This is a genomic window from Microbulbifer regidiadema (SeqCode), from assembly GCF_052466995.1.
This window is the reverse complement of the sequence record NZ_CP174297.1, coordinates 1383508-1498850: the sequence shown is the minus strand read 5'-3', so window position 1 is coordinate 1498850 and position 115343 is coordinate 1383508. Positions and strand designations below refer to the sequence as shown.

The following is a 115343-nucleotide window of genomic DNA, read 5'->3' as shown; positions in this document are numbered from 1 at the left end:
GGCGGTGGATCGGGTGGCAGCTCAAATAATAAACCCACCGCCAGTATCAGTTTGCTGTCTCCTGTAGACACGACCTTCTCCCTGGCTGATGGAGATGTCACTGTTCAATTGAATGGTACTGACAGTAGTAGCCCAAGGGATGCAAACCTCAGCTACCGCTGGGAGTTGATTGAGTGGCCTGAGCTCAGTTTTGCAGAGCTGACTAGCTCGGAAGATGCCTACACGGAATTTACTGCTGACCTGCCGGGCGACTATGTAGTAAGTCTGATTGTGGATGATGGTACCGAGACCAGTGAAGCAGATCGTCTGACTTTGACTGCGACCAGCCCGAATCCTGTGGCGATTACTGAGCCTGTGCACAGTATTATTCTGGGAACTGATACTCTGGGGCTCGATGGCAGCTTAAGTACTCCTCCAACAGGGGAAGTAGGGGACCTGGAATACCTATGGACCTTGGTTGAAAAGCCTCTGGATAGTGCTGCTTACCTGACTAATAGCGACTCTATTCAGGCCACTTTGCACCTGGATATTGAAGGTGACTACAAGCTTGAGTTGGTTGTTACCTATAACGGAGTTGCCAGTGAGCCCGCAGAAGTATTGGTAACTGTTTCAGCCGGTGACGCTCCCCCCGTTGCGGTAACAGAAGACCAGACGATTACTCTCGGTGAGGAAGTGGTACTGGATGCAAGCGAGAGTTATGACCCGGAAGGTAATGCTCTGCAATACCGCTGGAAGTGGGATTTCAGCCCGGTCGAAACTGATGGTGTTCCGGTTCCCGAATTGGAAGGCGAGACAACCTCTACTCTCAAGTTCACTCCGATTGCAGCCGATACTTACAATTTGATTTTGTTTGTTTTTGACGGCGCTAGAAAAAGTGAAGAGCGTGAAGTTACGATTGTTGTCGAAGCTGACTCCGAAGCAGAAGTGAATGAAGCTCCGATTGGTGAGATTGAAGCTACCGGTTACTACCCATCCTATAGTATTGGTGAACAAGAACTGGGTCTTCGTGCGGAGTTTACTTTTGTTGGCTATGACCCCGAGGGTGATGCCCTGCAAATTATTGATGCAGAACTGATCGAAAAGCCTGAAGGCAGTGCTGCCGAGTTGGTTGATATTGGTTCCTGGAAGCCGCTGGGTAAGAAAATCCAAGAGCTGGATGTGGTTGGTACCTATCGCGTAAGCATGACCGTTTCTGACGGAACCAACCAGATGGACCTGGAAGCAACCATGGAGGCCAAGATCGGTGGCGTAAATGGCTATCCTTCTACTCGCAGTGTCGACGCCCAGTCCAAGTCTGTTTTGGTGGGTGAAGCTCTGGTCTTTGATGCATCCAGTAGCGACCCCAATGATGATCTTATGACTTTCCACTGGGAGTTGGTAGACAAGCCCGATGGAAGTAATGCAGTGATTGAGGCAGTCACTGAGCCGGAGAGCGGAGAGCTTCGTCGAGCAGAGGTGATTACCGATGTACCCGGCTCCTACACGGCGCGCCTGATCGTAAGTGATGATCGCGGTATGTATGCCAAGACTTACTCTGAGGATGATGGTCTTGCCAAAGAGTCCAATACCGCACCGGAAATTCGCGCTGTAACTTGGACCCGTAACTGGGGCAGTTTATCGACTGGGGAAGATTACTATCAAATCTTGCCGTGTATGTCTCTGCTGCATCGCCCGGTGGTGGTTGATGCCGATGGCGATGAAGTTTATACCTACGACGAGTTAATTAGTGCTCCGGAGGGTGGCGAGCACACTAGCTACCCGGACAGTGATGACTGTGAAAACACAACGGGCACGGTGTTTTCCAAAGCGGGCACCTATGTATTCCGCTACTACGCCACGGATTTGATTGACGATGCTCCGGAATATGATTTTGTTGTTGAAGTTGAGCCGCTAAGCGATGCCAAGGGTGTGCGTTTGCGTAACATCAACTCTTGGGATGAAAGTCTCTGGCTGCCAATGCCCTATGAAAATATCCCGACTTATGGCACTCCGTCTAGCTTGCAGTGGGATACTTCTGCTACAGAAGAAGAGTATTTGCAGTGGTCGCTGACAGCAGCTGATGCCGACTACACTATTGAGAATGTTCAGGTTCAGCATATCAATGGTGACCTGGATAGTTTGACACCTTGGTTTGAGGGGTTGGCAGAGGGGCAGGTAATTAGTGAAGGGGAGTCTCTTGAGTTTAAGACCTGGATGCCCGCTGTTCCCTGTATCCGCACTGATGATAAAGCAGAAGGTTTCCACTTCTCTTTCAACATCAAAGAGATCCCTGAGCTGACCTTTACCTATGAAACCTGGGTGGCGGCGGATGATGGCATCTTTGGTGACTGGAGAGAGTGTGAGGCGGGAGAATTAGATTAATTTTTCCGAACATGCTGCTGTATTTAGATGTGCTATTTTGTTAGTTATATGACGATAGCAATCTCTACGAGAAAGGGCATCTGTTAAGGATGCCCTTTTTTGTTGGGGGGGGGGTAAATCAGCTATATTTGTCCTTTAGGTACATATCTATCTAGTAGCACCACTCACATGCACTATTTTCCCATTCGATTCAAAGCAGTTGATCATGACTCCCCATGGGTACTTTATTTGTTCAGTTCTGTTGTACTCGTAGACGATACACTGAGGGTGATTACGACTTATTTGCCGTCCCATAGAGAAGTTAAATGAGGCTTGAGCAGCACAAAAGATGTGTACCTTTTCTACTCCATCACTGTTTAGGCGCTTTAATAATTCACGAAACTCTGATTGGAAAGCTTGTACTTTTTCCAGAGACCTCATGTTATCGTATTTAATATCAGGCATTGTTACGCGAATACAAGGAAATGTTGGGGCAACTTTTCGAACGTCCTCAATGCTAACTGGATGGCTTATCTCCATGATTAAAACTACCTCAGATGTAGCTTGATAATCCTTAAGGTCAACAATTGGTTTATTGCTATCACTATATCCTCCCAGCTGATACCAAGAGCTCTCGTCTCTATCATAATCCCATGTAACTAGTTTATAAGTATTTCCGAGAATATAACCCGCCAGAAAACCAAGAGGGACTGGAGGGGTGCCTCCGTAGTGAATTGTAATTTCTCTACTGCCTGCCTGCTGTATTTTTGACCTTAACGTGTCTATAAGCGAATGCTTCGTAAGTGATGTGGCCCCATCGGGATCACTCACAACATTATTTGAATAATATGGATACAAATCAATTGGTAAAGTATCACTACCACCAGGCAATCGGGAGACTGAATTTACCAAAGGGCTGCCGAGTTTTTCTCTTAACGCCGTATGCTCAATAGTTAGATTGAGTATTTTTCTTCTTTTTTTAATTATGTAAATAGATTCCCCAATAACCATCAACAGACCAATAATGCCTACACCTGTTAACGCCCATTCTAAGAAGGAGCTGTTATTGTTAGCTTCTATAGACACTAAGGTTGTCGCGCCATCCGCAGTTCTATGCATTGCCTCAACAGAAGCCAGATTAGCCCCGCCAAAACCTGTCATGCATAAAAAAATACCTGCCTTCATTACTAAATTAACTGGCTTTGTAAGCCAAGTTAATATCTTCCAGGAGAATGATTTTAAAAAATTAATAATATCTTTCATTTTTGATTGTATTTTTCCAGCTTAATTAATTTTCCGCTACCTGCATCTCCTTCCCAGCAAGCTAGCTCTTTAGTTCCTAGAATTAAGAAGTAGAGCTTGTTGCCCTCATAAGTGTCATTTTCTAGTACATTAAGCCAGTCCCTTATGTCTGTTTTCGAGGGGGTCGGGTAGGGCTCTGGGTGAGAGTGCCAATTGCCAATATAAGCGTAGGTAGAACTCGATTCACGCCACTTTCTATGAGCATACTTTTCATGTCCTTTGCCTCGATAAAATGTTGTGCGCGTCCTCCGGTCTCCTCGCATTGGCCTTGAAATATCATCAACAGCAATATGTGTGGAAGCGAGCAGGTGTCTACCGAGGAGCAGCCCACCTCCCTCGAGCGATGTGCATTTTAGCTGTCGGTATCCTAAAAGCGATTTAACTACCTGGTCATCAATTATTAGCCGGCACCCATCAGGCTTACTGAACCTAATGGTCTGATCCACAGGCTTTGCAGTTGTTGGCAATATAGCGATGTTCATCTTGTAACTGTTTATCTTCTGCTTTCTTATACCAAACCGATGCTTGGTGGCCATTCTCTTCCAGCTCTTCAGACGCACCTCTCCAGCTGTATATAGTATTTGATCGATGCCCATCGAGAACTCGTACCACAGCACGCGTTGCTAAAACTGATGTTTGTAAAGCGTCTAAATTTGAATACGGAGTAAATACACCACTATATCTACCAATATGCTTACTTATTGTTTGGCCCTGCGCTATGAAGCTAGTTCGTGGATGGGGCTTGAACCCCGATGATCTGGTGTAAAGGCATTCCAAACAACCTCTTTCCCCCGGGCAGGCAACTTGCATCACATGCCCACCAATACCGAATCCGTCCTGCCATGCATAAATTACTGGAGTACTGATGTCGGATTCATGGTGATGGATATTCAGCGCTAACTCTGAACTAAAGTCACCTGTTGCTGATATCACAGCGTCGTAATTGTTCAGATCAATTTCCTCAATGAACTGGCGGATATTTGCTCTTGCAGTTAAAACCTTGACTCCTGGTATGTTTAGCTCAATTTCCCATCTCAACGCATCCACCTTGGGGACCTGTTGAATAGAATCAATAAAATTTGCACCTAGTGCATGGCGATGGATATTTTCCGGCGTCAATATATCAATATCAATAAGATACATCTCACCTACACCCGCCTTAGCCAAGTTCATGGCAATATGCGATCCAACTGATCCACACCCAAATAAAAGAACTTTTTTTTCTGATAAGCCGGTGTTCGCACCGCCTCGTGTTTTCAAATACGTAGGCGATTGATTTCGTAGATGTAGCGGCATAACACTCCAGCCTGCACTTGAAGCCTTAGCTGGATGTTGAGCTTTCTCTTTTCGGTGAAAACGCACTCCCCATAGGGCAAGTTCACCATTAGGCTTGGGGTGTGAAAAAACAATGCTAAAAAAGTTCGCCCATTTTTCACTTTCTATCCAACGAAAGTACTTCTCAAGGACATTAGGTTTAGCATGATTTTTTATAAGATCAATGATATCTTCCGCAGTCCACAAAGACAGTAAGGGTGGTGGCTCTATTTTATCAATAAGAGGTATATACGGTATTTTTCTCTGCTTTGCTCCCTTGATCCTGTTTATCGGTGCGTATAAAGTTTTCTCGTTTAGCTTTTCATCGATAACGGCTAAGATATTAGGGTTATTTGTCTTTCTGGAATTTTTAGTATCTTCAAATGCAGTAAGCGTTTTAAACTCACTGCCCAATTCAAAGAAACATAGAGTCGTTGAGTAGTCAGAAGGAAGGCTTTCCCAATAGTCTTCAAATTCCTGGTGCAGGTCCATTCTTGAAGAGTCTTCTGAGTGCTCTTTTAATGTAGCAAGTGCTTCTACTATACATCCTTTCAGGACACTCACAGGATCTCTTATGTCTGCAGCTAATCCTTGAGTGTCTTTATAGCAAATACTACCCTTCCAATTCAGATGTCCGAAAGGAGCAAATGGTGGATCTACTAGCAAGGATATATTAGGCAGAACATAGGGAAAATCATCAGGGATACTAATAGCTAAATCCCAATACATTTCTTCGTATTGGGCAGAAACTTTATAGATAGGTAGAGAGCTGCCCGGTATGGCTAATGCTTGATTCGGCTTGAACTCTTCAAAGCTATTGATATAGGGAAGCGACTCAAAAGCCGCTTCTATAACTGCAACATCCAGATCCATTAAGAGGAAGAGCCTGTGTTATTAATACTAATTGTTGCAGCCTTTGCTGTTTCCGATACTGGCGGCACAGGGAAATTGGGGAGATGTTTTTTAATCTCTTTGCATCCCTTGTCAATTCTTTCCTCTTTTTCTGCGAAAACTAAAGCTTCTTTTAGAGCTTCAAGTTTTTCTTTTAACTCTGTCATTTGACGGTCAGTAAGCTTTTCAAATACATCGTTACCTGGCGTTACTGGTAAGAGAACTTTCAGTCGATATTGCGATTTGCCATTGTCATCAATACCAACCCAGTTAAATGACCCAATGATGTTCGAGATCGTTTTACGTAAAGCTATCAGATCATTGGGGGTATCTTCATAAGTATCTATTTCAGGCGAAAAATGATCCATTGCCGCCAAACATAGCCCGATACTCGGTACGGTATAACTGCTAAATTTCTTGCTCTTCCAGGCTTTAAGATACTTTACGATACGCCGAAATTGGTAGCGCTCACTATCATTTGAGTATTTCCCGTTAATCTCTTCGTTCAAACCCTCGGGATCAGATTGAACCCAGACCTCTGAGGAAGCGCTCTTACCCCAGGCAAGATCATATCCATTTGAATCATCACGCTTTACATAGACAGGCATATCAACATGGTAATCAGGCGTCCCATTTTTCATGTACTGAGTAGTGATACAGGGGTTCTTGATTACCGGAGACCTGCTGGTATGCTCAAGAGCTTCTTTCACCAGCTTCTTAAGCTTCATTGCACCAATGTCATCCTTAGTGCAGTCAAATAAAACACCAACATCAATGTCGTAGTCACCATTTGCCGGGTTAATGCCTGTATAGGTAGCGTAAGAGCCTTGAAGCAGGTATTTATCAACACTTGGAGCGTCATCGTTGTTTTTCAGTGCTGCTTCAAGGTTCTGCTTTAGGATCTCTCGCTTTTCTCTCAATAGCTCTTTTTCGTTTGAGAGTTTGATGTCATCATGAAAGGTGTCAAATTGTTTCTGTAAATCAGCCATATTATTCTGCTCGCTTCTACTTAAGAGTTTGTACGCTGCTGTAATCCCTAGTGCTCCTAGGGCCACAATTGCCAATGGATTCATAAAGTTAGTGCCTTAAACAATCAACCTGGATGAACAAGCAAACTGGGTATGTAACCACTCAAGATGGCAGAACCATCTCTGTACAAGCTGTGTTTACTGAACAGGGAGGGGGAGAAGCGATTGATCAATGCTGTTGTACACTGCGGAATATCTCTGCAGATTCCATGAATGGACTGTATTTTTACTAGATTACTCACTTACCAAGCCTCCATATGCCACGTTATCAACGTTATTTCTCTATACCTGGAGGCTTTTTATCGTATTCATGCCACTCTTGGTCATTTTAAGAGATTTTTTCTCCTTAAGTCGTAGGTTATATTATCACCAATTATTTTCAGTGCAACCCATTTAAGAGATTTTTTCTCATTAGGCGCGCAAAATATGCCAAAATAGACTGAAAGGATATGTTCTTGGAGGGAGATTCTCCTTAACTGGTTAAAAAACATGCTAATAAAATTTCGTGTAGGCAATTTCAGCTCTTTTCGTGAACCCGTTGAATTTTCGATGATTCCAACACGGGAAAAAGCTCATCGCGACCTACATCTATACAAGTCACATTCAGTGAAGGAGCGTGATCTTCTTAGAGCAGCTGTCATATATGGAGCCAATGCTTCTGGTAAGAGTAACTTTATCAAGGCGTTTTCTTTCGCCGAGAAATTTATAACTAAGGGAGTCAGGCCTCAAAGGGCGATTGGGACTAGTGCATTTAAATTAGATCAAGATTGTAAGGGCCGTCCTTCTTGCTTCTATTTCGAAATTCAAATGGAAAGCAAGATGTTTTCTTATGAGTTCTCAATTACCAATGAAGCCGTAATATCTGAAACACTTAGTGAGCTTACTAAGACAAAGACTAAGCTGCTTTTCTCAAGATCATTTAATAACGAGGAGAATAAATTTGAGTTTGGTGGATTCGCAGAAAAACTGAGCAAAGAAGGCAAACAAAAGTTAAATTTTGTTGGTGAAGGAACACGGAAGAATCAATTGTTTTTAACTGAGAGTATAGAAAGGAATCTAGACTTCTTTAAACCAGTGTATGACTGGTTTAGCAAGTACATTAGAGTCTTTACACCACAGAGTATTGGTCATGGAGTAGAGTTTAGGCTAGGCAATGATGAGGAGTTTAAAGAGTTCCTGACCGAAGTGCTATCTGAATTTGACCCATCAGTTGTAGGAATCGAGTCTCAGTTAGTTGACGCTGAAACCGCTTTAGATTTTCCACCTAGATTGTTTGAAGATCTAGGGGATGAACTAGACAACGGTGTAGCAGTATTTGTTGCTGATGTTGTCAAAGGTAACCGATCTGTGGTTTTGAAAAAGGATGGGGGATTGAAGCTGCTTAAGATTTTTACGCAACATGAAAGTATAGATACTGGAGAAAAGATCACATTTGATTTAGAAGAAGAATCAGATGGTACAAGAAGGCTTATTGAACTTGCTCCGTTATTTTTTGAGCTATTGAGGTCAGAAGAGGTGGTAGTCGCATTTATAGACGAGCTTGATAGAAGTTTACACCCCTTGTTGACTAGACGGTTACTGGATATTTTCTTGCGACATCGAAAAGACCACATGGCCCAAATAGTAATTTCTACACACAACTCTGTATTGTTAGACGTAGATTTATTAAGAAGAGATGAAATATGGTTTATAGATAAAGGGGATGGGTCATCTAAGCTTAAGTCGCTGCAAAGAGACTTTAATCCTAGATATGACAAAGATATAAGAAAAGATTATCTCTACGGCTCATATGGCGGTATTCCCAGAATTAGACGTAGTTAACTACTCGGCTCATCAAGAATCAGGGAATTTGCATCTGAGAGCCCTGCACCTAATAGTGCAACACGCATAGCCTCTCCGCCGCTCAAGGTGCAGGCAGGGGTACTTGCTTCAAGATGGCTCAAGTCATTGCGCTCAAGCGCTTGAAGTAAGGAAATGGTCGATGATCAATAAACAGTGAGTTGGTGATTTAGAAATACTGGAAGGAACACCGCTATATGTATGTTTCTCAAGCTCAGAACTTGATACTTGTTATTTTTAAGTGTCGTTTTTTCATAAAAAGCCCATTCGGTCGAATAGGCTTTTTATGTCGAGAGGCTACACCCCCTTTGCTTGGGGGCAAGTTCTGTAGGATATGGCCTAAAAATTCTAAAAGCTATCTTGCTCCCAGTCGTCGACTGTTTCTAATACAAACTGTTGACTCTTATCATCTTCGTCACACAGGTAAACTTGAAGACGTTCACCCTCTTCGGCTGAATTGCCCGGCGCATCTATGCAGTAGGACCAGTCTTCATCGCGGTTCTGAATAGTGCCATTTTCCTGAATTTGCCATTTCTCTGAGTTGCCGCCATCACAATCCCACAAATGCATTTTATCGCCGTTGTCGGCGGAGCCGGTATTGTAGTCAACACAGTACTTGTTGTTGCCCTTGGGGCGGAGCTGGCCCTCGGCAGTGTAAACAAATTGCTGCTTATCACTGGAATCACAGCGGTTCATATTTAGGTTGGAGCCATTGCTATAACCTTGGGAAACAGTCATGCACAAATCAGTGTTTGAGGCGGAGCGAAGTTGCATATATCCGGGTAGGCTTCTTCTTACCCCGACAAAAGGAATTGTCGTGCCGGCATAGTCTGGAGTGGTGGCTACTGTGTCTGGGTCCATACCGATTGCAGTCGCACCCTGTGCGATTGCGATAAATATATAGCCGTAATCGGTATTACTAAAATCGCCAGAGCTATCCCACAGGTGCATCAGTTGTTTGCTCTCGGAAGCGGCATTGGCAGTAATCTGGTAGTGGTCACCGGCTTGAACATTACCACAGAATATTTTTTGTGAGCTATCGCTGTCTATTGAGTCGATGTTGCCAGAAAATTCCTCTGGATCTGCGGTATCTATGTCTGGGCACAAGAACGCATGTATGTCATAGCTGTCCAGGGTGGATTCCATTCGGTCATTGACATTGCCTGTTTGCCCACCGGTGAAAACAACAATCACTTTCTTATTGTTGCTTAGCAAGCTGTCAACACTGGGCCAGCCAATATTTTTTAGTGTGTTGCGATAGTTTGTTGAGGGGGAGCTTTGCTGCAAGTGTGTCAACATATCCTGGTAGCTATACTGGAGATCTCCCAATTCTTGTTGGATATACTGGTCTAGTAAATAAATCTCATCGGCATACCAGGCATTAAACCAATCCAAATTGGTTTTCATATCGATATATAGCATTAGTGGTGCTTCGATGGTATTGCTGGACAGCCAGGATTTAATATCGTCTAGGCAGTGTTTCAGGCGGTCATCATCCCCGTTACTGTTGCACATATGGTTGCCAATATCTGATTGGCCGTGGGAGACATAGGGGCCGAGACTGCTTCCCTGCCAGGAATCGTGATCTACAATATCAATCTCCAGTGATCGGAAGCCTTTGTCTAACCAGTCTGTCAAGGTTTCCCCACTCTCTAGCCGCTCATAGCTGTTATGGGGCTGTAAATAATAAATTTCATCGATACGATGCTCTTCGCTGATGGTTTCTGCTCGATAATCGGGCCAGTGAAGTGAGTTGGCATTACTGTTGGTGGCCAGAGGGGTAAGGATCGATAAGCATAAGATACCGGCAGAGATTTTATGGGAGGGCATTAGGGTTCCTGTTGTCGGGTTGAGTACTGTAGTTGTGGTTTGTTATATAAAAAGCGTGTTAATAATTTGTTACTGAGATTTTATGCTGGGGTTTGTGTCCTTTGCTGGGGGGGAAGACACTCAGATATTTTTCAGGTACAGATATTTAAGGGGTATTTTTGTTAAAAAGTTGAACACTGCCGCAGTGCTGGGTCGATTTGTGAGAGAGCGCGTGGGTGAGATGCGCCCCCGTAGCCAAAATAGGCAGCTGTAGTAAAGCTTGTGCTGACTGCGTTTAATCGTAGCTGAGCCAGCCTTTATTTTTTTCCCATTCTTTTTTCTACCTGCTTTTTCTCCCAGTCTTCGCCAAAGAAGTTAAAGAGATTGAAAGTGCCAATAGCGTGGGAGGCGAGGCCGATACCCCAGCCGAAAGCTGCCCATAGTGACCATAGGTATTCGGGAGAGAATATTAAATTGACTATGACGAGCCCGGAAATAACCAGCAGGTAGGTGATTAGGTGCTGGTAGAAACTCTTGAGCTTTTTGACATGCTCAATGACGGCCCTCTCTTTATCGGAGGTTTGATCTTGAGAATTCATAGTGATCCCCTTGGTTGAGTGGCACAGCAGTGGAGCCAGCTTTTTTATTTAAATTATTGTTTCAATCCAGGGGCGATATTAACCACAGGCGGTGGAGTGTGGCAAGCGGGAATAGGGCGGATACCCGGTGGGAGCGGGCATCCGCAGGTGAGGTTATACAATACAGTCTGGTTGTTTCGAGGGGTGGGCCTCGATAAAGGCGGGCAGTTCACTACAGGCTGCGGCAATTTCCTGGATTTTGGGATATTGGGTCATATCCAGGCCAAAGCGCTCCGCACTGTATATCTGCGGTAGCAGGCAGCATTCGAATAGACCGGGTGTATCGCCAGCGGCGAAGGGGGTCGGTTTAAGCTGTGTCTCCAGTGCGGAGAAACCCAGGTGTATCCAGTGTTGAATCCACTGTATTTTTTGTTCATCGCTCACTTTGAGTTCGGCTTGGAGATACTTTAGAACCCTGAGATTCTGTATGGGCTGGATATCGCTGGCGATGTTGTGTGCGAGTGCGCGGATATGTGCGCGGGCCTCAGGAGACTTCGGCAGGAGTGCCGGCTCGGGGTGGGTTTCATCCAGCCACTCCAAAATGGCGAGGGACTGGGTGAGGCTGATGTCACCGTCATTCAGCGTTGGCAGCAGTCCCTGGGGATTTAGCGCGCGATAGCTTTCACCGTGTTGATCCCCCTTGAGCAGGTTTACCGGGTGATACTCATATTCCAGGCCCTTCAGGTTAAGGGCGATGCGCACCCGATAGCTGGCGGATGAGCGGAAGTATCCGTAAAGGTCCATTGCTTTTCCTTTTCTTTGTTTTAATGTTGGGCTGGCTTGCCAGCCTTTAGTTGCCGTCTGGATACGACTTGTTCACTTGGGTTTCCAGGAGTTTACATAATCTGCCAGTTCCACGGCATGGGCGTCTGGGAGAATATCCCAAGGGGTGCGGCTGTCGATCATTACGGCCACCTCGTCGGTTTCCTTGCGCGCGTGGCGGGCACCGGTGGCAAATGCCTTGGGGTGGGGACCGTGGGTAAACCCCATGGGGTGTAGGGTGAGCATGCCGGGGTGGATATTGTCGCGGCTAAAAAAGTTACCCCGGTGATAGAAGATAAGTTCGTCGAAGTCATCATTGTTGTGGAAGAAGGGAACCTTTAATGCGCCGGGGTCACTCTCAATCGGGCGCGGCACAAAAGTGGCCACGACAAAGCCCTGTGCCACAAAGGTGGTGTGAGCTGAGGGCGGCAGATGGTAGCGGTGGCTCATCAGTGGGCGTATATCGCGCCAGTTGACGCGTACGGCCAGGTTATCCCCGGTCCAGCCACAGGCATCCAATGGGTTGAAGGGGTAGGTGATGATCGATAGCTGCTGCCGGGCCTTGACCACCACTCGCCACTCATCTTCACCCTGTTGATCGCGAAACGCCGCATCCATACGGGGCACATCTAATATTGCCGGGTCAAAAATTGCGTTGGGCCCGACAATCCCTTTTTCCGGGAGCTGGAAATGGCTACCTAGTGCCTCCACCATCAATAGCTCCAGGGGCTCATCCTCGGTGGGAGTCAGGCGCCACAGGGTGCCTCGGGGCAGTAGTATATAGTCGCCGTCGCGAATGGAGAGGTGGCCAAAATCGCAAAACAGCGCCCCGCTGCCGTTGTGTACAAATAGCAACTGGTCGCCATCGGCATTGCGGACTAGGTGATCCATCGGGGTCCGGCAGCACCAGAGGGCAACCTGACTATCCTGATTGCGCAGAATGGGTTTTTGGTCCCAGGGGCTCTGGCCGCTGTGTTGCATTTGGGTGCTATCGAAAGCGTGGGGGCGCAGTGGGCCTTCAAACTGGCTCCAGCCCGTCGGCGGGTTGCGGTGATAAAAATGGGTGCAGGGGCCGAAGAACCCCTCTTTGCCCATCTCTCGCTCATAGCTGTTTGCCGGGAAATCCGCGTGGGCTTGGCGGCTGGTATTTCCTTCCGTGCGGGGAAAGCTGATCCACTGTTTCATTGTGTGGCCTCGCTTTGGGGCAACTGCTTTGCAAGGGTGGTGAAAAGTTGCACATCTCAATGGCCCCTACACGCAAATTTCTTGCGCTATAGAGCCAATTAGCTCGCAAAAATGGCGCAAAAAAACCTATACTGTCCGGCCATTTTTTCATCGGGGCCGGTCACTGTCAGAGAAGTATTTGTGCCAAAAGTGGTTACAATTGAAACCAATGTTAGTTAAATTGGACATCAGGTACAACCGGGATTCCCGAGCAGGTAGGTTTGAGGGCAGCCATGAATATTGATCAAAACACGCGACCCACTGTTGTTGAAAACGACGAGCTGCGCCTGGAGAAATTCTTACCATATCGCCTTTCGGTACTCTCTAACCGGGTGAGTAATGCTATTGCGCAAGCTTATGGTGCGCGCTTCCACCTCACCATTCCCGCGTGGCGGGTGATGGCGATTTTGGGTCGCTTTCCCGACCTATCCGCCGCTGAGCTGGTTGAGCAGACTGCGATGGATAAAGTGGCTATCAGCCGCGCTGTCTCCTCCCTGTTAAAGAATGATTACATTACCCGCAGTGAAGATCCCGGGGACAGGCGCCGCCAGGTGTTGAACCTGTCAGAGTTGGGGCGCGATATTTACGCTCGCATAGTGCCGCTGGCTCACCAGTACGAGAATGACCTAATGGCCTCCCTGTCCGATGAGGAGCGGGGGCAGTTAGACGGCATTATTGATAAGTTGATGGTGCGCGCAAAGGAGTGGACTGAGCGCGGCCTCGTTAATGAATAAATGACATAACTAAGAGGAGTTTTCAGATGTTTGAGCATTTAAACAGTCTTCCGCCAGATCCGATCCTGGGCCTTTTGGCCAGTTACCGCGCGGATGAAAACCCCAGCAAAATTGACCTCGGTGTTGGTGTCTACAAGGATGAAGCCGGGCACACCGCCGTTCTGCAAGCGGTAAAGGAAGCGGAGACTCGCTTGTTGCAGAGCGAGGAAACCAAAGCCTATATCGGTCCAGCGGGTACGCCGGGCTTTAATGCCGCGATGCAGGAGCTGGTTCTGGGGGCTGGCCACCCGGCGCTTGTGGGTGGGCGCGTGCGCTCGGCACAAACCCCCGGTGGCTGTGGTGCATTGAGGGTGTTGGCGGAGCTGATTAATCGGGCCAAAGCCGGAGCGACCGTGTGGGTGAGTGATCCCACTTGGGCCAACCACGTACCCCTGCTGGGCAATGCGGGCCTGCAAATCAAGAGTTACCCCTATTACGATCGCGCTACCAGCAGCCTGCAATTCGACAAGATGGTCGAGACCCTGAAAGATGTGGGTGAGGGCGATGTAGTGTTGTTCCACGCCTGCTGTCACAACCCCTGTGGCGCGGACCTGTCCCGTGAGCAGTGGAAGGTGTTGGCGGAGATGGCGCAAAAGCAGGGCTTTACCCCGTTTATTGATATGGCTTATCAGGGGTTTGGAGAGAGCCTGGAAAAGGACGCCTACGGTCTGCGCCTGATGGCCGAATCGGTACCGGAAATGCTGGTTGCCGCTTCCTGTTCGAAAAATTTTGGCCTCTACCGCGAGCGTGTCGGCTTGGCGATGGTGATTTATGCAAATGGCGAGGCTGCCGATAAAGGTCACAGCCAGATGCTGAGCGCCATTCGCGGTAATTACTCCATGCCGCCTTCCCACGGTGCCGCTATCGTAGAATCTATTCTTGGGGATGCGGGGCTGAAGGCGAATTGGGAAGCAGAGCTTACCGAGATGCGTGAACGCATCAACAGTTTGCGTGCTGGCCTGGTAGAGGGGCTGGTTGTCGCTGGTGCTGCAGGTGAGTTTGGCTTTATTCGCCAGCAGAAAGGCATGTTCTCATTCCTGGGTATTAATCCGGAACAGGTACAGCAGTTACAAAAAGACTATTCCATTTATATGGTGGACTCGAGCCGCATCAGTATTGCCGGTTTAAGCTCCAATAATATGGAATACTTCTGCAAGGCTGTTGCCAGCGTGCTGTAAATTCGGCACATTTAAGGGTGAGCGATACGCTTACCCTTAAATCTATTTGTTAGCCGATAAGAGTGGAAAATGGAAGTTGAGCTAGACCCCCCTGCGCCCGAAACCCCATCCCAAATTTGGACCCCCCAGAGCTGGCGAAACTTCACCGCACATCAGCAGCCCCAATACACCTCTGGCGAAGAGGTTACCCGGGTCGCGCAACAGCTTGCCGGGCATCCACCGCTAGTCTTTGCCGCAGAGGCCCGTGAACTGCGCCGCCAGTTGGCCCAAGTTGCCGAGGGTAAGGCTTTCCTCTTGCAGGGCGGTGATTGTGCGGAGTCCTTTGCCGATTTCCATGCAAATCGTATTCGCGATACTTTCAAGGTGTTGCTGCAAATGGCCGTGGTGCTCACCTTTGCCGGTAATCTGCCGGTAGTGAAGGTAGCGAGAATGGCGGGCCAGTACGCCAAGCCCCGTTCGGCCAATACCGAGACGGTGAGTGGCGTTGAATTACCCAGCTACCGTGGCGATATTGTTAACGGTATCGATTTTACGGCTGAGGCGCGGACACCGGACCCGCAGCGGATGGTAACCGCCTATAACCAATCTGCCGCGACTCTAAACCTATTGCGGGCCTTTGCCCAAGGTGGTTTGGCGGATCTGCACCAAGTACATAAGTGGAATCTCAGCTTCCTGAAAAACAATCCGCAGCGGGAGAAGTACGCTCAATTGGCGGAGCGCCTCCAGGAGGCCCTGGAATTTATGGCGGTCTGTGGTGTTACCTCAGACAATACGCCGGTTATTCGTGAAACGATGCTCTACACATCTCACGAAGCGCTTTTGCTCGAATACGAACAGGCCCTGACCCGTACCGATAGCCTGACCGGAAAATGGTATGACTGTTCGGCACATATGCTGTGGATTGGCGAGCGTACCCGCCAATTAGATGGTGCCCACGTTGAATTTCTCTCCGGTGTCTGCAACCCGATCGGAGTAAAAGTTGGCCCCAATATGCAGCCGGATGAGCTACTGCGTTTAATCGACAAGCTTAACCCGCAGAATGACGCGGGGCGCCTTACCCTGATCACCCGTATGGGGGCCGATACCCTGGGAGAAAAACTGCCGGCGCTGGTGCGCGCGGTACAGGCCGAGGGGCGCTCAGTGGTGTGGAGTACCGATCCCATGCACGGCAATACCGTCAAAGCGGGAACAGGCTATAAAACCCGGGATTTTGATAAGATTCTGCGGGAAATTCGCGATTTCTTCTCGGTACACTGGGCCGAGGGAAGTCATCCGGGTGGCATTCACCTGGAGATGACCGGCGAGCATGTGACAGAATGTACAGGCGGGGCCTGGAAGATTTCTGAAGCGGATCTCGCCAGCTGTTACCGCACTCAATGCGATCCGCGTTTGAATGCCGATCAGGTATTGGAACTGGCGTTTTGTGTTTCTGAGTGGTTGCGTGCGGGACGAATTGCTTAGCCAGGATTATCTCCAGCCTCACAGCAAGAAGAAAAACCTCTTACTGCAAGCGTGTTGCTTGGTAAGAGGTTTTTTTATGGCTCCCACTTGTGAGTAGCTGATTTTTTGAGCGGCCCACCTGATAAATTATTCGCAGTCCTATTAGCCAACTTATTTCTAATATATTTTAGGTTTTACTAATTGTACTTCCTGATACTTGAGTGCTTGACGGTTTTTAAAACTGCTCGAACGAAGGTATATTTAAATCTTTGGTGGTGGAATAAGTTTTGATATAGGAATGTAACATGAGGCGTGTTCTGAGTTTTTTACTGGGGTTGTGTCTTGTCGGGCTGGGGGCCTACCAGGCTATTGCTGTAGAACTGGATATTTTCGCGATAATGCTGATTGTATTTGGTGTCGGTTTCATGGCGGGATGGTCCGGCTCATCGCGTAGCGGCAGGAATGATGACTGGTTCGATAGCGGATCAGATAGTGGTTCCTCCTGTGGCGGTGATTAGCTTGTCTATTTGAGCTTCTAATGACGCTGTAGGGCGGCAGGGGTGTGCTCAACCAAGTTACCGCAGAGCAATTGCGTGTAATCGATTTCAGCCTTTAATTCTGTATCATGTACCATTTTATATGGGTTTGAAGCTGCTGCCGGTACTGCTGATTAGAGCTGCTGAAACCTGGATGTATAGGGACAGAGAAAAATGATAGATAGGGTAGATGATTATTACTCGGCAAGCCGTAGGCGGCTATTGGCTGCAAAAATACTGGGGGTGTTATCGGCACTGATTGCGCTGTTGTGGGCGCTTATTCAGTATTTGTTTCCCGATCCCATGATCTATCTCTCCGGTATATGGCGCCCTGAGTATTTTGTCGCCTTTATGGCAATTGTCATTGTGTGTACCTCTTTATCTCTCTGTATTTGGAGTTATCTGAAAAACCGCTATCTATTTGCTGTAGTGGTAGTTCTGGCTTATTCGATCTCTTGCTTCTCGTTTTTTCTTCTGGGTAAGGAGTACCACAGCCCGGATTTTGTTGCGGGGCTGCCGAAAACAACGTCTGAGGGAGGTGTTGTATATCTGCAAGGGGTGGAAATTCAGCATGATCATTGCGCTCGCCAGGGGGGGACCGTGCAGTGTCGTATGACGGTGACTAACCGCAGAAGCGCCCAAAAAATCCGCTTTTCTTCCTGGCGCTTGGTTATGAAAGACGGCGCAGTTTTTAAGGAGTATGAGGCCTTTAGAGGCGGGCAGGCAGTGCGAGGTATGGTGTACCTGGAGCTGCCCCGGGGGGCAGAAGCCGAGTTGGAAGTCGTATTTTTTGATGTGCCCGAGCAGTATACGGAGATTTTAAACCTCGGCTTTAGGGCTGGGAGCAAAGAGTTTGGCTTCAAAAATATTCTGATCCGCTAGCTTGTTGGGTTTAAGAATATAGTGTTTGGCCGCCGGTCGCCTTCCCGTTGGGGCGGCCATTCAAAGGCTGGTGGTATCCTGTAGCAGTTTTCTAATACAGGGTTCTCTCTTCTGATTAGGTGTTGTTTGCAGTGTTATCAAGTGTAGATGTGAAGCGATATATCTATGAGTTTTGGTTGTTTGGTTTAAGGCAGGCTTACGCTTGTATGTTCGGCGGTTTTCTGCTGGGTATTATGATTGTAACCAGCTACTGGTACCCGCTGGAATCGATACACCGGTACGACTTTATCTTTCTTGCCGCGATTGCCTTTCAGCTTTTCCTGTTAGCGACCAAGTTGGAGACTTTCAGAGAGTCGATTGTTATTGTGGTATTCCACTTCGTTGCCACGGTTATGGAGGTATTTAAAACTTCTGATGTCATTGGTTCCTGGAGTTATCCGGAAGAGTACATTTTTGGTATTGGCAATGTCCCCCTGTTTACCGGATTTATGTATAGTGCCGTGGGCAGTTATATCGCCAGGGTTTGGCGAATCTTTGAGTTTGAGTACTCTCACTACCCATCAAAGACGCTGACTGTCGTTCTGGTTGTGCTGATCTATATTAACTTCTTTACACATCATTATATTTGGGATTTTCGCTGGGCTTTACTGGCAGGGACAATCCTGATGTTTTATCGAACCAATATTTATTTTAAGGTCGTTGAAAAGCACCGCTATATGCCATTGCTCTTGGGTTGGTTGCTGGTGGCACTGTTTATCTGGTTTGCGGAGAATATTGCCACTTTTGCCAATATATGGGTTTATCCTAACCAGTCCCACCAGTGGGAAATGGTTTCACTGGCAAAGCTCAGTTCATGGTACTTGCTGATGCTGCTGAGTTTTGTACTGGTCTCACTGATCAATACTGTGAAAATCCGCTCTGCGAGAACTGCTGATTCCGTAAGCGGCGGGGATATGCGGGAGCGGCGCAGGTCGCCGGCTTAAGGCGAGCGACCTGTGCGCTTCTGTGACGTTAGGACATGGCGGGGTAATCGGTATAGCCGTTTGCCCCACCGGTGTGTGAACCGCATCATCAATAATGATAGGGCCAGTTGCTGCCGTTGCTTTCCTGTCGTTCAGGTCAGAATGACTGGCTCGCCTACTTTGCCATAGCTGCAAGAAGATTGTTCCATCCTTTATATGAGTGGCGTTAGCCATCTGTCGTCACTGTTTCTGATCTAGTCTGCCGGAAACTTACTCTTGGTTCGATAGTAGCTTCATTTTGTTTTCTATCAGTGCAGTGATCTTAGTTAAAATATTTATTGGCTTCCTCATCCGTCTGCGTTGCTTTTTAGTCACCCGCTGAGCTTATTTGTAGCAGTAGTCTTTTCACCGATATTATGAATGAGTTCTCTATTGATTGTTGGCTAAATAACACTAGCCTCTTCTCTTTAGTACCCAAACCTGGCATCGCTGTTCTTCGATCAGATTTTGGTAATGTTTTGTCATTGCTTAATCTCTTGATGGAAAAGAAGGGCCATAGGTTATCTTCAGTTCATCGCTTTTTCAGATGATTGACTGATGTACTTTAGAGCCGAATGCAGGGTTGAATGTTGTAGGTTTAAAGTGATAGCTTTGACTTGTAGGCTTCGTATACATTAGTCATATAAAAAAGGCACTTTTGGTTGGGGTAAGAGTTTAGTTATGTTTTATTGTTAAGTGTTTAATACCTTGAAGGAGAGGGTTATGTATTACAAACTGTTAATCACCCTGTTTTTGTTAGTGGTAGGGGTTAAAGTGTCGGCAAACTCCAGTACGGAAAATGTTTCTATAAATAAATTGGAAAGTTGGAGCTCGGGAAGTATATTTGTAAATACAGATGAGTCCGAAAAAACAAACCCCGCTAAATGTTCGACTACTGATAAATATATTTTGTCATCTAACGCACCTGAAATGACGAAATCGATGTTGCTTAGCTCCTATATTGCCGACAAGTCAATAAATTTAGTTGTTTATAGTGGTGGTTGTGAGTTGGATAGACCCTTGATTGTTGCCGTATATTTTGATGGTTGACACACTTTTGGTTGATTTTATTTTGTAAAATTTGAATTATTGCTTTGTTGATATTCCTGGCTGTTGATCATATTTCTTTTGGGGTTCTCAGGTGATACCTTGTATTGGTGTGATTAAGCTATAAGTTTTAGCTTAATAGTAAGGTTTAGAGTTGGGTGAGGCTAAGTCCAGAGCTTTGTGGAAGTGATTCGCGTAGATTGACCATACTGGAAGGCTTATAGTAAACCTGCTGCTTAATCTGACAAATAATAAGAAGGTAGCTATTATAGAGGTATGGCGAGTAGCTGTGTGGCAAAGTAATTCTGCATGCCCAGTGCATCGAGGCAAAACGAAAAGGATGGAGGCTGAAAGTTCCCTGCTTGATAAGGGCTAGCACTCCGCCGGAATCTTGAATCATGGCGCTGTCCGATAGCAGTCAGGACTAAGTGTTGACAGGGGAAGGTTCTAGCTTAGCCTTGGATGTCAAGTTTATTTTTTAATGATATTTGAGTGGCGGGTTGAGTTATTGGAAATCTAGATCTTAATATACCCTCTCGCGGGGGGTATTAAAATTAGCGGAATATTATTTGAGAATTTGAGGGTGGATGTGTTTAACTGGCCTGTATTTACTAGCAATGTATTTACATGTCTCTTCTTGATTGTTGAAGTGGGGGATGGGTGTCCTCTTTATATAAGGAGTTAATTACAAAATGAATATGCTAAAAATAAGCCTCCTGGCGCCTATTTTGTTGTCTTTATCCATCAATGTTTTCGCATGGGAAAGTATTGAGGATGCCAAGATTACTGAATTTATTCAGTTCAATACAGGGATCGATAGGGATTATTCAATCGCTAAATTTGAGCAGGATGGCGGTGCATTTATTAGGTGCCACGTTTCCTATGAGGAGAAAGAGTTCACCTCGTTAATTCTCTCGTTGTATATGTCGGGGAAATCGGCCACCGTACATTGCTACAATGAGGAGTTGGATATTGGGGGTATTAAATCTTACAAGCTACATCGTGTAATTGCTAAATGATGTAAAGTCAAGCTGCGAGGTGGGGTGTAAAAGTGTGCGCCTTTAGTAACATTAAATTTGTTATGTAAAGAAAGCTTTCAGTTGAGATTTTTTGAGCTTACCGAGTAATGACGAAGTGGGGGCTCTGATGAGCCAGATCTTCTCCCGAGGTTAGATTGAGCAGGTTAAAAAATGGGCTTTTTTTATGGGGGAAGCTCTAATTTTTGTGAAATCCCCTTGAGTTTTCTATCTAAAGTTCACTATATATGGGCTTTAAGCGTACAGCCGTTAGGCGGGTAGATGTTTTCTCTTTGTTAATAAGTTCGTAAAGCCTGTTAGTACAGATATTCAGTGTTTTCGTCAGCCTTTTATGTGGCGGAAGGGGTGCTCCGCCTTGGCTCTAACCTGTGCCTTTATTTTTCCCGCTCCGATCTGCCCAGAATTACCCCGCGCCATGTGTAATTCCTTTTACATCATCAGTACCAATATTCATTTTCATACCAAAGTATTATTGCCTACCCTTTTGGTCCGATGTGTCTCTGGATTATAAATTTTCTCTTTGTTTTGGGGCTGGGCGTGCTGCTAATTGGAGTTGGCGAGCAAGTGGATATGTCTTAATCAGGTGGTGAAGTTAGGGAGTTGATAAGCCTATTTTATCAATAAAGTCCTCTTTATGAACTTTATGGCGCCTATTTTTTCATCCGGCTTCTGTTCTGGAGGGTTGGCTTGATATATGCTTTGTGTTGCGTTATTTTCCTTGCGGTTGATTGTTGTTCAATCCTATTTTAGGGCGCGGACTTATTTCAATGGATGCTCAATTAATAGTGAAATATGGATATTACTATGAAGAAAATATTACTCTTTACTACGCTACTTTTTCTTTCGGGTCAGTCTGCAGCTGAAGTGGTCAGTGGATGGACAAAAATAGATTACTTAACGGGTGGCTGGTCTGATAAGCGAATTAATTTAGTGCTGAGCTCTATCGATTCACCTGATCCGGCTGGGTGTAATTATAGTAATAGTAAGGTAGCTCAGGCTGATGATTCTTCAGAAAATTTTGACCAAATGTTATCAATGGCGTTAAGTGCTCACTTGGCGGAAAGGGAAGTGAGTGTTGTGATTAGTGAAAGTCAGTGTTCGTTGGGGGGGAGGCCTAAGATTGTCGCCGTTTATATTCGATGATTTCAGGTAAATTATGATTTGCTTGGCTGGGTGTGATTTGCATGCTGTGCGTGCCGATATTTGTGTGAGTAAGGCATCCAGCCGATCCAAATTTAAAGGCGCATAATACGAAGTGAAGTCAGTTATACTTTGACTATTTATGGGTGTGGTAGTCTCCGTTGATATTCGTGAGACTTCTATCCGTTCCTAAAATCACTGCTTAGCCAATTGATAGATTGGTCTAATAATGGGAGTTATATTAATGAAGATATATCGAGTATTAACCTTCTGTTTGCTGGCTATAATTGCCTCTCTTTCTTCTGCGGAAGAGGGTAGTAAATATAATCTGCTAATCGAAAAATTTGAAGAGATAGATCGAATTAAAGGCGTTTCAGCTACTCGGGGGCGCTTTAATGATGAGCTTAAAGGGGTAAAAAAGGGAGATGGTATTGAGCTGTCTCTCAATGGGAAGAAGCTTCACTTCAATATACGCAGCGTACGTAAGAGTAAGGGCAAGCTATCCTTCTCTGGATTTGGGGCTGGAGCTGCTGATTTTATCACTATGGCGGAGAATAATGGTAAAGTTGTAGGGTCTATTCAGGTGCAGGGTAAGCTATATAAGGTGAGACCAGGCCTGGATAATGAGATTGTAATTACAGAGGTCTCAACTTCAAATTTTATAGATCACGACCGCAACTATTATGAGAGTTTTGATGGCTCCCTAAATTCAGAGGTGTCGCCCCTTTTGTCAGCCGAAAGTGCTTTAGATTCTGGCAGTGAAATCACAGTTCTCGTTGCCTATACCAGTGCATTTGAAGCGGATGCTGGTGATGTTTCGGCCTATATGGATCTTTTGGAGGAGGAGACAAATACGTCTTATGCAAATAGCCAGATAAATACTTCCGTCAAAATAGTCCATGCTTACAAGACCAGCTATGAGGATAGCGGCAGCTTTTCGGATGATCTGAGCTTCTTTTCTAATTCCAGCAATGCAGAAACGGCTGAGCTATTACAGTTAAGAGAGCTGTATAAGGCGGACATCATGATGATATTAACGGGGAATGATTACGGTGGCTGTGGGCAGGCCACAGTGATTAGTGCCGTAGAGTCTAACGCTCTAGCCGCTGCGAAAGAGGCGTGTGCAGCAGGTTATTTCAGTTTTGGTCATGAAATTGGGCATTTGATGGGCGCGAGGCATATTGTGTCTACCGACCCTAGCACGGAACCCTTCCCCTACGGCCATGGCTACTGCAATACAACACCGGGAACCTGGAGAACTGTAATGGCCTATGGCTGCTCATCCGATTCTGGTGGTGACAGAATTCAGTACTGGTCTAATCCAGATGTTTCTATAAATGGAGATGTTACAGGGTCCGTAGATCTTGAGGATAATGCTCGAGTTCTTAATGAGCGTTCTCTGACAGTAGCCAATTTCAGAGTTTCTGCTGAGCAGGAAAATTATGCTTGGCTGGTGCCCGTAATCAGCCTTATTTTACAGTAAAGTAAAAAGTGAGCATTTAAATGCTCACTTTAACTTTCGCTCACATCTAACAAGACTTCGGACAGTTGGTTTATTTTTTCTGGGCTTTACACCTGTGGCCGGTTTATACGGCAAGATCAGTGATGTGAAAATACAGATATATTCTAAGCCTGGAAATAGAGAGTGGGAAAGGATTGAGTGATCATAGTGCGTGGCCCCATATGCTTGGTGAGCTGGGATGAGGGGTGTCCAGGTTAATATATATAAATTAGGGGGAAATATGAAACCTGCATTCAACTCTGAAGTGTATCACTCTTTAGGCTGCTGCGACAGGTCGTATATTCTCCCATGACTTGTTTCGGGGTTTTATAGCCCAACATCTTTCTCGGACGATTATTTAAACGCTCAATAGCTGCTTCGACATCTGCTTGGTCCACAAGCTTGAAATTAGTTTGTTTAGGAAAGTACTGACGCAGTAGACCATTAGTATTCTCACTTAGGCCCCTCTCCCAAGATGAATTTTGCTCTTACGATCTACAATGGTGACCAGAGTGCTGCTAAGGCCTTTACTTGTAGGCAAATAATTTAAGCCACATAAAATGGGGTTGTAAGTGCCATATAGGTTTGGGGTTGTTGAGTTCTGCATTGGCCTCACCGACCAATAATGTAAAAATCCACTCCGTGAGCGGCGGGAATGTGCGAGAGCGGCGCAGGCCGCCCGCTTAAGGCGAGTGACCTGCGCGCTTCTGCGATGTTAGGACATAGTGGGGTAATCGGTATAGCCGTTTGCCCCACCGGTGTAGAAAGTAGTTGGGTCTGCTTCATTCAAATGGGCATTTGCTTTAAAGCGTTCGAGTAGGTCCGGATTTGCCAGGTATGGAACGCCGAAGGCTACCGCGTCCACCTGCTGCTGGCCGATGGCCTCGTTGGCCTCATCCCGTCCATAGCCCATATTGCCTATCAGGTTGCCCTTGTACTCTTCCCTCGCCGGGGTGAGTACATCGCCTAGCTGCTCGCCCAGGAAGTCTGCTCGCATCAGGTGCCAGTAGGCCAGGTTGTAAGCATTCAGCTCAGTGGCGAGCCAGCGGGTGTGCCCCTCGGGGTCGCTGTCACGCATACTGTTGAACCCATTTAATGGGGATGTTCTGAGTCCGACCCTGCCCGAACCCCAGACCTCGATAACGGCCTCCAGGACTTCAAAGAGCAGGCGTGCGCGATTCTCTAAAGACCCGCCATACTGGTCAGTTCGCAGGTTTGAGCCATCCCGTAGAAAGCTGTCCAAGAGATAACCGTTGGCACCGTGAACCTCAACGCCATCAAAGCCGGCCTCTTTCGCATGGATTGCGCCCTGTCTGAAAGCGGCAACAATCCCCGGAATCTCCTCGGTTTCAAGAGATCTTGGGGTGGTGTAGGGCTTTTTTCCATCCGGTGTGTGAACGGTATCGTCAATAGCGATTGGGCTGGCCGCTACTGCGGTTGTACCGCCGTTTAAGTCGGGATGACTGGCTCGTCCACCATGCCACAGTTGCAGGAATATCTTGCCGCCCTTTGCGTGAACGGCGTCGGTCACCTGCCGCCAGCCTTCTATTTGCTCTTGGGAATAGATACCGGGTTCGGAAATAAACGCGGAGGTGCCTTCGGCGACCATGGTGGCCTCGGCAATAATCAGGCCGGCGCCTGCCCGCTGTGCGTAATATTCCGCCATTAAAGGGGTGGGTACGTGATCTTTAGCCCTTGAGCGAGTCAGAGGGGCCATTACCGCGCGGTTAGCGAGCTTCACATCCCCTAGTTGAATGCTTGAAAACAAATCCTGTATTGGAGTCATCTTAGTATACCTTAAATAGGGTGGCAAAATGCTGTTGTTCATCAATGCTGTACAGACTATGCTTGTGCCGAAATTGAAACAATAGGGGCTTTTGAAATTGATTGTTCGTAATTTAGAAACTATTGACTTTCGAACTTTGGCGATCTTTGTAACGACTTGCCGGTTGATGAGCCTAACCCAGTGTGCCGATGAGCTGGGGTTACCTAAGTCCACAGTGAGCAAGGCCATTTCCAAGCTGGAAGAGCAGCTGCAAGCCAAGCTGCTGGAGCGCTCCACACGGAAAATCGAGATTACCGATGCGGGCAAGGTCGCCCTGCGCCGGGTCTCTCTGCTGGTGGAGGAGTTTAAGTCCCTGCGCGAGGATGTGCGGGATATAGAGCAGCAAGTGCAGGGCCTGCTGCGGATATCGGCCCCTCCGGCGATGGGGAGTTACCTGGCCCAATATATCCTCCCTCCATTTCTACAGCAGTGGCCCAAAGCCCAGGTCTCTCTGGAGCTTTCCAATGTATTTGATGATCTCTTTGTTCGGGGGATCGACCTGGCAGTTCGTGTCGGGAGGGTCGCAGACGAGCGCCTGGTGGCGAGAGAGATTGGCTATACAACCCAGGTGCTGGTCGCCAGCCCGGATTATTTAAGAGAGCATGGCGTACCTGAATCACCAGAGGATCTCAGCCAGCATAATTGCATTACTGCCGGCACAGGCCAGGAAGCCGCTTTTTGGACTCTGGTTTCCGAGGAGCGAACCGAATCTGTTGAGGTACGAAGTAATTTCCATTGCGACAATCCGGAAACCGCTAAAAGGGCTGCGGCGGCAGGGGTGGGCATCGCCCAAATTCCGGTTAACAGTATGATCTGTGAGCTGGAGAGGCTGGAGCTGATCCGGATATTTCCCGATTGGCACGCGATTTATATGCCTATTTATCTGGTTTATCGACCCGGCGCCAGTAAACCAAAGAGGGTTTCGGCACTGCTGGACTATTTATTGAGTATTAAACAGCGCTTTGAGTTCGGCCCAGACCACCAGTTGTGCCAATATGAGGCGTGCCCGCTTGGAACTGGATAGAAATAAAGTGGCAGATAATAGCTCGGTTATTCACCAGGTGGGCTTATAGAGTCCCTGAGCAAAGTTAATTCTCAGCAAGCTCTCCGGTATTGGCGGCGCACAGGGTGAGACAAAGCAGGCCGGGAATAGGTGCAAGCAATATAGAGGGCCCCAATTAATACTCCGAAGTTGTTCGGGGGCTATTCCTGGCAGCTTGGGGCTGCGTTCTCGAAGGCATTGCCTGAGCAGAAATTACTATTGATACTACAATCCTCACTTTTGAATAGATCGAAAATTTGATTTCTTGAGGCAATATTGTTGTTGGTAGATCCAGAGCCGGAAAGATAAATAGCGGAGGGCCCACTCTCTGTTGCTGTATTGTTCAAAATGATATTAAAATTCCCACCTATTTCTATGCTGCTATTGTCGTTGCCTTGGGGTGTTTTTGAAATAAAAATAGAGAAATTGCCATCCATTTCAGTCCCAACGTCGTTTGAGTGGATGATGGTGTTTCCTATCAGGATATTAGCAATACCATTTAGCTCTATGCCCTCATTACCGGAATATTCACAATATTTTTGCATATAAAGTTGTAATTATCATTAATACCCATGTCGTCACCCTAGCTGGCTCCATCACCGAGGGTGTAGTTGTCGGTGACTGTGTTGCCGCTGTTTACCACAATGGCATTGTCCTGCGGGAGAGGGATATGGAGATTATCAATAATGTGGAGTCCCGCTTCTATAAGCAGTACCGCATCGTGACAGCCATTGATTGTTCCGGCAGATAACTCAGCGGCTTAGCCTGTGAGGGCTATATCATGGGAGTGAGTTGCTGTTCTCGCAGGTAAGGTCTTCTGTCAGTGTGGTGAATTCGGTAATGATATCGCCGTATTCTAGCGAATTAATACTCTGCGGCAGGGAGGTTCCTAAAGTTAATAGAGTTGCAGATAAAGTTTTAGGAGGTGGAGTACAACATGGCTTGACCTATTTAGTAAGCCTCTGAAAAATCCTTGCGGGCCTTTCAGGCCCGCTCTAAGACTGGGGCGTTTCACAGCGCTGTGCGCTGTTGGCCTCAGGAGTTTAATTTAAAATTAAATTTAGACAGGATGGGGAGGCAGTAGTGGCAATATTATTTTCCCAGATATTACTGCCGGTGCAATCTGGGTCGACGGCATCATAGAGATCGTAGGTCTGGCCGGTTGCGGTATTGCCCGAGATGGTATTGTTGGTGGGCTTGGAGTCTAGAATAAATATCCCATAAGTGTCGTTGCTAATTACATAATTACCATTGATAGAGTTGCCATCCCCCCGGTCCAGATCAATGCCACCGTTACCATTACCTACAATAGTATTTCCCGAGATGGTGTTGAGGTCATCATCTATTTCGATACCGCTACCACCATTGAAGGCCGAGATATTGCCGTGCACATTGCTAAAGGTGCCATTGACTTCAATGCCATCATACTTGGAATATACTGTTTCGTTGGCAATGACTGAATTAAACGAGCCGTTAATCAGGATGCCTTCGTCACCGGCAGCCTCAACCGTATTGCTATAAATAACATTAAAGTCCCCACGGATAACAATGCCGTTATCAGAGTCTGAAGCATCGCCGATAACTTCCATATCGCTGACAAGGTTGTTGTCACTTCTGACAGTGACCGCATCATCACCAAAGTCGCTGACGTTGACATCTGCTACCGTATGGGAGCCGTTTCCCGCCAAAGTAAGGGCATCGTGGCAACCGATAACTTCACCCCCTGAAAGCCGCGCGCCGCTTTCCTCCAAAAGGATACCTCGGCCATACTCATTAGTGGAGCAGGTTAAGCTGTACTCTCCCATGGATAGGCTGCCGGCGGGGCCTTCAATAGTAATAGCGACATCATGTGAGTCGGCGATAGTGCACACTAAATCGCCATCGAGAGTGGTTGGTGTAGTAATAACGTCACCACAGCTAACGGTCTGCGCTTGTGAGCCTGTGGCAATACCCATTGATAAGAGTGCGATCGCCGCACTCAGAGGAGAAATGGATTTTTTTTGCATGAGTCTATCCCTAACTTTTAATCTGAGGATCGAATGTTGAATACGTTAATAAGTCAGATTTGCGCCTACAAAAGGGGGCCGCTTTTTTGTTTAAATATTGACCAATTTGTATCAGCCGGATAAATATCGTTTTGAAGTGTTGCTAGTAATTTTTAATGGGAATAATTATAAAAAGTTGAATAAAGGGTCTCTAACTAGCGCCGTATTATGTTGCGATCCGCTCGGCGAGGCGCACAGAGTCGTGTTGCAACTACTTGAAAGGCCTAGCTATTTGTGGGAATCAGGCCTTAATTGCGAATGGTTTTGATCGTTAGCGGCATCGCATAATTCATTGAACGGCCAGCATAATTGGTGGCGGAAGTCTTTGGTATTTGTCTTCTGATTGTTGATATGTATTAGAAGGGGCAGGGGTGTAGTGACCGCCAGCGAGCGTGTAGTTTTGCGGGTTAGCTTTGAGCGGGGGTGTGGTGTTGCTACTCAGTTGCGTTGGGCTTTACTGGGTGCAGTCCCCAAGTCGATATTCTCCTGTTCGCGGTAGGTCATGCTCTTAAATGAACCCAGTAGACTTTTCAGTCAGAAATGCGGGGATCGTCGTGTATTTCTCTCATTCTACCGCAGTGGTGACTTTGAATTGCGGTAGTGTTGGCAGGCACGGGCCAACTGGGGTTAAACTCGCGCTCTTAAAATGATTACAAAGCTCTATCCTAGAGGAGATACCGATGCGTCAAACAATGATCGCACTATCCGTGGCCGCAGCGCTTGCGGTAGTGGGCGGTTGTGGTGAAAAAGCACAGCAGGCTGAAGTGGCTAAAGATACCGTGAAAGCCGAGGAGTCCATGGCCGTTAGCCCCGAGTACGCCAGCAATATGCTTCTGGCGGAGTGGACAGGCCCCTTTGGTGGTGTTCCTGCGTTTGACAAGATGAGCCTGGAAGATCTCAAGCCCGCGATTGAAAAGGGGATTGAATTAAACTTGGTGGAGCTGGAAGCCATTGCCGCAGACCCCGCTGAGCCCACTTTTGCCAACACCTTTGCCGCGATGGAACGCAGTGGCGCAGCGTTGAGCCGCGCATCGACCTATTACGGAATCTGGGCCGGCAATATGTCCTCCCAAGAATTCCGCAAGATCCAGCGCGAACTGGCACCGCTATGGGCTGACTACGAGTCCAGGATTTACCAAAATAAGGCACTCTTTAAGCGTATCCAGTCTATTTATGATCAGCGTGAATCGATGGATCTGGACACTGAGCAGAAGCGCGTAGTCGAGCTGGTCTATATCCTGTTTGCAACCAATGGCGCCACCTTGGAAGGGGAAAAGAAGGCGCGCTATGCAAAAATCAACAAGCGCTTGGCTGAGCTCTACACCCGCTTCTCCAATAACGTCCTGGCAGATGAGGAAGGCTACGATATCTTCCTGAGTAAAGATCAGCTGGATGGCTTGCCGGATTCCTTTGTTGCCGCAGCCGCAGCACTGGCGGAGCAGAAGGGTGAAAAAGGGAAGTATGCGATTGTTAACACTCGCTCCTCTATGGACCCCTTCCTGACATACTCGGACAATCGCGAGTTGCGCGAGCAGGTGTGGACCAACTACTACAGCCGTGGCGACAACGGTGATGAGCGCGATAACAACGCCATCATCGCTGAAATCCTGAAGCTGCGCGATGAGCGCGTCGGCCTACTGGGCTTTGATAACTACGCCCAGTGGCGCCTGCGCGACCGCATGGCCAAGTCCCCAGAGCGCGCTATGGAGCTGATGGAGGCGGTGTGGCCGGCAGCGGTAGCTCGCGTTAAGGAAGAAGTGGCCGATATGCAGGCGGTGGCGGATGCCGAGAAAGCCAATATCACCATTGAGCCCTGGGACTACCGCTACTACGCAGAAAAAGTTCGCAAGGCCAAGTATGACCTGAACTCCGATGAAGTTAAGCAGTACCTACAGCTGGATAACCTGCGTGAAGCCATGTTCTACGTGGCGGGCGAACTGTTTAACTTCAAATTCTCCCCGGTGAAAGAAGGTTCCGTGCCGGTCTTCCACGAAGACGTTAAAGTCTGGGAAGTGACCGATAAAACCAGCGGCGATCACATCGGTCTCTGGTACCTGGACCCCTATGCTCGCGAGGGCAAGCGCTCCGGCGCCTGGGCCACCATGTATCGCGATCACTCCACTTTTGATGGCAAGAAGAACGTTCTCTCTTCCAACAACTCCAACTTTATCAAAGGCGCCCCAGGTGAGCCCGTGCTGGTAAGCTGGGATGATGCGGAGACCTTCTTCCACGAGTTTGGCCACGCGCTGCACTTCCTCGCATCCAATGTGACCTACCCGAGCCTGAACGGCGGTGTGCGCGACTACACCGAGTTTCAGTCCCAGTTGCTGGAGCGCTGGCTGTCTACCGATGCAGTGATCGACAACTACCTGGTGCACTATAAGACCGGTGAACCGATTCCCGCTGATTTGGTGAAGAAGATCAAGAAGGCGGCCAAGTTTAACTCGGGCTTTGCCACGACCGAGTACCTGGCATCGGCGCTGGTGGATATGAAGTTCCACACTGCGGACCCGGAAGGCATCGATCCGGACAAGTTTGAGCGCGAAACCCTGAAGAAGCTGGGTATGCCCGATGAGCTGGTGATGCGTCACCGTTCCCCGCACTTCGGCCATATCTTCTCCGGTGAAGGCTACGCTGCCAGCTACTACGGCTATATGTGGGCCGATGTACTGACTTCGGACGCGGCTGAGGCATTCGCTGAATCCAAAGGCGGCTTCTACGATAAGGAAGTGGCTGCGAGACTGGTGAAATACCTGTTTGCTCCGCGCAACGCTTTGGACCCGGCAGATGCTTACCGCTCTTTCCGTGGTCGCGATGCCAATATTGAGGCGCTGATGCGCGATCGCGGCTTCCCGATTCCGAAAAAGGAAAAGACCACTGTCGCTGTGAAAAACTAACCGGTTAACACCGCGAGTTTTTCCAAAAGGCCGCACCTAATGGTGCGGCCTTTTTTATTGCTCTCCTAAAAGCGCCTACCTCGTAATTCTCTGCCCCTTTTTTGTGTCTACCTCAATGCTTGCTCCCGGCTAGGAGTCCCAGCCTCTCTATAGATAATTTTTTTGATCTCAAAACATTACACTTCTAATAAACCAGTTAGGCTCGATATTTTTCGTCTATGAGTTCGCATATTTTTTGACGGAAAAGTGCACAACCTTTTACTTTCTATAAGTTTTGTATAGAATTTCGTCCAAAATTTGTACCGAGCAGCTTACTTTTCTGCGATTTTACCCTTCTGAGTTGGATAGCCCCGTTTATTTTGGCGTTTTTTAAGCGTCATAGACTCTGGTAAATAATTACAGCACTAAGTAAATGGGTGGTTTGCTGCAGGGGCCCAGAGCCCCGGGGCATCGGATGGAATCAGAATCAAAATGAACACAAGGAGAATTCTGTGTTTGATAAAAGTAAGTTGCACAGCGCCATAGTAGCCACAGGTGCAGTCGTATTGGGTAGCCAGCCGACATTTGCCGAGCCGAGGCAAATCGAGGAGGTAACGGTTACAGCCACCAAGCGTGCGGAGAGTGCACAGGATATTCCGGTGGCAGTTCAAGCTCTGGGCGAAGAGAGTCTGGAGAATCTCAATGTTTCCAACTTTGATGACTATATCCGCTTTATGCCCAATGTGACCGCCGGGGGGCGGGGCCCCGGGCAGTCTTCCATTTATATTCGCGGTATGGCCACTGAAACTATTGCTACCCAGCTGTCCCAAGCCAATGGCACTGCCCCCAATGTTGCCCTCTATCTGGATGAATCGCCGGTGAGTATCGGTGGCAGAAACCTGGATGTTTATGTGACCGATATTGAGCGGGTTGAAGTCTTGAAAGGTCCCCAGGGCACTTTGTTTGGTGCAAGCTCCCAGGCGGGCACTGTGCGACTGATCACCAACAAGCCGCAGTTGGATCAGTTTGACCTCAGTATTGAGGCGGGACTGGCGACCACCAAAGGTGGTGAGTTGTCTGACAGCCTGGAAGCTATGATCAATCTGCCTTTGATTGAGGATAAGTTGGCCGTGCGTATGGCCGCCTATCAGTCCAATGAGGGGGGCTATATCGATAATGTGCCCGGCACTTATACCCCGGATGCTTCTGTTAACCCGGCGTGGCAAGACCTACCGGTTGTGAGTGCCAGCAACGAAGATTTACTGGAGGAAGATTTTAATGATTCCAGCTATAGAGGCGTTCGCTTTGGTATCAACTACGTAATTAGCGATGACTGGTCACTGTTGGTGCAGCACACCCATCAGGACCTGGAGGCTGATGGTGTATTCGATCACGACCCCGATGAAGTGGGGGACCTGGAGGTACACCGCTATTTCGAAGACTCCCTGGAAGATAGCTTCGACCTGACAAGCTGGACTCTGGAGGGGCGTATTGCGGCTTTGGATGTGGTTTATACCGGTGCTTATCTCGATCGCGAGGTAGAGCAGTCTATGGATTACACCGGTTATAACGATGTCGGTAATTATGTGGCCTACTACACCTGTAATTATGTGGATACCTGCTACGACCCCACCAAAGGCTATGTAGGTACGGTAGAAAATACCCGCACTAGCCACGAGTTGCGCCTCTCCACGCCCCAGGAAAATCCATTGCGCCTGACTGCGGGTGTTTTCTACGAAGATATTGAAATCCTTGACCGGGGTAACTTCGTCTACAACTCCATTATTGATTTGGGGTTCCCGGAAAACTACCCGCGCGGCTGGTCACCAGATACAACTGATCCGGTTAAATCTACTGCGATCGATACCAGCGCACGCCCGGCGGGCGTGGCATTTTTCAATGATATTACCCGTCGGGAAGAGCAGCTGGCCTTTTTTGGCGAGCTGACTTATGACATCAGCGAGCAGCTCAGCGCGACTGTCGGTCTGCGCCATTATGATATCGATGTGAAATTGCTGGGCTCTGCCAATTCCTCATTTGGCAATGCCGCTGGAGTCGACGTCGATAAGTATGGTGATAACCTCGACTCCAAGTGGGAAGAGGCGGGCATTGATGTGCCGATGAATGAAAGCGGTGTTATTGGCAAGTTTACCCTGAGCTATATACCCACCGATGATATGTTGTTGTATGCCACCTATTCAGAGGGCTTCCGTCCGCCCGCTTACAATCGCGGCGGTGGCAACGGTAATGAAGTAACTACGGTGCCCTACACGATTACTACAGATACCGTCGATAATTACGAAGCGGGCTGGAAAACTACACTGCTGGACCACAGCCTGCAATTTAACGGCAGTATTTACTATGTAGAGTGGAGTGATATCCAGACCGCAGTGTTCGACCCCGATGTCTATTTCCTGTTTTACCTGGATAATGCCCTGGATGCGGAAATTCGCGGTATTGAAGCGGATGTTACCTGGCTGCCGACGGACAACTTGCAGCTGATTGGCGCTGTGTCTTACAACGATACTGAAATCACCAGGGTCCCTGATAGCGCGGCCAATGTGGCCCCGGAGGGCAGTGAGCTGGCCCTGTCTCCGCCTTTGCAATTTAACCTGCGCGCTCGCTACGAGTGGGCGCTGGCTGGGTTTGATGCCTACTGGCAGGCGGGCATTGCCTATAGTGATGAGGCTTGGAGCTCTATCGTGATCGATCCGAATGATCGCTACAAGCAGAGTGCTTACACTACAGCGGATGCCTCTTTTGGTCTGAGTGAAACCCACTGGGGCGCAGAGCTCTATGTGGAAAACCTCACCGATGAGCGCGCGGAGTTGTTTATTAATACTCTGGATAATTCAAAGCGAATTACCACCAACCGCCCCCGCACCGTGGGGGTGCGCGTATCTTACGATTTCTGACGGGTAGCCCCCCCTTGATCATGTAGTGGTGAAGGGGGCAGTTTGAGTGGGGCGCCAGCGCGCCCCTGTCGTAATCTATCGGTTAATGAGAGTTTTCCCTTGTCAGTGAAGCCCAACAATTCCCCGTCTGAAATACTTCAGGCGGACCTCACGCAGAAAGTGCGCGCCTCATTAAAGGGGCGGGATTTTTCCAGTGCTGTCGAGTTGGCGAAGCAGCGGTTGGAGCATTTTCCAGAAGATGTTGAGAGCTTTTACTTGTTGGCAGTAAGTCTCAGATATTTGGGATGTGTCGATGCCGCTCAAGAGGCAATTCAAAAGCTGCTTGAGCTGGACAGCTCTTATGCCCGGGCTTATCAGGAGCAGGGGCACAATTTCGCTCAGCAGAAAAAGCTGCCGGAGCAGGTTGGGGCGTATCGGCGTGCGCTGGAGCTAAACCCGGCCTTGCATGCTAGCTGGAGAGGGTTGGCCTTGGGGTTGCGTGCGCAGGGCAGGGCGCCTGATGCCGAGCAGGCCCTGCGCCAATTCCAGCACCTGCAAAATTTACCTCCGGTACTGCTGAGCGCGGCCAGTCTGTTGTATGAGAAGAAACTGCATAAGGCTGAGCAACTCTGCCGGAATTTCTTACAAAAAAATAAGCATCACCCGGAAGCCATGCGCCTGTTGGCGCTGATCGGTGCAGAGTTGGGGGTGCTCGATGATGCGGACTTCTTGCTGGAGAGTTGCCTGGAGATGAACCCCGATTTTCATCGGGCTCGCTTTGATTATATTGGTGTATTGCGCCGGCGCCAGAAGTTTGCCGCTGCCCTGGAGCAGGCTCGATTGCTGCGGAGTGGGCAGGGCGGACAGCAGAGCGATATTCTCTACGCCACCCAAAGCGCTATGGTTGGAGACTATCAAACTGCTTTGCAGATTTATAATCAGGTTTTGGCTGAGTCGGCGGATTTGTACGGTGTGCAGTTGCAACGGGGGCACGCGCTAAAAACCATCGGTGAGCCCGCTGAGGCGATTGAGGCCTACCGGACGGCCTACCGGGTCAAACCGGATTTTGGCGATGCCTACTGGAGCCTGGCGAACATGAAAACTTACTGCTTTGGTGATGCCGAAATTGAGCGAATGCAAGAATTGCAAAGCTTGACCTCCACTGCACGGGAGGATCGTTATCACCTTTGTTTTGCTTTGGGTAAGGCATTTGAGGATCGCGCCCAGTATGCGGAATCGTTTTCCTGGTATAAGAAAGGTAACGAGCTAAAGCAGCAGGAATGTCGCTACGCTATTGAGGAAAATCGAAGAGATATCGATCTACAGATCGCCCACTGCCCTAAAGAGTTGTTTGCTGAAAGCCGAGGCTCCGGTTTTGATGCGCCGGACCCCATTTTTATTGTGGGGATGCCTCGTGCGGGTTCCACACTGCTGGAGCAGATTCTCGCCTCTCACCCGCAAGTAGATGGTACTTTTGAGCTGCACAATATTATGGCCTCTGCGCGCCGCCTGGATGGTCGCCGTCGAACTGACGACGAGCCCCGCTACCCGGCGATACTGCAAGATCTCAGTGGCGAGCAGTTGAAACAAATGGGTCGGCGTTATATTGAAGAGACGGCAATACATCGCGGCAAAGCGGCATTTTTTATTGACAAAATGCCGAACAATTTTCGCCATATCGGTTTAATCCAGCTGGCTCTTCCCAATGCAAAAATTATTGATGCTCGCCGCCATCCTGTAGCCTGCTGTTTTAGTGGTTTCAAGCAGCTGTTTGCCGAGGGGCAGGAGTTTAGCTATGGCCTGGAGTCGATTGGTGAGTACTATCGGGATTATGTCCGCTTGATGGCTCACTGGGATGAAGTGTTGCCCGGTAAAGTGCTGCGGGTACACTACGAATCGGTAGTAGAGGACCTGGAGGGGCAGGTGCGTCGCTTACTGGATTACTGTGGTCTTCCTTTTGCAGAGGAGTGCCTGCAATTTCACCGCACAGGGCGTGCCGTACGCACCCCTAGTGCAGAGCAGGTGCGCCAGCCTATTTACCGCAATGGTACAGAGCAGTGGAAGTACTTTGAAACTGAATTAAAGCCCTTGCAGGCGGTTTTGTCTGGATTGCTGGAGGATTATCCAGCGCCTTGATTGTGCGTGAACCGCTCTGTAAGCCAGAGGCATCACGGAGTTGTTCAGAGGCTCCTTAGTAAGTATTTTGCCGCACAATAGGGAGTTGTTCGGCAAGGGGTATCGCTATACTTATTCACCTTCAAATGTCTGTTTGGCTTCGCTTATAAGCTTTTCGTACTCGATTTGGGTAATCTCCGAGCGCGATTTGCGTTCTTGAGCGGAGTCCAATTTTGCCTGATAGTCGAGCTCAATAGCCGCTAAAATATATCCAAGCTTCTCTTCTGTAATTTGTCTGTTGGAGAAATATTCTTTGGCTAGTTTCTTACTCCAGTTGTAACCTTGAGGTGACTCTGGCAGGGTGTAATCATTTGCAAGGATTGATTCATCAGAAATCTTCAATCCCCTTGCCATGGCCTCTTGTGCGCAAAGGTTGAGGATATAATTCACAGAATCTTGAGCGCCGTGCCAGTGAAGGTAGAATTCTGCTGAGCAAGACCCAATTACTTCACCATCTTGCTTTAGAATGTCGATATGACCCTGGGCACAGCCTGTGAGGGATAGAGCAGCAAGCATCAGTTTAATCTTTTTCATCGTGGGGCCTGGGCATATGGATTAATTTTGGGGTTTTTATAATAACCTGCATTCAACTCTGAAGTGCATCAGTTAATCATCTGGAAAAGAACGGTCAGCTGAAGGTAACATCTGCCGCTTCTTCTCCGTCAAGAGATTAAGTGATGACAAAACGTTACCGACAGCTGACCGAAGAGCAACGATGTCAGATTTGGACGCTAAAGAAAAGTGATTGGAGTCAGAGGGCAATTGCCAGGGAGGTTGGTGTTAGCCGGCCTACAATCAGCAGAGAGCTCGCTCGTAATCGAGGCGGAAAAGGCTACCTCTATAAGCAAGCTCAGCAGACGACTGAAGAGCGGCGTAGGCAGGCAGGAAGATCAACAAAGATACTACCCAAGGCTATTGCTCTGATAGAGAGAAAACTGAAACTACAGTGGAGTCCAGAGCAAATTTCCGGCTGGCTAGACCGGGAAGAAGGCCAGTCCATTAGCTATGAAACTATCGTAACTACTCACCCCTAACTGCCACCTCATCAAAAAAACTATCAGATTTTTTAAAGCAAAGAAACAGAAAAGCTGAGACAAATGCTCTAAGCAAACTCGCTTTATTCTTATCCGCAACGATCTGAGATACGCCAAAATTTGTGATATCCTACACCTTCGAGATAACGGGTTCACTTTTCGGTTATGGCCAACATTAACAAAACTTCTGTGCGCGAGGAAATGGATCGCCTAAAAGCCGAGTTCCAGCGGCAGTGTGCCGAGAAGTTGTTAAGCCAGGAAAGTCGTCTGCTGCTGCAAAGCGTGTTTACTCTGCTAGAGTTGATACTCGCCATTTTTCTGGAGAAAAAAACGGCCAAGACGAATAAAAACTCCAGCAAGCCATCCTCCCAAACGGACAAAGATGAATCCGCATTGCCCCATAAAGGCAGTAAGGGGAAAGGGAAAACAGAAGCCGTTCAGGCCGCTGACAACCATCGCATCACAGAAACTATCTCCATCAGCGAAGTCCGCTACTGCAGTGACTGCGGCGAAGACCTAACAAGCGTCCCGTGCTTAAGTCATGAACGACGCACTCGTATTGATATTCAGTTTGAAAAAGTAGTCGAGCATGTCGATGCCGAAGTAAAAGCCTGTCCCACTTGCACCCATACCGTGAAAGGCGAGTTCCCTGCCGATATGGCGGGACCATTGCAATACGGCAATGGCCTGAAAGCCTACGCGATCAACCTGTTGGTCTGTCAAATGATCGCCTTAAATCGGGTGCAGAAGGCGGTTAAAGCCATGATCGGGCAAGTGATCTCAGAAGCTACTCTGTTGAAATTTGTCCTGCGACTACATGAAGCCCTGGCGGACTGGGAGCAATCAGCTCTTGAGGAATTATTGCAAAATCCCTCGCTCAACGTAGATGAAACCTCCCTGAGGGTCGAGCAAAAGAATCATTGGATTCATGTGTATGCCTCCGACGATATTACCCTCAAGTTTTTACACCGAAGTCGCGGTAAGGAAGCAATTGAACACATTGATATCATACCACGCTATGGGGGCGTCATTATTCATGACTGCTGGGCCTCGTATTTGTCTTATACCCACTGTGGGCATGGCCTGTGTGGCTCGCATTTGTTGCGTGAATTGACCTTTATCGTTGATGCCAATGGGTATGAGTGGGCGAATGATATGAAACGCTTACTGCAAGCCACCTGCAAAACAGTTTCGGTAAGAAAACGCAAAAAACTGATTAAAAAGGAATACGCTGTTCTGCAACAGCAGTATCGGGAAATTATTGCTAGAGGTGAGCAGGAATTACCCGAGATTCCAGCTAAACTCAAAGGCCAGCGCGGCAAAATGGCGAAGACCGATGCGCATAATCTATGGGAACGCTTGAAAAATTACGAAATGGCGGTTTTATTGTTTGCCAAAGAGAGCCACGTCTCCTTTACCAACAATCGTGCGGAAAGGGACCTGCGCATGTCAAAGGTTAAGCAAAAAGTATCTGGTTGTTTTCGATCGGCACACTATGCACAGGCCTATTGTCGCATTTCGAGCTATTTACAAACTATGGCTAACAAAGGCCACAACCCTTTGATTGCAATTCAGATGGCGCTTTCGGGCCGTATTTAAATCGGTAGGGGGTGAGTAGTTACGATGAAACAACACTTCGGACACTTTTGAGGGGCAAATTGGGGACGTGGTGCTGGAATCCATGGGCGGAGACTGCGAGAATAAGGTTTACGAAATCTGATTAACGCAGTAACCGCCCATGGAAGATACAATTAAAACAGTTTTTGCCAAAATGTCCAGTGTTGGTAAGCCCCAGCAGAAATTTATGATGACTCTATTGTCGATGCTGATGGTCTTTCGAGGCAAGGCGACCTATCTGAATATGGCCAGATTCAGCACCTCAAGTGAGAAGCGTTATCGACGCTGGTCACATAGATACTTTGACTTCATCCAGTTTAACACCACATTGTTTGCCAGCGAATTCCAAGAAAATCGTGAATGTGTTGCCGCTACTAATGCCAGTTTCATCAGTAAATCCGGCAAAAAGACTGATGGCCTAGGGTGGTTTTATAACGGCAGTGCTGGAGAATCACAACGCGGCCTTGAGGTCTCTACGATTAGTGTCACCGACTTGAAGACAAATACTGCCTATGCCATAGATTCCCAGCAAACAATCGATGAAGAAGGAAAATCGAGGGTTGAACAATATGTGAGCCATGCTCTCAAAGTTCTACCGAAGTTGCTTAATCTTGGGATTAAATACCTTGCAGCAGACGCATTTTATAGCAAAAAGGCATTTGTTAACCCAATTCTTCAGGAAGGAATGCATATCGTTGGAAAGTTACGGATTGATGCTAATTTGCAGTGGCTATACGAGGGGGAATACAACGGTCAGGGATGCCCTAAAAGGTTTGACGGAAAAGTTGACCTTGAAGATTTATGCCGTTTTGATTTTGCTAGAATTTTTGATGCTCAAGTTAAAGTCTACACGAAGGTGGTGCACGCCAAATTTTTAAAGCGCGCCATACGCATGGTGCTGCTCAAGCCTATCGATGACGATAAAAAAGGAAGTGCGCTACTGTATTCTACAGACACGAATTTAGATGCAGTGAAATTAGTCTCGTACTACAAATCAAGATTTCAAATAGAGTTCTTATTCAGGGATGCGAAGCAATACACCGGATTAACTCACTGCCAATCCGTACGAAAGGAAGCCATAAACCTTCATGTTAATGCATCGCTGACAGCGCTGAATTTGCTGAAATTTGAAGATCGCAGAGAGACGCAGACAGATGCGCCTACAGTTATCTCAACCGCCAGCTGGAAGCGCCGCAAGTTCAACCAGCATCTGATGAATAGGGTTTTTAGCAGCTTAGGCCTGGACCGAAGCTGTGAAAAATTCAGCTATATTTATGATCGCTACAGCGATTACGGGGCAATTGCGGCATAAAAGTGTCCGAAGTGTTGATACACCTGAATTGAACCCGGGTGAATATTTAAATTGAGACCTTAAGGGGCGTACATAGTGGTATTCCAGTACGATCCAAGGAGGAGTTAAAAATAAAGTACTTTCTCACATGAGAATACTATAGAATATAGCCTGCGCGCGTAGCTTCCTATTTTTAGCGCGAGTCAATTAAATGTGCAATATAAAGAAGTGTTGGCCCTCTGGGCTAATAATAAATGCAGGCAGTTTACTCCGGCCCATTAGGTCTCTGCGAACGTTAGTTCTCTAATGATTAAGGTAAATATGATTAAATCTATAATAATTTCAATTCTTGGGCTGGCCATCTCGGTGAGCTGCTCAGGAGGTGAAATCTATAACCAGTTGCCAGAAAAAATTGATCCTAATGAGACATATGTGTTTTATTCTCATGGTTATATCGTAGAGGGCGACAATCCTAAACCTATTAATGATAGGTTTGGCTGGGGTTTGTATGATTTTCCGGCAATTAAAGAATCACTATCAGATGAAAGCTACCATTTGGTTGCATATCACAGGCCCAAAAATACAGACCCCTATAAATATGCTAATGAGTTAAATAGCCAAGTTAGAAAGTTGGTTGAGCATGGGGTTTCACCAAATAATATAGTGATTATGGGCTTTTCGAGAGGGGCTTTTATTACTGGCCTTACTTCAGATAAGCTTTCAGACTTGGCTATTGATACTATTATCTTGGCTGGCTGTGGTCGTTTAGTATCTAAAAGCCATACAGATATTAAAGTGTATGGCGATGTACTTTCAATTTATGATAAGTCTGATCAAGCAAGTTCGTGTCAGTCTCTTGAAAAGAAAAGCCAAGGGTTAAAGTCATTCTCTGAGTTAGAGATTAACACTGGACTAGAACACGGAGCGTTTTATCGGCCTCTTCCTGACTGGGTTGAGCCTGTTAAAGCATGGATTAAGTCTAAACGCAGCTAATAAATTGCCGCACTCAGACACATACTGCGGGGAGTAAGGCGTTAAGTGAGCAAGGTATGAATGAAGATAAAGAAATGGATTTGCCAAAGATAAAGGATAAGTTTGATACTGGTAGTGCGGAACATATTGTCATAATTGGTTACCCTGAGAATGCGGATTTTTTGCCTGAATTGATATCGTGGTCGTGCTTCCCAAATGACCCTGTATGTTGGGTGACATACCCCTACATCTCTTCATTAAGAAATGAAATTTTAGCTCCTGCAATGGCTGATTTTTTAGATTTTCATGCTACCGCTGAGCAATATGATATGATTTTTACAGCTTTTGATCATTTTATAAATGAACGTGGAGAGTCATTTAGGGAGTTAATAAAAGAATATTTGCAAAACGATGAAGCAAAAAAATTATTTTCAGATCCAAAATATTCGATAGGTCAATTAAAGTAAGAAAACTGATTGTGTCGAGTGGCTGTCACTTAATAAGCATAGCCAAAGCGAAATAAAAAGCATCCGCTTGCTGAGGGCGTCATTGTGGCGGTCAAGTTTTAGATGATTTATAGTTTAGGTAAGCATTAATTTCTATCTGAGCAGACTTTTCCCGAGGGTTTTCAGGAAACTGGTATAGTTACTTCGTTCAAGCTCCTTCGTTTTGAGTCAGCAAGCCCTGAAAGCCAGTTGAACCATTGTGGATTGCCAGTCAGGCGGTTAATTGGTGGGAAGCTATGATATTTCTCTTAAATTTATTGGTCAGTCGCCAGTCAAAGTTGGCCGGCAGGGCGCAAGTAGGTCGTTCAGTACACGCCAGCTATAACTAGGCTAGGCGAGGTCGCCCAGTCTCCCACAAAAATATGGGAGGATGTTATCGAGAAATATCCAGAACTGAAATTCTGGATAGCGCAGAACAAAACTATACCAGTCGAAATACTAGAAAATCTAGCGGTATACAATGATCAAAAATTCCTAGATATGATTGCTCGTAAAAGGAAAATTCCAAAATTGCTCATGTCGCAACTGACAAAAGATGAAGGTTAGTCCGTAAGGAATGCACTGGCATACAATGGTAAAATTACTGAAGCGGTATAGAGGGTTCTAATGAATGATTCCTGGCAAGTTGTTAGGGAAAAGGCTTCGGAGAAACTTTGAGCCCTAATAAGCAAAGACAGCGAGCGCTAAGAGTGTCGCTGCTTTGAGTGTTAAGTATCAAGAGAGTTAGCTATGTCTTTTAGGGTATGTGAGTTGTACATAGTGCGGTCAAAGTCAGCATTGATTGACCTATTAAACGATGATTATTTGAAAGGCGAATTATCCATAGCAGCAGTCTACAAATCTTCATGTCATGCTCATCACAGAGAGGTTCACCGAAAACGTAATTCAATTGCAGTGAAATATTCTCATTAAGCCGAATTTAAGAATCAATGGGAAGGGGCAGAATTTTTAAGCTATATATTTAAAAATGGAATAATATCTGAATCTGCTTTTGATGAATTCTGGGGCTTGGAAATATCAGGTAAAGATGTTTTGAATGTTGAAGAATACTTTTGGGGAGACGTTCGATCTGTGAATTTGAGCTTCCTAAAGAAGAGTGTGTGGCGGAATGGGTTATAAAAAATTTGGTGGAACCTGATGCAAATTCCCAACAAAAGATCTACGCGGACACATACTGCTTCGCTCCGTTTTTATGTAAAACGCTCTCCGTAGTATGTATCGCTGAGTTTGACGTGAAGTATCAGAACTATGAATATACCATCAGAAAGTGATTGGGAAAATTACCGGGATGACCTCGATTCTGAATATGCGCACAGAATCTTTGCTGGAAAAACGAACGACCAAGTTCAATTGGATTTTCGCCGGTGTGTTATTGAGCGGGCCTCAGAGCTTAGGTTTATGCCAATCAAGCCATTTCAATACTATATGCTTGGTTTTAAACAATTTATTGAGAAAGGTGATTTCAATCAGTTTGATGCTCCAGATGCGGTAAGCAGCTTTATTAACCTTGTGGAGCAAATGCTTATGGACAAACCAAATTTTATAAAGCCAATTTTGAGTGATCTCATGTCTACACTAGAGTTTATCTCAGAAAATCAACTAGAATACGAAGCTGACATTACTATTTACGGGTTCTTTCTGGTAAAGCTAGACCACATCAAAGAGCTTGCACAAAATGCTTAACAAAAACAGGCAGGTTGCTCCTCCCCTTCGGGGTTCTACGGGGCGGCCTACGCTACGCTTCAGTCACCTCTGCTGTGGGTGTATAAGTCAAGGAGGGCCGTATGAGGTGTCCAGAATGCCATAAAGAAAATATTCTTACCTGGTATAGGTACCTTGCATCACCATTTAGCCGGTTTCGTTGTTCAGCTTGTAATACAAAGTTCAAACTTAAGCGTCCAATTTGGTACTGGTCACTTCCTTTAGGGTTATGGTTAACAATATTAATTGGTGGGCTAGCCATTATCTATTTTATGGCGGGTCACTGTAACTACGGCATCTATAGTAAGCCGTCAGTGGTGGCACTCACGGTAGGTTCAATTTTACTTTACGCAGTAATAGACAAGTATGTAGAAAATGGCTTTAGTACTATTAAGCTATAAGCCTTATAACAACTATACTTCGGACAGCTTTCTCCCCAAGCTGTCCGAAGTGCTGTGATGATAAAAAAGGAAATGCACTACTGTATTCTACGGATACAGAGTTAGATGCTACAAAGATGGTCTAGTATTATAGGTCAATATTTCAAATAGAATTTCTATTTAGAGATGCAAGGCAGCACAAAGGTCTAACTCCCTGTCAATCTGTGCGAAAGAAATCTGTCAATCTTTGTGATAATGATTCACTGACAGCACTAAACTTACTGAAAATTTAAGATCGCAAGGAGGCACAGGAGAGTGCACCTACAGTTATCCCAATTGCCAGCCGGAAACGCCGAAAATTTAATCAGCATCAGATGGCTAGAGTTTTTAGGGGCTCAGGTCTGAACCGAAAATGTGAAAAAGTCAGCTGTGTTTATGGTCGCTACAGTGATTGCAGGGCAATTGCAGCATAAAAGTGTCCGAAATATTGTTATAGAGAAGCACGGGGTTGGACCCATCCGCCGCTATTTGTAATCGTAGAGTTGCTACAGTAGGTTGCTGGCAAGTTATACGCTAGTTATTGAAAGGGCTTTATTACAGCTGGCCTATTGGGCCAGCTGATCGCGCACCTCCATTAATGCAAAACCTAGCAGGTTTTCGCCCTTCCATAGGTTTGGGTTTTTACAGGCGGGATTATCTTCAGCTAGGCCGATACCCCATATTCTGTCTACAGGGCTGGCCTCAACAAGAACCTGTTCGCCTGTGCTAAGTAAGAACTCCTTCAGTTCAGGATTGCTGCCAAATTTGGCTAGATTTGCACTAACTACAATTTCAACTTTGAATTGGTCCCATTTTGCTTGGTCAAACCCGCGCACTTGTCTGCCAATTGCTTTAGCTTCTCCAGGGTTGCTTGCGGAGAGAAGTTTTGTTGCGGCTTCGTTATCAGAAAATAAGATGGCTTTTTGGTACATCATATGGTGTTCGGCCGTCATGAAGCGATGGCCGCTACATTCGTAGGGAGAGTCATACCACTGGCTAAAGCAGCCCTTGCTGATCCCGCGGGTAGATTTCTGGTGCCCCCAGAAAAACAGGTACTTTACTGAGTTTCCGTGATTTATGTGGGCGACTAGCGCCTCTTTACTTCTTACTTTCAACTGAAATATCTCTAATCAGGGTTTCTTTTTTTTTTCAGTATAACTGAGATCCGTGCTGGGGTATATGATCAGGCGCTGCAAAATACCTTCTGGCTTTTTTCTTGTCGAGGGGTAGGTGGGGTTAATTGGAAAAGTAGTTAAAGTGCTTAGTGTTCGGAATGACTGGGTTGCCAATAAGTTGTAGAGGGTATATAGGTTTGTTTATTTTTTAATTGAGTCGTTTGGTCGAGGTGGAATTATTTTTGTCTGATTTATTTAGGCTGCTTTACACTTGTATTAGGTATTTGCTGATAACTAAGGTTTAACTGTCTTAGAAATGCAATATTTAGTGTTTATATTCGGTTCTTCTTGGATTTTATACGCTGGCGCTGGCAATGTGTCGATAATTTTAATTGCGTATGGATTCGCAAATCTTCTCGGGTTCTTGAGCGGTTATGCTGAATCGTATTCCGTCTGGGCTAATTTTGAATAGGTTGTAATTGAATATATGTGCCCTTCCTCTCAGGTAGAATTTCTGATTTTTTAAGTCGGTAGTATTGATCGCCTTTTCGATATCAAAATCATTTGCTATAGGAACTATTGTCTTTCCTGGAAAGTCTGGATTACTGCTTTTCTCAATTGTCATATGGTCGCAGTTCTCACAGGCCTGCATTTCGTAGTGCGCACTTACGATGATCTCTTTGGACTTGAGTTGAAATGCTAAAAATATAGTTCCTAGGAAAGAAGCAATACAGGTTGTTATTATCCACTTTTATTTCATTGCGTTATCAGTCCTTGACTTTTCGGGTAGGAGCTTGGCCTTTTGCGGTGATTTTCTCAGCCGGAAATCCCTGAGTAATTGCGGGTCAGTTTGATCATATCTATCAAGGCTGGGATAAATTGTGTGCTAAATCACCTTTGTTAAGGTGAAATATAAGAGATAAGCGCCGTATGATTTGATTTGCTGTGAGAAGCTTTTTTCAAAGATGGAGATCCTAATTTCATGGACGTCTTATTTTATGGGGATATTGAATGTTTCAGCGGTTGAGCTTTATGCGGATACCGTTTTTTGTCGGTATCCGCAGGTTTGAGATTGCGATAAATCTTAAAGTCGGTATGTCGCTACAGGGGTTTGCGATAAACCTGTTCGCCTTCAACCCAGGTCTCCAGCACCTGCGCTTTCCAGATTTCCTGAGGGTCTATCTGAAAAATATCCCGATCCAGCAAAATAAAATCGGCGAATTTTCCCGCCTCCAGGTTGCCGATCACTTTTTCCTGGTGGCTGGCGTAGGCGGCATCCAGGGTGAAGGCGCGCAGGGCCTGCTCCAGGGTCATGGCCTCTTCAGTGCGCCAGCCTGCGCTGGGATTGCCCTGGCGGTCGCGGCGGGTGACGGCGGCGTGTAGGCCGAAGAGGGGATTGGCGGGCTCTACCGGGAAATCAGAGCCTGCGGCAATGGGGGTACCTTGCTCCAGCAGGGTTTGCCAGGCGTAGGCGCCGATCAGGCGCTTTTCTCCCAGGCGATCCCCGGCCATATTTTTATCGCTGGTGGCGTGAGTAGGCTGCATAGAGGCGATTAGGTTGAGGCGGGCAAAGCGGGGGATATCCTCTACCCCGATTACCTGCGCATGCTCGACCCGGTGGCGGTGCCCTTTCTGACTCTCCTTTTTATTCAGGGTTTCGAGGTGGTTGAGTACGATATGGTTGGCTCTATCGCCAATTGCATGCACGTTCACCTGGAAATTATGTTCGGTGGCCAGCTCCAGTAGCGCCAGCATTTTGCTCTCTGGATAGAGCAGTAGCCCCTTCTCCCTAGGGCGGTCGTGATAGGGTTCCAGTAGGGCCGCACCACGGCTGCCCAGGGCGCCATCGGCGGAGAGCTTAATGCTGCGCATATACAGGCGCGCTTCGGGGGTGCCAATGGGGCCCGCCGCCAGCCACTGGGCATAGTTGTGACTGTCCACCGATAGCATGGGGTAAATCCGTAAGGGGATGGCATTCTCCTGTGCCAGCTCCCGATAGGCCTTGAGGGTCTGCTCGTTGATGCCGGCATCGTGCACGCTGGTCAGCCCCAGAGCGAGTACTGTGCTAAAGGCGTTTTGCAGGGACTTTTTCTCCTGGGTCAGGGTGGTGGAGGGGATCGCCCGCTGTAGTAGCCCCATGGCGTTGTCAATTAGGACTCCAGAGGGCTCTCCCTCGCTATCTCGCAGAATTTCGCCGCCCTCGGGGGCCTGGGTGTGCCGGTCGATACCGGCGAGACGCAGAGCCTTGGAGTTGGCCCAGCCTGCGTGGCCATCCACCCGCCGCAGCCAGATGGGATGATCGACCTCAAGGGCATCCAGTTGCGCTCGGGTGGGGAACTGCTTGCCGGGCCAGATTACCTGGTTCCAGCCCCAACCCAGAAGCCACTGGCCGGGTTCCAACCCTTCTGCGCGCTGTTTAATCGCCGCTAGGACTGCTCCGAGGGGCTGGTCGCGCAGATCCAATGCCCCGTTGAGCTGCCCCAGCCCCAACATATGCCCGTGGGCATCAATCAGGCCGGGCAGTAGGGTTCGCCCTTGGGCATCCAGCCGTTCGGCATCCGGGTACTTCTTATCTAGTTCCGCCATAGGGCCGGTTTCCAAAACTCTGCCCTGGTCAAAGGCCATAGCGTTGAACTGGAGTAGGGTCTTATCTGTGGTCTGGTAACCGGAGAAGTTGTGAATCAGTGTTACCGCTTGGGTGGTAATCGAGGTAGCGGTGAGCAGTGTCGCCGCCAGAATCTGGGCTAGCCGCATAGTGGAGTGCCTTGTTGTTTTTGTCGCAACTCATTTTATGGTGGCTTTCCGCCCGTTGCCAAGGGGCATCGATATCAATATTTGTATTTCGGGAGTGTTGTAAATCGGCGAGGGGTGGAACAGAGGGAGCTCAAAAGGTAGTGACAATAATTTGCTGACGATAGGGTGGTGACGATTAAATAATGTTTTACTTGGGGTGCTGCTTAATTTGTCCCCCCTTCAATAGGGTTTATTTCACCCGCTAGTCATTTTTGTCAGGTTGGGGCTGCCATTTGTGCTTATGTTGTATTCGGGCAGTTTTATCCTACTTACAGAAATCTCCGGGTATACCTTAACGGCGGCAGCTGCGGTGCATCACGGCCAGTGGCAGCGGTGCTCCATGCCTGTGGGAGAGTTTTGCAATTTATCCGGGTGACAAAACAGCTGAAATTGAAGCCCGTATAACGCGGCATCCCATTGTTTTGGCGTACTTTATTCGTGGCAAGAGCTTTTAATAGCGATTTTCTAGTGGTGATCGCTATTTTTGCCTGTTGCCTTGATATTCGCTACCTGCCTGACGCCCAGTCCAAACCGTTTGGCCACCGCTGATCGAGACTCCCCATTCTGCAACGCTCGTAAAATCTCATGGTTGCGCGCCTGGATATCGATTTGCCGTGAGGTTGGCAGGGTGAGATAAGTCCCGCCGTAGGTGTTGCTGAGGATTTGTAGAGACTCAAGGGGGAGCATATCAGCCAGCTTGCTTCTGCTTGGATATTTGGGAATGTAAATATCCTGCCCCCCAAATGAGGAAATTAAAAGGTACATATCGGCATAGCCAATCAGATCGATAAGTTCCTGCATCAGATCCGGTAGCTTCTTGTGGTCAATATCCGCATTTTGAAAGCGGTCTTGGTTCTCTTGCTGCATATCGTCGTCCCTGTCAGATAAGACATGCAACGAGAGTACGATTAACTCTCTCTTTTGGCGTAGAGTGAAACGTTTCCCCGTGTGTAAAGTGAGAGGCCTGTGTTGTTAATTTTTTTGTTTGAGGTGAAAAGCAATGGTGAAAAAAATCTCCTTGACACGGCAGGGGAAATAATGCATCGGAAGTGGCTTGCAAATATGACCAGATAGCTGGCAGTATCTGGTGGTGTAAATAGCATGGCTTGTTTTTGGCGAGAGGAGCAAAGCCTAGCTATGCAGGCTACCGCTTGTTAAGTGAGGGGGATAGGCAATGATCGAATAATTTGGTTTATCTTCTGGAGTTTTGCTTTAATACTAAGGTGCAAGTGGGTATAGCTGCGTATACTAATAATTTACCGGCCGATTATTGGGTGGTAGTGGTAATTTTAGTTGAGCTACTGAAAGGGACCGCGCAGGCTTGTATTTTGCAAGATTTTGCCAGTGAAAATGATGAAATCCTAAGTGGGGAGCATAGGGGTCTGGTGTTTGTTTTGTAACTGGGGCATTTAGCCTCTAGTTTTCTATGCTCTGAAAATTTCAAGATATGATTGAGTAAACCTCACTGGCGGAGCTGATCAGGCCGGATCTGGCAGAATGCTTGCTAAGAAATATTTGCTAAAGGTGGGCAGTTGCCAGATCAAACCTGAATCACTATAAACTAAATCATGTATTCTGCCTGGCAAACATATTTTTCGTATAGCGGTTTGAAAACGGCCACGATTCTATCGCTATCCTTTTTATGCATTGTTAGGGCTTCGAGGAATAGTTCGCTTATTTCTTTATGATTTTCCGTATCCTTGTCAACCCCATTTGATGGGGTGAGAGTTTTTATTTGCTGTATGACTTCGATGAGAAGACCCTTGTAATTTTTATCTATATGCTCCGCCACACTGCTATTTCCCATGCATTTAATTCCCAGGCGAATGTAGCTGGCTATTTCTCTTTGCCACTCACTCAGGCAGGTGCCGCTATAAAGGTAGCCTTCACACTGTGAATCTTTGTGGTCTTTTTCTATACGGATATAATCCGCTTTTGGTGGTACCCATGACTCCCCTCTTCCCAGGTGAATAGAGGAGGGGGGATAACCATTCGCGTACATATAGGTGGTGCAGGCAAAGCAAGATGCCATTTTAGTGGTTTGTGTGCCGGTGGCCATCTCGTAGGGGGTCGCCCATGGGCCGAGGTGCTTGCACTGAACAATAGCGCTGCACATGCCATGCACATAACCGACTCTTAGGTGCTGCGTGCCAAAGTCATCAAGTTGCTGGATACTCAAATTAATGGGACCCATACCTTTTTCGTTGTCATTATTTAGGGTTGCGGGATAAGCGATAACTCCCCAGAGTCCACCCTCCAGCGTAGGGTTAAGTGGTTTGCCTTTAAAGGTCTGTTGTCCTGCACTATCCAGCTGAAGTCCCTGCGGGGGTTCTTCCAGGTCGGAGTCGTCAATTTGTGGGGTCCTGGAAGTTGGTTTGGTTAGAAGTTTTGGTCCGTTTTCGCAGGGGTAGACGATGCGCTCGGTGGGGTATACCTTGGTATGGTCACATGATGGATCATCTATCACCCCGGTGTATGCGCCTCTCCCTCTATAAATTGTATCTTTTTCCCCGAGAGCATTTTCCAGCATGGCAGCCTTACTCAGGCTCATAGGGGTGGGTCTGAATTTGGCCTGGCTCGTTTCCGAGCCTTTCCTTCCGGTAATCAGCTCGCCCTCTTTGCCTTGAGGGGATTGTCCGTCAAGAATGGAGTCACTTGCATCTGGCTCATGGTGGTCAATTATGTGAGATATAGTGCTTATTATGTGGCAGAAATTTTGCTGATCTTTGATTTCTTTGAGGTACTCTAGGTATAACCCCATTTGAGACTTCAATTTATTCCTGAATTCATCTTTAGAGAGGTTTTCCACCAGATTTTTTTGTTTGTCGTTGAGGCTGCTTTTTAGAATGTTTCTTTTTTCACTGTCGGCCATCATGTTCATGAAGGGGAGTAAAATTTCGATATCTTCTATTTTACTTTGTGGGCCTTTATATTTTTCTAATATTTCATGAAATAGTTCAATGTTGTCAGCTGCCTCTTTGTTGGAGAGGATTTCTGACCATTCGTTAAATTTTCTCTCCTCAGGATGTTCGTAGTCAAATTGACAGGGTTGTCCCTGGTAGTGGCGTGTTAAGGCAAATCCCAGTATGGCACTTGTTATAATTAGATCGGCTTTTATGGTGTTCTCTTCGTTGTTTATCTTTTCTGACTCTGGATCTGTTTCTTTTGCTGGATAAATGGCGGGCATGCTTAGAACTCCTTTTTTGGGTGAGTAATGATTTTGCCCTATAAGCCAAGTTGGTTTTAATGGGGATAGGTTTCCTTCAGGTATTGGTAGCGGAGATTCTGACTCTATAGGTCGAAGCTCTTTGAGATTTTTTTGATCACCAGTGGCAGGGTCGGTCGGGATAGTGGGTCTCACAGAGATGTGGTCTATATTGGAGCTGTAGGTTGTGCAAGGGGGCAGAGGACGTGCACTGAGAGTTGATGGTTTTTGCGGGCTTAAATTCAAGGATAGGTTGGTATTGCGGGTAGAACGCCCGACTGTTGGGCCGGACGCCTACTTTTATTGCATGTCGGAGTGCTTGTATAGTGTGTCTTCTGGTTTTTGGGGGGTATCCTGGTTGAGGTTTTTTTCTTTATTGCCGGCAAAAAGTAATTCTGCGCACAACCATAGGATGCCGATGCCCGGCAGGGCGACAATTAGCATGCGCCGGGGAAGGCCTGAACTATAGAGGCGTTTACAGCAGACGACCAGTACAACCCAGATGAATCCCAGTTGCAGTGGTATGCCAAATACCGTCATCAGTATCTCTCCGCCTTTCCATAGGCCGTCGGTAAAATTGAAGTTGCCATATTGGAAGATAAAAAGAATGATAGTTTGGATGAGGAGTAGGGGTAGGATGAATAAAAGCCAGAACTGCTGCCGTGTTACTGTGCCCTCAGGGTTAAAGTAAAAATCCAGGTAAGTTTGATCCCTCATGGGGTTTTCCTCTGCTGATAGTTAGAACCGGTATGGTGTAATTGAGGCGGTAGCACTATCAGCGCGAATGGCTTCCCCGTTGGCCTGAGTTGCTTTTAGCAGAAGGCGGTAGCTGGCCTCCTGTTGAAATATTTTGCGCACATACTGGCGGGTTTCGCTGCCGCGACAGTAGCCGTATTTCACCACTGGATTATTGTAAAATTCCGCCTTGCGCAATAAAACAATATAATCTTCAACACCTTTTCGGCTATTTGTCGAAAACCATTGATCGGGGTTGCTACCATCTTGTAGCGCTAGCCGCCGGGCATCCAGTACATGTCCGGCGCCGGCATTATAAGATGCGAAGGTAAACGCTATGGCGGTACGCTGGGGTAAATGTTTCCAGCGCTGGTATTGCTTTGAGTTGTATTTCACCCCGCCCTGGATATTTTGCGCCGGGTTGAAGCTGTCTGTTACCCCCACCTCCCTGGCGGTTTCCGGCATAAGCTGCATTAGGCCCTGGGCCCCCGCGTGGGATACCGCATCGGGCCTAAAGCTGGACTCTGCTGAGGTCTGTGCCGCAAGCCAAACCCAGTCGAAGGGCTCGGAGGCGTAGCGCTTAAAGAGTTTATCCCAGGGGCTCAGTGTGTCTTTGGGCGGGGCATTATTTTGCGGGCGGTCTGCTCTCTGCTCTGTTAGCCGAGCGAGGAATAGATGAATAATTGCCTGGGCCTCTTCACTTGCCAGCCAGCGATTTAGGGAGTTGACAAGGGAGTCATCGCCATCTTTGCTGAGAGCAAAAGCAATCCTGCGCTGTTCGCCGAATACCAGTGAGGTATCCAGATTTTTATTGTAGCCGTTACCTCCCTTCACTATATGTTCGTCAGCGATAGTAAAGTCGATTTCCCCCAAACTGACAGCATCAATCAGCTCAAGGATGGATATTTTTTCCTTCGCTGGGGCAATGGTAATCGCGGATTGATTCTTGCCGCTGCCAGGTGAGATCAGGGGGATTTTTTGTGATGCGGCTTTAGCCTCAATTTCTTCCCGGTAGGTGCTGTCGGTGTGAATGGTGAGTGTTTTTCCCTTGAGTCCGGCAAACCGTGTTAAGGCATTTTTTTTACGTTGTACCAGTACTTCACGGGTTTCAAACAGGGCCCTGCTAAAGGTGACTTGCTGCGCTCGATTGGGGGTATGGGTTAAGTCTGAAGCGGCGATATCCGCCTCCCCGGTGGTTAGCAGGGTTAAAGTTTCATTAATTGAGGCGGTGGTCTTGAATGTAATCGCTACATTTAAATGCTCTGCGAAAGCTTGTAATAAATCACACTCCAAGCCGGCAGGTTGATCACGATGATAATAGCAACCCACCCCGTTCATTCGCGTGGCCACCGTTAAGGTGCCGGATTCCCGCAAGCTGTGCAGGCGCTTTTTGGGTATCTTGTAGGTGTCAATAATCAATCCAATCAGAGCGATTGTAGAGAGAAAGAAAAGCCAATTTTTCCTCAACGGGTTCATGATCGCTCCTCAATTTTTCTCGAACCCAGGAGCTTATTGATACCCGTCTATAAGGGAAGTGGGAAACATTTCCCGATTAACCTTTCTCAAGTTGCTGTTTAGAGTGATTGGGCTACAAACCTAGCAACATTTTAAGAGAAGGAAACAATATGTCTAACGAAACTGATAGCACACCTGGTGGGATCGAGCCCGCGCCATATCGCGACCGGCTCGATCCCAAAGTCTCTGATCAAAAAACCTCAAGTTCAGCGGCCAGCATAAACCTTGATGGCCTGCGAGATCTATCCGCACTTTCTAAATTACAGGTGCGGGAATTCACCCATACCAGCGCCACCCAGATGCAGGCCACGTCCAATGCCATGACCCAAATGGCAGCGGCAGGGGCCACTGCGGTAAATGCTGTGTTTGGGGAAAGCAGTCAAGGGGAGGGGCAGCAAGATAATTTGCCGCTATAAATTTTGTGTTGGTGAAAACCTTCCCGCTTATTAGGGAGTGGGATTCACTCTAGAGTAACAGAACCCAATCACTGGGTTACTTAACTAACTGATTAATAGGACAAGACTATGGCTGATGACACTAGCACTAGTACTAGCACTAGCTCAACCGACGGTATCGAACCCTCTCCATATCGCGATCGTGTTGACCCCAAAGTGGCTGACCAGACTACCAGCTCTTCGGCGCAAAGCCTGAATCTGGATGGTCTGCGTGACCTGTCAGCGCTTTCCAAGTTGCAGGTTCGCGAGTTCACCCACACCGGTGCAACACAGATGCAAGCTACTTCCAATGCCATGACCCAAATGGCGGCGGCAGGTGCTAAAGCTGTGAATTATATTATGGATGGTGGTAAGTAAGGTCGTTGACCTTAAAGGGGCGGCGATTTATTGCTGCCCCTAGTTAAAGAGGAGCAAGCTATGACTGATTTTTTTCGGGATCGCCTCGCGACTAAAGTGGCTGATCAACGGGCTACTTCTTCTGCACTGGCCCTCAATTTGGATGGTCTGCGGGACTTGTCTGCGCTATCCAAACTTCAGGTACGTGAGTTTACTCACACCAGTGCAACACAAATGCAGGCAACGGCAAATTCTATCCTGCAAATGTCCGCCGTTAGTGCTCGTACGCTTAAAGCAACTCTATAAATTACTGCCTGGGAGAATGTATAGATGGAGAAGGAAGATGATACACCGACACTTCGGGAGCTTGCCGGAGGAAAAGGAAGGCTCATTGACGTAATGTCGAGTGCTTACTTACAGCGCTCTATCAATAGCGCTGTGGAAACCACACTGCAGGATCAAGTGAATGCGCGAAACCAGCGTATGCTATTGATGACTAAGCAGTTGAATAAGATTGTCGATTTGTAATCCTTATGAAAGACGAGGGGGGGGCTGCGAAAGAAGGGAAGCGGATGTCTTCCTCTTTTTTGGTCCAGAATGCGGCCGATCATGTAAGAGATACGGCTTTACAAACCTCTTCTGTTGCGGGTAAGGCTTTTGAAAAATGGCTGGCACAACCATTCAATCTCATCTTTCTACTGATTATTATTGTTGCACATATACAGTTGATTGTGGCTGTGATCCAGGGCTTCTTGATGGTGTTGCTTTCAATGTTTATGCGCTAAGGACACTGACTCATGTCTAACAGCAAACCCCTAGGTGATAGTTATCTTCCTCCGGATTTTCAGGAGCAACTGGATAAGTTGGTCGAAAGTCAGGGCACGGATGCTGAACTGGGTAAGGCGCTGCAAAAATCGATTTTGGACACCTGCCGTGAGATCAACGATGCATTGAGTAAATCTTTCTCAGATATATCGAGCACTGGTTTTGAACCGAGCGGCGATGGAGAAGAACAAGGAGAGGAAAATGAGTGATCAAACTGAACCGGTATATAAACCTGATATCACCAATATTTCCAAGCAAATAGTCAGAAATGCAGTTGAGCTGCAGGGGATTCATATCTTACAGGGTAAATCTGATTCGTTGCGGGATGAGCGGCTCAGTAATATCATGTTAAAAAATCACGTTATGCTAAAGTGGTTGCAAAATCCATCCGATACGAGTTACCAGGAAATATTGAGCAGTATTGGTGTCAATTCTCTAAAGGACGATGTGAGAGAAAGTTACCGCTATGCGCTGGAAATGGTCGGCGTGAAAAAGGATGAATCCTAAATCGATATGAATGGATTTCGATAGTTAAGAACCGCCAGGACCGGGGAGACCTGGCGGTACGAGAGATTAGGGAATGTAACGGAAGCGCATCAGTTTATAGGGTGGCTGTGCATTGCCGCGCCCTGAACTGAAAGCGGGATGCTGGTGCAGTTGATCCTGGGTGACATATACCCAGCCATCGCTCACGGCGAGACTGTCGGGCCAGGACAGTTGCTTGTCTTGTATCAGTATCTGGTAATTTCCCTGTGTGGTCAGGCCAACGGCGTTATTTTTTAGGTCGGTAACCAGTACACCGCCGCCGGGGGCCATGGCAATACCATCGCTGGGGTTTTTGGGGCCAAACACTTCAATTTGTGCGGCGAGTTTCTTCTCCGAGATGGCGGGGTCTGCCAGTTGTGCGGCAGGTAGGCGGAAGATCTTATTACCGCTGAGGCTGCCGAAGTAGAGCCACTGCCCCTTGTCATCCAGAGCGATAGGATTCAAGCCAAAGTGCAGGCTTTTACTCTTGCCGCCTTCGGTTTTTGCCGAGAGTAAAACGCCACCAATCACGAGATCTTGCTGCGGGGGCATAAGTGCCTCAGCTCCCTCCAGTACGCGCCGGGCGCGCCCGCTCTTCAGATCGACGACAATAATGGCCGGTTTGGTCGCGCCGTTAAAATTGCCGAAAGACATATCGGCGATATACATTTTTTGGCGTTTTTCATCCAGGGCAAAATCCTGCGGGAATGAATTTTTAAGCAGTGCGGACTTGGGGATTTCAATTTTCTGGTGCAACTTATGTTTAACGCTGTCCCAGGCCACAATTTGGGTGGGAGTATTTTCATCCCCCATATCCAAGATCCAGACAATGCCTTTGCTGTCGGAGTGGATACCAATAACCGAGGCAAAACCCACTTTACCGTGCTCGGGCCCGTCCGCCCAATCGAGATTGGGGAAGGGTTGTTTGGAGCCGTTGGCCATGACCTCCACGACTTTTAGCTTGGGAGCGTCCAGGGGGTGCATACTGACCAGCACCCGGCCATTGGGAGTCACGGTGACACCGGCGGCGCGGGATTCACTAAACTCAGTGACGGTTTGCAGGGAGTCTGCGCTGGCGGCATAGGTGGCCGTGGCGGTTAGGCTGCTCGCGCCTGCGAGGGCCAGTGCGGCCAGTAGTACTTTGGGAAACTGCATTGTGATTTCCTTCAATTTTCCGGTGTATTAGTTTTTGCTTTGCTGACGCAGTGCATCTTCTAAAGCGCTGAGTTTTTTATTGCCGATATAAAGCTGGGACAGTTCGGCCAAGGCGGCGCTGCCGATTTTGGCTTTGGCCGCTTTGCGCACAATGAGGGTGGCCTCATCCTGTGTGCCGAGAAGCCCCTTGGGTTCAGTGAGTGCGCGAATGTTATAGCGGTTGTGCAGAAACTGCGGGTGCCACAGGGGAATGACTACCCAGCGCTTCTCAGCTACGGTAGCTTCAAAACGGTTAAAGCAGTCCTCCTCTGTCCCCGGGCGGAATTTATAGTCGGCTTGGTCGAGACTGTAGGCGTGGATCATCTCAGCGGAGAAGCGGCTGATGCCGGCACCGGGGTTGATTCCCTGGATCAGGCGATCCATACGGCTGAGTGCCGGCTCTTTGAGGAGGTCGTCGACACTGGCTACGGCATCTACGGGCACATAATCCGGCACTCCCCAGATACAGTAGGGTTCGTACAGCACGGAGACTTTCTCTACCTGGTCGAGCAGTGGTTTTAGGTAGACCCCGTGGCTGGAGGGCAGCCAGGCAGAGGTTAACAGGTCGATTTCACCGTTCTTGAGCAGTTCGAAGGCCGCTTCGTGGGGGGCAGATTTTAAGTGGGTTTGGTGGCCGTGGGCCTCAAGAACCCTGGCGACTTCTCGCGCACTGGCCTCGTGGAAGGAGAGTGCGATATGTCCGATGCGAATACTGTTATCCATGTGAAACGCCCTGCTGTCGGTGTCTAGTGATGTTGTGCTAGTTGCTGATAGGGGTATTGTGGCTACTCTGATTTGCCGGATAAACTTCCTTGTATAGAAATCAATATCCGGTAAAACCGAGTAATGCTGATAGACAATCTGAAGCTGTTCTTACAAATTGTTGATAAAGGTAGTCTGGTCGCCGCTGCGCGGGATTCGGGCTTATCTTCCAGTCGAGTCTCCGAGCGCCTTGCGGCGCTGGAGGCACACTTTGGTGTGGTTTTGCTGAATCGCACGACCCGGGCAATCAGCCTGACGGAGGAGGGGCGCACCCTGGTTGAGGGGGCCAGACAGCTTCTCGATGAGGTTGAGGACCTGGAAGGCCGTATTCGATCGGGGGCCCAGACCCTCTCCGGGGCCATCCGGGTCAGCGCCCCCTGTGATTTGGGACGGGCGATTGTGGCCCCGGAAATTGACCGCTTTTTGCTGGATCACCCGGCGATTTCCATCGAATTGCTATTGTCAGACGGCTATGTGGATATTGTCGGGCAGGGCATTGATATCGCCTTGCGCTTCGGAGCTATTACCGACAGCTCGCTGCGGGTTAGAACCCTGAGTCAAAAGCAGCGCATCCTCTGCGCCTCCCCCAGTTACTTGCAAAAACGCGGTGTGCCGGAAAAGCCTGAGGACCTGAAGAGTCACAACTGCCTGGTAATGCGTTTCGGTGAGAACCTGGATAACCACTGGCGTTTTCTCGATGACTGCGATGGGGTGAGGGAGCGCGAGCAGACCGTCGTGGTGCGGGGGGATCGGGTGACCAATGATGGGGAGCTGGCTCGCCAGTGGTGCCTGAAGGGCGCTGGCATTATTTTAAAATCGGAATTGGATGTAGCGCGGGATATCCGGGCGGGCAGATTGGTGCGTCTGTTAGAGGCGTACACCCCACCGCCGGCGCCGCTACAAATGTTGTTTCCCCCGAGCCGGGCCCAGCCGCGCCGGGTGGCGGCATTTGCAGACCGCTTGGCCATAAGATTTACCGCAGAGGCTCCGTGACCGGGAGGGGACCCGTTTGCCGCTTTAGTTATTGCGGGCGCAGTGATAGCGCCCGTGGCATTTTTTAATTCCTCTATAATTAGGCGTATGACTCACCGGGAGCCGTTGCATAATTGGGTATCGCGCTATGATTCGGCGGTTCTCCATTTTATCCATTTTCTCAGTGCTGAAATTTGATTTTTTTGGTGGAGGCCGTAGATGATACTAGACGTCATATGCGCGGCAGTGATTTTGTATGTACTGCTATGCCTGCTGCTCTACGTTAAAGATAAGTCCTACTCCTATCAAAACGCTGTCACTATTCAGGTGTCCTCAGAAGATCTGTTTGATTTTGTGATAGATCTGCGCAACTGGGAGAGTAAATATCCCAACACGTTATTTGCCGAATACAATATGGGTGGAAATAAAGCCACTGTAGGGAGTGTGGCCATCGAAAAATACTGGGGTATTACCGGTTATCACGTTATGAAACATCAATTGGTAAATTATGAGCGGCCCAACAAGATTGCCTGGGAGGGAAGGATTATTTATGGCGGGGCGCTGGTGCTCTTGTGTTTACCGATTACCCGCTATGTCAGCGGCCATTTTAGTTACACCATCACCGAGGAGGCAGGGGGAGCCAGCCGTTGGGAGAGGTGCTGTTATTTTAAAATGCACTCTACTAACCCCTTTTATCTGTTGGTCTATCTACTCTATATGCCGCTGTTTCGACTGGAACTACTAAAAGCGTTGCGCCTGTATCAGGCGGAGGTCAAAGAGATGATGGAGAAAATCTATATGAATTAACTGTAGTTTTTTGAGGGGGCAAAATAAAAAAAAGGCCGCATGGGAGTACGGCCATCAAGGGACTTATTTGCGAGATAGGAGAGAAAAAACCTTTTTAACTAGAAATCGTATCTTATTGACGCGGAGAAGGTACGCCCCGGCGCCGCATTGACAGACAGGTCGCTGCCTTCATCCCAACCTGCAACATTCAGGTAGGGCACGTAGTATTTGTCCAGCAGGTTGTTTACTGCCAGATTTACGGACATAGAGTCCATGACTTGATAACCGAGGGTCCAGTCCACGGTGCCATAGCCGGCTGTTTCAGTAGCGCCGTCGTTCACTTTTTCCATACGCTCGGCCCAGCGCAGCAATACCTGGCTGGAGAGCTTGGCGCCGTTGTAGCTAGCGCCAACTACACCGGAGAGTGGGCTGATGCTGGTGAGATACTCGCCGGTAGTGTCGTTTTCACCGCGCTGGTAGCTGGCATTGGCAAACAGTTCGATCGACGGGGATAGATACCAGTTGGCGCTTGCCTCAATACCTTTGATGGTCACAGATTCGATATTTTGGTACTGGTACTGTTCAAATACATGGGAGAAACTGCCATCAGCACCATTTACAAACTCTTGGTGAATTAAAGTGGTTTCCAGGAAATCATCGTATTCGGTATAAAACGCTGCAGTACTGAAAGCTACCGGGCCCAGGTGCCCGCGCAGGCCGAGTTCGAAGGTGTCACTGGTTTCTGGTGACAGATCGTCGGCGGGCAGAACCTCGTAGATGTATTCGGAAGTAGGTTGCAGGTAGTGCTCGATATAGGCTAAATCGTAGGCTGGCACTTTAAAGCCCTGTCCGTATTGGGCAAAGGCGGACAGTTTCGGATTGATTCGGTACAGCGCGCCCAGGTTGAAGGAAACATTGCTCTCTTCAATGGAGGCAAACGGGGTGCCGTCAGTTTTCAGGGCGCCATTCGGGTCCATTTCGTACCAGTCGTAGCGCAGGCCTGGGGTAACGGTCAGCTGGCCATTGGCGAAGGACATTTCGTCATTGATAAACAGGCCGGCGCGCGCCACTTCGTTTTCCGGAAACTTCTCGGTGGTGGCGTCTAGGGTAGAGGTGCCTTCCACCTCACGGTACTGGTGAACGGTGCGCTCGCTCTCGGTTTTCTCCAGATCCAGGCCGTAACCCAGAGTGTGGGTGTCATTGAGGGTTTTACTGGCGTTGGACAGCAGGCCGACAGTGTCCTGGCGGTAGAGGCCAGTTTCCCACATATCGCGGACCTCGATCACACCGAACATAGGTGCGTTGATATCCAGTTGCCCGTACTGCTCGTCTTCCTGTTCAGACTTGTTGTTGTACAGGCTGATATTGACCTGGTCGTAGATCGCCGTTGGGGTCTCGCTGTGGTAGCGGAGCTGATAGGCGAGAGTCTCTTTGTCGGAAACAGATTGTTCAGCGACGATGTTGTAGCCATAGTCGGCCAGTCCACGGAAGTAATACAGCAGGCCATCGGCACTGTCACCGACGGTTTCCTGGTTCCAGTGGTCGATACTGAAGCTGATAAAGTCTTCACCACCCAGGTTGTACTTGGCCTTGTACAGGATACTCTGGGATTCGATCTCAAAGGGGTCCTGGGTTTCGTCGTAGTTCTGCTGTTCTTCACCGTCGCGGAAAGTGGTGTGCAGCAGCTGTTCAAAGTTGCCGGTGCGAAGGGCCAGGGTAGGGGAAACGTGTTTCTGGTTGCTGATGCCGTTGTAGCCGGTCTTGATAGAGCCGCCAAATTGTTCGCCATCTTCCAGGTAGTCGGAAGCATCTTTGGTGGTGAATACCACGATACCAGCCAGCGCATCGGAACCGTACAGGGAGGAGGCGGCGCCCTTGGCAACTTCTACCTGCTTTAGGGTATCCACTTCAATAAAGCCGCGACCAATAACGTCGTTTTGGCCGTTGGCGCCATAGCCTTCGTTCACCCGCATTCCGTCTTTAATAATCAGTACGCGGTCGCCACCCATGCCGCGCACTAGGATATTCTGTGCACCGCCCACTTCGCCAGTTACTTCAACGCCGGGCTCGTATTGGAACAGCTGGTTCATATCATTGAGCTGAAGCTGCTCAATTTCTTCATCGGTCACCACGGAAACGCTGCCCGCAACGTCTTTCAAAGGCTTTTCCGCGCGCCCGCTGACGACGATCAGTTCGAGTTCATTGCTGGACGGAGAGGTCGGGGTCTCTGCGTACAGGCTTGAGGCGGTGGCTAAGCCCAATATGGCCGCTGCTAGTGGGCGACGTTTCATGGTGAATTCCTTGGTGTCGTTGATTCGGTCTGCTCGTTCAGGGTCTCTGTACTGCCCTTTCGCTTGGCCTTGTCGACCAGCTCGGAGCGAGATTATATGGATACTTGTCGAAATGTAAAGCTAAATGCGAATCAATATCAATTAGATTAAATTTGACCTAATAAGTTTCTTTGGGTACTTTCCGCTCAAATTTGTGAACAGCATCAATTTCCTGGCTTAGGAGGCTTGCGGTGAATATTCAATCAGTTGAGACCTTAATGGCGGATGTGGCCGACCTGTTTATGGCCCCAGTATTACTGGCGATCCTGGTCCTTTTTATCTATTCGCTGTATGCCGCCGGGCGCTTTATTTCGCTGTGGATACTGCGCCGTAAAAATGCCGGGGCCTACCGGGTGGCATTGAAGCAGGGTCGGCTTGAGCCCCTGCCGGGCTACCAGGTGCACAACTATTACGTGAACAACCCTTTGGCATGTGACGACGAACTGGAAGTTTTTGCGCTGAGAAAACTGGAGCTGTTGCGTATGGCGACCCGTATCGCGCCGATGCTGGGTTTGATTGCCACCATGATACCCATGGGCCCGGCACTTCGCGCCCTGGCCGATGGCAATATCCAGGGCATCAGTGAAAATCTGATTATTGCTTTTGCCGCAGTGATTTGGGGCCTGGTAATCTCCACGATTACCTTTTGGCCGGCTTCAGTTAAGAAGCGCTGGTTTGCCTCTGAGCTGATCAATATCCGCAAGCTGAAGGAGGCGTCCTGATGCGCTTCCTCGATGAAGACGAAGAGTTGAACCCTATTCTGAGTGCGGTGAATCTGATCGATGTATTCTTGGTTATTATAGCCGCACTGCTGATTGCCATTGCACAAAACCCCTTAAATGTCTTTGCCAATGAAAAGGTCACGGTGATAAAAAACGCCGGCGAACCCAATATGGAAGTGATCGTCAAGGACGGTAAGGAAATCAAACAATATAAATCCACCGGGGAAATTGGTTCAGGGGAGGGCACTCGTGCGGGAGTGGCTTACCAGATGGCCGATGGCAGCCTGGTTTATGTACCGGAAGGGGAAGGTAAAGATGCGCCCGCCGGTGAAAAAGCTTCGGGGGGAACTAGTAGTGCGCAATAAACTATGGACAGGTTGTGTGTGCCTGCTGATCAGCCTGATATTGACAAGCTTTGCCCAGGCCAGCGATAAGCCCAAAGTGCTCCTGATGATGTCGAGCCACACGGCCAAGGCGAAGGGCACTTTACTGACCGATCTCGCGGCGGACCAACCTTTTGCACTGGAAATTTTTAACAGCAAAGGCAAGAGCGATGAGGATATTGAGCGGGCTTGGTCTTCCGCTGCCCTGATCATGCTGGATGGTATTAACCCGGCGCTATCAGCCTTTATGTTTGGCAAATTTCAGCCCATGCTGGCCAAGTATCCGCAAGTACCGGTGATCTCCCTGGGGGATGCGGATAATTCATCCATGAACCAGGGGTTGCCTGAGTCTGAGCAGCGGGCGATCGCCGCTTACTTTAATAATGCGGGTCGCAAAAACTATCGCCATATGATGCAGTTTTTGTCGGCAGAGGTGTTCGATCTCTCCAGCGGGGCAGTGCCGGAACCTGTGATCGTGCCCAAAGTGGGGTTTTATCACCCCCGCCTGGAGCAGGTGGTAACGGATAGCGAAGAGTTTTTCTTCCAATGGTTAAAGCCCGCCAAACAGCAGCCGGTAATCGCCGTGGCGATTCATCGCTCCGTGGTGGATTACGAGCAACAGCAGGTTGTCGACACCCTGCTAAACGGTCTGGAAAACAAAGGCGCCAAAGCTTTTGCCTTCTTCTTTGAAGGGGAAGACCTGCCGCTTTCCTATCCCGACTTGCTGCAAACCGACAGCGGCGATACCCGCATCGATTTGATGATTAATTATCGCTCCCTGCACTATGTCAGCAAGCGCCGGGCTGAGTTTGAGAAGCTGGGTGTTCCGGTGATTCACGCGCTCAATTATACCGAGGGCAGTGAAGAAGAGTACTTTGCCGATAACAGCGGTGTATCTCCCTCCCTGACCCCCTTCTTCCTGGTCTTGCCTGAAGACACCGGCAGTGTCGACCCGTTGATTATTGCGGCGAATAAAGACGGCAATAAAGTGGTGATGGATGTGCAGATGCAGGCCTTGATTGAGCGAGCCTGGAATCACGCCTCTCTCGCCTATCAGAGCAACACCAATAAAAAGGTGGCAACTTTTATTTGGAACTACCCGCCGGGGGAAAAGAATATCGGTGCGGCTTTCTTGGATGTACCCAGCTCGATAGAATCCATTGCCCTGGCCATGCGCGAGAGAGGTTATGAGGTCCATCTCCGGGATTCAAAAACCCTGATTGACTGGGCTGGGCAGTTACTGCGTCCCTACTATCGCCGCGAAGACAGCACCGCTCTGATCGATAAAGGGCTGGCCGACTGGATGCCGTTGTCCACCTATCAGGACTGGTTTAACCAGCTCCCTGCGTCTGTGCGCGATCCTATTGTAGAACGCTGGGGTAAGCCGGAGGACAATGCCATGTTGGCGGAGCACAACGGCGCACCTGCTTTTGTTATTCCCCGCATGACCCTGGGCAATTTAATTGTGTTGCCGCAAGGTGTTCGCGCAGATAACGCCAAGGATCACTCGGCCCTCTACCACGATATGAAAACTCCGGTGAATCACGCCTACCTGGCGGTTTACCTCTATGCGCGCGAAACTTTCGGGGCCGATGCCTATATTCACCTGGGGACGCATGGCTCCCAGGAGTGGCTCAGTGGCAAAGAGCGGGGCCTGTCGGTTTACGATGCACCCAGTCTGGCCCTGGGAAATATCCCGGTGTTTTATCCCTACATTATCGACAATGTGGGAGAGGCCATGCAGGCCAAGCGTCGCGGCCGCGCCACCATGATCAGCCACCTGACCCCCGGTTTTGCCAAAGCGGGTCTGTATGCGGAAGTGGCTGAGCTGTCAGAGTTGATCGGCAATTACCTGATGTTGGCTGAAGGGCAGACCCGGGCCAATACTCAAGAGCGTATTGTCGGTTTGGCCGAAGAGCTCAATATGCTCAAGGATTTGGAAATCAGTGCCGAGGCCCTGAATGCGGATTTTAATGGCCAGCTGAGCCGCTTGCAGGATCACTTGGGACAACTGGCAGAAATGAGCCAGCCACTGGGCATCCACCGTTTTGGCCAGCTGCCAAAAACTGAACACCTCACCAGCACCATGCTGCAAATGTTGGGTGAAGGGTTTATTAGTGTAGCGGGCGAGTATGAGGCGGAGCAGGGCTTGCGTCTGCCGGAAGAACAAAGCCGGGATGAGCGCAATGTGGTTGCTCTGGAGGCACAGGCGGGCTTCCAGTTACTGGATACCTTCCTTGAGGGCGGCGAGCTGGAGCAGCTGCCGGAATCCCTGCAAGCGCAGTTGGATCAGGCGCGGGAATACTCTGATAACTTCGCCAAAATAGCCGAGCTGGAAAACCTGATGTCGGCTCTCGATGGCAATTATATCCCCGTGAGCCATGGGGGTGACCCGATTCGCAATCCGCAAGCGGTGCCTACCGGCCGCAACCTGATTGGCTTTAACCCGGCCAAGGTGCCGTCGAAGGAAGCCTATGAGGCCGGTGTACAGCTGATGGACCAGACCATTGCTGATTACCATGCAAAGCACGGCCGCTTCCCGGACAAGTTGGCTTTCTCCCTCTGGTCTTTGGAAACCATGCGCCATCAGGGCGCCCTGGAAGCGCAGATTCTGCATGCACTGGGCCTCAAACCCAAATGGAACCCGCAGGGCAATGTTACCGGCACAGAAGTTATTCCCTATGGGGAATTAAAGCGCCCGCGTATTGATGTCGTAATCTCTGCGACCGGCCTTTATCGGGATGCTTTCCCCAACGTGATGCTGTGGCTGGCAGAGGCCATCGATAAAGTGGCGCAGATGAAGGAAGATAATAATTTTGTCTACCGTCACAGCCAGGTGTTGCAACAGCAGCTGCTGGAAGAGGGCAATAGCGAAGAGGATGCCCGCTACCTGTCGTCGGTGCGTATTTTCTCTAACGAAAGCGGCAACTATGGCACCGGCTTGGCTGCCGCCAGCTTGGCCTCAGATAGCTGGGAGAGCGATGACAAGCTCGCCGACCTCTATATGCGCCGTATGGGTTTTGCCTACGGCAAAGATGAATCCCGCTGGAGCGAAGATCAGCGCAGCGTCGAGCTGTACGGCAAGGTGCTGTCTGGCACTGACGGGGTGATTTTTTCTCGCTCCACCAATCTCTACGCCATGATGACTAACGACGATCCCTTCCAGTATTTTGGCGGTATCGGACTGGCTGTGCGCAACCTGGATGGTGCAACGCCGGAAATGTATGTATCCAATTTGCGTCGCAAAGACAACGTAAAAGCGCAAACCCTTGCGGAGTTCGTTAACCAGGAAATGCGCAGCCGTTACTTCCACCCCCGCTGGATTGAGGCGATGCAGGATTCCGGCTACGCGGGCGCTACCGCTATCTTAGATCGCGTTAACAATATGTGGGGCTGGGAGGTGATGACCCCGGAAACCATTCGCGATGACCAGTGGCAGGAAATGTTTGAAGTCTATGTAGACGACAAATATGACATGGATATGCGTGAGTTCTTCGAGGAGCACAATGCGGAGGCCCTGGCCCAGATGCTGGAGCGCATGCTGGAAGCGGTGCGCAAGGGCTATTGGGATGCGCAGCCCGAGACCCTGGAGAAAATGGTAGAGACCTACACCGAGCTGGCAAACCAGTTTGATGTGGCTACCGACAATGACAAGTTCAAGGAATTTGTCAACCAGCAGGCGCTGGGATTTGGCCTTGCAGCCCTGGCTAACACCCAGGCGTTGGATAATCCACAGGCCAGCAGTGTCAATGCTGCGCAGCAGGTCAGCGGCCAGAAGCTGGAGCAGGTGGCAGAGCCCACACCCAGCGATAAATCCGAAAAGCTGATATGGCTATTGTTGATGGCTATTGTGCTGGCAGGCTTTGTCAGTGGTTTCTTTGATCACAAGTGGGTGCGAACCCAGCCCGCCTAACCTCTCCTCAATGGCTCCCGCTCTATTTCGGGGCGGGGGCCAGCATTTGCTCTCCTTCCTTCGCTGCGCACAAATAATCTTGCCGCCGGGTTGGGAGTTGTCGCTCAGTATTGCCTTACTATGCTGGTTTTCTAGCTGTAATCCGAAGTGTGCACGGTATTCATTGCTTGCGCGGTGCATTGGGCCTGTAGCATTTCTATAGGGCTTTCTTCCGAAAGGGGCTGGAAAGATGGGAAAAGGATATTAAGCGGCCTTTCTGGGCCTTATTTCGATTACGGTAAATACCTGGTCTCTGAATAATCACTACTCGGGTATTGGGGCCGTGGCTGAGGGGGCTGCCAAAGTGGTAACGGAGAAACGGTTTTCCTGTGCTGCGGGTCGCTCCCGGGTGTCACCAGTGGGGGGCTAAAGAGTATGGGCTTCCGGCGGAGGTGAACTATCACAGGCAATACTTTACCTCCGATCGGTATAACCAATGCTCAGGGTTATACCTCCGTAGTAGAGGATCTTCATAATAAGATCGATGCAGATGGGGTTTTCCATACTCGCTACCCGCGATTTTTGGCACTTGTTACAGTAGAAGAGCCGATAGAGGGGGGCTTTCCATCACTACTGATCAATTGGCGTTAAAGCCTTTTTATTGACACTTGGGGCGCGGCCATTTTAAAAAACCAATAAAAATAATAGATCATCAGATTTCTTAAGCGCTAGTCCTTTTTTAACTCTATATAGGTTGATTGAACAAGAACCGCGACGTTGATTAACCTCAAAACTGGGGTCTGTTACGGCTCAGTGCAAAATGACACTCATGGAATATTATATAATTAGCACTGAAGAGATCGGTAAATAAATCTCCCTATACTACGGATCGATTCGTAAATAGCTAATAAGAATAGGAGGGGAATCTATGAGCTACAAAGTCAGTTCTTTGTGCTGCGTAGCAGCACTGTTCGTCGCATTGTTCGAACCCGCCCATGCGTCCTATAAGAATTTTAGAATTCAGCTTTGCATGCAAAATAAAACGAATGAAACGGCCTATTTCGATTTCAAAAATAAAGGCCGCGAAGAGAGTTATTACGGCTGGGTCCACGTGTATGGAAGAGGGAATACACGTTTTACAATTCCGCCGAATACATCTAACTGTGAGCACAGTATTCATGTCTATGATCCACCAAGCGGCCACGCAGACTTCACTTTTGCCATAAAAAATGAATCAAAGTTTAGCCATGACCCAATCTACTTTAAAACTGGTGAATATTACGCCGGTATCAAAGTTGGTAGAGCTGAAACCACCTTCTCCACCCAAAGACTCGGGAACTACAAAGTAACAACTGAGTTTGGCCGCTATCCATATTTTATTCCCGCTGTGAAAGGCAATTACATAGGCATCAAACAGCAGATCAATATTACTTTAGAAAAGGATGACTAGAATGATCTATAATCAACCACCTTCTAATTTTTTTACGCGATCTCTTACCTTTGGTGCAGCACTTCTTCTTTCCAGTGTCCTTGCAGTTGCCACCCCGCAAGAAAATAACGACACCGTGAGTGATGGCCCGAGCAACTCCGACTACAGAATTCCCCTGTGCATGGTCAATAGTACCGGTCATAAAGCGTCTTTCATTTACCAAAACCGTGACAGAAGGGGGCTGGGTACTGCATGGATCCATGTTAACGGCCATGGGTTTACGTCCTTCTCCATTAAAGCTGGAGAATACAACTGTCACCACTCAGTTCACGTTTTTACCGCAGGCACAGTCGGTTCCCCATCCAGCCATGCCGACTTCCTCTTCAAGGTAGATAATGAGAGTTCTGCTTCAGATGACCCAATCTACTTTGAAGGTACGAGCAATGCCCCGAACAGGCTCTATGTGGGTAGGGGAAGTACGTCCTTCGGCGGAAAAAAGTGGGAAGCTGCGGTTTTTTACGGCAATGGGCCCAATTTACTTATGGCAGGCAATGGAGATTTGATCGTCCCTCAACAGCACATTTGTATTGTATTGGGCGAGTATCCGGTAAAGGAACCGTCAAAAGAATTCTGCCCGGAGGTGAAATAATTTACCAAGTTCAGAAATCTTAGATATCGGCCTTGCAAAGGTGGCGGTGGTTAATACCGATAAAAATGGTGCAATGGTCACCGGTTATATTTTGCAGCTCACTTATTTTGAGTTATATATCAATGGCAAGTTGATAGTCGCTATCTATCCTGGCCTTATGCAGCGGTGTATACGGAGCAACAGAGAAGTGTGGGGAATAAAAGGGCATATATAAATTTTCGGGCGCTGCCTTATGGTGGCAGTGCTTGATTTTTTGGTCAACTAATATAGCGCCCGATAACTTGCTCCTATTGCGCTACCGTATTAAACAATCTTATTGCCTTTCGACAATTGGTAGCTGTATATATAAGCCGTTGTATCCGCTTTGTTTTCTTCTAATTTTTCTGTGTAAATAATCCCAATCACCCGTTTAATGCTATCTTGCCCTATATTTAAGTTTAGCCAATGGTAGAGTTGGGGGCTGCCCAGGGTAACAAGCCGTCACTTGTCTTTTTACTTTATTTCCTGTGAGTCTAAAATATTCAATCTGCTTAAAAAACTACCAAAACGGTTTCTTGTGAAACTTTATTTTTATTTCCAGGTGATTGCTTTCTGTCTTTTGGTGACTTTTTCTGTGGGTTGGTGCAGTGATCTCTTTTGGTGCAAATGAGGGTTTTGTGAAATATGCCTGCTTTTACTTTGAAGTTTTCCGCATTTTTTGCGGAGAGTTTGGGGTTTGTGCAGTTTTGATGAAGGTTATGTGAAAAATTCCCCAAAAAAAATTGAGTGATAGTTATGATCGATCGTCTCAACTAGCATACCGAATGTTAAGAACTGTAAGGGTTCTGACAAAGGGTAGGATTGGTGAAGCTATCGCTAGGGTGTGCTTTTCCATTGCATTTAGCACAATATTTGAGAGAAATCGCTTGTGAAAAAAATAATTCCTCTCGTCGCCATCACTGTGGCTGTAGGTTATTTTGTCTGGGCTAAAAGCCAATCTGAAGCTGAGAAGCCAGTTGTCGAACAGGGGAAATCCAAGCTGACTATTAGCAAGGCGGCCCCAAAAGTAGAGACGTTTCAACCCGGGGACGCTCACGTTTTTGAAGAGCAATCTCTTGAAAATAGTGAAGAAAAACCGCTTTGGCTAGAGTCTGATCTGGCCAGAAAAGTACTGTATGAAAATGGTCGTCTGCCGGTAGATCTCAATGGAGAAACCTATCTTGAGTTGGACGTTGAGATGCTGCGGAATCTCACTGTGGGCGATTACGTCGATATAGACTTGCCGGGCATTGAAGGGGATTACGATGCGCAAGTGGGTAATATTGAACAGCATGCCAGCGGCAATAAAAGCTTACAGTTAAACTTCCCAGGCATGACTCGCCTGCACGGTGCGACTTTTACACTGGGAGAAAACTCCGTTTATGCGCAGTTAAACCTACCATCTGGATCGTATACGCTGGAAGCTCAAGGTAATTATGCGTGGATAGCACCTAATGGTGCACTAATTCAAAATCACGTAGAAAAGCACGATAAAGATATGTCCTCGGATGCGCCTCGTGAAAAAACCTGGTCAGATGATGATGTTCCGCTAAATGACTTCAAATAAGAAGAAATTAATTTGAAGTGATTGCGCTTTGAATTAATAGTCAGGCAAGGGAAGGCCGAAGTAAATCCTGCGAATACCGGGGGCTTGTCTCCTCAGGCGGTTAAAAGGCCAGGGATGGTCTTTTAATCGAGTCAGGGTATTAAAAGTGTATTGTTAACTCTTTTGGGCGGCATTTTTAATTAATTGCTGAGGGAGGAGTGTGCACTACTTATCATAATAAAGGAGACTTACAATGAATCTGAAAAAAAGCCTGGCTGCTGCTATTGCAGCGCTGACTGTTTCCGGCGCTGCTAGTGCGGATACCGTCGATATTGCAATTATGTATACCACTCAAGCGGCGGAATACACCGGTGATATCTCGGCTAAGATCGACAACTATATCAGCTATGCCAATAATTCCTTCTCAAGAAATGGTATTGATATTCAGTTGAATCTGGTGGATAGCTGGCACGCCTCCAGTTCCGACTACCGTGTAAACGAAGACACCCTGGACCTGATCACCTTCCACAGTACAGTGAACAGCTGGCGTGCCTCTGAAAAGGCGGATATGGTGGTATTCCTGGGCAAGGCCGAGGAGACGGTAATCGATGGCAGTACTTATATTACCTGTGGTATTGCCTGGGTTGGTCAGGGCAGCAATGGCACCATGTATTCCAGTGCTCAAGAGCGCGCTTACAGTGTAACGGGCGTTGACTGTGGTTATAACACCTTCGTGCACGAGCTGGGCCACAATATGGGGCTGGTTCACTCAACCAAGCAGGGCGATACCTCCGGCGGTGTTTACACCTACGGTATGGGCCACGGTGTAGATGATACGTTTTCTACTATTATGGCTTACCCCTGGAAATACGGCGAAAACGTCACCCAGTACGATTGGTTCTCTGATCCAGATTGGTACGAGTGTGGCGGTTTGGCCTGTGGTGAGCGCTCCAACGGCGAAGATGTATCTAACGCTTATCGCGCTCTCGGTCCTATTACCGATGACCTCTCTGGTTACTATTAATCGGCAGCTAAACTGCTAGAGTAATTGTAGGGATTGCTGGCTGTGGGAAGCTGGGAGGAGCCCTTTCAGCTTTCCATTTAGAGTAGCCGATTGCTCTATATGCTCCTTATTTATGAAGGAACAAAAAACCTCACCTAGTGTGGGGTTTTTTGCTTGAGGCTGTATTATTATTAAATTCTGATATGTACTTTTTGTTGCCATACTTCTCCTCACTTGCTAGTTTTACTGTCTTAGTGAAGTGTCTGGAAGTGTTAGGCAAGTTCGGGTTGTAGCAATCAATATACATAATATAGATTTAGGTGGAGCATGATAGGTTTTGGTAATGAAAAGGGTATAGTGTATCTCCTGGATAAGCCTTTTATAGAGAAAAAGCTAGATTTTTCCAATCTCGACTTGTTGCCGAGTGAGTCAAAAGAGGTAGAGACTAAGCTTCGAGAGAAAGAGGGTTATTACAATGTTGGTTGGAGTAATCAGCTTCACCGAATTATTACTAAGCAAGTAGTTGATAGTGAGCAGGTAAAGCAATTTAAAAAAAATTGCAAAAACAGATTTGTTCTTGGATGTAGATTGGGCGCAATGTGGTCACTACCCTCCGTATGCGATAGAGTTATATAGTAGTGATCTACTCTATTTCAAAACTTCACTTTGTTTTCAATGTGACAATTGGATTAATGAAGTACAGGGGAAGTTTGTCAGGCTGAGATTGTTCAATAATCACCTTTTTGACTGGTTTAACAAGGTTATTCCACTGCCCGATGGGTATTCTGAGGCGTGAATAATAGAAAGCAGTAAATAACGCTATTTTCTGTTTAAGTGTTATGTGTTGCTGCGGTTGATTTTGGCTGCGGCTTGCTTTAATCGTGGGCCGCCCTAAAGACCCGGGGTCCCAGTTCCAGAAGTGGCTCTCCAGCTTTCCTGTGTCGAAAGCCGGAGTAATAATCTTTTTAACCAAAAAATCGAATGCTTAGCGGATAGCGCCAGAATTGGCCCTCATTGGCCCGAATTGCACCCACCACAATAAATATTACATTAATTAATGCCAGTGCAATCAGCCCGAGTATGCCGATGCCAATAATAATAAGGATAACGGAAATAATAGAGTAGATCAGCAGGCTCAACATCCAGTTGAATATCATCTTGCCGTGCTTATCAATTTCTTGAGAACGATCCTTGGTTGTTGCCCACATAATAATGGGTAAAACAAAGCCGGCGCCGGGGATAACAACCCAGGCTAGCTGGCTTAAGTGGAGTAGCATTAGAAAAGTATTTGTTTCCATATCCCAGGGGCGATAATCTTCCATTTGCAGTTTTCCTTTTATTTAATCGTTTGTGTAGGCTATTTTAGCTAGCCGGCTCGTCCCGTTGATAGATAGAAGCCCCAGTCCTCTCGCCCTTGTGCAATAGCGGCTTGGACAGCATTTTCCGTATCGTAACTTACCTTGAAAAACATTACATCCCAGGCCCCGCCTTTGCCTTTTTCCACTAAAGCGTAACTCGCATGGGGGCTGAAGGTTTCCATAATATGGGGTTGTGGTTCACTGTCGGCATAAGCCGGTAGCCCAACACTACCAGGATTAACGACTAGCTGACCACTACTGAGAGAGATGCTGCGGGGTTGATGGGTATGTCCGCATAGAATGACCTTTGAGCGTATCTTTGCAAGTAGATTCAGGATTTCATGCTCAGGACGTAGCTGGGGGCGCCCACTGCTGATATCTTCCAGTAGGTAAATAAGATCACTGTTGGGTGTTCCATGGCAGAGAAATACATCATCGGTGACTTGTAAGCTGGGCGGCAACTCTTTCATCCATTGTAGTGCTTCGGCACTTAAGTCTCGCAAAATAAATTGCAGGGTCGGGTTGTCCTTTATTTCACTTGTGCTGGCTTCATATATTTGCCGATCTTGATTGCCGCAGATAGTCGTATAATTCTGCTCCATTAAGCGTTCATAGGTGAGCTGCGGTGCAATAGGGCCATATAGGATATCACCCAGGTTCACTGTTAGATCGGCGTCTCTCTTTTTTAGATCATCAATAATGGCGTCGAGAGCATAAATATTGCTGTGGATATCTGAGAGTATCGCTATTCGCATGGAGGCCTCCACTACTGGGCAGCTGAACGCACTTTAATTAGGCGTCCATCTATTTGCTAAATATTACCGGGTCGGGGATAAAGAGTACACTACATAGAAGGCGCGTTCTGAATACATCTATGTACACCGTATTTATATCTTCTGCTGTTTTCGTAAAAGTTAGCGATCAGTTGCCAAGCGTGCGGCTAAGCTGAGAAAAATGACTCCGAGGAAACCGTCTAAGTGTCTCTGAACATGGGGTTGTGTCGCAAGGGATTTCCCCAGCTTGCTAAACGATAGAGATACTAGGGTGTTAAAAGTCAGTGCTGTAATACTTAAGAGTGAACCTAAAATCAGGATCTGGGGTGTGATTGCTTGATTCGACACGGTAAATTGGGGTAGGAAGAGGCTAAAGAAAAGTAAGGCTTTAGGGTTCATCAAATTGTTGAGTAAGCCCCGCGTCATCAATTGTCTTGCGGACAGCGCTAGAGTATGTGGTTGACTATTTTGTGTCGTTTTACCTGAGCGCCAGCTGCGTAGGAGTGATACGCCAAGCCAGGCTAAATATAGGGCGCCTACCACCTTTATCATCAGTGCGACCAGAGGCATTGTCTGCATGATGTGACCGAGCCCGAGAGCAACTAGTACGGTTTGTATCATGCCTGCAACAAAAATACCCACTGATATCATTATTCCAGCAGTCAAACCACGCGCTGAGGAGTAAGTAGATATTAACAGTAGGTCTGGTCCCGGGGAGGCTGCTAGAACAGTTGCTGCGATTAAGAAGGCGGGTAAGATGCTGAGGTCGATCATAGGGGGCTTGCCTTGAAATTGGGATTTTATCATAGCCGGCGCACTGCTTCTACAATAGAAATAAGCCCTTTGAGAGTGTGTGCAGGTACGAGTGAGACATATAAATCAGGTACTGGTTGTGGGTGCGGGCCCAACGGGCTTGGCGGCAGCTTGTGCTCTGTCTTTTTATGGAATCCACTGCCGAATAGTTGAGCGCCGTACCAAGCCGTGTGAGCTTTCTCGGGCGGTTGGAATTTTTCCCTGTACTATCAGGCGCCTGCTTAAAGTTGGTGTTCCAGATATTTTGACATCTGAGGCGATGAAGCTTTGTAAGGTTGAATACCTTCAGGCGGGTAGGCCGCTATTATTTTTGGATAACCGGGGCGATGCTTACAAAGAATATGTGGGGTTTGGATTGCCGCAAAATCGCACTGAAGAGATTCTGCGGGAATTTTTGCTTGAGCAAGGTGTTTCAGTTGAATATGGTGTTGCCGCTGTTGAAGTAGACCCCGGTGACCGAGGGGTGACGGTTGTATTATCTGACGGTAGCGTCGAAGACTTCGACTGGCTTATTGCTGCCGATGGCGTTCATTCCACCGTTCGTGAGCAGCTCGGTATACCATTTCCCGGTGAAGATTTACCACAACCCTGGGGGGTTGCGGATATTGATATAGATGAGGGCTGTGATTCTGATTTGATCAGTGTGGATATTCAGAGGCCCGGCAATCAATTTACGATTGTGTTACCCATAGGTAGACAGCGTGTAAGGGTGGTTGCCCCTCAACCTGACGCGTTGGAGGCCTTGGGGCAACCATTAAAAGTCAGGGAAATTCGCCGTTCTGGTAGTTTTCAAATCTCAATTCGTCAAGCGGAAAGCTATCGCTTCCGGCGTGTTCTTTTAGCTGGAGATGCGGCTCACTGCCATTCGCCGGTAGGTGGCAAAGGTATGAACCTGGGTATTGCTGATGCGATAGCAGCGGTTGAAACAATTGTTACAGGAAGAGTCGATAGCTATTCGACCGAAAGACATAAAATAGGTGCGGCAACTATCCGAAAGACGGAGGTTGCCCGGCGAATTATAACTTCTAATTCATCGATCAGTAAGGGATGTGTGCGCACCCTGGCAAAGCTTATCGCAACATTTCCAGTGGTAAGGCAGGCTTATATTCAGAATTTAACAAGGTTGTGAGTGGTTGCTTACCTCCTTGGGATTCTATCGCTGTATTGTAAGTACTAAGAAAGCTTGTTGTAGTATATCTCTTATAATTAATATTGAACTGATAAATGATCTTCACAGGGATAAACTCTCTGTGTGGAAAAATTGTTGACCAACGCCAATTATTCATAATAATCAGCAGCGCTGTTAGAATTCTGAAAATATTTAGCTTTAGGTATAGAAGATAAACTATACGGGCAGCCCCTCTGGGGGGCTTCTCTTATCACCCCGCATTGTGGGTGCTTACTGATGTGTATAAATTTCAGGTGGGATTTTTTTAGTTGATTTCACATTTGTAGCCTTTCTTTTAGCAGATCGCTTACGGGGTATTCATTTTCCAAGGGAAGAAGTTTTCTAGCCTGTTGAGTATCTCCCGATTTGACCAGCTGATGAATGCTGTGAGCTTGCTCAGTTATATCAGTAATGTTCTGAATCCATTCGTTGACATAAAGTGCCACGGCTTCGTTTGATAGCCCTATCTGAATAGCTCTGTGAGCGAGGGGTTCTAAGCTTAAATTCCGCTCGGGATCCCATTGAATACGGACTGGGGTAGCTTTCTTTGCCTTCAGCCAAGCCTCTTTTGACGCATATCGATCAGTTTGATGGCTGAGTAGGCTATTCTGTAAGGCCCACTCGAATCCCTCTCTGGTGATATCTATGGCTAAAATGCGGCTTTGGCCGCTGTCCTTTTCTCCCCAGCCTGCACGGTACATCATCCACAGAAAAGAGGGCTTGATCCAGGTCATGCGCTCCATTTTGAAGGGGGGAGATGCAAAAGTACCATTTTGTAGGGCGGAATTTGCAATTGCTACATTGTATGCTTGATAGACGCGAATGGTGTGCTGGTCAAAACTAGCGCGGATTTGCCGTGTTGGGGCTGTCATTACTTAACCTCTAAATACGTATTACAATATTACAGATGGTTAAGTCGTTAGTAAAACCCTCTGCAATGCCTTTTTTATAATAAGGGCGGTAGAGTTTTCCCCGTTTGAGTAACTCTACCGCCCAAAGATTAGTAAGTTATTGATATCTTAATAATCAGCACTCAGCCAAACATTTTCAAAATCGGTGTAACCATAGAGGGTAATATACCAAGTGCCCGCTTGTGGAGCATTCAAATCAATAGATTCATAGTTGCCCCAGTTTTCTGAGGAGTAATCAGCGTTTGACTCAGTGGCGGGTTCGCCGAGCTTAATGTAGAGATCAGCATCTCCAATTGAGTTAAGGAAATCGGCACCCGTTAATACGGAAAGCTGGGCGGCCCCTTCTGGAACTTCGATCTTAAACTGTAATTGTTCACCTGCGCCGCCATTCAGGTCAGAGATGACTTCACCGGGTATCAAAAACTCATTAGAAGAGAGCTCAGTAAAAGAGCCGAGCAGAGAGACCTGCTCAAAGTCGGTATAGCCGTACAGCATTACATGCCAGATTCCAGAGGCTGGATTTGCAATGGTAACAGCCTCTTCATTGCCGCTTAAATAGGGGCGGTAATCATAGACCGACAGGGTTGGTTTGTTACCGAAGCGAATATAAAGATCGGCATCTCCACTACCACCTGTGGTCTCAAAAGTAAGGTCACTGGCATTCTCTGGTACTGTGATGGTGTAGTACAGTGATTCACCGGCGCTGGCATTTAATTCACTGATGGGTTCCTGGTTAACAAGTCTATTGTCGGACTCATCCTCCAAGATTACTGTTGCTGTTAAATCGACGCCTTCAAAAGAGCGTTCAACGGGGGATAGCAATATGTACCAACGACCAGCCTCTGGAGAAAATATTTCAATGCTTTCAAGGTTGCCGCTATTTTCAGAGCTGAAATCAAAGTCGGTTGAGGTGGGTTGACGGTTATATGCGACATATATATTCATTTCGCCGCCCAGTAGATCTTCTGCATCTTCAGAAATAACGGTTAGACTCTGCGCGTTTTCTGATACGTCGATATGGAATACTTTTTCACTTTTGCTACTTAATTTTTCTCGAGTTTTTGATGAGATAAGAGTGAGTTTTGCCTCTTCATCACAAACCAAAGAATTGCCGCCTTTCATTGGGCTAAAATGAAGACTTCCTTGGTCAAGAAAGGTATCAATTAATTCAAGTTCTTCACAGGAGTAGACATCCAGAATGTTGTCGGTAATATCAATATCGGTCAAAAAATGCCGATCTATTACCGACTCAAATTCTATAGTGTCCACATAGTTTCCGGAAATATTCAAGCTTTCTAAGCGTTTGGGCAGTTCGGGTAGTTTCGTTAGATTTTCATTTACTGCGGTTAAGTACTTCAAATATCGGAATAGGTGAATCCCTTCCAGTGACTGGATCTCTCCGTTGCCGGGAGTGTGAATCTCTTCAACGTAGGCGGCTTCCAGGCTGTCAATCTCACCATCATGATTTGTATCGAAAGAGGAAACCAAATAGGACTTAAATGCAGGGTCGGGGATGTTGATACTGACACTACCGTAGTGAGACGCTGCTCCAACCTGGTCTCCGCCTCCCAGGTCAATACGCTGCGCCATTATATTAGTAAATAGTTCATAGCCTGACTTGGGGACAATTGTCGCTTCGCCGTTAACTGAAAATGCATGGGATGGGTAGTGCATTACTGACAAAAAATCATAGCTACTGTAGTTGTGAGTCTCTCGGATATTAAAGTTGTGGATGTATTCAGGCTTGATGTTATCTTCAAAGATATCGACATATTCATCACGATCTGAGCGCTGATGTTCATGTCTCATGCCAATAACATGGCCCAATTCGTGGACAATAATATACTTGGTGTCCCAGTTATTCATGCTAAAGAACTGTCCACCCCCCGTTTTTCCAACCATGGAGCGGTTTTCAGTTCCATTTCTTACATAAACATAATCAGACTGGTCGGTGCGCTTTAAGAATTGCAAGTCCGCAACTTCTTCCCAAACCTTGGTAGCATCAATAAAGCGCTGCTGATTTTCTTCGCTGACATCTTCATAAAAATCGTAATATACAATTCCATCTGGCCACTTGTTGGCTGAAATTTCAACAGCTGACATTATGCTCACTTGCCCTGAGTCGTCATGGGGTAACTCCAGCATATCCCCGGTCAGCTGGTATAGCTTGCCATCAATGATCACTTGGCTCGCTGTAGGTTGCTCCTCCAATTGAGCAAACTCAGCAGTGGTGTACCTTGGTATCGTTGTATCTAGCGCTTGGCTATATGCTATTGCTGCGGGAAAGGTTAAAGCTAAAGATGCTGATATTCCCAGTGCTCTACTGGTAAATAGTTTCATTTTCATATTCCTGCTTTGAAAATGTTTTTGAGTTTTCTGCCAAATTTTCATCCATAAATAGTTGGAAAGCAGTATATCTGACTTACTTTGGCAAAAAGTCAAATCTGGATAGGTATACTGCGGTGAGGGAGGATACTGGTGTTTAGATTTTAGGTCGATAGATGATTTAAGGAGTCTCTGAACAACTTCGTAACACCTCTGCGGGTCTTGAAGGCTATATGGGAATTTGAGATAGGATGAACGTAATTTTTAAATGTTTATTTTGTTGTCATACGCAATACCAATATTATGGATGTTAGATATTACTTTTACATATTGCTGCTTGGATCGATAGTGCCAGGTGGGTATTCATATTTTTTCAAGTTAATAAATATTTTGGTTCTTGTAGTTTGTTGGTAAAAAATCGACTCAATTACCCTCTGTCAGTATTTGCCGTGAGGGCTAAGCTAATCGTACAAACCGCCCAAATTGAACAACAAATAGCCTGGAGGCTATTGCAGTAGCCTGCTAGCCTCCCTTACATGGTAGATAGAAAGGAGTAGCCTATGTCGGAGTCGGATGTGGCCAATCGGCTGATTGATGCGGCGCGAGAGTGTTTTTTGAACGATGATTACCATCGGGTTACAACTCGTCAGATTGCCGCTAAGGCCGGAGTAGCGGTATCGATGATTCGATATTACTTTGGTAGTAAAGATGGCCTTTATGAAGATATGATTCGTCAGACTCTTCTACCATTAATAGATGCTGTAGATCAACTCAGTCTCAATGGTGATTGGGACTTTGGGGATTTCTTTGAGCTTTATTATGCCGCGATGCAAAGAAATCCTAAGTTTCCAGCCCTGGTTCTGAAGGTAATGGCACTTAATCAGGGGCCGGGAAAAAATGTGATTCGTCAGCTGTTAGAGCGGGGGCGTCAGCGGGGATCTTACCGATTGGCAGAAATTCAAGGTGAAAACACACAACCTGACGACCCCAAATATGACCTGCTCAGAATTGCCTTTGTCAGCTTGGCAATGTTTCCTATGTTGGCCAAGCCTGTCTTCGAAGAGCAAATGGGTCAGGTTATGGGTCCAGCCTTTCTAAGGCAGCTTGCAGAGTTTAATGGCCAAATTCTAAAGTCAGGTTTACAGAATCTGTAATTGTTGAAACCCCGCTAATCTGGGGTTGCCTCTTACTTATATTTAATCAGATGCTTTTCTGAGGAGCCTTTATGTCCCAATCTATGCAGAGGAATAGAGTTTCAAATTGGATTTTCCGGGGTGTTTCAAGTGTGATTTATCGTATTTGTAATATCCCTAACGCTCTTATACCTCCGCCATTTCGAATAATGCAAGTTGGATCGTTGTTTTGGCAGTCTCGATGCTTATATGCGGTGGTGCGGTTAAGCGTGGCTGACTATATTGATGATGGCGTCGTTCCTATAGAAAAGTTGGCGGATGATTGTAATGCAAATCAAGAATATCTGTATCGATTGATGAGAATGCTTTGTGCAATGGGAATTTTTAAAGAGGTGAGACCCAGGTGTTTTTCACATAATCGAAATTCTAAGGTGCTGCGTAGTGATGCCAATGATAGTGTGAAAAATATGGTGCTTATGCATAATTCCCCAGAGTTTAGTCAACCTTGGTTTAACGATTTTGAAGATTGTATTAAAGAAGGTAGCGTACCTTTTGAAAGTATTTATGCTCAAGAAATGTTCGATTATATGAATGATAATCAAGCTGTTAGTACCTTGTTTTCGGATGCTATGGATACTGTCGATAACCTCACGGGGTTAAAATATCTACAAGATTTTGATTGGGAAAGCTTTGACAGGATTATTGATCTGGGTGGGGCGAAAGGCAGTAAGAGTGCAAGTGTTCTATCTTTATATGAGCATATGACAGCGCTCGTAGTTGACAGGAGTAATGTGGAGGAGGCGGCAAGAGAGTACTGGGGGGAGTTACCGAACGCCTCCGTTAAGCGGCGTTTGGGCTTCTTTCCCGCAGATATTATTAGAGATGATCTTCCAGTAGCTGTTAATGATAAGGATATTTATTTATGCATAGCTGTTTTCCATGTGTTGAGTGATTGTAAGGCAAAAATACTCCTTGAAAATATATACTCTGCTATGGGGCATTGTAATGCGGCGCTGGCTATAGTTGATGCTGTATTGCCGGAGATGGGCGCTGATCTAAATTTGGCCGCCATGGATATGCAGATGCTGATGGGGACTCGAGGGCGGGAGCGAACGGCGAGAGAATGGAGTCAGTTATTCAGCCAGAGCCCCTTTTATTTGATTGAGACTATATGTGTGCGCAGCTTTGCAAAAATTATGCTGTTAAAAAAGAGAGAAGCTTGATCGGTTAGAAAATTGAGCTTAATTTTTATCTTTGTTGTTACTGTATCGATGCCGAAAATAGATTGTTGGTTTTTTTAAGATATATTGGTATGTCCCTTTTTTAGGCTAGATGTATTTTTCTTGTAGAAAACTCTGAGGAGAGTTTAGGGGGTAATTGCCAGAATTCGGGTTTCGTGGCAATGTGTGGGATGATTATTTCTTTTCTGTGATGTCAAATTACCATTTGTCTAATAGTAGAGATAAATGAGCTGATATTCGTTTGCTTGAAAGATTGGGCACTGCTATTGAATGCTTGGGTGTTGATCTACTGATGTTTTATACTATAAGCTATTTCGGTCTTGCAATCCGGGTGCGGGGCCTATAGCTGTTCGAATTATACCTAATAAGCTCTTGCGTTTATTAGCTGTTTCTATGATTTAATCTGCTATTAGGTTTTGATAAGTGTAGACTGTGCCAGCTCTAAAGTGGATTAAATTTTATTAAGTGCCTGTCTTCTGATGCTCCCGTTCACTTATCTGTTGGGTGGGCGATTTTTGAGCTTCTCAAGGGTTGAATATTTTAATTGGTAGTGGGCGGGTTGTGATGTCGCTCTTTGCGTGGATGTTTCCTTTATAAAATATTTATAAATCCTTTTTTTATCATTCATGTCTTTCTGTTTTTGAGTTATGTTTGTGGGGGCTGTGGGGTAGGCGATTGTGGCTGTTTTCAATAGGTGGAAGGGGGTGGGTATATAGTGCTGAATCAGTTTTTTTAATATTGGTAAAGTTTAGTTGTGAGGGATGTTTAGTGAGTTAGTAAGTTTTCTGATTGTACAGATTCAATAGAAAGGAAGGATTAATGTTGGAAAAAATAATCTATAGGCAGGCTTTAAGGGGTGTTATTGGTATATTTTGGGTTTTGGTGAGTTGGCAGGTGCAAGCTCTCACGTGCCCACAATTGGAGGATGTTTCACTGCCGCCAAAGTGTGGCTCTGAGGAACTGGAAAGCTGTAATGTCGCGGCGCAAAACATAATTCCAGCCGCAGCATGTGCAATTTTTGAAGTATCTCCTGCGGCTAATGATGCAACGCTAGTCCTACGTTTTACGACTTTAATCACAAATTCTTGGTATGATGCAACAGCGCCATATCACCCTACCGCGAAAGGAGTTTACTCGGATATTGCAAGGCTGCCACAGCCAGTCGACAACATCGAATTAAATATTGCACTTTCTTATGCCTCTCATAAGGTGTTAAGTGGACTGTTTCCACACTTAGTGCCGGAGTGGGATAATCTATTAGTTGAATTAGGTTTAGACCCTAACAACCTTTCGGAGGATACCAGTACCCCGGTTGGTGTAGGAAACTATGCCGGTAGAAAGGTACTGGAAGGGCGGGCTAACGATGGCATGAATCAACTGGGGAATGAGGGTGATCAGCTCTATCATCGTTTACCTTATGCGGACTATACTGACTTCAAGCCTGCCAATACCGCGTATAAATTACTATTTCCCTCCCTGTGGCAGCCAGCTATCTTAATGGAGCGCCCTGGTGTATTTCGAGTCCAGCAATTCGTTACACCGCAAATCGCGCTGACCACCCCATACAGTTATGAGTCTCCAGAAGAATTTACCTCGCCAATACCGATAAAATCTCAGATTTGGAATTACCCAAATTATGTGGCGCAAGTCAATGATGTGCTGGCTACATCCGCTAATTTGACCGATGAGCAAAAAATGAAAGCCGAGCTGTTTGATATGAAGATATTCAGCTTAGGCTTTGCTGCGGTATTTGCTTCGGAATCTCAGGGTTTGTCGCTGATGGAGTTCATTCACTATGACTTCCTTACTAATATGGCTGCCTTTGATACCGCCATTGCAATTTGGAAGGAAAAGCGTCGCCATAATTCCGTAAGGCCTTTCTCTGCGGTTCGCTATATCTATAAGGATAACCCTGTTACTGCTTGGGGGGGCGTTGGAATGGGGACGGTGGATGATTTACCGGCTAGTCAATGGACTAGCTACTTACCGGTTGCTGATCATCCAGAGTATCCGTCGGCATCTGCCAGCTTTTGTGCGGCACATGCAGAAACAAGCCGTTTATTTTTGCCCCAAGAGGATGCTTTAGGATATACCGTACTCGCGCCGGCAGGAAGCTCTCAGATTGAGCCGGGTATAACACCGCAAGTTGATTTGTCTTTGACTTTCCCTACTTGGACTGCATTTGAGGAGGACTGTGGCAATAGTCGCGTTTGGGGCGGTGTACATTTTGAACCTTCAGTACCGGCAGGCCGGGCAATAGGCCATCAAGTTGCACAGCGTGCCTATCAATTCTATCTCTCAAAAGTAGAGGGCAACTAGCGAAGGTAAATGGGGTGGAAGATAACCTTATTAATCTGTGTGGTAGAGTGCTTTTATCTTCCATCTTATTTTTCTCTAGGCGATCTCTGAAAGCCCCTGGGCCTTCAAAATCCGCAGGGGCATTACGAAATTATCCAAATTGCGACGGCACTGTAAGACAGGGTATTACGTGGTTGTTCAGAACTCCCGCCGCAAGCTCAATGAATCTCTGCAATACTGACGGGAGTTTTGCTGAAGCTGCTGTAGTTAGAGAGCTAATACTTCCTGCTTGGGATGGATTTAGGACTCCAACTTTTCTGCTATACGTTTTAGGACAGATAGGGCTACTTTGAGGTCTTTGTGGCCGATATCGTTCGAATTGTAAGCTGCCCACTCTGTTTGTTTTTGATCAAGTTTTGAATATATGGCTTTGCCATGATCTGAAAGCTCCACCAGCTTTGCGCGTTTGTGCTCAGGATTTGAGCGAAAGAGTACCAGGTTGTCTTTGTGCATGGTATCAACTAGCCGCTGAACAGCTTGGCGTGTTAACCCCATACTTCTAGCTATTTGTGAGACGGTTTGCGCCTCTCCAGCCAGGAAGATGGCGCCAAGTACTTTCCATCGGGCACTTGTGATACCAAATTCGGAGCCCATTTCATCTCCTTCGCTAACGAGCAGCCCCCCAACCTTGAAAACCTCTAAAACGATATCTGTGAATATTGGGCCTTTCTGTGACTCATTCATAGTAGCACCTAAAACATAATGACAGCATGTTGACAACTATGGTGTTGCGGATAATAATGACAGCATGTTACCAATCTAAATCAAAGGAGGATAGGATGAGGACGCTATCCATTTTCCATCGGGTTTTTGCCACGATAGCGATGCTTTTGATCACATCTTTTCTTGCAGCAACCGTTGTTAGTGAGTTCATAGGCTCAATAGAATCGATTCTTTTAGTCAAAAAGATGATTTTGTGGCCGGGGCTTATTGTTCTGGTGCCGGCGATAGCGATCACTGGAGCTACCGGTTCCTTGTTAAGTAGAGGACGGGTAGGCGATCAGGTTTCACTTAAAAGTAAAAGGATGCGCATAGTTGCGATTAATGGCCTTATATTTTTAATTCCCTGCGCCTTTATACTTGAATATTGGAGTTCTGCTGGATTTTTTGACTTTAAGTTTTACCTGGTGCAAGGGCTGGAATTATTAATTGGCGCTACAAATCTTGGTTTAATGCTGCTAAATTTCCGCGACGGTCTTATTTTGCGAGGGGGATTGAATTCACTAAAGCCGATCAAAAACTAACCTTGCCAAGGTAAGGGAAGTTTATTTTTTGGCAATATTTGCTGCTTGTTTAGGGGGTGCCTTGTGCCGGTGTAATCTAACTATTGTAATAGAGGGGTACCCTGGCGTTGAATGTAGTTCTGGAGCTTATCTATAAATGCTTTCGCTTTATCGATACTTTGTGTTTGCTGGGTTGTAATCTTTTCTCTCACGGGGCCTACTGTAGGCTAGCAAATTGATTTTTCATAAAGGTCAATTTAGAGAGTTTTATGTTGCGGTCTTACCAGAATGATTAATGTAAAGAGAGTGGGTTTAGGGATATTGGCAGTTTCATCCGTTCTAATGGGGTGCTCTGTTACCGAGAATAGAACGGATATGGCTAGCGGGGCAGCAGTTGATGATTCTGCATTGCTCCAGCAGTTAGCAGATCAATATGCTGAGGCTTATTTAGACAACTTTCAGCCGTATGCTTACTTCTCAGATATGCAGTTGGAGAGGCACAATCTTTTCTTAACTAATACCCCGGGGAGTTCTGCTTTTTTAGCGGCATCTGAGGACAAAATACTCAAAAAACTGGCTGAAATAGACCTTAACGGATTAAAAAACGACCAAGAAAAGGTATTTTACTTCAAGCTGAAAGAGAGGTTGGAGTCGAATGTTGGTTTGCGAATCTGCAAGAGTGAGCTGTGGTCAGTTGACCATATGTTCGGTCCCCATATCATACTCGGGTTTTTAACTGAGGTTCAGCCTGTTGAAACTGACCAAGACAAAGCCGATGCGATTGAGCGCTGGTTGGATGCGGCTCGTTACTATGAGCAGGAAATAGCTAATCTGAGCCGGGGCCTTGAGCAGGGTTACTCTGCACCTCAAAGTGTGGTGAAGCGAGTCATTCAGCAAGTTGAAGGCCTGACCCAGGTACCCATTGATGAGCACCCTTTCCTGGGCCTGGCGAAAAAGGCCGAAGATCCAGAATTCGAGGCTGCATTTAAACAGGTGCTTTCGGATCATGTTATCCCCTCAATGGAGAATTATAGGAATTTTCTCCAATCGACCTATTTACCTGGAGCGAGAAGCGAGCTCGGTATCCATGCGTTACCCAATGGTCGCGAGTGTTATATGGCCCAGTATCGTTCTTATACGACACTGCAGAGAACACCAGAAGAGGTCTTTGAACTTGGCTTAAGCACTGTAAACGCTAATAAGAGTGAAGTGGTTCGTTTAGGTAAGGAACTTTACCAGGTCGATTCCTATTCTGAGGCGGTAGCAAAGGCCAGTGAGGATAAAACTCAGAAATTTAATAGCGCTGATGAAATGCATCAGTTTTATGAGCGCTTGGTAGATAAATCCAGGGATTTAACCGTTGACTTCTTCCATGAAATGCCTTTGATCGAAATGGAAGTAAAAGCCATCCCTGAGCATGAACAGGGCTCAGGTCGCAGTGCACACTATATTCCGGGTACCAAGGAGCGCAAGGCAAGGTTTGGATATGATCCGACAACCTACCAGGATGAGTCTTACGCTTCTGCAGAGAAGGTTACTATCCATGAAGGGTACCCGGGCCATCATATGCAAATTGCTCTCGTACAGGAGCAGGAAAAGTTTCACAAAATAGAAGATGCTTTGTCTAACTCTGCTTTTGCTGAAGGTTGGGGCAGGTACTCTGAACATCTAGCGGAAGAGGCGGGAATGTATGACTATGGGTCAACCAAGATCCTAAGGAGAGCATGGCCTGCGCGAGGTATGGTCGCGGACACCGCAATGCATATACTCGGTTGGAGTGATGAAAAAGTTGCGGAATTTTTACAGGATTCAGGAGCTTCATTCGCCAAAGGCCCGAGGACGTTGATGGACCGAATGGCGGTTATGCCTGCCCAGCTGACTTCTTATGACTCCGGCGCTTTGGAAATTTTTGCCTTGCGCGAGCTAATGCAAAGTGAACTGGGCGAGGACTTCGACATCAAGGACTTCCATGAAATCATTCTGAGAAATGGCAATGTGCCTATGGCCATTTTGAGCGAGCAGGTAAGGGAGTTTATCGAAGAAAAAAAGCGGGGTTAATTTAAGTTAGGCCTCCAGATCTTTACTTACTCAGTCCCGTATTTATACGGGACTGAGTAATAGAGGCCCCTCTCTTTTATAAAGACTTTTACCTTGAACCATAAGCCGATACTAAATCCCCATTTGCCTGGAAGCTAAATCCCGCATAATTTCTTCAGATCCGCCACCAATCGCATTCACCCGCACTTCACGATATATACGCTCAACCCGGCTGCCGCGCATATAGCCTGCGCCACCCAACACCTGCATAGCCTCCCGAGCGCAGAACTCAAGGGTTTCTGTGGCTTGCACTTTGAGTAGGGCGATATCGGCTACTTTGAGCTGATGTTGTTGCTCTGCCCAGGCACAGAGGTCCAGATAGGCCTGGGTGGCATTGATGCGTTGAAGCATCTGGGCAAACTTATGCCGGATCACTTGGTGATTGGCCAGACGCTTGCCGAAAGTTTGGCGCTCCTGAGCCCACTCAATGGCATCCTGCAAACAGACCCGGCTGAATTCTACACAGGAAGCGGCAATGCCCAGGCGCTCGCGATTGAAGTTGTGTACTATGGGCAAGAAACCTTGGTTCTCACCGCCGATCAGATTACTCGCGGGCACGCGCACTTGATCAAAAAAGATACTGGCCGTATCAGAGCACCACCAGCCCTGTTTTTTATCGAGTAGCTGTCGGTTGACTCCTTCGGCATCCGCAGGAATTAGGAGTAGGGAGATACCGCCGAAGCCCTCATCGCCAGTGCGTACCGCAGTGGTAAACCAGTTGGCACGCATACCGCCGGTGATATAGGTCTTTTCGCCGCTGACGATATATTCGTCCCCATCGCGCACTGCGCGGCATTGAATATTGGCGACATCGGAGCCTGCGCCTGGCTCGGTAACTGCCAGGGAGATATGTTTGTCGCCGCGCAGTACGGCGGGAATCACCCGATCCTTAAGCGCCTCACTGCCATAGTGCAACAGAGGGGGCAGGGCAATGCCGTGGACCATCAGGCTGGCGTAGAGGCCACCGGCGCCGGGGCGAGCTAACTCCTCTGCGGCCACAATCATATGGAAAACGTCGGTTTCGATGCCGCCGTAGTTTTCCGGGTAGCTCATCTGTAAAAGACCGACTTCTGCTGCTTTTTTCCACAGCTCTGCGGGCAGTTGGCCCGCCTCGTCCCACTGGGTGATATGGAGGGTAATTTCGCGCTCGACAAAGCGGCGCAGCTGGCTGCGCCACTCCTGATGGCCTGCGTCGTAATAGGGGCTTGCCATGCGGGAGGCATCAATATCGTACATGCTGAACTCCTTTAGGAAATAGCGCCACTGGGGATTTTGACCGTTTCACCGGGGGCAGCTTCAATTTGTACCAGTAACTGGCCGCCGCGCACCTGATCGCCTTCGCAGGCGCCCAGTTTAATCACGGTGCCATCGCGGTCTGCGCGCAGGGCGTGCTCCATTTTCATGGCCTCCATTAAGGCGATAGTGTCGCCCCGTTGCACCTCCTGCCTGGGCTCTACCAATACCTGCACCAGGCAGCCATCCATCGGAGCGGTAATCCGGCCACTACCTTGACTGAGGCTCGATTTGGCTGGGGCATGGGTGATGTCCACAAAATGGAACTGCCTGCCGCTTAACAGGAGGTGCAAATTGTTCCTGTCGGCTAGGAAGGTTCTCTTTTGTCTAACGCCATCTATTAAGAGTTCAGCGCTACAGAGCTCGCCTGTCTCTTGTGGTTTTTTGAAATTGCGCCACTGAATTTGGAACTGCCGTTTGTCCACACTGATTTGATAGCGATTCTCCCCTAACGCCAGCAGCGCGTAGTCCAGCGTTTGCCCGGAAATATCCAGCCGGTAATGGAGTGCAACGCTGTTATCTCCACTGTGCCAGTCACTGCGGCCATTGCGCTGATCCCGGGAGGGGATTTGGTACAGGTGATAGAGCAGTAGTGCTTGCGCGGCGATCTCAGCTGGAACCAATTGTGCTGAAGTCGGCAGGCGGTTTTGGTCGAGAAAACTGGTGTCGGCAGCGCCGGCGATAAACTGGGGTTCGGCGAGGATCTCTTGCAGAAAATGGATATTATTTTTCGGGCCGATAAATTCGAGCTGTGTCAGGGCTCTGGCGAGCTTGCGTCTAGCCTCTTCGCGATCCTGCCCGCAGGCAATTAATTTTCCGAGCATGGGGTCGTAAAACGGGGTAATTTCGCCCCCACTTTTTAGGGCGTGGTCAATGCGCACTCCCTGCCCCTTTGGCGCGCTCCAGTGAAGCACTTTTCCAGCCTGGGGTAGAAACTGTTGCTCCGGGTCTTCGGCGTACAGGCGGACTTCTATGGCGTGCCCCTGCTGAGTGACCTGCGCTTGGGAGACGGGAAGGGCTTCGCCACGGGCGACGGCCAGCTGCCAGGCAACCAGGTCAAACCCGCTTACCATTTCGGTTACCGGGTGTTCTACCTGCAATCGGGTATTCATTTCCAGGAAATAGAATTCACCGCTGGGGCAGAGTAGAAACTCTACCGTGCCCGCGCCCTGATAACCGCAGGCGCGGGCCACCGTGACGGAGGCTTGGCCCATCTCCTCCCGCAGTTGAGCGTCTACTGCGGGCGATGGACACTCTTCGACCACTTTTTGGTGGCGTCTCTGCACGGAGCAATCCCGCTCACCCAAGTGAATACAGTTGCCGTGGCTATCTGCAAAGACCTGAATTTCGATATGGCGGGCGTTGACCAGCGCTTTTTCCAGAATTAATTCGTCACTGCCGAAAGCGCTCATGGATTCACTGCGTGCAGCGCGTAACTGGGAGGTCAGCTCGGCATCTCCGTGAGCCAGGCGCATACCGCGCCCACCACCGCCGGCGGCAGCTTTGATCATCAGGGGAAAGCCGATGCGCTGTGCTGCGGCGATCAGGGTGTCGTCGTCCTGGGCGCCCTGAAAGCCGGGAATACAGGCTACACCGGCGGCGGCGACAAATTCCTTGGCTTTGCGTTTGTTACCCATCAGCTCTATGACTTCTGCGCTGGGGCCGATAAAACGCAATCCGCTCTCTTCGCAAGCGCTGGCGAACTGGGCGTTCTCTGCGAGGAAACCGTAACCGGGATGAACGGCGGTGGCTCCAGATTGCTTAGCTGCGTCGAGAATTTTTTGGATGTCCAGATAGGACTCCGCCGAAGTTTGTCCGCCAATGGCCACGGCGATATCGGCGCTCTGCGCGTGTAGTGCATCGCGGTCTGCCTCACTGTAGACGGCGACGGTGCGGTAGCCCTCTGCCTGGGCGGTGCGCATAATTCGCAGTGCAATTTCGCTGCGGTTGGCGATAAGCAGGGTCTCTGTTGTCGACATCAGTGCTGCCACTCCGGTGATCGTTTTTCCAAAAATGCCCGAGCGCCTTCGCGCCCCTCATGCCCCTGAATGGCGCGGGAAAACTGCTGTGCAGCACCGTCCAGCAGTTGGTCCAGGGCCGTTTCGTCCGCGACTCGCGCCGCATCCAACAGGATTTGTTTTGTGGTGGCGAGGGCGCCGGGAGCACAGGCATTGATCGCGCCCAGGTGCTCCTGGAGTGCGCCGTCGAGGGCTTCGGGGCCATCGAGCAATTGGTGGATCAAGCCGAGTTCCAGGGCCTGTTGCGCATTGACCTTGGCGCCACTGAGCGCGAGGCGCCGGGCCTGGGAGAGGCCGACCCGCGCCACGACAAAGGGGGCAATTTGTGCCGGGGGCAAACCCAGGCGGGTTTCCGGTAGGGCAAAGCGACAGCTGTGATCGGCGATGGCGATATCGGCGCTACAGGCGAGTCCGAAACCGCCGCCCATTACCGCGCCTTCCAATACGGCGATAACGATCAGCGGGGTGCGATTAAATCGCTGCATCAATTCGCCAAAACGGCGGTTGAGGTGAAAGAATGCATCGCTGTTGCCATCGCCCGCGCTCTGCTGCGCGCTGAGCATATCGGCAATATCGCCACCGGCGCAGAAGTTGTGCTCTGCGCCGCGCAGCACGAGCGCTCGCACCTGTGGGTCCTGCTCCGCTTCCGCGAGTTTTTGTAGAAGTTCATCTACCATTTGCAAACTGATGGCGTTGCGCTGCTGGGGGCGATTTAAGGTGAGGTGGCGGGCAATGCCGATGGTCTTATCAATAATTATCTGCATGGCCTGGCCTCACGCCTTGGGCTTGCGTTTGCTGGGCAGTATGCCCATCAGCTTGCAGATAATGCCGAGCATCACTTCATCTGCACCGCCGCCGATCGCGGTGAGACGACTGTCGCGGTAGGCGCGGTTGATTACGGTTTCCTCGATATAGCCCATGCCCCCCCAGAACTGTAGGCACTGGTCTGGAATAGAGCGGGACAGGCGGCCGGCCTTGAGTTTGGCCATAGAGGCGAGGGTGGTGACATCTTCACCGGCCACATAGGCCTCCACTGCACGCCAGGTTAATGAGCGCAGGCATTCCACTTCGGTCTGCATTTCCGCGAGGGCAAAATGGATAGTTTGGTTGTCGAGCAGCGGCGCTTTAAAGGCGTGGCGCTCGCGCACATAGTCGATGGTGCTGCTTACACAGTTTTCCAGGCCTTTCAGGTTCAGTGCGGCACCGGCGAGGCGCTCCTCCTGGAATTGCAGCATCTGTAATAGGAAGCCGGCACCTTCGTCGCCGATGCGGAAATGTTTTGGCACCCGTACATCATCAAAAAAGATGGGAGCGGTTTCCGATGAGCGCATGCCCATCTTGTCGAGTTTTTCACCGATGCGCAGCCCGGGGGTTTTTGCCGGGATAATTACCAGGGATTTGTTGCTGTGGGATTTGCCCTCGCTGGTATTAACCAGAGTACAGAAAAAGTCTGCGCTGGGGGCGTTGGTGATCCACATTTTGCTGCCGTTGATCACATAGTCATCGCCGTCGCTTTTGGCCGTGGTCTTAATTGAAGCGACATCGGAGCCGGCGCCCGGTTCCGATACGGCAATCGCACCGATCATCTCTCCGCTGACGGCGGGAATCAGAAACTGCTGTTTGAGATCCTGGCTGCCGAAATTGGCCAGGGCAGGGGTGCACATAGAAGTTTGCACTGAGATCGACAGGGGCACACCGCCGCAGTGGGCAGCGCCCAACTCCTCAAGGAAAATCGCTTCATAACTAAAGTCGAGGCCGAGACCGCCGAAATCTGTGGACTTACTGATGCCGAGTAGGCCGAGACCAGCCAGTTGTTGGAATATTTCGCGGGTAGGAAAACGGCCGGCCTTTTCCCATTCTGCCACATTGGGGTTAATTTCCTGCTGTACAAAGTTTTGTACGGTGCGCTGCAACTCCCGGTGTTGATCACTCAAAATCATTATTATCTTCCCTACCGTAAATTGTGGACCCGGTGATTGTGCAAATGGGCAGCCGCACCTCCTTGCTACCCAGGCTTTTGCTCTAAAACCTCGCTACGCCGAAGGTGTTTTTGTTCAATTTTCTCTGCTCTGCCTCGCTGCAAATTTCCAGCAGCATACCCAAGAGTTTGCGTGTGTCGCGGGGATCAATAATGCCGTCATCCCACAGACGGGCACTGCAAGCGAGAGCGTCGGAACTGCCCTGCATAAAGGCGCTGGTATCGTTTTCCAACTTGTCTAGTACCGCTTCATCGACACTGCCGCTGCGCTGCATTTTTTGTTCGGTGACGATGCGCATAACTTTGCCGGCCTGGGCTGCGCCCATAACTGCGGTGCGGGAATTGGGCCAGGCAAAAATAAAGCGGGGGTCGAATCCGCGCCCGCACATGGCGTAGTTGCCGGCGCCGTAGGAGCCGCCCACGACAATACTGAGTTTTGGCACGCTGGCGTTGGCCACGGCCTGAATCATTTTGGCCCCGTGTTTGATAATGCCGCTGCGCTCTACCTCGGTGCCCACCATAAACCCGGTGGTGTTGTGTAAAAACAATAGGGGCGTGCCACTCTGTTCGCACAGCTGGATAAATTGTGCGGCCTTGTTGGCGCCCTTGGGGGTGATGGGGCCGTTATTGCCGATAATGCCCAGGGGGAAGCCTTCTATACGGATATGGCCGCACACAGTTTGCCGGTCGAACTCCGGTTTGAAGTCCAGCATGGCGGAGCCGTCGGCAATACGCGCGAGAATTTCGCGCACGTCGTAAGGCTTTTTACTGTCTGCGGGTATTAGGCCGAGCAGGTCGCTAATCGGGTGTAGCGGGTCCTGGTAATCTTCTTTTACCGTGCTTTTTATGGGGGAGGGCAGGGCGGCGACAATCTCTCTTGCTATGCGAATACCGTCGGCATCGTTCTCCGCTAGATAATCGCCACTGCCGGACTCGGCGCAGTGCATGGTTGCTCCGCCGAGGCTCTCTTCATCGGCAACTTCACCGGTGGCCGCTTTTAGCAAGGGAGGACCGGCCAGGTACATACCGGTTTGCCCGCGCACCATAACCACATAATCCGACAGGCCCGGCTGATAGGCGCCGCCGGCGGTAGCGCCGCCATGTACCACGGTAATCTGTGGAATACCGGCGGCAGACATGCGCGCCTGGTTGGCAAAGCCGCGCCCGCCGGGGGCGAAAGTATCGCTGGCATACATCAGATTGGCGCCGCCACTCTGTGCCAGGGCCACTACCGGCAGGTTGTTTTCCAGCGCGATCTGCTGCATACGCAGGGCCTTATCCATGCCGGCGGGAGAGATGGTTCCGCCTTTCACGGCATAGTTATCCACTCGCACCATACAACGCCGCCCGCTGATCTGGCCGATACCACAAATACCACCGCCACCGGCGCCGCTACCATCCTGGTCGTCAAAAAGTTTATAGCCGGCGAGGGCGCACAACTCGATAAAAGGGGCGCCGGGATCGAGGAGTAAATTGAGGCGCTCCCGTGGCAGCAGCCAGCCCCGTTCACGGTAGCGGCTGGCCTTACTTTTCTCCGCCTGTAGCGGACACTGCTCGGCCGCGCGAAATTGGTTGATCTGTTCCAACATAGCAGCTTTGTTGTCATTGAATTCTGCCGAGCGGTTGTCGAGCTGGGAGTCAATCGGCTGCATTAGAGCTTGCCCTCCGCTTCCAGTTCTTCCACCACCTGGGGGCGGCGTTTGCGGTGGAATCCGTTAAAGCGTCTGGTGTTGCGGGCGGCCTGTGGTTGCCACAGGGGCGAGTGATGCTTGAGGCTGGAGCCACCGTCGATACGCAGGGTCTGCCCGGTGATATAGCTGGCCACATCGGACAGAAGGAAGCACACGGCGCCACTGATTTCGGCTTCTTCACCGAGCCGATAGAGGGGGATACTGTCGCGGAAGCCCGGCAGCAGCTCGCGCAGGAATTCGGGATCGTAGGTGTCGAAACCGCTGGAGAGGATATAGCCGGGCGCTACAGCGTTTACTCGAACGCCAAAAGGCGCCCACTCCAATGCGGCGGTTTCGCTAATATTTTCCATACCTGCGCGGGCGGCACCGGAGTGCCCCATCATCGGCATACCGCCGGCATTATCTGCGGTGATATTCACGATGCTGCCGCCGTGCTGCTTCATCGACTGCACAAAGACCTCGCGGGACATTAAGAAACCACCCAGCAGATTGCTGCGCACGACGGCAGAGAAGCCTTTGGCATTGATGTGCTCCAGAGGCGAGGGAAATTGGCCGCCGGCGTTATTTACCAAGCCGTGAACTTGGCCCTGAGCCTGAATAATTTGCGCAACGGTTTCCTGTACCGCCGCTTCATCGCGAATATCCAGACTGAACAGGCTGCACTCGCCCCCGTCGCTATGAATCTCGCCGGCAACTCTTTCCAGTCGCTCTGTCTTGCGCCCAATCAAGACCACATGGGCGCCGAGGCTGCTTAACTCGTGGGCGATACAGCGGCCGATACCACTGCCGCCACCGGTCACAATATGGGTTTGTTCACTAAAGCTGCCGGGACGCAGCTGGCTTTGGTAGCGCATGAAAGTTTCCTTTTCCTGGGCTCGGGAGGCCTGTTCTTTATTCTTTTCGTTGGCGCTTGCGCCTGCGTGTGGGAAAACGCAGAATGGCTTAACGCTACCAAGCAAGCGCTTGGTATTCAATACTTGGCGCCTATTTGATTAAAAATTCCCTGGGCCGCTAAGATGTTGGATTCAAATTGATGAATAGGGGAGTGTTTTGTGGCTGAGAGTGGGCTGGTGTTGGCGAGAGTCGCCGAAGAGTTAACGCCGCAGGAACTGATTAGCGCTCTGGTGGCGGAGGGCGTGCTGACCGATCCCGATTCGGCCCGCGGGCGTTTGCTCAATGCCGCTGCGCGCCTGTTCGAGCAGAAAGGGTTTGCGCGTACGACGGTGCGGGATCTGGCCGCTGAAGTGGGCATTTTGTCCGGTAGTATTTTTCACCACTTTTCCAGCAAGGAGCAGATCCTCTGTGAGGTTATGCGGGAGGTGACCATTTTTGCCGGTGCGCGAATGCGCACTGCCGCAGAGCGAAGCCGCTCACCCCAAGAGCGCTTAAGGGCTTGTATCCAGTGTGAACTGGAGGCAATTCACGGCTTGGCAGTACCGGGTTTTTCGATTCTGGTGGTTGAATGGCGCAGCCTTTCCGAGGACAGCCAGCAGGAAGTTTTGCGCTTGCGGGAAGAATACGAGCAGATATGGCGGGATGCTATTGAAGCGGCCCAGTGCCCCGGTGGTGATCCGGCCCTGGTAAGACGCTTGCTGGTAGGTGCATTGAGTCACACATACAGTTGGTTTAAGCCGAGAGATAAGGGTCTATCCATTTCTGACTTGGCGGCGCGTATCCTGACGATATTTACCCCATAAATGTCGTCTAAATTGGCAAAGCGTGCCAGTAAAACTGTGAACTTTGCCTGCTTTCCTGCCAATTTTGTACTTTAACCGGCTGTGTGAGAACTGGTGCGCAACTGAATTTTTCTGGATCTTTTACTCTCCGCGCAAGATGCAATAAATGTGACAATTTATGTCACTTGGTGACAGGAGGGGAGATGGCTGGCCAGGATTTGTACCAGGTGGTTTCCACAGGAAGGACACTGCACGCCAAGGAGCCGGGTCCGGTGGTTCGGGATGTGGCGAAATTGTTCTCTATCTCGGAGCCCCAGGCGCGCAGACTGCTACTGAAAGGCTGGGTGATTAAAGACCAGCTGGCTTCTGATCAGGCGCTGGAGTTCCGTACCCGTTTGCAGAAAATGGGTTTGCGGGTGGAAGTCTGCCCGGCAGGACGATTTGATAATCGCGAGCTGATTGCCAAAATTAAGGTCGCTCAGCGGCGCAAGGCCCAGGTGAATGCGACTTCGGCAGCCGTCACTGAAAAATCCCGTATCGGCACAGATCCCTTTGTGGCTGCCGAGCAGCCCCCCCCTGCCGTGGGCAGATCCGGGGAAATAGGCCCAGTCACGGATTTATCTGCGGATAAGCTAGAGGCCCCCTCTCATTCGCTGCATCAGTATTTATCGGCGGCTAGCCCCTTACAGACCGAGAGTGCCAGCAGTCAGGGCAGGATTGTCTGGGGAGTGATCAAGGCCGCAGTTGTCCCGTCACTATTTTTGTCGACGCTGTGCGCTTGTATTTTTTTCGCGGGTTATGGCCTCTGGCAAATCCCTTTGGCCGTATGGCAGGGGACCCTGACGGGCGTGGGGCTGGCGCTGAGTTTTTTATCCGTGCTTTCCGCCCTGTTTGTTGGCCTGTTGCTGGCCTGGCCATTTTTCTGCTTTTCCCCCGCCTGCGAGATCCATTGCCACCTCGGCAATTACTGCCCGCTGAGGGCGAGGATGTGCGGCAACTGATTGAGTTAATGGCAGATAAATTGGGATTGCCCAAGATCAGCCAGGTCTTTGTCGGTGCCGATGCCCAAATCGTGTCACAGCCGGGTTTTTTATCGGTACTTAGACAGCGTTTACCACTAACGCTGGGGCTTGCCAGCGTTGCCTCAATGGAGGGCAGAGAGGTTTTGGCGCTGGTGGCCAGAGGGCTCGCTTTTTATCGCGGCCGCTTGCAGGGCACGCTCGGCTGGTTGACTTACGGCGCTATGCAGCGACTGGAACTGATGCAGTGGGCATTTGAAAATGAACGCAGTGCTGTCAGCCCGGATAATACCCCTGAGAGTTTGCTAAAGCCGTTTCACCGCATATTTGTGGCCAGCGGTTATATTTTACTGCCGATTCTCCAGCGCTTGGAGGCGCTGCATTGCCGGCTGACGGCGGGCAGTGCCGTATTGCTACAGGAGAGGGCCGATAGCGTCGCCGCGCAGGTGATAGGCAGCGACGCTCTGGCAGACTTTGCCAGAAAGTGGCACCGGCTTGTGCATGCAGACCTTTTGGTGACAGAGGTTAACCGGGAGGCTCAAGCCCTGGGGCGCAGCTGTATCAATATCCCCGATGCGGTGCGCTGGATGCAGGAGAACCTGGATGGGGATACCAGTGATGCGGTTGATGCCGCCATGGCGCAGGCGAGAGACCCCTGGGATATCCAGCAGGCTATCGATAGTGAGTGTGCCGCCGTCTTGATTGAGCGGGCGTTTACTGCCCAGATTGGATCAGCAGTGCCTTTGCAGCCTCTGTTCGCCGACTTTGACAGTTTGGCTATCTCTGTTACCGCTGGAAGAGTCGAGCAGGGCTGTGAGGTGGTCGAGAATCGCCTGTTACTCAGCGTGAGCAAGGAGTTAGAGGCATCTGCGGAGATGCTTGAAGGGTATTTCAACCGCTTGCCGCCCCCTGCGCTGATGCCATTGCGCAGGCCATCCTCTGCGGAAATGCAGGCAATGGACCTACAGGGCACTATCGACTGGCTGCGCAGTAAGCTGGTGGAGTTGCGCGATCTGCGCGGGCGCCGGGAGGATTTGCAAACCCGGATTTTTGCCATGCAGCTGGGCGCGGCCATGATACGCGGAAAAGTCCGCTTTAATGCCGATGATTTTTACTTGAAGGGCCCCAGCCTCGCCACTGCGCAAGAGCGGATTGCGACTGAACGCGCCGAGCTGGAGGAGGCTCAGCAGCAGCTACAGCAGATTTATAGCGTTTTCTATCAGCGCCTGTGCCTGGCACTGGTGACTATGCCGGTTGAGCAGCGCAAGAGGGCCAGAAATCAACTGCGCCATTTGGCCGCTTACGATAGCTTGGCTGCGCACCTGGAGCGGCTCGCTGGCTACAGCCACTCGCTAGCCATGTTGGCCCAGCATTTATCCCTTGAGTTGAATGAAAGAGAGCTGCTGCAGAAATATATGGCGCTGTCTGCGCGGGAGATGGATGCCATTGTTGCGGCGGTGGAGGCTTCATCGCTACTGCAAGAGCAGGGGCTGGGCGCAGTGCTGAATTTGAAGGTTCAGCGCGGGGCTTTCAAGCAGCTGCCGCACGGGCGCCAAGAGGTATTGAACGCCGTGCAAATCATGGAGTCCCACTGCAAACATGTTCGCGCAGCGATTCTCGAGCACTACCAGCTCCAACTTGCAGCCCTGCTTGGGCCGTGCCTGGAGAGGGAAGAGCAGTTGCAGTTAAATCCACTGCGACTGCTTAAGGCCGGCTAACCACCGGCCAGCTTTACGGTGTGATTACGTGATTCCAGGAAGGCTTTGATCTCTGTGCGCTTGTCGCCCTGAATCTCAATCACCCCCTCTTTGAGGGCGCCACCACAGCCGCAGCGTTTCTTCAGTTCTGCCAGAAGCAGTTTGAGTTCGCTGTCGGTACCGGGCAGCCCGCGAACACAGGTTACGCCTTTCCCTTTGCGCCCCTTGGTTTCTCTCTGGATGCGAACGATGCCATCGCCCTCGCGGCGCTGCTCGGCCTTGGGCTCTTCTTTGATGCGACCGCGATCGGTTGAATAGACGAGACGATGGTCCTTGGCCATGGCTGGGGTACTCCGTTGATGTTTAGTGGAAATTGCCGGCGATTGTGCCCGAGGTACGCAGGATGTCAAAGCTGCGCTTCGGGATATTGAAAATGGGGCGACCCCTGCTGCCTGAGAGGTTAGAATTTTGTCGCAAGATAAAACAGCAGCGTAGTTGAGGTGATATAGATGGCGTTGACAGGGCGTCGAAAACTGCTCAATGAAGTAATTTTCGGAACTGAGACCCGGGCGGGGCGGAATTTTGACGTTTTTTTGATCTGGGCGATCCTGATCAGTGTGGTCCTGGTGCTTGTGGCCTCCATTGGTTCAGTGCGCGATCGCTATGAACATGTGTTGATTGGCCTGGAGTGGATATTCACCGGCCTCTTCACCATCGAATATATCGCGCGGATATACTGCACGGTAAATCGCCGCAAATATATTTTCAGCTTCTATGGGATTGTGGACCTTCTCGCCATTCTGCCCAGCTATCTGGCTCTTCTCTATACCGGTGCCACCTATCTGCTGGTGATTCGCCTGTTGCGGGTGCTGCGGATCTTCCGAATTCTCAAGTTGGTGCGCTATTTGCGTGATGCCAATGTACTGTTGCGCTCCCTCGGCTTGGCCCGGCGCAAGATTCTGGTGTTTTACTCCGGTGTTTTGGTGATGTGTATCATTTTCGGCTCGCTGATGTTTGTGGTGGAGGGGCCGGACCATGGTTTTACCAGTATTCCCACCAGTGTGTATTGGGCCATTGTGACGATCACGACTGTCGGTTACGGCGATATTTCTCCGCAAACCCCTCTGGGGCAGGGGATTGCCGCTATGACAATGTTGATTGGTTACTCGATTATTGCGGTACCTACCGGCATTCTGACTGCCGAGTTGGCGGGGGAGATAAACCGGGAGCGCCTACAGCGGCGCTGCGATAACTGTAGCCGCAGTGCCCATGACCCGGATGCAGAATACTGCAAGTTCTGTGGGCACCGTCTGGAGGACCTCGAAAAGTCCGAGCTGTCCTAGGTTGGAGTCTGTCGCTGTCGGCCAAAGTTAAGGCGTCTCCGCATAATTTCGCAGTAGCTCTGTAGCTTTCAGGGCTCGCCCTGCGGGGTTTGCAGAGCTTCCTTGATCCGGCAGTTTTTCCTCAGCTTGACCTTACCACTCATCTGGGACGCGCACAGCAATGACCTCCGCTTTGGCACACAGGCGCCCATCGCTGGTGAGATTGCAGTGCAGAACGGTTTTTTTGGCGGATCGCTGTACGATGGTTGCTTCGAGAATGACCGGTTTATCGATAGCGGCCGGCGCCAGGTAGCTGATATCCAGTTTGCCCGTGGCGTACCAGACCTTATCGCCGGTGCCGACAGCGCGCCCGGCCTGTAGATAGCCGTCGGCAATGGCGGTACACACCGTATGGCAGTCGATCACGGTTGCGATAATACCGCCGTTTAAATATTGTGCAGGCCCGGCATTGTGGTGGCGGCTGGGAAGGAACTCGCAGCGGGTTTGATCCTTCTCGGTCCAGTAGCTTTTAATACGCAGACCCTGGTCGTTGTCCGGGCCGCAACCAAAGCAGTGGTTGCCCTGGATCTGATCTTGAATTGCGCTTTCCTGAGTCATATTTATCCCTCGTTATAAGCGCGCCATACTACCGATTTGCGCCGTGGAGTGGAAGAAACTACCCTTGCGGGCTTGCAACAGAATTACCCGAATTATCTGGACGTAAATACATGGAAATATACGGCTTTTGTGCCCCTGGTTTTGAGGCTCTTTACGATGCTTTCGCCAGAAATTTTCGCGAGTGCGGCGATACAGGAGCGGCCTTTGCCGTGCGCCAGCACGGAGAATTAATCTGTTCTTTATGGGCTGGAAGTGCAGATCGGGGGGCAGAGAGGCCATTTACCGAAGACACCTTGGCCAACGTATTCTCCTCCTCGAAAGGGGTTCTCGCAGTATTGGCGATGCAGCAGGTCGCGGCGGGCAAACTGGATTTGGATCGCCCGGTGGCTGATTACTGGCCTGAATTTGCTCCGGGCAAAGATGTTGTCACTGCACGCCAATTATTGTGTCACCGCAGTGGGCTCGTCGCTTTCCGCGAGCGGGTCAAAGACAGTTTGATTTACGACTGGCAGGGGGCCTGCGATCAGGTTGCCGGCAGTGAACCCTGGTGGGCGCCCGGTAGTGCCCAGGGCTATGCCCCATTTTTATACGGCTGGAGCCTGGGGGGATTAATTGAGCGGGTGGCGGAAAAACCACTATTGGAACTTTATCGGGAATTGTTAGCCAAACCCCTCAACCTTGACGGGGGATTTGGAGCAAACGGCCACCGCTCACAGAGAATTGCCGATGTGAGCCCGCTGAAACAACCGCTGCCGGAACTGCGTGAAAATGCCATTGGCCGAGCGATTAAAGAAGATCGCAAAGGGCCTGTGGCGATGGCATTTAGCAACCCGGTGAGCCTGATGATGGGGACCAATAGCCCCGAGTGGCGCGGCGCTTTGATTCCTGCTGCCAATGGCCACTTTAGTGCGAGAGACCTGGCCGCCGTTTACGGCGATCTCTCCTGTGACGAGCCCACTATTTTATCCAAGCCCTGGATCGATGAGGCGACAAAGGAGCAGAGTTGCGGCCGCGATAAAGTCTTGCAGGCAGAGGTCAGCTTTGGTTGTGGCTTTATTCGCAGCAGCACTGCCGCAGATTTGCGTTTTGGCGGCAGCCGGGGCTTCGGGCATCCGGGAGCGGGTGGTAGCGTTGGCTTTGCCGACCCGGAGAAAGGCTTGGGGCTGGGGTATGTCACAACTCGGTTGGGGCAGAGCTTGTTTATGGATCGCCGCGCAGTCGGTTTGGTCGATGTTCTTTATGGGTTGTTGTAATGGCTGAAGAAATGCAGGCTCTGGTAGAGCGGATTGATGAGCTGGAGAGCCGTTTGGCCTTTCAGGAAGACACCATAAGCCAGTTGAATGATGTGATTGCTCGCCAGGATACGGATATTCGCACCCTGCTCGCGCATATGCGTGAGCTGGGGGAAAAGTATCGCACCATTGCCTTTGAGATGCAGGGGGGGGCTAAGCAACTGGATGAAAAACCACCGCACTACTAGCGCTGGAGCCCCATGGGGATTTCTGTAGATGTCCACAGCCGCTGGCGCACCAATAGGCCCTGCGGCTGGTTGTTGTCACTTGAGGACAGTTTTAGAAACAAAAGTATCTAAAAAAATTGCCTCAAGCGGGAAAGTACTATTGACAAACTTTTCCACATGCGTAGTTACTCAAAGTTGTCCCTAATGAAAGCGCTGTCCACTGCGCTATGACATCCGTGCCAATTTGCAACTTATTGATTTTTAATAAAAAACGGAAGAGTTTAAAAAATGTGCAAAACGCTGTAAGTAAGAGTTTACGCCGTCTGGCGCGGAGCCTTGCATATTAATACACAGTTTTATCCACAGAAGTTGTGGAAGACTGGGGGCTTGGATGTTTCTTGCTCGACAGCCTGCTCAATGTCAGCGCTTATTTGTCGATGAGTGCCAGGTAATGGGGACTAGTCAGTAGAACGAATAATTAATTCGACTTAATCTTAAGAAAAATTCATTGGGTCGGTTCAGTCGCCAGTCATCTAGCGTGCTGAATAATGCCGAGATTGCACAGCACCTGTGCAGCTCAAAGCCCATTACTTAAAAATGCGTTATATAGAGAGGCAGTAATGAAATATTGGGTAGCAGCCCTGGCACTGGGTTCAATGGTTGGTTGTACCACCCTAGACCCCTACACCGGTGAAAGTAAAACCAGCAATGCCGCCAAGGGGGCTGGAATTGGCGCTGTCACTGGAGCGATCATTGGCGTCGCGACTGCCAGCAAGAAAGACCGGAGTAAAGGCGCCCTGACAGGTGCCCTGGGTGGTGCGGCGATCGGTGGCGGTGTTGGCTACTATATGGATCGACAGGAAATGCTGTTGCGTCAGCGCCTGGAAGGCACCGGTGTGCGTGTCGAGCGCGAGGGTGACAATATCCGCTTGATTATGCCTGGCAATATTACTTTCGGTTCCAATCGCACCGATATTCGCACCGATTTCTATAGCACCCTGGAGTCGGTTATCGTTGTGTTGCAGGAGTTTGACCAAACGGCAATTCGAGTTAGCGGCCACACCGACAGCACCGGTTCCGATGTTTACAACCAGGGGCTGAGTGAGCAGCGCGCGAACTCTGTTGCCAGCTTCTTTAGCGGTCAAGGGGTTTCCGCCGGCCGTGTTCAGGCTGTGGGCTATGGCGAGCGCTATCCTATTGCCAGCAACGACTCCGAAGCTGGACGCCAGGCCAATCGCCGCGTTGAGCTGGAACTGCTGCCGATGTAATCACTGGCGACACAGCCTCTGAGCTGTGAGCGACAGGGCCCAGGGTCTTTGCCCTGGGTCAACTTCAGCGGTCTAAATTTAGGCCTCTCTATACTGCCCGAGCGGGTGCTACCAAGCTATTTATCGCTTCCAGACAGTCTTTTAACGCTTATTGCCTGCACGAAATTAGTCAAGGTGGTTGGGTAGGGTTAACATGGGTGTTTACCTGCCGGCTGACAACCATGAAAAAGAGACTGCTCGCCATTTGGCTCTTCAGTACTGCTGTTCAAGCGGAGATCACCCTAGATCAACTTAAAGTGCCTGCGGGCTTTGAGTTGAGCTATTTTGCTGAAAATGTTGAGACCGCCCGCCAGTTGGCGCGCTCTGAGCGGGGAACTGTTTTTTCCGGTTCTTTCAGTGCGAAAAAAGTCTACGCCCTCAAAGATACTGATGGGGACGGTAAAGCGGATAAGCGCTGGCTGTTGATGGAAAACCTACAGGCACCCACGGGTATCGCGTATCGAAATGGTGACTTATATGTCGCAGATGTCGATAAAATTATTCGTTTTCCCGAGATTGATAAAAATTTGGATAAACCCAAATCTGAGATTGTCTACGATCAGTTTCCGACTGACAGGCATCACGGTTGGAAATTTCTCCGTTTTGATAAAGAGGGGCGGCTGATTGTTCCCGTCGGAGCCCCGTGTAATATCTGCGATGCCGATGAAAATTACTCAAAAATATTTTCCCTGGATTTGTCTGCCAAAGAGACCAAGGTTATTGCCAGCGGAGTGAGAAATTCAGTGGGCTTTGATTTCCACCCACAAACCCATGAACTGTGGTTTACGGACAATGGTCGCGACATGATGGGCGATGATATTCCCCCTTGTGAAATCAATAAGGTGAGTTATGCCGGGGAGCATTTTGGCTATCCCTATTTTCACGGAGATGATATTGCCGACCCGGAATTTGGCCGGGGCAAGAAAGCCGCTGACTATTCCAAGCCAAGGTTAAATCTTGGTGCTCATGTTGCACCTCTAGGAATACATTTTTATCGCGGTGAACAATTTCCCAAGGATTACCAGCAGAATCTTTTGGTTGCCGAGCACGGCTCCTGGAATCGAAGTAAAAAATCTGGTTACCGGGTGATGCTGGCAACGGTTGAAGATAATGAAATTACTGATTACCAGCCGTTGATTACAGGTTTTATGCAGAATGAAACCACCTACGGCCGTCCCGTGGCCTTTCTCGAAATGCCCGATGGCAGCATACTGGTTTCCGATGACTTCGCCCATAAGATCTACCGTTTAAGCTACAGTGGCTTTTGATCGATCATTCCTAATGAGTCCGGGCTGCCATTTGCGCAGCCTGTGTTGTTGCTAGACAGGGAAAGTACTGACGAGGTATGGATACCGCTTGCGCGCCTGTAGGAATGTATTCACAGTGTATCTCTAGTGCAGAGCAGGCTTTCTTTCTGGTCTGGTAGTAGGCATTGCAAAGTCTTTTATCTCGTCCCTGCAGAAGTAAATTTCTGTCAGGGGGCTCAGGCACTCTATCGTTACAGCTAATCTATCAATTTGGGCGCCACCGATAGGTTTCCTGTTGCTGTTTCCTTAAAAGAAGAAGCTGCCCCCGGGGGCTTGTGCTATGTCTATTGCAGAAAGAGCATAAATAAGGAGCTGGCGGTGGCACAAATAATTTCTAGTGAAATGTTTCTCCGCATAGTGCGCTGTATTTTATTCCTTCTTGTGAGTAGCTTCGCGAGTGCGACCGAGGAGGTGGCTGAGAGTTCCAATGCCCATTTGGAGCTGCGCTTTGCCGAGGCTGAGGTTGTCGCGCAGGTGGAGGTGACAAATGTGTATCGGGACGTAGATAGCGCATTATCTGAAGCGGGGATTACGGCGGTATCCGGCTATGTCTATTCTGCGGTTCCCAGTCAGGTGTGGAAGGGGCCTGTGGGAGGAGAGATTACCTTCCGCCTGGGGTTTGAGTCCTGTGATATAAAATTGGAGCAAGGTGAAAACTATCTGATCTTTGCCAGTTTGGATAGTTACGGGAGACTACATCTGAGGAGCTGTGAAGCGGTTATTGCCGAGTCCGATGCCTCTGCGATACTCGCCCAACTCAGTGAATTTATAAAACAGGGCTGAAGGAGAGGCCTCTTTTAACCCTATGTATTAGAACTTTCGGTTTTAACCGCTCTTTTCTTTACAGCAATCCAAACTGCTATAAGTCGGCACTCTTCCTTGAAGAACCCAGAAGGCGGGTTATTCTTATCAATGTTGGCGCGACCTTCCTTTACTTACGCTGCGGGTTTTTGAGCCGCGCAGCGTTGTAAACAGGCTGGAGTGTCAGGGTTTGGGATCATTATCGACAAGAGCGCATTGGCCTGTGCAGTGTAACCGGGTCGGCTTGGCGATGAATGCCTTCTTTTGATTTTGCCTGGGGTCGAGAGGTCCAAATATGAAGAGATTACTTATCCCCCTGATCATTTTACTGCTGATTATCGGTTACTTTATGTCCCGCAGCGGTGAGCGCAAAGCCCAGGAAGCTTACAACTCTATGGAGCAGGAGCAGAGTGGTGAGCAGATGAAGGATTCTTCTACTCCTCCCGGTGGGGAGGGCCGCAGTGATTCAATGGTTCCCTCCGATAGTGCGACTGACGGTACGGGCAGCTCCGATGTACCAATGCCCCAGGAACCAGCAGCCCCAGAGGCTGCTGGTGATTCTCCCGACGCTTCTACCTCTGGTGAGATTGACACCGGTACCGATGAGGGTATGGAAAGTAATACCGACCAGCAGCAATGATTCAGCGAGAGCGGGCAAAGAGAAAATTAAGGCCGCACAGAGGTGCGGCCTTATCTTATTCTTAAGGAGCCTCTGCATAATTCCGCAGATATTAGGCGCAAGCTCACCGCGAATGGCCGCAGTCCTTTACAAGTGCCGCAATGCAGCAGCTGTGGTCTTCAAGGTCCGCCCTGTGGGGCTTTCAGGGCGATCTGCACTCTGCCTTGTGACTTCTTGAGTGTCCTGCAAATGAGAACCGCTCTGAAAGCCAGAGGCATTACGGAATTATTCAGAGGCTCCTTAAAGTATGATCGAGCATGTCTGGTATCAAGAAGAGCGAATACTGGAGATCAAACCTATTGGAAAGCTGGCGGTTGAGGACTTCCAGTTATTGGCCGCGCAAATTGACCCTGTGATTAGCGAGCAGGGGAGGGTGGATGGCTTGCTGGTGGAGGCGGGGGACTTTGCTGGCTGGAAGAATTTCGTCGCGATGATCTCTCATTTTCGCTTTATCCGCGATCATCAGCGGCATATCCGGCGAATTGCGGTCGTCTCTGATAACCCTATTTTGCGTTTTATGCCCAGCCTCGCCTGTCACTTTATCAGCGCCGAGGTGCGCCCTTTTCCCGCAGAAGAGTCCCGCCAAGCCCTGGAATGGTTGCAAAAACCGAGTTAGCATCGCCTTCCTATTTTATGCGTACCTGGAGGACAGGTGATTCCATCGTTGGCCATTGTCGCTGCGGCACCAGAATATATTTCCGCAGCGGAAGAACTATCCGTTCAGCTAGATTTCCCTTTCCTGGGAGCGATTTCTCCCGCTGAAGTCACCGACTTTCCCCAGGTGCTGTGTTTGGGGGAGCAGTTACAGTTATGTGCAACCGGGCGCAAGGCTGCGGGTCCGGTATGGGTCGATTTTGTCAGTGGGGCGCTCGCCCACCGGCGCAAATATGGGGGTGGTAAAGCCCAGCCGGTAGCGAAAGCGGTTGGATTGCGTTCAGGCTTTCACCCAAGGGTTCTCGATGCTACTGCCGGCTTGGGAAGAGATGCTTTTGTGCTGGCAGCACTGGGATGCGAGGTGCAGATGCTGGAGCGCAATCCGGTTGTTTTTCAGTTGCTGCAAGATGGAATACGCCGACTGCAACAGGCATCTTTGGGAGATGCTGAGCTGGCTGCGATTTCAGAGCGAATGAGTTTGGTGGATTGTTGTACAGCGGCTTCGGACTGGCTGGCCCAGCAAGCGGAGGCGTCCATCCCCGTTGTGTATCTGGACCCAATGTTTCCCGCTCGGGGAAAGGCTGCCAAGGTTAAGAAAGAGATGGTTGCCTTCCATCACCTGGTTGGCACCGATGAGGATGCAGATAGTCTGCTGGCACCAGCCTTTGCTGCCTGCTACTACCGCACAGTGGTAAAACGCCCTAAGCTTGCCCCCTATCTGGCGGATAAGAAACCCCACCTTTCACTGGAGGGCAAGTCCGGCCGCTTCGATATCTACACCAAGCACGGGGTTCCGGGCTGATCTTAGCTTTCTCTGAGTGTTTACGCTTCGCCAAGCCCTTTCTACAAAGGGCTGCGGCGGCACTAACGCCCGCCACCTAACTCGCCTTGGCAATACGCTGCACTTTTTATTGACCTGCAAAAAATTTCAGCTGGGGTGCGGCTTGTAAAAATAACGAAAAAATTCGAGTAACCCCTCTTAAGACCTTGAAACTTTTTGAAGTTTCAAGAGGGGATATAATAATTTTACGGAGTGATTAATTGTTGGTTAGGTAAAAGTTAAACTATTTTCCAGTATAACTGTCGCCGAATTACATTTCTTAGCCTTAATCCAATAAGCAATAAAATTTGATTTATGGGTTTGTATAAGTGCCTGATAAATTTTAGGGCTTTGGAAAAATAACACTGCGACATTTCCCGCATTGGCTTAAATAATTTGAGGTTGCTTGAGCTGTAGATCTCTTTGGGTGTTAAATTATTCTTTGCCAATTTTTCTTTTATTTTTTTAGGTTTATTGGGTTGATTTTCTTGCCGGCAGAATCTTCTTTTCGCTAACAGGTCTGGCTTCGAGTCATGGAGGCGCCGAGAAAGTCTGGATTTTACCGGATGGAAGCAGGCTGGAGCCCGATTTTAATTGATCACTGTGAGTGATTTTTCCTAGAGGTGTGGCTGACAGGGAGGCGGTTATGGATTTGACAATTTCTATTTTGGGGCACGCGTTAACTGCGATCGCAGCACTTTTAGCAATACATGGCAATACGTGGGATGAGAGTCAGGTGGGGCTGAGAAGAATAACCAGGGTAGGAGGGGTAGCGGCCGGTGTAGCGGTTGTCGGTCTTGCGCTGTCTATCTTCCAGACGGTCGATAAGTATCAAGAAAAGGCCGCCTATAAGACGTATGCCCTGTCAAAAATAGAGAGAGGCTGGAGCAATCTGTTTGTTCCGTTTGAAGCGCTCCACTATCAAGTGACGGGAGTAAAGCCTAAAAAGGGTGAGCATGTAGAATTTGCACAGTTGGTATTGAAAAAAAATTTGCTAGCAAGCTTTGATGAGGTGGATTTTGAAGCAGTTCATCGCTTTCCCAAATTTGGGACTGTAGGAAATATGGTTTGCTCGCAGACTTTATCGGGTATGGGCATGCTTACCCGATATGTCAAAGAATATTCAGATCATTTGGATTTAAAGCTCAAGACTGCGGTGGAGGAGTTGCAATCAATGGCTGCTTTTTCTACATTAATTCGATTTGGGGGTTGTCCAGGTATTCAAGGAAGGTCGATTAATGATCCAAGGCGCTACCAAGGACAGTTTGATACCCCGCAGATGCGGGCCTATATCAGAAAGCTGATTGATTTTCAAAAATCAATCGGCTAAAAAGTGAAAGATAAGTATAGGCCCGGCAAAGCGACAGGCTAGATCGCCTATTGTCTTGCTGGGCGTTATTGTGGCTGTCAATTAAACGGCTCGCCCTTGTTTTTTAAATATAGTAATCGCGCTAATCGTAAGTTCTTTGACTAAAGCTTCAAATTTTGTCACTGGCATATTTCTTGCTGGAGCAATATTGAATAGGTGCTCACTCACCTGGACAAGCTTCAAGCCATTTGGCGGGCGAATATGTGCAGAAAATCTACATACCCAGCCAGTCAGGGGAAGTTCGTTAATAGCCTCTCTGTCAAGGGCCTGAATCCCTTTTCCATTTGCTATGATTATCTGTTTATCATCGAGGTGGGTGGTATCAATGTCCTGTAGCCTTTTCACGGTTGAATTTGGATTTCTAAAGCTGTCAAGCTTTAAAAGTTCTTCGTAGGTGATATAGAGCTCTTTCCCAGGCATGTTGATCTCCTTCTCACAGTCATCAGCTCAAACATAGGTGTGAAATTTATGGGCTCTCCTAGGGTGGATCGCTGTTGTTCTCAGTGTCGACTAATCTAATTTTTATTCTAAGAGTCTCAATCAACTTCAGTTACTTAATCATATAAATAGAACGAGGGTTTGGGCAATATTTTAATTTCTTAAAAAGTACGGCGGGAAATTTCAGGTGACTCGTTGTGTAGAAAATTCACGAATGTGCCGTTAAGGCCAAAGTGTGTTACTTTTGACGGGCTGATTTTGGAAAATCTTTCTGCTGAGGTTGAAAACCTTAAGTTCCAGGTATTCCTCAGCCTTGATTTCCAAGAATAAGTGTAATAGACAAAATAGGCTGGTTGGTGGAGGTGGCGCCCCCTCCAGTCATAAGCCCCCTACTGCTAAAGTGCTAAATCAGCGATGTCAATTTTATGGCCTGAGAAAGGTCAAGCTTTCGCAGACACTTATTATGCTGTTGCCAAAAGGGCACCTATCAATGGTCACTTGATAGTTATGACGTAATAGTGATCCGTGAAGGTATCACCCTGGCAAATGTATAGGCTTGCGGCCCTTGGGTGTTAGTCAGTGCAGCAAGCTATGAAAATGCTTGATTGGGTACGACGATAACTTGGCATTGCTACCCAAAAAGTGAAGTCCATCACTGTTTTGGCAGGGGGCGTCGTGAAATGTTGTTAGTTATGGTTACAGTGCTGCACTGTGTTTGTACTTACAGGTTTGGCAGGCGGGTGAGTACTTGCTAGCCACACGGCTATTTATTCTCATAGTCAATCTTAAAGATTAGATCAAATAGTTAGGCTTACAATAGCCTTGAGTTGTAGGGCTAAGAGGGTTTTTTGATCCTGCACCAGGATGGGGCTTGAAAAGTGCCCGTGAAAAACTTCATGTGGCCGAGCTTTTAGAATCATTCACAATAGGCAGGGGTTCGCGAGGATAGCTAAGAAGTTTCCGATAAATGAGTGCCTAGATCTGCCGTACAGCAAAAAACAGTGCTTTTCAAGTGGGACTCGGGCGGGTTTCCATGTATTTTTATCTCTACTGTCACTATTTGATCCTCACATGTTACAGATTTCAGACACCTTGATCCTGGATCAGCAGATATTTTTCCGCTGAGTAGGTTGCTAAAACCGGGTAGTAGGTGTAGATGCTGGTTTTTCTTTACGTCTCGATAGGGAGCTTCTCATAGCAGAATGGATGCTCTATCTTTGCTCTCCGTATCTTTACCTCTCTGTCTTCCACAGCTTGATTTGAAAGATGCCTTATATAGTTCTTGATGATCTATCTGTGCCGATAGGTCGCTTTATTCCAAAATATTACGGATTGCTCTTGGGCTTGCTGTATATCTGGATCGCACACTTTATTTTTGCTCTTGGTTGAATTTAAAACAGGACTCTATTTTCAGGGGGGATTCATTAGCCTCCTCAAGAGGGATTTACCCTGATGAGTGAATCTCAGTCGGTTGTAAAATTTAAAAGTATTTATCTTGATCGGCGTTGAGTGGCTAAAAGTTAATCCGACAAAATGAGGTGTGGCTTTAATAGTCTCTATAAGAATTTATAGTATTGCAGTTTAGTATTTATAGAGTTGAATTTTTCAGTAAATTATGGATGAATAGGAACAAGAATATATTTTTACGATAGATTGGTAGGGTAGTACATTGAGCATAAAAATCAGGCACCAGAATGAAACTGATCATAAGGATTTGTTTGAGATACACAGTTTTACCTCTGTTAACGAGAATACCTCGCAATTACCTTTTCTAAGCCCGAATAAAGTGGCCGGCTTCTTTTCTGATCCCAAAAACTATACCCTGGTTGCAGAGTTGGATACTAAGGTCGTTGGATATGTCACTCTTTTCCTAAGCCAAAAAGTCAGGGATAGGCATAGCGCTGTACTGGCGATTTCTGTGCACCCTGAGTTTCATAGAAAGGGGGTAGGTCGGCGATTAATGCAAGAAGTGCTGAATCAGGCGGACAACTGGTTAAATTTAATCCGCCTGGAGTTGGAAGTTCAAGTTGATAACAGTTCGGCGATAGCTCTTTATGAGCAGTCTGGTTTTCAGGTAGAGGGGACCAAGCGGCTTAGCACCTTCAAAGCGGGCCGTTATACGGATATATTATTGATGTCCCGGATACACCCTGAATACTTGGCCAAGATATAGTGTGGGTTTTGCAGACGCAGAGCAATGTTAGGTGCTTGGAAGGTTTGGGTTTTTATGGGGGCTAACACCAGTAGGTGTTGGTCCGACTCCGCAGTGATTGGGCCTGTCCTCATTGCTAGGTGTCCCTCCGATTCCCCTTGATTTACCGTATTCAATACATGAGAGTGCGCAAATTGACAGTCATTATCAACGCACGACTCACCAAGAGCATCTCTGTCTTCCGGCCTAGATGATTTTTAGGCCCGCTATGGGGTATAGCGTCAATCTTAAGTTCCCATAACAGCTGACCACCTGGCAATAGCAAAGGGCAGTTAGCTGAATGTAACATCTGTTACCTCTTCTCTTTCAGGATATTAAAGATTGGTACACTTCCAGGGTTGAAAGTAGCTTCCTACTTCTGCTTGAGCACCCAACTTTAACTGTTGTTCTATTTTCATTTTTTGTTGTGTGGCTCTATTAGTGGGTAGTGGTTATGAAGCTGAGTATCTGGACGCTACAAAACTGACAGAAATCTACCAAGAAACTGCCAATATAAATTTTAATGGAGGTTTTTCCCTGAAAGGGGGATGGTGGATACTTTATTTTACCTGTAATATTAAAAAAACCAGTGCGAGGGTTGTATGTTTTGTGTGTTCCAGAAAATTATTTTTTATTTTTCTGGAGGGGGTGGGCGAAATTGGAGCTAAGAATAGTCGCATTTGGTCTGGAAGGTTTTCTCGATAGCCTTTCAGGGGCTGAATTCATAAAAACATAAGGTTTTTATTTTTTAATTGGATGATTTTGCTTATAGGGAGATAATTAGTTGCGGACATTTATTTCAGAGCCTTCTTGGGATGCGGTGTTGGATACTTGCATGTGCGACAAGTATAACAATGCAGAGCTTACACTGACATTGAAGTTAGCGTTTAAGCAGGTAAATCCTGATTCCGGAGCTCAGAGTGGAACCTATCATGACTATGGTATAAGTAGTAAGCCTGCCAGAAGAATTGTTAGATGGACAGATGCCGCTTGGCTTTCCTGGAAAACATCTTTCGTTCAGTCTGCGGAAAGATTTTGGAAGGATAAATTCTGGCTAATTAATAACTTTTCTGAGTTGAGGTATGAGGATTCAGGTGTTCAATATATTCCAAATATTTGGTGTCGATTTAAGCTTGTTGAGAGTGATGTCTCTCCGTCTTTTAGACATCATCATATGATAGAGGTTGTTAGGCTAGATCCATCTGAAACATGGTTTGGTTCTCACTCGAAGCTGTACGATAGTCTTGATATTAATTCTGTAAGGAAAGGTACAGACAGCAATGGTAACCCTATCATGCAACGTGCACATGTGCATGAAGTCGGGCACCTACTTGGTTTGGGGCATGTGGATGAAGGAAGGCCTCACTGTCCTGAAACAAATACTAATGCGAGACCTTGTTATGGGGTGAGCGATGAGGATAAAAACTCGGTGATGGGGCAAGGTATGCAGTTAAGGGCAGAACATGCTAATCCCTGGCGCAGGGCAATGCTTCGTATGTTGAATAGGGGTAATATACTAACTTCCTCTGATTGGGAGGCAAAGCGGCAGCGCCATTATCCCAGAACTCTTACAGAAGCGAGAGATAGAAGATATATTACCCAGAAACCTGCAAGGACGTAGTGTGGATAGATTTACCATGAGGAAAATTATAATTCCATATGTTAATAATTTTTTCTTCGTCTTTTGTTTTTTCCAGACATCATTCTCCTACGCGCTAGGGCAGCAGGAAATTATCCGTGAGAACAAGAGGGAGGCATCAGTCGTGAGTAGTCAAAATGAAAATTGCAAGTCTAATAGTATTGTTAAATCTAAACTTCTAATAAGTTTTATACTGAATGACTTAGTTGCCAAGTATCCCGATAGTGGTGGTGGCGGTATAACCTCTATAAAAGAAGTGCTCACAAACACCTATGAAGTGTCTATTGCTCAGGAGGGGAGGGAAGATATATTGAGATACGAACTGGCTATTGATGAGGTATGTGGGGTAAAGCTTTTGAAGAAAACCGAATCAACGATTAATTATGGTCATTAGGCAGATTTTTCTCTGTGAGTTTTGATTTTGTTGTTAAAGAAAAATGATTGGGTTGGCGACTTATGGTCAGAGGGAGTGTGAGAAGGGCGCTTTTCAATCAGCAATGAAGTTATTCATCTGTATATTTGTACTGAAATAGAAGCATCCTGAACTTTGCCCATATGCCGCCCCCCAAAGAGTGGCCCTCCCCTGGCTGGGGGTAATAGCTTCGTAGAGGCAGCACTAAAAGCGGCGCGCAAGCGTGCTGGAAATCCTCATATTAGCTTGCCGCCCAGTGCAGAAAAATCACGCCAAGCCGCTAAAGATTAGTCATTTCTATAAGCGGAGCGAATAATGCCAGTGTAGCGCCCCATCGTGAAATAGCACTGGGTGTTTGGAAGCTTGGCATAGAGAGTTAAGCTTGCCTCGCTGCCTCGCTGCCTCGCTGCCTCGCTGCCTCGCTGCCTCGCTGCCTCGCTGCCTCGCTGCCTCGCTGCCTCGCTGCCTCGTATGGGGGAATTATTATGAATTCTCTGGGGGCGCGAAGTCCTTGCCGAGCTGATCCAGGGTAATTTCCCCAAACCGCGCAAGCAAAATACTTTCGGCCTGATTCATTGCATCTTTTAGGGTGCGGTTGACGGCCCGCTCAATCACGCAGTTGGCGTGCTCATCGGTTAGGCCTATGGTGAAAACAGAGCTATCTCCCAGGGCTTTATGGATATCCAGTAGTGTAATTGCACTTAAGGGCTTTGCGAGAGACCAGCCACCATTATGTCCTTTGCTGGATCGCACGTATCCCTGATCCCGCAGTAGGGCCATAGTTCTGCGAGCGACCACGGGATTGGTGAGTAGCATCGTGGCCATTTTTTCTGAGGTAACTGGCCTGTCGCTCATATTCAAGTGGATAAGGACATGAAGCGCCCGGGATAGTCGGCTGTCTTTACGCATAATTCACCTAGTCTCTGATTATGTAGCATATCATGAAACTTTTTCTGTTACGTGGGTTGTGCAGCCTTAAACCCTTATGTAACAATAATAGTTACATGATATCGGAGGGGTGACTATGGATACGGATGTACTGATCATCGGTGGTAGCTTTGCCGGTTTATCTGCCGCTATGCAACTTGTTCGCGGGCACCGTAAGGTTGTTGTGCTGGACGGGAATAAACCTCGAAATCGCTTTGCGCAAACTTCGCATGGCGTGTTCTGTCTGGATGGGAAGACGCCGGAAGAGATCCGTACAACGGCGTTATCCCAGCTAAATTCTTATTCGAGTTTTCAGCTGGTTGAAGATACTGCCGATAGCGTGGAGGTCCTGGAAGAGGGATTTGCGGTTATCAGTGCGCAAAGCAAAACCCCTTTTGTGGCAAAAAAGCTGATTCTTGCAACCGGTATTGCCGACCGGCTGCCAGATATTCCCGGGGTGAAGGAGCGCTGGGGTAGGAGTGTGATTCACTGTCCCTATTGCCACGGCTATGAACTGAGTGATCGCCCTTTAGGGGTGTTGGCGACTAGTGAGCTGTCTTTCCATCAAGCGGCGATGATCCCCGACTGGGGCGCTACCACCTTATTTACTCAGGGGCAATTTAATCCTGAAGGGGAGGTGCTCGATCACTTGCTGGATCGAGGCGTGGTGCTGGAGGAAACCCCTATTGCCTATTTGCAAGGGGAGGGGGATAGTTTGGAGAGCGTTGTTCTGGAAGGAGGGCGCAAGGTAGTACTTGAGGGACTCTACGTGAGCCCCAAAGTGGAGTTGACGGCCCCTTTTGTCAGTCAGTTGGGGCTTGAGTTGGAAGAGTCATTTAGCGGGCGGATTGTGAAGGTCGATGACTTTAAGGAAACCTCTGTTAAGGGGGTATTCGCTGCGGGGGATATTTCCAATCCGCTGCAAAGCGCAACCTTTGCCATTGCATCCGGCACTATGGCTGGAGTTGGAGCCCATCGCTCGCTGATATTTAAATATTGATAGTTTAAAAGTTGCTGGTAGGAGGCCATCAATAGCGCTCAGCAATTTTTCCTATATGCCCAGCACTAGAAGTATGAATTACCTGGCCGATAAATGTCAGTTATTTCTATCAATGGTGAGGGGAGTGTCAGTGTACCCACTTAGCACAATATATCTGTAGCCTTCGAGGCTCGCTCTGCGGGGTTTTAGAGGCACCTTGATCCAGAGTAATCTCCCCAAATCGTGCAAACAAAACACTTTAATCCTATTTATTACTCCTTGAGTAGGCTGTGACTGTTTGCTTAACAATACATGAGTGTACTTGCCTGTTAGACCTGTGGTAAAAACTGGGTCATCTCCCGGGATTCTATGGATATCCA

The 115343-nt window shown here is 48.5% G+C and carries 100 protein-coding genes and 1 pseudogene (1 of these 101 running past the window's edge); 61 read left to right on the top strand and 40 right to left on the bottom strand.

Translation table 11 applies throughout. The features are described from left to right. Positions 1–2361, top strand: the 3' portion of a protein-coding gene (locus ACJJIK_RS06320) for a PKD domain-containing protein (protein ID WP_444944520.1). It extends 63 nt beyond the left edge of the window; only the last 2361 of its 2424 coding nucleotides appear in the window; the start codon falls outside the window, past its left edge; it ends in the stop codon at positions 2359–2361. A gap of 147 nt (positions 2362–2508) precedes the next feature. On the opposite strand, the gene ACJJIK_RS06315 is transcribed toward ACJJIK_RS06320, so the two are convergent. The 4 genes from ACJJIK_RS06315 to ACJJIK_RS06300 are packed head-to-tail and all read right to left on the bottom strand — an operon-like array spanning position 2509 to position 6836. Beyond that, on the bottom strand, positions 2509–3603 hold the full coding sequence (locus tag ACJJIK_RS06315; RefSeq protein WP_444930628.1) for an SAVED domain-containing protein: 1095 nt from the start codon (positions 3601–3603) through the stop codon (positions 2509–2511). Next, positions 3600–4124 (bottom strand): Mov34/MPN/PAD-1 family protein, encoded by a 525-nt coding sequence (locus tag ACJJIK_RS06310; RefSeq protein WP_444930629.1) that lies wholly within the window; start codon positions 4122–4124, stop codon positions 3600–3602. Before ACJJIK_RS06310 ends, ACJJIK_RS06315 begins: the two co-directional genes overlap by 4 nt. Continuing rightward, the gene (locus tag ACJJIK_RS06305) at positions 4072–5829 is read right to left on the bottom strand and encodes a ThiF family adenylyltransferase (protein ID WP_444944519.1); all 1758 of its coding nucleotides are present in this window, start codon (positions 5827–5829) and stop codon (positions 4072–4074) included. Before ACJJIK_RS06305 ends, ACJJIK_RS06310 begins: the two co-directional genes overlap by 53 nt. Further along, positions 5829–6836: a nucleotidyltransferase domain-containing protein gene (locus ACJJIK_RS06300; protein WP_444944518.1), complete on the bottom strand. Its 1008-nt coding sequence runs from the start codon at positions 6834–6836 to the stop codon at positions 5829–5831. Before ACJJIK_RS06300 ends, ACJJIK_RS06305 begins: the two co-directional genes overlap by 1 nt. A gap of 645 nt (positions 6837–7481) precedes the next feature. Here ACJJIK_RS06300 and ACJJIK_RS06295 point away from each other — a divergent pair. Further along, positions 7482–8696: an AAA family ATPase gene (locus ACJJIK_RS06295; protein WP_444944517.1), complete on the top strand. Its 1215-nt coding sequence runs from the start codon at positions 7482–7484 to the stop codon at positions 8694–8696. Here the strand turns inward: ACJJIK_RS06295 and ACJJIK_RS06290 are convergent. The 5 genes from ACJJIK_RS06290 to ACJJIK_RS06270 all read right to left on the bottom strand — a co-directional run bounded on the left by ACJJIK_RS06290 (position 8693) and on the right by ACJJIK_RS06270 (position 13108). Continuing rightward, on the bottom strand, positions 8693–8851 hold the full coding sequence (locus ACJJIK_RS06290) for an ATP-binding cassette domain-containing protein (RefSeq protein ID WP_444932305.1): 159 nt from the start codon (positions 8849–8851) through the stop codon (positions 8693–8695). The genes ACJJIK_RS06295 and ACJJIK_RS06290 overlap by 4 nt on opposite strands. A 211-nt stretch (positions 8852–9062) precedes the next feature. Beyond that, positions 9063–10544, bottom strand: a complete 1482-nt coding sequence (locus ACJJIK_RS06285) for a ricin-type beta-trefoil lectin domain protein (RefSeq protein WP_444944516.1) — start codon at positions 10542–10544, stop codon at positions 9063–9065. Positions 10545–10840: 296 nt separating this feature from the next. After that, a complete protein-coding gene (locus tag ACJJIK_RS06280) occupies positions 10841–11122 on the bottom strand; it encodes a 2TM domain-containing protein (RefSeq protein WP_444944515.1) in 282 nt (93 codons plus the stop codon). A 153-nt stretch (positions 11123–11275) separates the two neighbouring features. Next, positions 11276–11905 (bottom strand): maleylacetoacetate isomerase, encoded by a 630-nt coding sequence (gene maiA / locus ACJJIK_RS06275; RefSeq protein WP_444930635.1) that lies wholly within the window; start codon positions 11903–11905, stop codon positions 11276–11278. Positions 11906–11977: 72 nt separating this feature from the next. Beyond that, positions 11978–13108, bottom strand: a complete 1131-nt coding sequence (locus tag ACJJIK_RS06270; RefSeq protein ID WP_444930636.1) for a homogentisate 1,2-dioxygenase — start codon at positions 13106–13108, stop codon at positions 11978–11980. 272 nt (positions 13109–13380) lie between these two features. Here ACJJIK_RS06270 and ACJJIK_RS06265 point away from each other — a divergent pair, with 272 nt between their 5' ends. The 10 genes from ACJJIK_RS06265 (at position 13381) to ACJJIK_RS06220 (ending at position 23664) form a co-directional block, all read left to right on the top strand. Next, positions 13381–13881, top strand: coding sequence for a MarR family winged helix-turn-helix transcriptional regulator (locus ACJJIK_RS06265; RefSeq protein ID WP_444930637.1), 501 nt, complete (start codon positions 13381–13383; stop codon positions 13879–13881). A gap of 26 nt (positions 13882–13907) precedes the next feature. After that, positions 13908–15098 carry an amino acid aminotransferase gene (locus tag ACJJIK_RS06260; RefSeq protein ID WP_444944514.1) on the top strand — a complete coding sequence of 397 codons (1191 nt, stop codon included), beginning with the start codon at positions 13908–13910 and terminating at the stop codon, positions 15096–15098. Between the two features lie 69 nt (positions 15099–15167). Further along, positions 15168–16559, top strand: coding sequence for a class II 3-deoxy-7-phosphoheptulonate synthase (locus ACJJIK_RS06255; RefSeq protein ID WP_444944513.1), 1392 nt, complete (start codon positions 15168–15170; stop codon positions 16557–16559). Positions 16560–16843: 284 nt separating this feature from the next. Beyond that, complete coding sequence (locus tag ACJJIK_RS06250; RefSeq protein WP_444944512.1) at positions 16844–17056, top strand: hypothetical protein; 213 nt, start codon at positions 16844–16846, stop codon at positions 17054–17056. Between the two features lie 192 nt (positions 17057–17248). After that, the gene (locus ACJJIK_RS06245) at positions 17249–17956 is read left to right on the top strand and encodes a hypothetical protein (RefSeq protein ID WP_444944511.1); all 708 of its coding nucleotides are present in this window, start codon (positions 17249–17251) and stop codon (positions 17954–17956) included. 131 nt (positions 17957–18087) lie between these two features. Next, on the top strand, positions 18088–18939 hold the full coding sequence (locus ACJJIK_RS06240) for a DUF817 domain-containing protein (protein WP_444944510.1): 852 nt from the start codon (positions 18088–18090) through the stop codon (positions 18937–18939). 741 nt (positions 18940–19680) lie between these two features. After that, positions 19681–20007, top strand: coding sequence for a hypothetical protein (locus ACJJIK_RS06235; protein ID WP_444944509.1), 327 nt, complete (start codon positions 19681–19683; stop codon positions 20005–20007). A gap of 689 nt (positions 20008–20696) precedes the next feature. Further along, positions 20697–21023 carry a hypothetical protein gene (locus ACJJIK_RS06230; protein WP_444944508.1) on the top strand — a complete coding sequence of 109 codons (327 nt, stop codon included), beginning with the start codon at positions 20697–20699 and terminating at the stop codon, positions 21021–21023. A gap of 822 nt (positions 21024–21845) precedes the next feature. Further along, positions 21846–22184 (top strand): hypothetical protein, encoded by a 339-nt coding sequence (locus ACJJIK_RS06225; protein WP_444944507.1) that lies wholly within the window; start codon positions 21846–21848, stop codon positions 22182–22184. Positions 22185–22425: 241 nt separating this feature from the next. Continuing rightward, a complete protein-coding gene (locus ACJJIK_RS06220; protein WP_444944506.1) occupies positions 22426–23664 on the top strand; it encodes a M12 family metallo-peptidase in 1239 nt (412 codons plus the stop codon). Between the two features lie 272 nt (positions 23665–23936). Here ACJJIK_RS06220 and ACJJIK_RS06215 read toward each other — a convergent pair. Further along, positions 23937–24158 (bottom strand): annotated as a pseudogene (locus tag ACJJIK_RS06215) (transposase); the annotation flags it as partial. Positions 24159–24397: 239 nt separating this feature from the next. Continuing rightward, entirely contained in the window at positions 24398–25468 is a 1071-nt protein-coding gene (locus tag ACJJIK_RS06210; RefSeq protein WP_444930651.1) for an alkene reductase, read from the bottom strand. 97 nt (positions 25469–25565) lie between these two features. Here ACJJIK_RS06210 and ACJJIK_RS06205 point away from each other — a divergent pair, with 97 nt between their 5' ends. After that, positions 25566–26531 carry a LysR family transcriptional regulator gene (locus ACJJIK_RS06205; RefSeq protein ID WP_444944505.1) on the top strand — a complete coding sequence of 322 codons (966 nt, stop codon included), beginning with the start codon at positions 25566–25568 and terminating at the stop codon, positions 26529–26531. Positions 26532–26710: 179 nt separating this feature from the next. Here the strand turns inward: ACJJIK_RS06205 and ACJJIK_RS06200 are convergent, their stop codons facing one another. Further along, entirely contained in the window at positions 26711–27094 is a 384-nt protein-coding gene (locus tag ACJJIK_RS06200) for a hypothetical protein (RefSeq protein ID WP_444944504.1), read from the bottom strand. Between the two features lie 498 nt (positions 27095–27592). Continuing rightward, a complete protein-coding gene (locus ACJJIK_RS06195) occupies positions 27593–28555 on the bottom strand; it encodes a right-handed parallel beta-helix repeat-containing protein (protein WP_444944503.1) in 963 nt (320 codons plus the stop codon). Positions 28556–29274: 719 nt separating this feature from the next. Between ACJJIK_RS06195 and ACJJIK_RS06190 the strand changes: the two genes are divergently transcribed. From ACJJIK_RS06190 to ACJJIK_RS06180, 3 genes are all read left to right on the top strand, one after another. Continuing rightward, the gene (locus ACJJIK_RS06190; RefSeq protein ID WP_444944502.1) at positions 29275–31491 is read left to right on the top strand and encodes a M3 family metallopeptidase; all 2217 of its coding nucleotides are present in this window, start codon (positions 29275–29277) and stop codon (positions 31489–31491) included. A gap of 491 nt (positions 31492–31982) precedes the next feature. Beyond that, positions 31983–34385 carry a TonB-dependent receptor gene (locus ACJJIK_RS06185; protein ID WP_444930656.1) on the top strand — a complete coding sequence of 801 codons (2403 nt, stop codon included), beginning with the start codon at positions 31983–31985 and terminating at the stop codon, positions 34383–34385. 105 nt (positions 34386–34490) lie between these two features. Then, positions 34491–36500 (top strand): sulfotransferase, encoded by a 2010-nt coding sequence (locus ACJJIK_RS06180; protein WP_444945041.1) that lies wholly within the window; start codon positions 34491–34493, stop codon positions 36498–36500. A gap of 111 nt (positions 36501–36611) precedes the next feature. On the opposite strand, the gene ACJJIK_RS06175 is transcribed toward ACJJIK_RS06180, so the two are convergent. After that, on the bottom strand, positions 36612–37073 hold the full coding sequence (locus tag ACJJIK_RS06175) for a hypothetical protein (RefSeq protein WP_444930657.1): 462 nt from the start codon (positions 37071–37073) through the stop codon (positions 36612–36614). Positions 37074–37216: 143 nt separating this feature from the next. Here ACJJIK_RS06175 and ACJJIK_RS06170 point away from each other — a divergent pair, with 143 nt between their 5' ends. The 6 genes from ACJJIK_RS06170 to ACJJIK_RS06145 all read left to right on the top strand — a co-directional run bounded on the left by ACJJIK_RS06170 (position 37217) and on the right by ACJJIK_RS06145 (position 43642). Next, entirely contained in the window at positions 37217–37573 is a 357-nt protein-coding gene (locus ACJJIK_RS06170; RefSeq protein ID WP_444944501.1) for a transposase, read from the top strand. Positions 37574–37738: 165 nt separating this feature from the next. Further along, positions 37739–39172 (top strand): IS66 family transposase, encoded by a 1434-nt coding sequence (gene tnpC, locus ACJJIK_RS06165; RefSeq protein ID WP_444944500.1) that lies wholly within the window; start codon positions 37739–37741, stop codon positions 39170–39172. 139 nt (positions 39173–39311) lie between these two features. After that, positions 39312–40502 (top strand): transposase, encoded by a 1191-nt coding sequence (locus ACJJIK_RS06160; protein ID WP_444944499.1) that lies wholly within the window; start codon positions 39312–39314, stop codon positions 40500–40502. Positions 40503–40787: 285 nt separating this feature from the next. Next, the gene (locus ACJJIK_RS06155) at positions 40788–41474 is read left to right on the top strand and encodes a hypothetical protein (RefSeq protein WP_444944498.1); all 687 of its coding nucleotides are present in this window, start codon (positions 40788–40790) and stop codon (positions 41472–41474) included. 56 nt (positions 41475–41530) lie between these two features. Further along, positions 41531–41920 (top strand): hypothetical protein, encoded by a 390-nt coding sequence (locus ACJJIK_RS06150; protein WP_444944497.1) that lies wholly within the window; start codon positions 41531–41533, stop codon positions 41918–41920. Between the two features lie 1287 nt (positions 41921–43207). After that, positions 43208–43642, top strand: coding sequence for a hypothetical protein (locus ACJJIK_RS06145; protein WP_444930665.1), 435 nt, complete (start codon positions 43208–43210; stop codon positions 43640–43642). A 1003-nt stretch (positions 43643–44645) separates the two neighbouring features. Here the strand turns inward: ACJJIK_RS06145 and ACJJIK_RS06140 are convergent. From ACJJIK_RS06140 to ACJJIK_RS06115, 6 genes are all read right to left on the bottom strand, one after another. Then, positions 44646–45194 (bottom strand): NADAR family protein, encoded by a 549-nt coding sequence (locus tag ACJJIK_RS06140; RefSeq protein WP_444944496.1) that lies wholly within the window; start codon positions 45192–45194, stop codon positions 44646–44648. A 1101-nt stretch (positions 45195–46295) separates the two neighbouring features. Further along, the gene (locus ACJJIK_RS06135) at positions 46296–47948 is read right to left on the bottom strand and encodes an amidohydrolase (RefSeq protein WP_444944495.1); all 1653 of its coding nucleotides are present in this window, start codon (positions 47946–47948) and stop codon (positions 46296–46298) included. 504 nt (positions 47949–48452) lie between these two features. Further along, complete coding sequence (locus ACJJIK_RS06130; protein WP_444930668.1) at positions 48453–48854, bottom strand: helix-turn-helix domain-containing protein; 402 nt, start codon at positions 48852–48854, stop codon at positions 48453–48455. A gap of 694 nt (positions 48855–49548) precedes the next feature. Further along, positions 49549–51174 (bottom strand): hypothetical protein, encoded by a 1626-nt coding sequence (locus tag ACJJIK_RS06125; RefSeq protein ID WP_444930669.1) that lies wholly within the window; start codon positions 51172–51174, stop codon positions 49549–49551. Positions 51175–51492: 318 nt separating this feature from the next. Continuing rightward, positions 51493–51909: a DUF805 domain-containing protein gene (locus tag ACJJIK_RS06120; RefSeq protein ID WP_444944494.1), complete on the bottom strand. Its 417-nt coding sequence runs from the start codon at positions 51907–51909 to the stop codon at positions 51493–51495. A gap of 21 nt (positions 51910–51930) precedes the next feature. Beyond that, complete coding sequence (locus ACJJIK_RS06115; protein WP_444930671.1) at positions 51931–53403, bottom strand: transglycosylase SLT domain-containing protein; 1473 nt, start codon at positions 53401–53403, stop codon at positions 51931–51933. A gap of 149 nt (positions 53404–53552) precedes the next feature. Between ACJJIK_RS06115 and ACJJIK_RS06110 the strand changes: the two genes are divergently transcribed. The 7 genes from ACJJIK_RS06110 (at position 53553) to ACJJIK_RS06080 (ending at position 55565) form a co-directional block, all read left to right on the top strand. Next, on the top strand, positions 53553–53858 hold the full coding sequence (locus ACJJIK_RS06110; protein WP_444930672.1) for a hypothetical protein: 306 nt from the start codon (positions 53553–53555) through the stop codon (positions 53856–53858). Positions 53859–53966: 108 nt separating this feature from the next. After that, complete coding sequence (locus ACJJIK_RS06105) at positions 53967–54254, top strand: hypothetical protein (protein ID WP_444930673.1); 288 nt, start codon at positions 53967–53969, stop codon at positions 54252–54254. Between the two features lie 60 nt (positions 54255–54314). Next, positions 54315–54539, top strand: coding sequence for a hypothetical protein (locus ACJJIK_RS06100; protein ID WP_444930674.1), 225 nt, complete (start codon positions 54315–54317; stop codon positions 54537–54539). 24 nt (positions 54540–54563) lie between these two features. Further along, the gene (locus ACJJIK_RS06095; RefSeq protein WP_444930675.1) at positions 54564–54761 is read left to right on the top strand and encodes a hypothetical protein; all 198 of its coding nucleotides are present in this window, start codon (positions 54564–54566) and stop codon (positions 54759–54761) included. A gap of 5 nt (positions 54762–54766) precedes the next feature. Then, entirely contained in the window at positions 54767–55018 is a 252-nt protein-coding gene (locus tag ACJJIK_RS06090; RefSeq protein WP_444930676.1) for a hypothetical protein, read from the top strand. 12 nt (positions 55019–55030) lie between these two features. Next, complete coding sequence (locus tag ACJJIK_RS06085) at positions 55031–55267, top strand: hypothetical protein (RefSeq protein ID WP_444930677.1); 237 nt, start codon at positions 55031–55033, stop codon at positions 55265–55267. Continuing rightward, complete coding sequence (locus tag ACJJIK_RS06080; RefSeq protein WP_444930678.1) at positions 55260–55565, top strand: hypothetical protein; 306 nt, start codon at positions 55260–55262, stop codon at positions 55563–55565. Before ACJJIK_RS06085 ends, ACJJIK_RS06080 begins: the two co-directional genes overlap by 8 nt. 66 nt (positions 55566–55631) lie before the next feature. On the opposite strand, the gene ACJJIK_RS06075 is transcribed toward ACJJIK_RS06080, so the two are convergent. Both ACJJIK_RS06075 and ACJJIK_RS06070 read right to left on the bottom strand, forming a co-directional pair. Continuing rightward, a complete protein-coding gene (locus ACJJIK_RS06075; RefSeq protein WP_444930679.1) occupies positions 55632–56738 on the bottom strand; it encodes an L-dopachrome tautomerase-related protein in 1107 nt (368 codons plus the stop codon). A gap of 27 nt (positions 56739–56765) precedes the next feature. After that, entirely contained in the window at positions 56766–57500 is a 735-nt protein-coding gene (locus ACJJIK_RS06070; protein WP_444944493.1) for a glycine betaine ABC transporter substrate-binding protein, read from the bottom strand. A 123-nt stretch (positions 57501–57623) separates the two neighbouring features. On the opposite strand from ACJJIK_RS06070, the gene ACJJIK_RS06065 reads away from it, so the two are divergent. Beyond that, positions 57624–58532, top strand: a complete 909-nt coding sequence (locus ACJJIK_RS06065; protein ID WP_444944492.1) for a LysR family transcriptional regulator — start codon at positions 57624–57626, stop codon at positions 58530–58532. A gap of 198 nt (positions 58533–58730) precedes the next feature. Beyond that, positions 58731–59318 (top strand): SRPBCC family protein, encoded by a 588-nt coding sequence (locus ACJJIK_RS06060; protein ID WP_444944491.1) that lies wholly within the window; start codon positions 58731–58733, stop codon positions 59316–59318. Positions 59319–59416: 98 nt separating this feature from the next. Here the strand turns inward: ACJJIK_RS06060 and ACJJIK_RS06055 are convergent, their stop codons facing one another. Beyond that, on the bottom strand, positions 59417–61588 hold the full coding sequence (locus tag ACJJIK_RS06055) for a TonB-dependent hemoglobin/transferrin/lactoferrin family receptor (RefSeq protein WP_444944490.1): 2172 nt from the start codon (positions 61586–61588) through the stop codon (positions 59417–59419). 230 nt (positions 61589–61818) lie between these two features. On the opposite strand from ACJJIK_RS06055, the gene ACJJIK_RS06050 reads away from it, so the two are divergent. The 7 genes from ACJJIK_RS06050 (at position 61819) to ACJJIK_RS06020 (ending at position 71290) form a co-directional block, all read left to right on the top strand. Continuing rightward, entirely contained in the window at positions 61819–62349 is a 531-nt protein-coding gene (locus ACJJIK_RS06050) for a MotA/TolQ/ExbB proton channel family protein (RefSeq protein ID WP_444930684.1), read from the top strand. Continuing rightward, entirely contained in the window at positions 62349–62714 is a 366-nt protein-coding gene (locus tag ACJJIK_RS06045) for a DUF2149 domain-containing protein (protein ID WP_444944489.1), read from the top strand. The genes ACJJIK_RS06050 and ACJJIK_RS06045 overlap by 1 nt, the downstream gene beginning before the upstream one ends. Next, positions 62704–66645 (top strand): cobaltochelatase subunit CobN, encoded by a 3942-nt coding sequence (gene cobN, locus ACJJIK_RS06040; RefSeq protein ID WP_444944488.1) that lies wholly within the window; start codon positions 62704–62706, stop codon positions 66643–66645. The genes ACJJIK_RS06045 and cobN overlap by 11 nt, the downstream gene beginning before the upstream one ends. A gap of 907 nt (positions 66646–67552) precedes the next feature. Next, a complete protein-coding gene (locus ACJJIK_RS06035) occupies positions 67553–68074 on the top strand; it encodes a hypothetical protein (RefSeq protein ID WP_444930687.1) in 522 nt (173 codons plus the stop codon). A 1-nt stretch (position 68075) separates the two neighbouring features. Next, complete coding sequence (locus tag ACJJIK_RS06030) at positions 68076–68702, top strand: hypothetical protein (protein WP_444944487.1); 627 nt, start codon at positions 68076–68078, stop codon at positions 68700–68702. Positions 68703–69609: 907 nt separating this feature from the next. Next, positions 69610–70287 carry a hypothetical protein gene (locus tag ACJJIK_RS06025; protein ID WP_444944486.1) on the top strand — a complete coding sequence of 226 codons (678 nt, stop codon included), beginning with the start codon at positions 69610–69612 and terminating at the stop codon, positions 70285–70287. A gap of 232 nt (positions 70288–70519) precedes the next feature. Beyond that, a complete protein-coding gene (locus tag ACJJIK_RS06020; protein ID WP_444944485.1) occupies positions 70520–71290 on the top strand; it encodes a zinc-dependent metalloprotease family protein in 771 nt (256 codons plus the stop codon). 640 nt (positions 71291–71930) lie between these two features. On the opposite strand, the gene ACJJIK_RS06015 is transcribed toward ACJJIK_RS06020, so the two are convergent. The 4 genes from ACJJIK_RS06015 to ACJJIK_RS06000 all read right to left on the bottom strand — a co-directional run bounded on the left by ACJJIK_RS06015 (position 71931) and on the right by ACJJIK_RS06000 (position 74174). Further along, positions 71931–72242, bottom strand: coding sequence for a hypothetical protein (locus tag ACJJIK_RS06015; protein ID WP_444944484.1), 312 nt, complete (start codon positions 72240–72242; stop codon positions 71931–71933). Next, positions 72235–72591: a DUF4870 domain-containing protein gene (locus ACJJIK_RS06010; protein ID WP_444930692.1), complete on the bottom strand. Its 357-nt coding sequence runs from the start codon at positions 72589–72591 to the stop codon at positions 72235–72237. Before ACJJIK_RS06010 ends, ACJJIK_RS06015 begins: the two co-directional genes overlap by 8 nt. A gap of 44 nt (positions 72592–72635) precedes the next feature. Beyond that, positions 72636–73382 carry a metallophosphoesterase family protein gene (locus ACJJIK_RS06005; RefSeq protein WP_444944483.1) on the bottom strand — a complete coding sequence of 249 codons (747 nt, stop codon included), beginning with the start codon at positions 73380–73382 and terminating at the stop codon, positions 72636–72638. A gap of 159 nt (positions 73383–73541) precedes the next feature. Continuing rightward, positions 73542–74174 carry a LysE family translocator gene (locus tag ACJJIK_RS06000; protein ID WP_444930694.1) on the bottom strand — a complete coding sequence of 211 codons (633 nt, stop codon included), beginning with the start codon at positions 74172–74174 and terminating at the stop codon, positions 73542–73544. A 91-nt stretch (positions 74175–74265) separates the two neighbouring features. On the opposite strand from ACJJIK_RS06000, the gene ACJJIK_RS05995 reads away from it, so the two are divergent. After that, positions 74266–75342, top strand: a complete 1077-nt coding sequence (locus ACJJIK_RS05995) for an FAD-dependent oxidoreductase (RefSeq protein WP_444944482.1) — start codon at positions 74266–74268, stop codon at positions 75340–75342. Between the two features lie 314 nt (positions 75343–75656). Here the strand turns inward: ACJJIK_RS05995 and ACJJIK_RS05990 are convergent, their stop codons facing one another. Together ACJJIK_RS05990 and ACJJIK_RS05985 are read right to left on the bottom strand one after the other, a co-directional pair. Next, entirely contained in the window at positions 75657–76253 is a 597-nt protein-coding gene (locus tag ACJJIK_RS05990) for a DUF4291 domain-containing protein (protein ID WP_444944481.1), read from the bottom strand. A gap of 147 nt (positions 76254–76400) precedes the next feature. After that, complete coding sequence (locus ACJJIK_RS05985) at positions 76401–78632, bottom strand: pre-peptidase C-terminal domain-containing protein (protein ID WP_444944480.1); 2232 nt, start codon at positions 78630–78632, stop codon at positions 76401–76403. 545 nt (positions 78633–79177) lie between these two features. Here ACJJIK_RS05985 and ACJJIK_RS05980 point away from each other — a divergent pair. The 3 genes from ACJJIK_RS05980 to ACJJIK_RS05970 all read left to right on the top strand — a co-directional run bounded on the left by ACJJIK_RS05980 (position 79178) and on the right by ACJJIK_RS05970 (position 83310). Continuing rightward, positions 79178–79771 carry a TetR/AcrR family transcriptional regulator gene (locus tag ACJJIK_RS05980; RefSeq protein WP_444944479.1) on the top strand — a complete coding sequence of 198 codons (594 nt, stop codon included), beginning with the start codon at positions 79178–79180 and terminating at the stop codon, positions 79769–79771. A gap of 71 nt (positions 79772–79842) precedes the next feature. After that, a complete protein-coding gene (locus ACJJIK_RS05975; protein ID WP_444944478.1) occupies positions 79843–80973 on the top strand; it encodes a methyltransferase in 1131 nt (376 codons plus the stop codon). A gap of 837 nt (positions 80974–81810) precedes the next feature. Then, entirely contained in the window at positions 81811–83310 is a 1500-nt protein-coding gene (locus tag ACJJIK_RS05970; protein WP_444930698.1) for a vanadium-dependent haloperoxidase, read from the top strand. Between the two features lie 279 nt (positions 83311–83589). Here ACJJIK_RS05970 and ACJJIK_RS05965 read toward each other — a convergent pair whose 3' ends face one another. Beyond that, positions 83590–84033, bottom strand: a complete 444-nt coding sequence (locus ACJJIK_RS05965) for a MarR family winged helix-turn-helix transcriptional regulator (protein ID WP_444944477.1) — start codon at positions 84031–84033, stop codon at positions 83590–83592. A 95-nt stretch (positions 84034–84128) separates the two neighbouring features. On the opposite strand from ACJJIK_RS05965, the gene ACJJIK_RS05960 reads away from it, so the two are divergent. Beyond that, positions 84129–84593, top strand: coding sequence for a hypothetical protein (locus ACJJIK_RS05960; RefSeq protein ID WP_444930700.1), 465 nt, complete (start codon positions 84129–84131; stop codon positions 84591–84593). A gap of 354 nt (positions 84594–84947) precedes the next feature. Next, the gene (locus tag ACJJIK_RS05955) at positions 84948–86630 is read left to right on the top strand and encodes a DUF885 domain-containing protein (protein WP_444944476.1); all 1683 of its coding nucleotides are present in this window, start codon (positions 84948–84950) and stop codon (positions 86628–86630) included. A 111-nt stretch (positions 86631–86741) separates the two neighbouring features. On the opposite strand, the gene ACJJIK_RS05950 is transcribed toward ACJJIK_RS05955, so the two are convergent. From ACJJIK_RS05950 to ACJJIK_RS05925, 6 genes are all read right to left on the bottom strand, one after another. Further along, positions 86742–87905: an acyl-CoA dehydrogenase family protein gene (locus ACJJIK_RS05950; RefSeq protein WP_444944475.1), complete on the bottom strand. Its 1164-nt coding sequence runs from the start codon at positions 87903–87905 to the stop codon at positions 86742–86744. Positions 87906–87916: 11 nt separating this feature from the next. Further along, on the bottom strand, positions 87917–89941 hold the full coding sequence (locus ACJJIK_RS05945) for an acetyl/propionyl/methylcrotonyl-CoA carboxylase subunit alpha (RefSeq protein ID WP_444944474.1): 2025 nt from the start codon (positions 89939–89941) through the stop codon (positions 87917–87919). Next, positions 89941–90744: an enoyl-CoA hydratase/isomerase family protein gene (locus ACJJIK_RS05940; protein ID WP_444944473.1), complete on the bottom strand. Its 804-nt coding sequence runs from the start codon at positions 90742–90744 to the stop codon at positions 89941–89943. The genes ACJJIK_RS05945 and ACJJIK_RS05940 overlap by 1 nt, the downstream gene beginning before the upstream one ends. Before the next feature lie 9 nt (positions 90745–90753). Next, positions 90754–91920, bottom strand: coding sequence for an acyl-CoA dehydrogenase family protein (locus tag ACJJIK_RS05935; RefSeq protein WP_444930705.1), 1167 nt, complete (start codon positions 91918–91920; stop codon positions 90754–90756). Positions 91921–92002: 82 nt separating this feature from the next. Beyond that, positions 92003–93610 carry an acyl-CoA carboxylase subunit beta gene (locus tag ACJJIK_RS05930; RefSeq protein WP_444944472.1) on the bottom strand — a complete coding sequence of 536 codons (1608 nt, stop codon included), beginning with the start codon at positions 93608–93610 and terminating at the stop codon, positions 92003–92005. Further along, on the bottom strand, positions 93610–94503 hold the full coding sequence (locus ACJJIK_RS05925; RefSeq protein ID WP_444944471.1) for an SDR family oxidoreductase: 894 nt from the start codon (positions 94501–94503) through the stop codon (positions 93610–93612). The genes ACJJIK_RS05930 and ACJJIK_RS05925 overlap by 1 nt, the downstream gene beginning before the upstream one ends. A 198-nt stretch (positions 94504–94701) precedes the next feature. Here ACJJIK_RS05925 and ACJJIK_RS05920 point away from each other — a divergent pair, with 198 nt between their 5' ends. The 3 genes from ACJJIK_RS05920 (at position 94702) to ACJJIK_RS05910 (ending at position 98062) form a co-directional block, all read left to right on the top strand. Beyond that, positions 94702–95346: a TetR/AcrR family transcriptional regulator gene (locus ACJJIK_RS05920; protein ID WP_444930708.1), complete on the top strand. Its 645-nt coding sequence runs from the start codon at positions 94702–94704 to the stop codon at positions 95344–95346. A gap of 182 nt (positions 95347–95528) precedes the next feature. Further along, positions 95529–96326, top strand: coding sequence for a hypothetical protein (locus ACJJIK_RS05915; RefSeq protein ID WP_444944470.1), 798 nt, complete (start codon positions 95529–95531; stop codon positions 96324–96326). Further along, a complete protein-coding gene (locus ACJJIK_RS05910) occupies positions 96275–98062 on the top strand; it encodes a hypothetical protein (protein ID WP_444944469.1) in 1788 nt (595 codons plus the stop codon). The genes ACJJIK_RS05915 and ACJJIK_RS05910 overlap by 52 nt, the downstream gene beginning before the upstream one ends. Here the strand turns inward: ACJJIK_RS05910 and yciH are convergent. Next, complete coding sequence (gene yciH / locus ACJJIK_RS05905; RefSeq protein WP_444930710.1) at positions 98059–98382, bottom strand: stress response translation initiation inhibitor YciH; 324 nt, start codon at positions 98380–98382, stop codon at positions 98059–98061. The genes ACJJIK_RS05910 and yciH overlap by 4 nt on opposite strands. 168 nt (positions 98383–98550) lie before the next feature. Here yciH and ACJJIK_RS05900 point away from each other — a divergent pair, with 168 nt between their 5' ends. After that, positions 98551–99384, top strand: coding sequence for an ion transporter (locus tag ACJJIK_RS05900; protein WP_444930711.1), 834 nt, complete (start codon positions 98551–98553; stop codon positions 99382–99384). A 132-nt stretch (positions 99385–99516) separates the two neighbouring features. On the opposite strand, the gene ACJJIK_RS05895 is transcribed toward ACJJIK_RS05900, so the two are convergent. Beyond that, positions 99517–99981: a PaaI family thioesterase gene (locus ACJJIK_RS05895; protein WP_444930712.1), complete on the bottom strand. Its 465-nt coding sequence runs from the start codon at positions 99979–99981 to the stop codon at positions 99517–99519. Between the two features lie 110 nt (positions 99982–100091). On the opposite strand from ACJJIK_RS05895, the gene ACJJIK_RS05890 reads away from it, so the two are divergent. The 9 genes from ACJJIK_RS05890 to ACJJIK_RS05850 all read left to right on the top strand — a co-directional run bounded on the left by ACJJIK_RS05890 (position 100092) and on the right by ACJJIK_RS05850 (position 108338). Continuing rightward, positions 100092–101234: a serine hydrolase domain-containing protein gene (locus ACJJIK_RS05890; protein ID WP_444930713.1), complete on the top strand. Its 1143-nt coding sequence runs from the start codon at positions 100092–100094 to the stop codon at positions 101232–101234. After that, positions 101234–101461, top strand: a complete 228-nt coding sequence (locus tag ACJJIK_RS05885; protein ID WP_444930714.1) for a SlyX family protein — start codon at positions 101234–101236, stop codon at positions 101459–101461. The genes ACJJIK_RS05890 and ACJJIK_RS05885 overlap by 1 nt, the downstream gene beginning before the upstream one ends. 599 nt (positions 101462–102060) lie before the next feature. Beyond that, positions 102061–102708, top strand: coding sequence for an OmpA family protein (locus ACJJIK_RS05880; protein ID WP_444930715.1), 648 nt, complete (start codon positions 102061–102063; stop codon positions 102706–102708). Between the two features lie 221 nt (positions 102709–102929). Further along, positions 102930–104015 (top strand): PQQ-dependent sugar dehydrogenase, encoded by a 1086-nt coding sequence (locus ACJJIK_RS05875; protein ID WP_444930716.1) that lies wholly within the window; start codon positions 102930–102932, stop codon positions 104013–104015. Positions 104016–104372: 357 nt separating this feature from the next. Next, the gene (locus ACJJIK_RS05870; RefSeq protein ID WP_444930717.1) at positions 104373–104837 is read left to right on the top strand and encodes a hypothetical protein; all 465 of its coding nucleotides are present in this window, start codon (positions 104373–104375) and stop codon (positions 104835–104837) included. Between the two features lie 313 nt (positions 104838–105150). Beyond that, positions 105151–105495 (top strand): hypothetical protein, encoded by a 345-nt coding sequence (locus tag ACJJIK_RS05865; protein WP_444930718.1) that lies wholly within the window; start codon positions 105151–105153, stop codon positions 105493–105495. A gap of 286 nt (positions 105496–105781) precedes the next feature. Next, positions 105782–106150, top strand: a complete 369-nt coding sequence (locus tag ACJJIK_RS05860) for an STAS/SEC14 domain-containing protein (RefSeq protein ID WP_444930719.1) — start codon at positions 105782–105784, stop codon at positions 106148–106150. Positions 106151–106186: 36 nt separating this feature from the next. Beyond that, entirely contained in the window at positions 106187–106990 is an 804-nt protein-coding gene (locus tag ACJJIK_RS05855; RefSeq protein ID WP_444944468.1) for a class I SAM-dependent methyltransferase, read from the top strand. A 664-nt stretch (positions 106991–107654) separates the two neighbouring features. Further along, entirely contained in the window at positions 107655–108338 is a 684-nt protein-coding gene (locus tag ACJJIK_RS05850) for a hypothetical protein (RefSeq protein ID WP_444944467.1), read from the top strand. An 81-nt stretch (positions 108339–108419) separates the two neighbouring features. On the opposite strand, the gene ACJJIK_RS05845 is transcribed toward ACJJIK_RS05850, so the two are convergent. Further along, positions 108420–108797 carry a hypothetical protein gene (locus ACJJIK_RS05845; protein WP_444930722.1) on the bottom strand — a complete coding sequence of 126 codons (378 nt, stop codon included), beginning with the start codon at positions 108795–108797 and terminating at the stop codon, positions 108420–108422. A 1687-nt stretch (positions 108798–110484) separates the two neighbouring features. Between ACJJIK_RS05845 and ACJJIK_RS05840 the strand changes: the two genes are divergently transcribed. The 3 genes from ACJJIK_RS05840 to ACJJIK_RS05830 all read left to right on the top strand — a co-directional run bounded on the left by ACJJIK_RS05840 (position 110485) and on the right by ACJJIK_RS05830 (position 113039). Beyond that, positions 110485–110988, top strand: coding sequence for a GNAT family N-acetyltransferase (locus tag ACJJIK_RS05840; protein ID WP_444944466.1), 504 nt, complete (start codon positions 110485–110487; stop codon positions 110986–110988). An 802-nt stretch (positions 110989–111790) separates the two neighbouring features. Further along, positions 111791–112627, top strand: coding sequence for a hypothetical protein (locus tag ACJJIK_RS05835; protein WP_444944465.1), 837 nt, complete (start codon positions 111791–111793; stop codon positions 112625–112627). A 1-nt stretch (position 112628) separates the two neighbouring features. Beyond that, positions 112629–113039, top strand: coding sequence for a hypothetical protein (locus ACJJIK_RS05830; protein WP_444944464.1), 411 nt, complete (start codon positions 112629–112631; stop codon positions 113037–113039). Positions 113040–113540: 501 nt separating this feature from the next. Here ACJJIK_RS05830 and ACJJIK_RS05825 read toward each other — a convergent pair. Continuing rightward, entirely contained in the window at positions 113541–113966 is a 426-nt protein-coding gene (locus tag ACJJIK_RS05825) for an Rrf2 family transcriptional regulator (protein ID WP_444944463.1), read from the bottom strand. A 115-nt stretch (positions 113967–114081) separates the two neighbouring features. On the opposite strand from ACJJIK_RS05825, the gene ACJJIK_RS05820 reads away from it, so the two are divergent. Next, a complete protein-coding gene (locus ACJJIK_RS05820; RefSeq protein WP_444944462.1) occupies positions 114082–114984 on the top strand; it encodes an NAD(P)/FAD-dependent oxidoreductase in 903 nt (300 codons plus the stop codon). The last annotated feature ends 359 nt before the right edge of the window (positions 114985–115343 follow it).

Coding starts and splice junctions, on each gene's coding strand:
- ACJJIK_RS06115 (WP_444930671.1), bottom strand. CDS start 53,403: ATGAACCCGTTGAGGAAAAATTGGCTTTTCTTTCTCTCTACAATCGCT.
- ACJJIK_RS05860 (WP_444930719.1), top strand. CDS start 105,782: ATGATCGAGCATGTCTGGTATCAAGAAGAGCGAATACTGGAGATCAAA.
- ACJJIK_RS06200 (WP_444944504.1), bottom strand. CDS start 27,094: ATGCAAAAATATTGTGAATATTCCGGTAATGAGGGCATAGAGCTAAAT.
- ACJJIK_RS05940 (WP_444944473.1), bottom strand. CDS start 90,744: ATGCAGATAATTATTGATAAGACCATCGGCATTGCCCGCCACCTCACC.
- ACJJIK_RS06080 (WP_444930678.1), top strand. CDS start 55,260: ATGAGTGATCAAACTGAACCGGTATATAAACCTGATATCACCAATATT.
- ACJJIK_RS06245 (WP_444944511.1), top strand. CDS start 17,249: ATGATAGATAGGGTAGATGATTATTACTCGGCAAGCCGTAGGCGGCTA.
- ACJJIK_RS05990 (WP_444944481.1), bottom strand. CDS start 76,253: ATGACAGCCCCAACACGGCAAATCCGCGCTAGTTTTGACCAGCACACC.
- ACJJIK_RS05985 (WP_444944480.1), bottom strand. CDS start 78,632: ATGAAACTATTTACCAGTAGAGCACTGGGAATATCAGCATCTTTAGCT.
- ACJJIK_RS06250 (WP_444944512.1), top strand. CDS start 16,844: ATGAGGCGTGTTCTGAGTTTTTTACTGGGGTTGTGTCTTGTCGGGCTG.
- ACJJIK_RS05825 (WP_444944463.1), bottom strand. CDS start 113,966: ATGCGTAAAGACAGCCGACTATCCCGGGCGCTTCATGTCCTTATCCAC.
- ACJJIK_RS06020 (WP_444944485.1), top strand. CDS start 70,520: ATGAATCTGAAAAAAAGCCTGGCTGCTGCTATTGCAGCGCTGACTGTT.
- ACJJIK_RS06135 (WP_444944495.1), bottom strand. CDS start 47,948: ATGCGGCTAGCCCAGATTCTGGCGGCGACACTGCTCACCGCTACCTCG.
- ACJJIK_RS05850 (WP_444944467.1), top strand. CDS start 107,655: ATGGATTTGACAATTTCTATTTTGGGGCACGCGTTAACTGCGATCGCA.
- ACJJIK_RS06270 (WP_444930636.1), bottom strand. CDS start 13,108: ATGAAACAGTGGATCAGCTTTCCCCGCACGGAAGGAAATACCAGCCGC.
- ACJJIK_RS06230 (WP_444944508.1), top strand. CDS start 20,697: ATGAATATGCTAAAAATAAGCCTCCTGGCGCCTATTTTGTTGTCTTTA.
- ACJJIK_RS06305 (WP_444944519.1), bottom strand. CDS start 5,829: ATGGATCTGGATGTTGCAGTTATAGAAGCGGCTTTTGAGTCGCTTCCC.
- maiA (WP_444930635.1), bottom strand. CDS start 11,905: ATGGACCTTTACGGATACTTCCGCTCATCCGCCAGCTATCGGGTGCGC.
- ACJJIK_RS06035 (WP_444930687.1), top strand. CDS start 67,553: ATGAGCTACAAAGTCAGTTCTTTGTGCTGCGTAGCAGCACTGTTCGTC.
- ACJJIK_RS05880 (WP_444930715.1), top strand. CDS start 102,061: ATGAAATATTGGGTAGCAGCCCTGGCACTGGGTTCAATGGTTGGTTGT.
- ACJJIK_RS06265 (WP_444930637.1), top strand. CDS start 13,381: ATGAATATTGATCAAAACACGCGACCCACTGTTGTTGAAAACGACGAG.
- ACJJIK_RS05915 (WP_444944470.1), top strand. CDS start 95,529: ATGGCTGGCCAGGATTTGTACCAGGTGGTTTCCACAGGAAGGACACTG.
- ACJJIK_RS06045 (WP_444944489.1), top strand. CDS start 62,349: ATGCGCTTCCTCGATGAAGACGAAGAGTTGAACCCTATTCTGAGTGCG.
- ACJJIK_RS06095 (WP_444930675.1), top strand. CDS start 54,564: ATGGAGAAGGAAGATGATACACCGACACTTCGGGAGCTTGCCGGAGGA.
- ACJJIK_RS06255 (WP_444944513.1), top strand. CDS start 15,168: ATGGAAGTTGAGCTAGACCCCCCTGCGCCCGAAACCCCATCCCAAATT.
- ACJJIK_RS06070 (WP_444944493.1), bottom strand. CDS start 57,500: ATGGATAACAGTATTCGCATCGGACATATCGCACTCTCCTTCCACGAG.
- ACJJIK_RS06100 (WP_444930674.1), top strand. CDS start 54,315: ATGACTGATTTTTTTCGGGATCGCCTCGCGACTAAAGTGGCTGATCAA.
- ACJJIK_RS05875 (WP_444930716.1), top strand. CDS start 102,930: ATGAAAAAGAGACTGCTCGCCATTTGGCTCTTCAGTACTGCTGTTCAA.
- ACJJIK_RS06145 (WP_444930665.1), top strand. CDS start 43,208: ATGAATATACCATCAGAAAGTGATTGGGAAAATTACCGGGATGACCTC.
- ACJJIK_RS05890 (WP_444930713.1), top strand. CDS start 100,092: ATGGAAATATACGGCTTTTGTGCCCCTGGTTTTGAGGCTCTTTACGAT.
- ACJJIK_RS05885 (WP_444930714.1), top strand. CDS start 101,234: ATGGCTGAAGAAATGCAGGCTCTGGTAGAGCGGATTGATGAGCTGGAG.
- ACJJIK_RS05865 (WP_444930718.1), top strand. CDS start 105,151: ATGAAGAGATTACTTATCCCCCTGATCATTTTACTGCTGATTATCGGT.
- ACJJIK_RS05895 (WP_444930712.1), bottom strand. CDS start 99,981: ATGACTCAGGAAAGCGCAATTCAAGATCAGATCCAGGGCAACCACTGC.
- ACJJIK_RS06175 (WP_444930657.1), bottom strand. CDS start 37,073: ATGAAAAAGATTAAACTGATGCTTGCTGCTCTATCCCTCACAGGCTGT.
- ACJJIK_RS06155 (WP_444944498.1), top strand. CDS start 40,788: ATGATTAAGGTAAATATGATTAAATCTATAATAATTTCAATTCTTGGG.
- ACJJIK_RS06195 (WP_444944503.1), bottom strand. CDS start 28,555: ATGCAAAAAAAATCCATTTCTCCTCTGAGTGCGGCGATCGCACTCTTA.
- ACJJIK_RS06010 (WP_444930692.1), bottom strand. CDS start 72,591: ATGGAAGATTATCGCCCCTGGGATATGGAAACAAATACTTTTCTAATG.
- ACJJIK_RS06055 (WP_444944490.1), bottom strand. CDS start 61,588: ATGAAACGTCGCCCACTAGCAGCGGCCATATTGGGCTTAGCCACCGCC.
- ACJJIK_RS05960 (WP_444930700.1), top strand. CDS start 84,129: ATGAGGACGCTATCCATTTTCCATCGGGTTTTTGCCACGATAGCGATG.
- ACJJIK_RS06280 (WP_444944515.1), bottom strand. CDS start 11,122: ATGAATTCTCAAGATCAAACCTCCGATAAAGAGAGGGCCGTCATTGAG.
- ACJJIK_RS06075 (WP_444930679.1), bottom strand. CDS start 56,738: ATGCAGTTTCCCAAAGTACTACTGGCCGCACTGGCCCTCGCAGGCGCG.
- ACJJIK_RS06085 (WP_444930677.1), top strand. CDS start 55,031: ATGTCTAACAGCAAACCCCTAGGTGATAGTTATCTTCCTCCGGATTTT.
- tnpC (WP_444944500.1), top strand. CDS start 37,739: ATGGCCAACATTAACAAAACTTCTGTGCGCGAGGAAATGGATCGCCTA.
- ACJJIK_RS05945 (WP_444944474.1), bottom strand. CDS start 89,941: ATGTCGACAACAGAGACCCTGCTTATCGCCAACCGCAGCGAAATTGCA.
- ACJJIK_RS05975 (WP_444944478.1), top strand. CDS start 79,843: ATGTCCCAATCTATGCAGAGGAATAGAGTTTCAAATTGGATTTTCCGG.
- ACJJIK_RS06030 (WP_444944487.1), top strand. CDS start 68,076: ATGATCTATAATCAACCACCTTCTAATTTTTTTACGCGATCTCTTACC.
- ACJJIK_RS06225 (WP_444944507.1), top strand. CDS start 21,846: ATGAAGAAAATATTACTCTTTACTACGCTACTTTTTCTTTCGGGTCAG.
- ACJJIK_RS06170 (WP_444944501.1), top strand. CDS start 37,217: ATGACAAAACGTTACCGACAGCTGACCGAAGAGCAACGATGTCAGATT.
- ACJJIK_RS05935 (WP_444930705.1), bottom strand. CDS start 91,920: ATGATTTTGAGTGATCAACACCGGGAGTTGCAGCGCACCGTACAAAAC.
- ACJJIK_RS05820 (WP_444944462.1), top strand. CDS start 114,082: ATGGATACGGATGTACTGATCATCGGTGGTAGCTTTGCCGGTTTATCT.
- ACJJIK_RS06005 (WP_444944483.1), bottom strand. CDS start 73,382: ATGCGAATAGCGATACTCTCAGATATCCACAGCAATATTTATGCTCTC.
- ACJJIK_RS05900 (WP_444930711.1), top strand. CDS start 98,551: ATGGCGTTGACAGGGCGTCGAAAACTGCTCAATGAAGTAATTTTCGGA.
- ACJJIK_RS05930 (WP_444944472.1), bottom strand. CDS start 93,610: ATGCAGCCGATTGACTCCCAGCTCGACAACCGCTCGGCAGAATTCAAT.
- ACJJIK_RS05845 (WP_444930722.1), bottom strand. CDS start 108,797: ATGCCTGGGAAAGAGCTCTATATCACCTACGAAGAACTTTTAAAGCTT.
- ACJJIK_RS06300 (WP_444944518.1), bottom strand. CDS start 6,836: ATGGCTGATTTACAGAAACAATTTGACACCTTTCATGATGACATCAAA.
- ACJJIK_RS06150 (WP_444944497.1), top strand. CDS start 41,531: ATGAATGAAGATAAAGAAATGGATTTGCCAAAGATAAAGGATAAGTTT.
- yciH (WP_444930710.1), bottom strand. CDS start 98,382: ATGGCCAAGGACCATCGTCTCGTCTATTCAACCGATCGCGGTCGCATC.
- ACJJIK_RS06130 (WP_444930668.1), bottom strand. CDS start 48,854: ATGCAGCAAGAGAACCAAGACCGCTTTCAAAATGCGGATATTGACCAC.
- ACJJIK_RS06285 (WP_444944516.1), bottom strand. CDS start 10,544: ATGCCCTCCCATAAAATCTCTGCCGGTATCTTATGCTTATCGATCCTT.
- ACJJIK_RS06000 (WP_444930694.1), bottom strand. CDS start 74,174: ATGATCGACCTCAGCATCTTACCCGCCTTCTTAATCGCAGCAACTGTT.
- ACJJIK_RS06220 (WP_444944506.1), top strand. CDS start 22,426: ATGAAGATATATCGAGTATTAACCTTCTGTTTGCTGGCTATAATTGCC.
- ACJJIK_RS06160 (WP_444944499.1), top strand. CDS start 39,312: ATGGAAGATACAATTAAAACAGTTTTTGCCAAAATGTCCAGTGTTGGT.
- ACJJIK_RS05970 (WP_444930698.1), top strand. CDS start 81,811: ATGTTGGAAAAAATAATCTATAGGCAGGCTTTAAGGGGTGTTATTGGT.
- ACJJIK_RS05955 (WP_444944476.1), top strand. CDS start 84,948: ATGGCTAGCGGGGCAGCAGTTGATGATTCTGCATTGCTCCAGCAGTTA.
- ACJJIK_RS06190 (WP_444944502.1), top strand. CDS start 29,275: ATGCGTCAAACAATGATCGCACTATCCGTGGCCGCAGCGCTTGCGGTA.
- ACJJIK_RS06105 (WP_444930673.1), top strand. CDS start 53,967: ATGGCTGATGACACTAGCACTAGTACTAGCACTAGCTCAACCGACGGT.
- ACJJIK_RS06235 (WP_444944509.1), top strand. CDS start 19,681: ATGTATTACAAACTGTTAATCACCCTGTTTTTGTTAGTGGTAGGGGTT.
- ACJJIK_RS06260 (WP_444944514.1), top strand. CDS start 13,908: ATGTTTGAGCATTTAAACAGTCTTCCGCCAGATCCGATCCTGGGCCTT.
- ACJJIK_RS06120 (WP_444944494.1), bottom strand. CDS start 51,909: ATGAGGGATCAAACTTACCTGGATTTTTACTTTAACCCTGAGGGCACA.
- ACJJIK_RS05950 (WP_444944475.1), bottom strand. CDS start 87,905: ATGTACGATATTGATGCCTCCCGCATGGCAAGCCCCTATTACGACGCA.
- ACJJIK_RS05925 (WP_444944471.1), bottom strand. CDS start 94,503: ATGCGCTACCAAAGCCAGCTGCGTCCCGGCAGCTTTAGTGAACAAACC.
- ACJJIK_RS06090 (WP_444930676.1), top strand. CDS start 54,767: ATGAAAGACGAGGGGGGGGCTGCGAAAGAAGGGAAGCGGATGTCTTCC.
- ACJJIK_RS06210 (WP_444930651.1), bottom strand. CDS start 25,468: ATGACTCCAATACAGGATTTGTTTTCAAGCATTCAACTAGGGGATGTG.
- ACJJIK_RS06315 (WP_444930628.1), bottom strand. CDS start 3,603: ATGAAAGATATTATTAATTTTTTAAAATCATTCTCCTGGAAGATATTA.
- ACJJIK_RS06125 (WP_444930669.1), bottom strand. CDS start 51,174: ATGCCCGCCATTTATCCAGCAAAAGAAACAGATCCAGAGTCAGAAAAG.
- ACJJIK_RS05980 (WP_444944479.1), top strand. CDS start 79,178: ATGTCGGAGTCGGATGTGGCCAATCGGCTGATTGATGCGGCGCGAGAG.
- ACJJIK_RS06310 (WP_444930629.1), bottom strand. CDS start 4,124: ATGAACATCGCTATATTGCCAACAACTGCAAAGCCTGTGGATCAGACC.
- ACJJIK_RS06065 (WP_444944492.1), top strand. CDS start 57,624: ATGCTGATAGACAATCTGAAGCTGTTCTTACAAATTGTTGATAAAGGT.
- ACJJIK_RS06110 (WP_444930672.1), top strand. CDS start 53,553: ATGTCTAACGAAACTGATAGCACACCTGGTGGGATCGAGCCCGCGCCA.
- ACJJIK_RS05965 (WP_444944477.1), bottom strand. CDS start 84,033: ATGAATGAGTCACAGAAAGGCCCAATATTCACAGATATCGTTTTAGAG.
- ACJJIK_RS06060 (WP_444944491.1), top strand. CDS start 58,731: ATGATACTAGACGTCATATGCGCGGCAGTGATTTTGTATGTACTGCTA.